Annotated in this window: 90 protein-coding genes, 3 pseudogenes and 1 riboswitch (2 of these 94 running past the window's edge); of the genes and pseudogenes, 48 read left to right on the top strand and 45 right to left on the bottom strand. The window is 42.8% G+C overall.

The features are described 5' to 3' along the window. From acnD to AB4513_RS12335, 6 genes are all read right to left on the bottom strand, one after another. Positions 1 to 1,883 carry the 5' portion of a Fe/S-dependent 2-methylisocitrate dehydratase AcnD gene (gene acnD, locus AB4513_RS12360; protein WP_009846618.1) on the bottom strand. The gene continues 754 nt to the left of window position 1, outside the view, so only the first 1,883 of its 2,637 coding nucleotides appear in the window; the start codon lies at positions 1,881 to 1,883; its stop codon lies beyond the left edge, outside the window. A gap of 100 nt (positions 1,884 to 1,983) precedes the next feature. Further along, the gene (gene prpC / locus AB4513_RS12355; RefSeq protein ID WP_009846617.1) at positions 1,984 to 3,186 is read right to left on the bottom strand and encodes a 2-methylcitrate synthase; all 1,203 of its coding nucleotides are present in this window, start codon (positions 3,184 to 3,186) and stop codon (positions 1,984 to 1,986) included. Between the two features lie 147 nt (positions 3,187 to 3,333). After that, on the bottom strand, positions 3,334 to 4,230 hold the full coding sequence (gene prpB / locus AB4513_RS12350) for a methylisocitrate lyase (protein ID WP_009846616.1): 897 nt from the start codon (positions 4,228 to 4,230) through the stop codon (positions 3,334 to 3,336). Between the two features lie 96 nt (positions 4,231 to 4,326). After that, positions 4,327 to 5,046, bottom strand: a complete 720-nt coding sequence (locus tag AB4513_RS12345; RefSeq protein WP_032555235.1) for a GntR family transcriptional regulator — start codon at positions 5,044 to 5,046, stop codon at positions 4,327 to 4,329. A gap of 427 nt (positions 5,047 to 5,473) precedes the next feature. Further along, positions 5,474 to 8,647: an HD domain-containing phosphohydrolase gene (locus tag AB4513_RS12340; RefSeq protein WP_009846614.1), complete on the bottom strand. Its 3,174-nt coding sequence runs from the start codon at positions 8,645 to 8,647 to the stop codon at positions 5,474 to 5,476. A 467-nt stretch (positions 8,648 to 9,114) separates the two neighbouring features. Continuing rightward, positions 9,115 to 10,410: a hypothetical protein gene (locus AB4513_RS12335; RefSeq protein ID WP_009846613.1), complete on the bottom strand. Its 1,296-nt coding sequence runs from the start codon at positions 10,408 to 10,410 to the stop codon at positions 9,115 to 9,117. A 499-nt stretch (positions 10,411 to 10,909) separates the two neighbouring features. Here AB4513_RS12335 and AB4513_RS12330 point away from each other — a divergent pair, with 499 nt between their 5' ends. From AB4513_RS12330 to AB4513_RS12195, 28 genes are all read left to right on the top strand, one after another. Further along, the gene (locus AB4513_RS12330) at positions 10,910 to 12,892 is read left to right on the top strand and encodes a type VI secretion system Vgr family protein (protein ID WP_102257283.1); all 1,983 of its coding nucleotides are present in this window, start codon (positions 10,910 to 10,912) and stop codon (positions 12,890 to 12,892) included. A 59-nt stretch (positions 12,893 to 12,951) separates the two neighbouring features. Next, positions 12,952 to 13,512, top strand: a complete 561-nt coding sequence (locus AB4513_RS12325) for a DUF6931 family protein (protein ID WP_012603810.1) — start codon at positions 12,952 to 12,954, stop codon at positions 13,510 to 13,512. Positions 13,513 to 13,536: 24 nt separating this feature from the next. Further along, positions 13,537 to 13,836, top strand: a complete 300-nt coding sequence (locus tag AB4513_RS12320; RefSeq protein WP_009846610.1) for a PAAR domain-containing protein — start codon at positions 13,537 to 13,539, stop codon at positions 13,834 to 13,836. Positions 13,837 to 14,054: 218 nt separating this feature from the next. After that, positions 14,055 to 15,515 (top strand): ImpA family type VI secretion system protein, encoded by a 1,461-nt coding sequence (locus tag AB4513_RS12315; RefSeq protein ID WP_102257284.1) that lies wholly within the window; start codon positions 14,055 to 14,057, stop codon positions 15,513 to 15,515. A 34-nt stretch (positions 15,516 to 15,549) separates the two neighbouring features. Further along, complete coding sequence (locus AB4513_RS12310) at positions 15,550 to 16,071, top strand: type VI secretion system tube protein Hcp (protein ID WP_009846608.1); 522 nt, start codon at positions 15,550 to 15,552, stop codon at positions 16,069 to 16,071. A 19-nt stretch (positions 16,072 to 16,090) separates the two neighbouring features. Then, complete coding sequence (gene tssB / locus AB4513_RS12305; RefSeq protein WP_009846607.1) at positions 16,091 to 16,594, top strand: type VI secretion system contractile sheath small subunit; 504 nt, start codon at positions 16,091 to 16,093, stop codon at positions 16,592 to 16,594. Beyond that, on the top strand, positions 16,594 to 18,072 hold the full coding sequence (gene tssC, locus AB4513_RS12300) for a type VI secretion system contractile sheath large subunit (RefSeq protein WP_009846606.1): 1,479 nt from the start codon (positions 16,594 to 16,596) through the stop codon (positions 18,070 to 18,072). Before tssB ends, tssC begins: the two co-directional genes overlap by 1 nt. A gap of 37 nt (positions 18,073 to 18,109) precedes the next feature. Continuing rightward, positions 18,110 to 19,507: a type VI secretion system contractile sheath large subunit gene (locus AB4513_RS12295; RefSeq protein WP_009846605.1), complete on the top strand. Its 1,398-nt coding sequence runs from the start codon at positions 18,110 to 18,112 to the stop codon at positions 19,505 to 19,507. After that, a complete protein-coding gene (gene tssE / locus AB4513_RS12290; RefSeq protein ID WP_009846604.1) occupies positions 19,504 to 19,926 on the top strand; it encodes a type VI secretion system baseplate subunit TssE in 423 nt (140 codons plus the stop codon). The genes AB4513_RS12295 and tssE overlap by 4 nt, the downstream gene beginning before the upstream one ends. Beyond that, positions 19,919 to 21,670 carry a type VI secretion system baseplate subunit TssF gene (gene tssF, locus AB4513_RS12285; protein WP_012603807.1) on the top strand — a complete coding sequence of 584 codons (1,752 nt, stop codon included), beginning with the start codon at positions 19,919 to 19,921 and terminating at the stop codon, positions 21,668 to 21,670. The genes tssE and tssF overlap by 8 nt, the downstream gene beginning before the upstream one ends. 46 nt (positions 21,671 to 21,716) lie before the next feature. Further along, entirely contained in the window at positions 21,717 to 22,649 is a 933-nt protein-coding gene (locus tag AB4513_RS12280) for a type VI secretion system baseplate subunit TssG (protein WP_102257285.1), read from the top strand. 46 nt (positions 22,650 to 22,695) lie between these two features. Beyond that, positions 22,696 to 25,308 carry a type VI secretion system ATPase TssH gene (gene tssH, locus AB4513_RS12275; RefSeq protein ID WP_102257286.1) on the top strand — a complete coding sequence of 871 codons (2,613 nt, stop codon included), beginning with the start codon at positions 22,696 to 22,698 and terminating at the stop codon, positions 25,306 to 25,308. Positions 25,309 to 25,318: 10 nt separating this feature from the next. Continuing rightward, positions 25,319 to 27,943, top strand: a complete 2,625-nt coding sequence (locus tag AB4513_RS12270) for an MFS transporter (protein WP_102257287.1) — start codon at positions 25,319 to 25,321, stop codon at positions 27,941 to 27,943. Beyond that, complete coding sequence (locus AB4513_RS12265; RefSeq protein ID WP_102257288.1) at positions 27,940 to 28,938, top strand: ABC transporter substrate-binding protein; 999 nt, start codon at positions 27,940 to 27,942, stop codon at positions 28,936 to 28,938. The genes AB4513_RS12270 and AB4513_RS12265 overlap by 4 nt, the downstream gene beginning before the upstream one ends. Next, positions 28,925 to 29,653: a transporter substrate-binding domain-containing protein gene (locus AB4513_RS12260; protein ID WP_102257289.1), complete on the top strand. Its 729-nt coding sequence runs from the start codon at positions 28,925 to 28,927 to the stop codon at positions 29,651 to 29,653. Before AB4513_RS12265 ends, AB4513_RS12260 begins: the two co-directional genes overlap by 14 nt. Positions 29,654 to 29,656: 3 nt before the next feature. After that, positions 29,657 to 30,607 (top strand): FHA domain-containing protein, encoded by a 951-nt coding sequence (locus AB4513_RS12255; RefSeq protein WP_102257290.1) that lies wholly within the window; start codon positions 29,657 to 29,659, stop codon positions 30,605 to 30,607. Further along, entirely contained in the window at positions 30,604 to 31,083 is a 480-nt protein-coding gene (tssJ, locus tag AB4513_RS12250; protein WP_102257291.1) for a type VI secretion system lipoprotein TssJ, read from the top strand. The genes AB4513_RS12255 and tssJ overlap by 4 nt, the downstream gene beginning before the upstream one ends. 50 nt (positions 31,084 to 31,133) lie before the next feature. Continuing rightward, on the top strand, positions 31,134 to 32,465 hold the full coding sequence (gene tssK / locus AB4513_RS12245) for a type VI secretion system baseplate subunit TssK (protein WP_102257292.1): 1,332 nt from the start codon (positions 31,134 to 31,136) through the stop codon (positions 32,463 to 32,465). Further along, the gene (icmH, locus tag AB4513_RS12240) at positions 32,465 to 33,667 is read left to right on the top strand and encodes a type IVB secretion system protein IcmH/DotU (RefSeq protein WP_102257293.1); all 1,203 of its coding nucleotides are present in this window, start codon (positions 32,465 to 32,467) and stop codon (positions 33,665 to 33,667) included. The genes tssK and icmH overlap by 1 nt, the downstream gene beginning before the upstream one ends. Before the next feature lie 2 nt (positions 33,668 to 33,669). Next, positions 33,670 to 37,062, top strand: a complete 3,393-nt coding sequence (tssM, locus tag AB4513_RS12235; protein ID WP_102257294.1) for a type VI secretion system membrane subunit TssM — start codon at positions 33,670 to 33,672, stop codon at positions 37,060 to 37,062. Between the two features lie 114 nt (positions 37,063 to 37,176). Beyond that, positions 37,177 to 37,863: a protein kinase domain-containing protein gene (locus AB4513_RS12230; protein ID WP_102257295.1), complete on the top strand. Its 687-nt coding sequence runs from the start codon at positions 37,177 to 37,179 to the stop codon at positions 37,861 to 37,863. 218 nt (positions 37,864 to 38,081) lie between these two features. Beyond that, on the top strand, positions 38,082 to 39,125 hold the full coding sequence (locus tag AB4513_RS12225) for a two-component system response regulator (protein WP_102257296.1): 1,044 nt from the start codon (positions 38,082 to 38,084) through the stop codon (positions 39,123 to 39,125). 32 nt (positions 39,126 to 39,157) lie between these two features. Beyond that, positions 39,158 to 42,829 (top strand): response regulator, encoded by a 3,672-nt coding sequence (locus AB4513_RS12220; RefSeq protein WP_102257297.1) that lies wholly within the window; start codon positions 39,158 to 39,160, stop codon positions 42,827 to 42,829. Positions 42,830 to 43,122: 293 nt separating this feature from the next. Beyond that, on the top strand, positions 43,123 to 44,094 hold the full coding sequence (locus AB4513_RS12215) for a tripartite tricarboxylate transporter substrate binding protein (RefSeq protein WP_009846588.1): 972 nt from the start codon (positions 43,123 to 43,125) through the stop codon (positions 44,092 to 44,094). Between the two features lie 247 nt (positions 44,095 to 44,341). Further along, complete coding sequence (locus AB4513_RS12210) at positions 44,342 to 44,842, top strand: tripartite tricarboxylate transporter TctB family protein (RefSeq protein ID WP_009846587.1); 501 nt, start codon at positions 44,342 to 44,344, stop codon at positions 44,840 to 44,842. A 10-nt stretch (positions 44,843 to 44,852) separates the two neighbouring features. Then, complete coding sequence (locus AB4513_RS12205) at positions 44,853 to 46,373, top strand: tripartite tricarboxylate transporter permease (protein ID WP_009846586.1); 1,521 nt, start codon at positions 44,853 to 44,855, stop codon at positions 46,371 to 46,373. Positions 46,374 to 46,568: 195 nt separating this feature from the next. After that, positions 46,569 to 47,327, top strand: a complete 759-nt coding sequence (locus AB4513_RS12200; protein ID WP_102257298.1) for a sulfite exporter TauE/SafE family protein — start codon at positions 46,569 to 46,571, stop codon at positions 47,325 to 47,327. A 267-nt stretch (positions 47,328 to 47,594) separates the two neighbouring features. Then, positions 47,595 to 47,786, top strand: coding sequence for a hypothetical protein (locus tag AB4513_RS12195; protein WP_009846584.1), 192 nt, complete (start codon positions 47,595 to 47,597; stop codon positions 47,784 to 47,786). Between the two features lie 185 nt (positions 47,787 to 47,971). Here the strand turns inward: AB4513_RS12195 and AB4513_RS12190 are convergent, their stop codons facing one another. Next, the gene (locus AB4513_RS12190; protein ID WP_012603790.1) at positions 47,972 to 48,385 is read right to left on the bottom strand and encodes a VF530 family DNA-binding protein; all 414 of its coding nucleotides are present in this window, start codon (positions 48,383 to 48,385) and stop codon (positions 47,972 to 47,974) included. Positions 48,386 to 48,808: 423 nt separating this feature from the next. On the opposite strand from AB4513_RS12190, the gene AB4513_RS12185 reads away from it, so the two are divergent. Then, complete coding sequence (locus AB4513_RS12185) at positions 48,809 to 49,969, top strand: HD-GYP domain-containing protein (RefSeq protein WP_102257299.1); 1,161 nt, start codon at positions 48,809 to 48,811, stop codon at positions 49,967 to 49,969. Between the two features lie 145 nt (positions 49,970 to 50,114). On the opposite strand, the gene gnd is transcribed toward AB4513_RS12185, so the two are convergent. From gnd to AB4513_RS12160, 5 genes are all read right to left on the bottom strand, one after another. Beyond that, complete coding sequence (gene gnd, locus AB4513_RS12180; protein ID WP_004733587.1) at positions 50,115 to 51,563, bottom strand: decarboxylating NADP(+)-dependent phosphogluconate dehydrogenase; 1,449 nt, start codon at positions 51,561 to 51,563, stop codon at positions 50,115 to 50,117. A 28-nt stretch (positions 51,564 to 51,591) separates the two neighbouring features. Further along, complete coding sequence (gene pgl / locus AB4513_RS12175) at positions 51,592 to 52,308, bottom strand: 6-phosphogluconolactonase (RefSeq protein ID WP_012603788.1); 717 nt, start codon at positions 52,306 to 52,308, stop codon at positions 51,592 to 51,594. Further along, positions 52,305 to 53,807: a glucose-6-phosphate dehydrogenase gene (zwf, locus tag AB4513_RS12170; RefSeq protein ID WP_029222938.1), complete on the bottom strand. Its 1,503-nt coding sequence runs from the start codon at positions 53,805 to 53,807 to the stop codon at positions 52,305 to 52,307. Before zwf ends, pgl begins: the two co-directional genes overlap by 4 nt. A 437-nt stretch (positions 53,808 to 54,244) precedes the next feature. Beyond that, entirely contained in the window at positions 54,245 to 54,940 is a 696-nt protein-coding gene (locus AB4513_RS12165; protein ID WP_009846579.1) for a response regulator, read from the bottom strand. Between the two features lie 69 nt (positions 54,941 to 55,009). Next, positions 55,010 to 56,620, bottom strand: a complete 1,611-nt coding sequence (locus AB4513_RS12160; RefSeq protein WP_170962726.1) for a sensor histidine kinase — start codon at positions 56,618 to 56,620, stop codon at positions 55,010 to 55,012. A 661-nt stretch (positions 56,621 to 57,281) separates the two neighbouring features. Between AB4513_RS12160 and AB4513_RS12155 the strand changes: the two genes are divergently transcribed. The 6 genes from AB4513_RS12155 (at position 57,282) to AB4513_RS12130 (ending at position 64,691) form a co-directional block, all read left to right on the top strand. Continuing rightward, positions 57,282 to 57,509 (top strand): hypothetical protein, encoded by a 228-nt coding sequence (locus AB4513_RS12155; RefSeq protein WP_009846577.1) that lies wholly within the window; start codon positions 57,282 to 57,284, stop codon positions 57,507 to 57,509. Between the two features lie 213 nt (positions 57,510 to 57,722). Continuing rightward, on the top strand, positions 57,723 to 59,177 hold the full coding sequence (locus tag AB4513_RS12150; protein WP_102257301.1) for a TolC family protein: 1,455 nt from the start codon (positions 57,723 to 57,725) through the stop codon (positions 59,175 to 59,177). Positions 59,178 to 59,180: 3 nt separating this feature from the next. After that, positions 59,181 to 60,155, top strand: coding sequence for an HlyD family secretion protein (locus tag AB4513_RS12145; RefSeq protein WP_004733580.1), 975 nt, complete (start codon positions 59,181 to 59,183; stop codon positions 60,153 to 60,155). Positions 60,156 to 60,162: 7 nt separating this feature from the next. Further along, positions 60,163 to 61,440 (top strand): ABC transporter permease, encoded by a 1,278-nt coding sequence (locus AB4513_RS12140; protein ID WP_102257302.1) that lies wholly within the window; start codon positions 60,163 to 60,165, stop codon positions 61,438 to 61,440. Beyond that, positions 61,437 to 62,591 (top strand): ABC transporter permease, encoded by a 1,155-nt coding sequence (locus tag AB4513_RS12135; RefSeq protein ID WP_102257303.1) that lies wholly within the window; start codon positions 61,437 to 61,439, stop codon positions 62,589 to 62,591. Before AB4513_RS12140 ends, AB4513_RS12135 begins: the two co-directional genes overlap by 4 nt. A gap of 558 nt (positions 62,592 to 63,149) precedes the next feature. Continuing rightward, on the top strand, positions 63,150 to 64,691 hold the full coding sequence (locus tag AB4513_RS12130; RefSeq protein ID WP_009846571.1) for a sodium:alanine symporter family protein: 1,542 nt from the start codon (positions 63,150 to 63,152) through the stop codon (positions 64,689 to 64,691). Positions 64,692 to 64,791: 100 nt separating this feature from the next. On the opposite strand, the gene AB4513_RS12125 is transcribed toward AB4513_RS12130, so the two are convergent. The 3 genes from AB4513_RS12125 to AB4513_RS12115 all read right to left on the bottom strand — a co-directional run bounded on the left by AB4513_RS12125 (position 64,792) and on the right by AB4513_RS12115 (position 66,324). Beyond that, positions 64,792 to 64,980 carry a hypothetical protein gene (locus tag AB4513_RS12125; RefSeq protein ID WP_012603781.1) on the bottom strand — a complete coding sequence of 63 codons (189 nt, stop codon included), beginning with the start codon at positions 64,978 to 64,980 and terminating at the stop codon, positions 64,792 to 64,794. A gap of 301 nt (positions 64,981 to 65,281) precedes the next feature. Then, a complete protein-coding gene (locus AB4513_RS12120) occupies positions 65,282 to 66,016 on the bottom strand; it encodes a chromosome segregation ATPase (RefSeq protein WP_017103097.1) in 735 nt (244 codons plus the stop codon). 149 nt (positions 66,017 to 66,165) lie between these two features. Continuing rightward, positions 66,166 to 66,324: a hypothetical protein gene (locus AB4513_RS12115; protein ID WP_004733573.1), complete on the bottom strand. Its 159-nt coding sequence runs from the start codon at positions 66,322 to 66,324 to the stop codon at positions 66,166 to 66,168. A 301-nt stretch (positions 66,325 to 66,625) separates the two neighbouring features. Further along, positions 66,626 to 66,759: riboswitch (glycine riboswitch) on the top strand. Positions 66,760 to 66,887: 128 nt separating this feature from the next. On the opposite strand from AB4513_RS12115, the gene AB4513_RS12110 reads away from it, so the two are divergent. Further along, the gene (locus tag AB4513_RS12110; protein WP_102257304.1) at positions 66,888 to 68,258 is read left to right on the top strand and encodes a sodium:alanine symporter family protein; all 1,371 of its coding nucleotides are present in this window, start codon (positions 66,888 to 66,890) and stop codon (positions 68,256 to 68,258) included. 271 nt (positions 68,259 to 68,529) lie between these two features. Here AB4513_RS12110 and AB4513_RS12105 read toward each other — a convergent pair whose 3' ends face one another. After that, on the bottom strand, positions 68,530 to 69,165 hold the full coding sequence (locus tag AB4513_RS12105; RefSeq protein ID WP_012603778.1) for a LysE family translocator: 636 nt from the start codon (positions 69,163 to 69,165) through the stop codon (positions 68,530 to 68,532). A gap of 298 nt (positions 69,166 to 69,463) precedes the next feature. On the opposite strand from AB4513_RS12105, the gene AB4513_RS12100 reads away from it, so the two are divergent. Beyond that, positions 69,464 to 70,936, top strand: coding sequence for a carboxypeptidase M32 (locus tag AB4513_RS12100; RefSeq protein ID WP_102257305.1), 1,473 nt, complete (start codon positions 69,464 to 69,466; stop codon positions 70,934 to 70,936). Between the two features lie 253 nt (positions 70,937 to 71,189). On the opposite strand, the gene AB4513_RS12095 is transcribed toward AB4513_RS12100, so the two are convergent. From AB4513_RS12095 to AB4513_RS12075, 5 genes are all read right to left on the bottom strand, one after another. Continuing rightward, a complete protein-coding gene (locus AB4513_RS12095) occupies positions 71,190 to 71,843 on the bottom strand; it encodes a bifunctional 2-polyprenyl-6-hydroxyphenol methylase/3-demethylubiquinol 3-O-methyltransferase UbiG (protein ID WP_009846565.1) in 654 nt (217 codons plus the stop codon). A 587-nt stretch (positions 71,844 to 72,430) separates the two neighbouring features. Then, on the bottom strand, positions 72,431 to 74,047 hold the full coding sequence (locus tag AB4513_RS12090) for an endonuclease (protein ID WP_102257306.1): 1,617 nt from the start codon (positions 74,045 to 74,047) through the stop codon (positions 72,431 to 72,433). Positions 74,048 to 74,257: 210 nt separating this feature from the next. After that, positions 74,258 to 75,262, bottom strand: a complete 1,005-nt coding sequence (locus tag AB4513_RS12085) for a metal-dependent hydrolase (RefSeq protein ID WP_102257307.1) — start codon at positions 75,260 to 75,262, stop codon at positions 74,258 to 74,260. Between the two features lie 143 nt (positions 75,263 to 75,405). Continuing rightward, positions 75,406 to 75,834, bottom strand: a complete 429-nt coding sequence (locus AB4513_RS12080) for a hypothetical protein (protein ID WP_102257308.1) — start codon at positions 75,832 to 75,834, stop codon at positions 75,406 to 75,408. Positions 75,835 to 76,007: 173 nt separating this feature from the next. Further along, positions 76,008 to 76,817, bottom strand: a complete 810-nt coding sequence (locus tag AB4513_RS12075; protein ID WP_009846561.1) for a sulfite exporter TauE/SafE family protein — start codon at positions 76,815 to 76,817, stop codon at positions 76,008 to 76,010. Positions 76,818 to 77,145: 328 nt separating this feature from the next. Between AB4513_RS12075 and AB4513_RS12070 the strand changes: the two genes are divergently transcribed. After that, the gene (locus tag AB4513_RS12070; protein ID WP_009846560.1) at positions 77,146 to 78,123 is read left to right on the top strand and encodes a DUF1852 domain-containing protein; all 978 of its coding nucleotides are present in this window, start codon (positions 77,146 to 77,148) and stop codon (positions 78,121 to 78,123) included. Positions 78,124 to 78,169: 46 nt separating this feature from the next. After that, entirely contained in the window at positions 78,170 to 79,198 is a 1,029-nt protein-coding gene (locus AB4513_RS12065; RefSeq protein ID WP_009846559.1) for a methionine synthase, read from the top strand. A 99-nt stretch (positions 79,199 to 79,297) separates the two neighbouring features. On the opposite strand, the gene AB4513_RS12060 is transcribed toward AB4513_RS12065, so the two are convergent. The 11 genes and pseudogenes from AB4513_RS12060 to AB4513_RS12010 form a co-directional block, all read right to left on the bottom strand. Then, complete coding sequence (locus tag AB4513_RS12060) at positions 79,298 to 79,780, bottom strand: tetratricopeptide repeat protein (RefSeq protein ID WP_240798308.1); 483 nt, start codon at positions 79,778 to 79,780, stop codon at positions 79,298 to 79,300. Then, positions 79,778 to 80,209, bottom strand: a pseudogene (locus AB4513_RS12055) (GNAT family N-acetyltransferase); the annotation flags it as partial. The pseudogene AB4513_RS12055 and the gene AB4513_RS12060, both read right to left, overlap by 3 nt. 83 nt (positions 80,210 to 80,292) lie before the next feature. Beyond that, a complete protein-coding gene (locus AB4513_RS12050) occupies positions 80,293 to 80,799 on the bottom strand; it encodes a GNAT family N-acetyltransferase (RefSeq protein ID WP_102257310.1) in 507 nt (168 codons plus the stop codon). A gap of 46 nt (positions 80,800 to 80,845) precedes the next feature. Then, a complete protein-coding gene (locus AB4513_RS12045) occupies positions 80,846 to 81,313 on the bottom strand; it encodes a cold shock domain-containing protein (protein WP_017081025.1) in 468 nt (155 codons plus the stop codon). Positions 81,314 to 81,387: 74 nt separating this feature from the next. After that, positions 81,388 to 81,621, bottom strand: a complete 234-nt coding sequence (locus AB4513_RS12040; protein ID WP_017077144.1) for a hypothetical protein — start codon at positions 81,619 to 81,621, stop codon at positions 81,388 to 81,390. Between the two features lie 90 nt (positions 81,622 to 81,711). Further along, positions 81,712 to 82,154 (bottom strand): annotated as a pseudogene (locus AB4513_RS12035) (hypothetical protein). Positions 82,155 to 82,528: 374 nt separating this feature from the next. Further along, the gene (locus AB4513_RS12030) at positions 82,529 to 83,389 is read right to left on the bottom strand and encodes an MBL fold metallo-hydrolase (protein ID WP_102257311.1); all 861 of its coding nucleotides are present in this window, start codon (positions 83,387 to 83,389) and stop codon (positions 82,529 to 82,531) included. 369 nt (positions 83,390 to 83,758) lie between these two features. Continuing rightward, entirely contained in the window at positions 83,759 to 84,232 is a 474-nt protein-coding gene (locus AB4513_RS12025) for a response regulator (protein WP_017103024.1), read from the bottom strand. Further along, positions 84,219 to 85,574: an ATP-binding protein gene (locus AB4513_RS12020; RefSeq protein ID WP_102257312.1), complete on the bottom strand. Its 1,356-nt coding sequence runs from the start codon at positions 85,572 to 85,574 to the stop codon at positions 84,219 to 84,221. Before AB4513_RS12020 ends, AB4513_RS12025 begins: the two co-directional genes overlap by 14 nt. A 6-nt stretch (positions 85,575 to 85,580) precedes the next feature. Next, a complete protein-coding gene (locus AB4513_RS12015; RefSeq protein WP_004733551.1) occupies positions 85,581 to 86,999 on the bottom strand; it encodes a DASS family sodium-coupled anion symporter in 1,419 nt (472 codons plus the stop codon). A 456-nt stretch (positions 87,000 to 87,455) separates the two neighbouring features. Further along, positions 87,456 to 87,905: a GNAT family N-acetyltransferase gene (locus tag AB4513_RS12010; protein ID WP_102257313.1), complete on the bottom strand. Its 450-nt coding sequence runs from the start codon at positions 87,903 to 87,905 to the stop codon at positions 87,456 to 87,458. A 35-nt stretch (positions 87,906 to 87,940) separates the two neighbouring features. On the opposite strand from AB4513_RS12010, the pseudogene AB4513_RS12005 reads away from it, so the two are divergent. Further along, a pseudogene (locus tag AB4513_RS12005) lies at positions 87,941 to 88,252 on the top strand (IS110 family transposase); the annotation flags it as partial. A gap of 226 nt (positions 88,253 to 88,478) precedes the next feature. Continuing rightward, complete coding sequence (locus AB4513_RS12000) at positions 88,479 to 89,435, top strand: IS110 family transposase (protein WP_198592076.1); 957 nt, start codon at positions 88,479 to 88,481, stop codon at positions 89,433 to 89,435. 22 nt (positions 89,436 to 89,457) lie between these two features. Here the strand turns inward: AB4513_RS12000 and AB4513_RS11995 are convergent, their stop codons facing one another. The 3 genes from AB4513_RS11995 to AB4513_RS11985 form a co-directional block, all read right to left on the bottom strand. After that, positions 89,458 to 89,775, bottom strand: a complete 318-nt coding sequence (locus AB4513_RS11995; protein ID WP_102257314.1) for a hypothetical protein — start codon at positions 89,773 to 89,775, stop codon at positions 89,458 to 89,460. A 10-nt stretch (positions 89,776 to 89,785) separates the two neighbouring features. Then, positions 89,786 to 90,178, bottom strand: a complete 393-nt coding sequence (locus tag AB4513_RS11990) for a hypothetical protein (protein WP_102257315.1) — start codon at positions 90,176 to 90,178, stop codon at positions 89,786 to 89,788. A gap of 125 nt (positions 90,179 to 90,303) precedes the next feature. Beyond that, positions 90,304 to 91,344 carry a hypothetical protein gene (locus AB4513_RS11985; RefSeq protein ID WP_133151951.1) on the bottom strand — a complete coding sequence of 347 codons (1,041 nt, stop codon included), beginning with the start codon at positions 91,342 to 91,344 and terminating at the stop codon, positions 90,304 to 90,306. Between the two features lie 633 nt (positions 91,345 to 91,977). Between AB4513_RS11985 and AB4513_RS11980 the strand changes: the two genes are divergently transcribed. Together AB4513_RS11980 and AB4513_RS11975 are read left to right on the top strand one after the other, a co-directional pair. After that, entirely contained in the window at positions 91,978 to 93,801 is a 1,824-nt protein-coding gene (locus tag AB4513_RS11980) for a M4 family metallopeptidase (RefSeq protein ID WP_102257317.1), read from the top strand. A gap of 324 nt (positions 93,802 to 94,125) precedes the next feature. Continuing rightward, positions 94,126 to 95,337, top strand: a complete 1,212-nt coding sequence (locus tag AB4513_RS11975) for a DUF3103 domain-containing protein (protein WP_102257318.1) — start codon at positions 94,126 to 94,128, stop codon at positions 95,335 to 95,337. Between the two features lie 92 nt (positions 95,338 to 95,429). Here the strand turns inward: AB4513_RS11975 and AB4513_RS11970 are convergent, their stop codons facing one another. Both AB4513_RS11970 and AB4513_RS11965 read right to left on the bottom strand, forming a co-directional pair. Further along, positions 95,430 to 95,747, bottom strand: a complete 318-nt coding sequence (locus AB4513_RS11970; protein ID WP_081304112.1) for a Dabb family protein — start codon at positions 95,745 to 95,747, stop codon at positions 95,430 to 95,432. 214 nt (positions 95,748 to 95,961) lie between these two features. Then, positions 95,962 to 96,201, bottom strand: a complete 240-nt coding sequence (locus AB4513_RS11965; RefSeq protein WP_017081013.1) for a hypothetical protein — start codon at positions 96,199 to 96,201, stop codon at positions 95,962 to 95,964. 256 nt (positions 96,202 to 96,457) lie between these two features. Here AB4513_RS11965 and AB4513_RS11960 point away from each other — a divergent pair, with 256 nt between their 5' ends. Next, positions 96,458 to 97,342, top strand: coding sequence for a LysR family transcriptional regulator (locus AB4513_RS11960; protein ID WP_017090766.1), 885 nt, complete (start codon positions 96,458 to 96,460; stop codon positions 97,340 to 97,342). A 166-nt stretch (positions 97,343 to 97,508) separates the two neighbouring features. On the opposite strand, the gene tnaA is transcribed toward AB4513_RS11960, so the two are convergent. The 3 genes from tnaA to AB4513_RS11945 all read right to left on the bottom strand — a co-directional run bounded on the left by tnaA (position 97,509) and on the right by AB4513_RS11945 (position 102,620). Beyond that, on the bottom strand, positions 97,509 to 98,981 hold the full coding sequence (gene tnaA, locus AB4513_RS11955) for a tryptophanase (RefSeq protein WP_102257319.1): 1,473 nt from the start codon (positions 98,979 to 98,981) through the stop codon (positions 97,509 to 97,511). 851 nt (positions 98,982 to 99,832) lie between these two features. Next, positions 99,833 to 101,521 (bottom strand): GTPase family protein, encoded by a 1,689-nt coding sequence (locus tag AB4513_RS11950; RefSeq protein ID WP_102257320.1) that lies wholly within the window; start codon positions 101,519 to 101,521, stop codon positions 99,833 to 99,835. Continuing rightward, positions 101,508 to 102,620 (bottom strand): YcjF family protein, encoded by a 1,113-nt coding sequence (locus AB4513_RS11945; protein ID WP_029225580.1) that lies wholly within the window; start codon positions 102,618 to 102,620, stop codon positions 101,508 to 101,510. Before AB4513_RS11945 ends, AB4513_RS11950 begins: the two co-directional genes overlap by 14 nt. 239 nt (positions 102,621 to 102,859) lie before the next feature. Here AB4513_RS11945 and AB4513_RS11940 point away from each other — a divergent pair, with 239 nt between their 5' ends. Continuing rightward, positions 102,860 to 103,363 (top strand): peptide-methionine (S)-S-oxide reductase, encoded by a 504-nt coding sequence (locus tag AB4513_RS11940; protein ID WP_102257321.1) that lies wholly within the window; start codon positions 102,860 to 102,862, stop codon positions 103,361 to 103,363. Between the two features lie 159 nt (positions 103,364 to 103,522). On the opposite strand, the gene AB4513_RS11935 is transcribed toward AB4513_RS11940, so the two are convergent. Then, the gene (locus tag AB4513_RS11935; protein WP_102257322.1) at positions 103,523 to 105,139 is read right to left on the bottom strand and encodes a polysaccharide lyase 6 family protein; all 1,617 of its coding nucleotides are present in this window, start codon (positions 105,137 to 105,139) and stop codon (positions 103,523 to 103,525) included. Positions 105,140 to 105,224: 85 nt separating this feature from the next. Then, positions 105,225 to 106,997 carry a sodium:solute symporter family transporter gene (locus tag AB4513_RS11930; protein WP_017077159.1) on the bottom strand — a complete coding sequence of 591 codons (1,773 nt, stop codon included), beginning with the start codon at positions 106,995 to 106,997 and terminating at the stop codon, positions 105,225 to 105,227. Between the two features lie 510 nt (positions 106,998 to 107,507). Here AB4513_RS11930 and AB4513_RS11925 point away from each other — a divergent pair. The 3 genes from AB4513_RS11925 to AB4513_RS11915 all read left to right on the top strand — a co-directional run bounded on the left by AB4513_RS11925 (position 107,508) and on the right by AB4513_RS11915 (position 111,708). After that, positions 107,508 to 108,116, top strand: a complete 609-nt coding sequence (locus AB4513_RS11925; RefSeq protein WP_102257323.1) for a toxin-antitoxin system YwqK family antitoxin — start codon at positions 107,508 to 107,510, stop codon at positions 108,114 to 108,116. A 461-nt stretch (positions 108,117 to 108,577) separates the two neighbouring features. Further along, positions 108,578 to 110,131 (top strand): methyl-accepting chemotaxis protein, encoded by a 1,554-nt coding sequence (locus AB4513_RS11920; RefSeq protein WP_102257324.1) that lies wholly within the window; start codon positions 108,578 to 108,580, stop codon positions 110,129 to 110,131. A gap of 851 nt (positions 110,132 to 110,982) precedes the next feature. Beyond that, a complete protein-coding gene (locus tag AB4513_RS11915) occupies positions 110,983 to 111,708 on the top strand; it encodes an oligogalacturonate-specific porin KdgM family protein (RefSeq protein ID WP_017082728.1) in 726 nt (241 codons plus the stop codon). A gap of 133 nt (positions 111,709 to 111,841) precedes the next feature. Here the strand turns inward: AB4513_RS11915 and AB4513_RS11910 are convergent, their stop codons facing one another. The 3 genes from AB4513_RS11910 to AB4513_RS11900 all read right to left on the bottom strand — a co-directional run. Further along, the gene (locus AB4513_RS11910; protein WP_004733533.1) at positions 111,842 to 112,558 is read right to left on the bottom strand and encodes a 3'-5' exonuclease; all 717 of its coding nucleotides are present in this window, start codon (positions 112,556 to 112,558) and stop codon (positions 111,842 to 111,844) included. Next, the gene (locus tag AB4513_RS11905) at positions 112,558 to 114,420 is read right to left on the bottom strand and encodes a DUF294 nucleotidyltransferase-like domain-containing protein (protein WP_004733532.1); all 1,863 of its coding nucleotides are present in this window, start codon (positions 114,418 to 114,420) and stop codon (positions 112,558 to 112,560) included. The genes AB4513_RS11910 and AB4513_RS11905 overlap by 1 nt, the downstream gene beginning before the upstream one ends. 227 nt (positions 114,421 to 114,647) lie before the next feature. Beyond that, positions 114,648 to 115,343 carry the 3' portion of a FadR/GntR family transcriptional regulator gene (locus AB4513_RS11900; RefSeq protein WP_004733531.1) on the bottom strand. It continues 24 nt past the right edge of the window, so the window shows 696 of its 720 coding nt (coding positions 25-720); the start codon falls outside the window, past its right edge; its stop codon occupies positions 114,648 to 114,650.

The following is a 115,343-nucleotide window of genomic DNA, read 5'->3' as shown; positions in this document are numbered from 1 at the left end:
CGGATATAGGTACTTTGAGGCCGCCAGTCATAAAGCGGTTCAGTCGTCGCCTGTTCCTCGTCTGGCTGGAACATTTTCACGTAGATTTGTTGGAATTGCTGAGGCTTAACATGCTCACCGACAACAGCATCGATCTCGGCATCACTCGGCCATAAATCACTTAAGTAGATTGGCTTGCCATTGTTGTCAGTGCCTAAGCTGTCTTTCTCGATATCAAAGCGAATCGTGCCAGCCAACGCGTAAGCAACCACCAATGGCGGTGAGGCTAAAAACGCTTGTTTTGCGTATGGATGGATTCGACCATCGAAGTTTCGATTCCCTGATAACACCGCGGTTGAATACAGGTCGCGGTCGATGACCTCTTGTTGGATTTTAGGATCCAACGCCCCACTCATTCCGTTACATGTCGTACACGCATAGCCGACGATACCAAAGCCTAATTGTTCAAGTTCAGGAAGCAAACCTGCCGACTCAAGATAGAGCTTGGCAACTTTAGAACCCGGCGCAAATGACGTTTTCACCCACGGCTTACGAACTAATCCAAGCTGATTGGCTTTCTTAGCCACCAATGCTGCGGCGACTACGTTTCTTGGATTGCTGGTGTTGGTACAAGAAGTAATTGCTGCGATGATTACGGCACCATCGGGCATTTGCTCGTCGCTGTACTGCTTAGCATGCTGCTCTTTCCAAGATGTTTGACTGATGCCTTGTTCAGCCAGCTCTCTGGTTGGCAAACGACGATGAGGGTTCGAAGGCCCCGCAAGGTTGCGCTCAACTTTAGACAAATCAAACTCAAGCACACGTTCGTACTGAGCGGAATCTAAATCATCGGCCCATAAGCCAGTTTGCTTAGCGTATAGCTCAACTAACTCAACCTGTTCAGGCTCGCGTCCTGTCAGCTTTAGGTATTGTATGGTCTGTTCATCGATATAGAACATACCTGCTGTCGCGCCGTATTCTGGTGTCATATTCGATATAGTGGCGCGGTCGCCAATAGTCAGTGCACGAGCACCTTCACCAAAGAACTCTAAGTAACTAGAAACCACTTTTTCATTTCGAAGGAACTCAGTAATCGCAAGCACAATATCCGTTGCGGTTATCCCTTCTTGTCGTTGACCCGTCAGTTTAACGCCCACGATGTCTGGCAAACGCATCATAGACGGACGACCGAGCATCACAGTCTCAGCTTCCAAACCACCTACACCTATTGCAATAACACCCAGAGCATCAACATGAGGAGTATGACTGTCGGTGCCGACACAAGTATCAGGGAAAGCGATACCTTCTTTGGATTGAATAACCGGAGACATTTTCTCCAAGTTAATCTGGTGCATGATCCCGTTCCCCGCAGGAATCACACTCACGTTCTTAAACGCGGTTTTACACCATTCTATAAAGTGAAAACGGTCTTCGTTTCTGCGATCTTCAATCGCTCGGTTTTTATCAAACGCTTCGCTATCAAAACCCGCGTGTTCCACTGCCAGCGAATGGTCAACAATCAATTGAGTTTCGACAACGGGATTCACCTTGGCAGGGTCTCCGCCTTGGTCGGCAATCGCGTCTCTTAATCCAGCCAAATCAACCAAAGCTGTTTGACCTAGAATGTCATGACACACCACGCGCGCAGGATACCAAGGAAAATCTAAGTCGCTCTTGCGTTCAATGATCTGTTTTAAGCTGTCTTCAAGGGTTTCAGGATCACAGCGTCTTACTAATTGCTCTGCTAATACTCTCGACGTATAAGGCAAGGTTTTGTAAGCACCTGGGGATATTGCTTCTACCGCTTCGCAAGCGTCGAAATATTCTAAGCCCGTTCCCGGTAGAACCTTTCGATACTTGTTTTCATCAAGCTCTTGGTTTCTTTCAAGTTTTACATCAGACATACATCCACCATTATCTGTTAAATTCTATTCGTTGGTTCTCGAGGCCTTATCACATGAAGAGAAAGTCACCTCGAGATATAAGTCGGCTCGATATAGAGGACTAACGTAAATGGATTGGTAGCCAGTCTTGATGCTCTGGCCCGGTGTAGTCTGCACTTGGACGAATAATTCGATTGTTTTCTCTTTGCTCGAATACGTGTGCCGTCCAACCTGTGAGGCGGCTCATCACGAAGATAGGAGTAAACAGTTTGGTTGGGATGTCCATGAAGTGATAAGCCGACGCATGGAAGAAGTCAGCATTACAGAACAAGCCTTTCTCTCGCTTCATAACGGCTTCAACGCGCTCAGACACGGCATAAAGCTGTTCATCACCCACCTCTTGTGCAAGCTCTTTTGACCAGCGTTTGATTAGAGCGTTTCGTGGATCGCTCTCACGATAAATGGCATGACCGAAACCCATGATTTTGTCTTTGTTAGCAAGCATCTGCATGATGTTCGCTTCCGCTTCATCGGCGGTTTGCCAATCTTGGATCATTTCCATCGCAGCTTCGTTTGCACCGCCATGTAAAGGGCCTCGCAACGTACCAATCGCTGCTGTGACACACGAGTGAATATCCGACAACGTTGATGCACACACACGAGCCGCAAAGGTTGAAGCATTAAACTCATGTTCCGCGTAAAGCGTTAGCGAGCAGTGCATCACCTTCTTGTGAAGTTCACTAGGCGCTTTATCCGTTTGCATTTTCAAAAAGTAGCCACCCAGACATGCTTCACTTTGATCTTCAGTATCAATGCGGACGCCATCGTGGCTAAAGCGGTACCAATAACAAATAATCGCAGGGAAAAGCGCAAGCATTCGTTCAGTCGCGGGCAGTTGCTCAGAAAAATCAGTCTCTTGCTCTAGATTACCCAGCATTGAACAACCTGTTCTCATCACATCCATTGGATGAGCGTCTGCAGGGATAAGCTCTAGTGCTGCTTTCAAAGGTTGAGGTAAGCCGCGTAGGCCAACCAACAATGTTTTGTAATCATCAAGCTCTTTTTCAGTGGGTAAATGACCTCTTAGTAGCAGATGCGCTACTTCTTCGAACTGAGCATGATTAGCAAGGTCAGTAATATCATAACCACGGTAGGTTAAGCCAGTTCCTGATTTTCCTACCGTACATAGCGCGGTGGTTCCTGCACTCTGGCCACGTAGACCAGCACCACCGATTGCCGGTGCGCTGGCTGTTTTGTCACTTTGTTTTTTGTCTACTTTTGAAGCATTGTCGACAGCTGCTTTATCACTCAAAGATACAGACATGGTGAACTCCTTTTCTGTGTTAGCCGCCTGCACTCTTTGGTGCTGCCTGTTTATATGTCCGATGATCTTTATCATCGGTACTGGATATGGCGACTAACCATTTCACGTTATTGGATTAAGTTGATTTTTGATTATTTGAAACTGGTTTTACCCTTCGCTTGAAAACAACTGGTCAAGCTTGTTCTCGTAGTCGTGGTAATTAAGGTGCTCGTACAGCTCTTTACGGGTTTGCATTGAATCCAACAGGGCTTCTTGATTGCCTTCAACTAACAAATGCTTGTAAACATTCTCCGCCGCTTTGTTCATCGCACGGAACGCACTCAATGGGTAAAGCACCATATCGACACTTGATTGGGCCAACTCATTACAGTTGTAGAGTGGCGTTTGGCCAAACTCAGTGATGTTCGCAAGAATAGGCACGTGCTTACCCGTTGCCGATTTCAGCGCCGCCGAGAACTTCACGTATTGATCGAGTTGATTCATCGCCTCAGGGAAAATCATGTCTGCGCCCGCTTCAACACACGCAATTGCTCGTTCAATCGCGCTATCAATACCTTCAACCGCCAATGCATCGGTACGAGCCATAATCACAAAGCTTTCGTCGGTTCTGGCATCGGTTGCCGCTTTCACTCTATCGACCATCTCTTGCTGACTAACAATTGCTTTATTTGGTCGATGACCACAGCGTTTCTGAGCCACTTGGTCTTCCATGTGAATCGCAGCTGCGCCCGCCTTCTCCATCGCGCGAATCGTACGCGCAATATTGAACGCGCCGCCAAAACCTGTGTCGATATCCACCAGCAAAGGCAAATCACACGCATTGGTAATACGTTCAACATCGACCAATACATCGTTCAATGTCGTAATACCTAAATCAGGCAAGCCATAAGACGCATTGGCGATGCCTCCACCAGACAAATAAATGGCCTGATGACCCAAGTTCTTTGCCATCATCGCGCAATACGGATTCACCGTACCGACGATCTGCAATGGGTCGTTGTCTTGCACAGCTTGTCGGAACTTAGCTCCTGCTGATAACTTCATAATGACGCTCCCTGTTAATTGTTTATTTCTAATCTTTATGACTACTGATGTTTAGCTCTCGCCAGCGAAGAACCGCTGGCAAATACCAGTCGCCAGTTACTCAAGATCTTTGGATTGAATTTGTTGTTCTATAAGCAATCGGCTTCCCGAGATGTGTCGTCGCATTAGCATTTCTGCTAGCTCTTCATCGCGATTACCAATCGCTTGTAGGATGTATTTGTGTTCATCGAGCGCCTCTTTTGGTCGAGACTGAGCCCTAGGCGATTGATAGCGGTACATGCGTAATAGGTGATAAAGCTCGTCACACAACAACGAAATGAGTTTGCTGTTACGACTCGCTTTGATAATGCGGTAATGGAAATCAAAATCGCCATGTTGATGAAAATAAGAAGAGCCTTCGACTTCATCGATATGTTTAGAATGTGTCGACAATAAGCCTTCAAGCCCGATCAACTCTTCTTGTGTGATGTGTCTCGCCGCTAATCGAGCAGCCATGCCTTCTAATGCTTCACGCACCGCGTAAAGCTCAAGTAGTTTGTCTGCTGAGAATGTAATAACTCGCGCACCAACATGTGGAATACGTTCTATCAGGCCAAGTCCTTCAACACGCATTATCGCTTCACGTAATGGACCTCGACTTACCTCAAAGCGTTTAGCCAGTTCAGGTTCCGAGATCTTACTGCCCGGAGGTAATTCACCGTTAACAATTGCCTCAACGAGGTACTCAGTCAGATTTTCTGACTTGGTGTTTTCTTTATCGCTCACACGAGTTTTCGTGTTTGCATTTAAGGTGAGATCTTTTATCGCAGTATTCATATTCACGCTGCTCACTTCTGATTGTTGAGCCTTAATTGTCAACAATTCCATAACATGAACATAAAATACACGATCAAATTGTCGACAATCAAGTAGATTGTCGACAATTTAGACTAAGGTAGTATTTTCATTAATCGGCATAGAAATAGTAAAACGAAGCAACAAAAGACAACTAATACCTGTAATTCATAAGCTTAAATCATAAATAAGTATACAAAACCCTTGCCTACCACAAAGTTGGTCGAAAGCAATGTGTCGACAACTGACAGTCAACTTTTAAAACGCAGACCCATCCATCAATGATCTCAACCAAGATATAGGTATCAACACCCTTCCTCTCCGTTTAACTCCAAACCACAGATATAAAAAAGGCGCACTCATGTGCGCCTTTCATTCATAGAACTCGTTCTAACAAGCCAACCTTTGGTCAAGCAATCTGGCGAGTCACTTCGAGGTATTTATTGATATCAACAAAATCAATCTGTTCCGGTTTTAGATACTCTTCTGCATATTGGATATGCGTACCGCTGGTTAAAAACAGTCTAAACAGCTCGATATCTAGATGCTCGTCCAGCGCCATTTTGTACATAATGTCGACAGCAACACTGATTGGCTTCGCTTTCTTATAAGGTCTATCGGCAGCGGTTAACGCCTCAAAAATATCAGAGATCACCAGAATACGTTCTGGGATTGAAAGGTCGTCTGCTGTGAGCTTCCTTGGATAGCCAGTGCCTTTGAGTGTTTCATGGTGAGTCGACGCATAACGAGGCACACGGCTTAGCTCTTTCGGGAATGGCAGGTTTTCAAGCATCTTGATGGTACCAAGCATGTGCTCATTTATCTTAAACCTATCTTCAGCAGTTAAGGTGCCACGCGCAATACTCAGGTTATAGACTTCGCCCAGATTGTATAAGTGCTCAGGCACATCCATTTTTATTTGATATTTCGGGTCGAACTCTAACGGCCTATCTCTTTTCACTATATGTTCAGGCTTATCACATAACAGCGGCTCTACCGCTGGTAAGCTTGAGCTCGATTCTCGATTCAACGCCTCTATCGGTGACAAACCAAGTTGATCATCAAAGTTACGTGTCCAAGTAGTCTCAGCTATCAAGCGAATACGTGCGACTTTATCATCACTCATGAATTCACCACCAACGTTTGATGTCGCGATAAACTCAAAGTCCTCTTGTAACTGCTGTTTGGTTGACGCAAGTTCATCAGCTACCAGCTCAGCCGGTAGAGACCCTTCGAGTTGTTTTGTCAAAGCTGTAATTTCTGCATCACGCCAAAGCACTTCAAATCGAGTTCTCACCTCGTGAATTCGGTTGTAGTTAGCTTCTAGCTTCGTACCTTTATCGACGATGTGTTCAGGTGTCGTGATCTTGCCACAATCATGAAGCCAAGCCGCAATTCTAAACTCACGACGCTCATCATCATTTTCAAACTTAAAATCTTTGAAGTGCTCAGACTGTGATTTTTCAGCCACATCAGCCAGCATCAAACCCAGTTCTGGTACACGGTTACAATGCCCAGCCGTATAAGCGGACTTATCATCGATCGCCTGAGCAATCAGCTTAATAAAAGATTCAACAAAGGCCTCTTGATTCTGCTCATGCTGCTTTATCTCTGTTGCCATCTCTTTGACTGCAACAGATAACTCCCAAACTTCCTTTATTCGAGTGTCAAGTAAGGCTACGTTGTCATAATCACGCTGCTTAATCTTGCTAGTTTCAGCCTTTAATTGGCGTATCGGCCGAACAATTGGCGCACCAAATATCCAAGCTACAGGCAAAGTTAAGCTCATCAAAAGCACTGTCACACCAATAGACGTCACAAGTCGCTTGTTGACCGCGCTGTAGATTTCCTCCTCAGGTATCGCAACGGCAAAATATTCAGAGTAGTGCTCGCCCGTTTCAACCTTTTTCAGATAAAGACGCTTAGGTTCTCCATTGAGCAAAATCTTAGCCATTTCACCTTCGGTCGTAGCCGTTGCAGTTCGTTCATAAAGCTCAGCATAAGGAATGGTTGTACCGGAGTTAAGGGCATGATGATGAAACCATTTTTGAGATAAAAAAGCTTTCTGTTCATCTGTGAGTGTGCGAATCGCTTGATTTAGGATAGGTAAGAACTGCTGATGTTTGTTTTGCAACACAATGTGGAACTGGTTTGGGTAATTAGCTTTGAGGTCCAACAGCACTTCATTAACTTTCAATCTTGCATGGAAAAATTTATCCAAAGAAAATTCAAGCACTGGCTTAGCGTCGAGTACTGCAAAGCTCTCACCACGATCAACAGCGTCAAATGCCAATTCCATACTAGGAAATTCAACAAGCTCAATATTTGGAAAATCTTTTCTTAGTTGAGGAATAACCGACCATCCAGATAAAATCGCAACCTTTTTTCCGCTGAGATCTCCGTAGTTTGAGACGATTTGCGCGTTTTCTCGCGTAACAACAGAGAAAGGTAGCTCGTAAATCGCATCCGTATATAAGCCTTTTACTCCGTTGCTTTCGTAATTCTGAATAGAGTGCAAACCATCGATGCTTCCCTCATGAAACTTTCCCGTTAGCTCTGCCCACGAAAAGCCATTAACGAACTCGAACTTAACACCACTCATCTCGCTAATCATTTTCAGAAGATCAATCGCATAACCGTGTGGCTGTCCAGATACAGCGAAATCCATTGGTCCCCAATCGCTTTGATTAGAGAATAACAAAGGAGGCATGCTCTCAATTACGGCTTTTTGTTGAGCAGACCAATCGATTTCACTTATTTGAGGAAGTGCATTTTCCGTTTCAGCATCTCGATTTGACGCAATAATGTTACCTGACTTTGAGTATAAGAAAGATTCTGCCTGACTATCCTCCTCTAAACCTAATGCGCTTGCAGACAACTTACTCGCTAAAGAAGATAATACGATATCGATGCCTATCACGTGTTGTGTATCGCTAGCAGCTTTTGATTCAAAAGCTAGAGAATAGGTTTGGCCAGTTATCTGGAGATGCTGAAAAAGGTAAGGCTGCGTTTTTTCAACCGTCTCTGTATTAGCGGATTCATACCAAGGCCGTGTCGTCGGAAAATAATTACTCGGTTCTGTCTTTGACTCCCTGAGATTAAACTCAAGGTCGTAATACTTAGTCGTGCGGATACGACCTGCTTCCCTGTCGCTTATCTCGATCACCACCCAACGGTCTGAGCGATCGGCACCAATTTTTTCTCTAACAAAAGGAGAAGATTCCAGATTGATAATTTGGAAGAAGCGTTCGTTAGAAGAACCTATGTAAATACTATAAAAAAGAGGGTTATCTTTTATCGCTTCTGAGAGGATCCCACGCGACTCTTCGCGAGAAATTTGATAGCTAATAGAGCGATGTACGGAAGACAGTAATCGAGCGGTATTTATCGCGTCTGAGTCGACGTTACCGATATAGTCGCTCAAGTCCTGAGATACCATGGTCAACTTGGACAAGGTATGCTCTGTCGCCATTTTTTTACTGAAGTAATATTGAAGTGAAACCGCCACGATCGCCGTTAGCACCGTCGCAAGTAGAAACATCCCTCCAACGGTAAACCGCAACGAGATTTTTGTGTTTGCCATTATTCTATCCTTGAATAATCACTAGCTAAAAACGTAACACGCTAACAATACTTATATTATTACAACGCCCTACCGCCCCTAGCAACACATTATTCTATATATTATTCAAGTTCTCTTAACATTCTGTCCTGAATCTCAATAATCATGTCTTTAAATGATAATTAACTATATACGTCAGTAAACTAATACCATAATTAATTTAATGGTATTAGTTTTCATAAAATGGAAACACCTACGCCAATGACATCAAGGCAATAAGACCCGTCTTGAACTTTTCTAAGTCATTACGAATCCAGATTGAGTAGGCTGGCTATGTGTTTGATGATTGGATTGCTAGTATGAAAATGAGAGTTACCCCTTATTGTCTTTGATTACGGGATTAGCTCCTTTAATCAAAGTGGGTAACTCTCTACCCTTCACTATTACGACTTAAGCTTAGACAGCTACACAGAATTTAGGACAGCCTCTTACGCCCAGCGGTCAGAACGTATTAGGAGATCTAAACGTGCCGTTACGTGATGGGCTTTTCCTGCATGAATTTTGCTCAATTTACTTTTATGTAAAGCATGAGCGACTTTACTCGCATCCAAATCACTACCGGGAAGAAAGTTCATTTGGCTTCTCGCTGCTTTTAACACCTCAAGAACACCTGGAGTTTTACTCTCTAGAGATATCGGACATTCCTTAATAAACTCTCTTGACTCTTCTTTTAATAGTTCAAAAGACGAAAGAATGTTTTTTTGATGTGCCACTTTATCACTGTCAAGTGTTGTGCCTAATATCTTGGACTTTATCTTGCGTATTCCTCGGCTCAAGCTGATTCGTTTGTGTGCATTTGGCGGGGTAACATCAAGAATTTTCAAAAAATTATAAGGTGAACCATATCTAGGGATGCAAACTATATAGGCAGCTAAGATCGGGATTTTACGTATGTGTTCCGCGAAGAACTGTTCTAGCCTTTCATCACTCATTGATTGAACGTTAATTAAGTAAGTCGTACATTTTTTCTTGAATTCATTATATTCTTTTTCCATTTTCCATTTTTTGATTAGCGAGACAAAAAATTTGAAAATGGAAACAATAGCGTTAGCGATAGTTGTTACTGCTGCACCAACACCAGCACTCAGAGAATTCACTAATATCGTCCCGCCACTTTGCAGAGTTGCAATCGAACTTGATACTGCCGCACCTTTTATTTGCTCTCTGATAGATATAATTACGTAAGAACCAACTTTGTTGGTCGCGAGCATAGTCATACCGTCAGATTTTAGGTAGTGCATTGTTTTTGTAATGGTCTTGTATGCTGACTCTAATGCGGCTTTAATATTACCAGCATGCTGTAAAACTTCGCCTAGTGTTTTTGATACAACATCGGGTAATAGAGCAAATAGTTTTTGCTTTAAATCGTTTCCAAAGTCTGTAATCGACGATAAAAATTCAGTCAACTTTTGCTTTAAAGTAGACACGATTTTCATAAACCAGTTTTGATCGCTATTCATAGCAGCGCTGCTAGCAACTGATTTAACAGCGCCTGACGCTATTTTGTAGCCGGCACTTGAATTGATTGATGACAATCCGTGAGTTCCAGCGTAATTAAGAGCCTTACCAAGTCCGATACTCTTATCGACTACCCCTTTAACTTCCTTTAGTTGACCTGCAGTTTTGCCAACAACAACAAGTTTAGAAAAGAGAGAACCACCTTCAAGCTCCGCTTTAGAGAATACTCTCAACATATCAGCGTACATTGGATTTTGATTTTGCATGTATAAAACTCTTATTATTTAGCTGTATTAGTTCAGAAACGAAAGTGTTCTGCTTTTGCAAGAAAGGACAACACATTGAGCATTATTTTTTCAAAGTTAAATTAGGCTTAGACACCTAGAGTATTGAGCTTTATCGCCCGATTATAATTAAACTCTATGTACTCTATATAGTTTGCCATATCTGTTCTTTTGTCACAATCGGCTAATATAGCTCTGCCGCAAATATAATTAGATTCATAGAGACTGATGAAGCTCTTAAGGCAAGTTGTGGTGAGAATGAATCGGTAATTTTTGGTACTCAAGCCTGCACCTTCAAGTTGATTCGGTATACAGGCAACTTCTAAATTAAGAAGCAGCCTTCCAAAGAAAGCTAGAATACAACTTAATATATTATAGAATTTATGCTATAAATTTAGACTCATAATTCCAAATCAAGTCAGTTCATTAATATTGATACCACACAATATCAGAACATCTTCGAGCATTATCAGGCGAGCCTATGACGGATAATTTCTCCCCTTCTGCCAGTGCGATTGTGGCAAAAGATTCTAAAAGCAATGAGCATGCAGTCAGCGATTTTGCTATTTCTGAGTACCTATCGAAGCCTTTTAAAATCGAACTAACACTCATCTCAAAAAACTTTTCAATTGATGACCAGCTTGGTCAAAAGCTTTCGATTACACGCTTTATTAACGACACTAACAACCAAGCAGCCACACGTGTATTCAACGGCATTGTTACGCAAGTTCAGTTATTGGGCATGGACAGTAACCTGCAGTATTCTAGTTATCGCATCACTCTAAGGCCGTGGTTTTGGTTATTGATACACACTCATTCTTTCCGTGTTTATCAAAACCAATCGACTAAAGATATCGTTTCAGATGTGTTAACCCAAGCAGGTTTCAGTGGCTCGTTTAAGGCTGGTACCATGCCCTCATCCAAACGAGAGTATTGCGTTCAATATGATGAAAGCGACTTTGATTTCGTAACTCGCCTGCTTGCTGAAGAAGGGGTTCATTACTTTTTCCAACACAGCGACTCAGATCACGTGATGATGCTACAGGACGCTCAGAGCCCTTATAAAAAGTCAGATATCGGTAAACTGGACATGATTGAAGTCCCTTCAGGCAACAATCCATTACTCGATAAATGGATGCCGCAAGGTCAATTTCATGGTGCCAGCATCGAACTGACTAGTTATGATTACTCACAAACTAAACTCGTGAGCAGTAAACAGAAAAAATCCAGCCATAAGATAGCTAACAACACCAAGTTAACGAAACAGTTTTACCCTAACCTTGGTATCACTGGTGGGATGGAAGACCTTGCCAGCAACCTAGTGAAAAGACGAATTGAACAGCTCGAGCAAAATTATCAAACCGTAGAAGCCGAAGCGCAACACGATTCATTTGAATTGGGTAAATGGTTTTCACTATCATCCCATTTAGACAAAGATCAACTCGGTGACTATTTAGTCACAGAACTTCACACGAGTTATAGCACCGAAAACCATTGTCAAACACGTCTCACCCTTCTTGACACGTCGACTCCTAATTATCCTTCACCGACGGATAAGGCAAAAATACACGGACTACAAAGCGCCATCGTAGCCGGTAATACCGCAGGTGAGATTAATCAAGATGAACAAGGTCGAGTTCGCATTCAATTTCATTGGGATACACAAACATCCGGAGACAAAACGAGTTGCTACGTGCGCGTTGCTCAGATGATGGCTGGCAATGGTTATGGTGCTCAGTTTATTCCAAGAGTAGGACAAGAAGTACTGGTCAGTTTTATTGATGGTGACCCAGACCAACCGATTATCACAGGAAGCGTTTATAACAGTAAAAACCCACCACCTTACAAAGAAGCTAACTCAACGAAAACAGGTATTAGCACTAAGTTAAGCGGATTGGCTAACGAGCTCTATTTTGACGATAAGAAAGACAATGAGCTCTTGTACATGCATGCAACCAAAGACTTCACGAAAGAAATAGAGAACAACCTGACAGAGACCATTAAAGGTGAACTGATCCAGAAAACCACCAAACAAGTTAACGTATCAACAGAAGATAATTACACCCTCAATTCAGACAAAGCTATCGCTGCCAAAGGTAAATCTATATCCCTAGAAGCGGATGACAAGATTGAGCTAAAGGTTGGGTCCAGCAAAATCACTATGTCTTCATCTTCTATTAGTATTGAAGCAAGTAACATTGATATCAAAGCCAGTAGCGCACTCAACCTTGAAGGCATGAACGTAACAAGTAAGGCGACATCCGCGAACAAAATATCAGGTGTAACAACGGCTCTCGAAGCGACAAGCTCCAACAGTATTAAAGGACTCAGTGTCGCGATTAAAGCGGATACCACACTCACAGCAGAGGGGTCTTTAAGTGCCGAGTTTAAATCAGGCCTAAAAGGTACTTTTAATGGTGGCGTACTTGGCGAATTAAAGGGTGCTATTGTAAAGGTGAATTAGTGAATTCAATCGCTAGCATTTAAACCACACTAGAGCACAAATTCAGGTAAGACAGAAACATGTATAAAAAAATTCCATATCAAACTGGCAGACAGTTGCTCGACAGATTCTCAAGCTCCGACGAAGCACAAGCACTGATTAATGACGAATTCAACATTGATGATTCTATTCAAGCTTTATTGGAAAGCGAGCTATATTTCGACTTAGTTCAGCTCCTTGCTCACGGATTGCCTGTTCGAGAGGCCATTTGGTGGGGCGCACATACGCTCGATGCGAGAAGTGATGTGTGGTCTACAATGCAAAAACAATGTATTTCAACAGCCAAAGATTGGGTCAAGTCACCTTCAGAAGAACAGAGAAGAAAGAGTGAACTCTTTGCGAATAAGCTCCAACTAAATTGTGGGCCATCTTGGCTAGCTCAAGCCGTATTTTGGAACGGATCCGGCAGTATTGTTGCACCTGACTTACCCAACGTCCTCCCCGACCCTTTCTTATATTCCAAAGCGGTAGCGGGTGCAATCAACCATTCCGCAGCCTTACCCAATTGGGATAAAACCAACGAGTACTATAAGAAATCCATTGGTATTGCTCTCGAGCTTGCCAAAGGCAGCCAATCATAAAGTTACAGATGACAGGAGTGGCCGATGACGTTAGCCGCAAGATTAACTGACATGCATGTTTGCCCGATGCAGACACCCGCACTTCCACCAATCCCCCATGTCGGAGGCCCAATCGTTGGACCTGGTGTACCGACGGTTCTCATTGGCAATATGCCTGCAGCAACGCTTGGGGATATGTGTGTTTGTGTTGGCCCCCCAGATAGCATCATCAAAGGCAGTGCTACTGTACTTATCATGAATAAGCCTGCTGCGCGTATGGGAGATACAACCGCCCACGGGGGTACTATTGTCTTGGGTATGCCTACCGTAATGATTGGAGGATAAAATCCTTGCATTTCATAAGGTTTCGAAAAGTCGGCTTACTGGGTAATTTTCTTGGATAAAGTTCAAATTTTTGAGTAAATATCTATTTTACATAGGACTTTTTAAGAAAAAGCGATAGAATATATAAATGTTAAATATTTTATATGAAACATAAGTAATAACTATTAGAAATAACACTTTATGTGATCGAGATATCAAATAACTTTAACAGGACGTGTATGACAGAAATTGCTCATTTACTGACTCCAATCTCGGATAATGACCCCTCCGGCTCTTACCTGAAATTGGATAGAACCGCATACCGCAGTTTAAGAAACGTTTACAATAGCGCTCAATCTTCATTTCGTCAGTTAGTTGAAACACCTGATGCATCTTCTGACCCAGCAATTGTGGATGCAAATACTGAAAACTGGGCTGAGTTAAGAAAAATTTCTGAAGAGACACTCACCTCCCAGTCTAAAGATTTAGAAATATTAGGTTGGTACATTACTAGCCAGCTTTTTACTTCACAGCCATTTCATAACCTTGCTACAGCTATCCCAGCTTTAAACCTTTTCATCAACCAATTTTGGGATACGCTAAATCCAATGCTACCAGACGCTAAATTAAAAGCTTCTGATGATGCAGGAAAAGCAAAGGAAATCACGGAGTTCAGAGCTAAATCTCTACTTCAGCTAGTTGGTGAATCACTGGACTCCAGTTCTCTTTACATACCTTTTCAAATGCTTGATTTTTGTTCAGGTGTAACTTTTGGGGATTACCTCACAGCCGAACGAAAAGGTAACATCGCTGAACTGAAAGAATCAGCCTTGAACGCGTTTGATCAAAGCGTTGCAGAAACACTCTTCCATTTGGCCAGTATCTATAGTGATCTGGAAATGGCAGAGAAAAACCTGGCTGAAAAGTGCCAAGCTGTTAGCGCCTCGGTGATCAGTTTCAACTTTATCAAAACCAACGTACGTGACCTGATCAAAGCGATTCATTTCCTAGTAGGAGAAAAATTCGCTCCTTGGCCTTTGGACGACAACTTCCACGTCATCCAAAGCTCAACCGAAACGCGCGAACAAAGCGATTCAATACCTTCGGCATCGGAACAGACGGTTGCCGTCAAAAATGAACCTATTTCAGCAACAGGAACAGGCCATAATTCAGAGCCAGTGAATCAAGGTAACGGGAGCGTGGTAGATAACGGTCAGGTTCAATCATCAAATGGCCACCCCTCTCAAACCCAAACTCAGACGATTGTTCAAAACGTGTCGAGTATTAACGGTATTGTTAATCGTGATCATGCGTTTCAGGAAATTAGAAAAATTGCTGAGTATTTTAAAGAGACTGAACCTCATAGCCCAATCGCCTTTTTATTGGAGCGTTCAATTCGTTGGGGTTACATGAGTTTCCCAGAACTACTCCAAGAAATGATAGGTAATGAGCAAAGTGTGATCGCTCAAATTAATCAAATGACCGGGATGGATAACCTAGACAAGTTGGACTTGTCAGGCAAGCCCGTCCCAGTAATAACTTCAGCACCAGAGTTCGCTCCGGTGTCGAAACCGACTATTGAGGAACCAACTAAAGTAACGCCAATTCCTATTAGTCCAAATAGCACAGCAGATACCAACCAAGCATCTGAATCTACTTCCAACTCATCATCAAGCAGCATGCAAGATTTTGAGTGGTAAAGCCCATTAATTGCATTAAGCAAGGAGAAACACTATGGCTTCTATTTTTATGAGAATTGAAGGTACGACACCAAAAGGTGCAGCAACGGTAGAAAAAATCGGGGGCAAAGATGGTTTCTTCGCACTCGATAGTATTTCTTGGAGCGCTGTCCGTGGTGTTGGCATCGATGTAGGTAACGCAAACAATGCTGACCAAGGCATGGTTGCTCTTGGCGAAGTTAACATTTCTCGTGGCTGTGATGGTGCGTCGCCACATCTAACTACTTTCTTGTACGCTCCGGGTCCAGAAGGTCGCACTGTTGAAATCGTTATGACAAAACCAAACCGTGAAGGTTCTGGTGCAGATCCATACCTAATTCTAACGATGAAAATGGCTCGTATGTCTAGCTACAATATGTCAGGTACAGACGGTTCACTTCCTAGCGAATCTTTCAGCCTAACCTACACTCAAATTTCTAAGGCTTACTACATTGAAGCTGACGGCGGTAAGATCGAGAAAGGCCCTGAAGTTGGCTTCGACGCGACTACAGCTAAAGTCACTTCAACTGCTAAGTAATTAATCAAGGAGAGTTAACGTGGCACTAAATTCCCAACATAAACGCGTAAGTAAGAACCGCGTAAGTATTACCTATGACGTTGAGACTAATGGCGCTGTAGAAACCAAAGAGCTCCCTTTTGTTGTTGGGGTTATTGGTGACTACTCAGGCCATAAGCAAGACAAAGAAGAAGTAGAAGACCGTACTTTCTACAACGTTGATAAAGACAACTTCGATACTGTAATGAAGCGCGTTGGCCCTGAGTTATCCCTAAAAGTAGACAACGTACTTGCAGGTGATGACAGCCAGTTTGAAGCAAGCCTTAAATTTGACTCGATGAAAGATTTCGAACCTGAAGCAATTATCGAGCAAGTTGAACCGCTAAAAAAACTAGTTGAAACCCGTAACCAACTGAAAGTGCTTCTTTCTAAAGCCGATCGTTCTCGCGACCTAGAAAAACTGCTTAAAGAAGTTCTACAAAGTGCAGACACGATTAATGCGCTTTCTGATGAGCTAGGTATAAAAGAAGAAGGAGCTGAGTAATGAGTACTGAAACAGAGAATCAAGCGCAAGCAGAAGCGACAGAAGGCTCACTCAGCTTTCTAGACCGAGCGATTGAAGCAACCACTCAAACTCCGGCAGATACAACGAAAGAACTGTTTTCTGTACTTACAGAGCAAGCACTTTCTGGAACAGTAACGTGGGATAAAAACGTTACTAAGACGATTGAGAATGCAATCTCTGAGATAGATAAGAAACTATCTCAACAGTTATCTGAAGTCATGCAGCAGAAAGACTTGCAGAAACTTGAAGGCTCTTGGCGTGGTCTACAAAAGCTTGTTAAAGAGAGTGAACTTGGCCGTGATCTAAAGATTAAAATGGTTGATTTCACACAAGAAGAGCTGCTTGACCAATTTGAAGACGCACCAGCAATTGACCGAAGCCCATTATTCAATGCGGTTTATCAAGGTGAGTTTGGTACTGCTGGTGGTCAGCCTTACGGTACTTTCATTGGTGATTACGAGTTTAGCGCAAAAGATGAAGACGTTGCTCTACTTCGCTACATGGGTGAAGTTGCTGCAGCATGTCATGCACCGTTCATTGCCGCTGCAAATGCTGAAATGTTCGAGTTCAACAGCTTCCAAACTTTCTCTGAAGGCAAACCTGTAGCAGCAGGCTTCGACTCTCCTGCATACGCAGCATGGAATTCATTCCGTGAAAGTGACGATGCACGTTACGTAACACTAACGCTGCCTCGCACTCTTGCTCGTCTACCGTATGGTGATAAAGGTCTAAGTACTGATGTATTCGCATACGAAGAGCTTGCAACCGATATGGATGGCAGTCCAAAGCCAACCAGCAATGACCAATTAGTTTGGTCGAATGCTGCATATGAACTGGGTCTTAAAATGACTCAAGCATATACTGCTTCGGGTTGGTGTACATCTATCCGTGGACTTGATAACGGTGGTAAAGTAGAAAACCTACCTAACTTAACCTACAAGTCTGAAGCTGGCGATCTACTTCAGCAGTGTCCAACAGAAGTGAATCTAACTGACGAGCGCGAGAAAGAGCTTTCAGACCTTGGTTTCCTTCCTTTGGTTCATTATAAAAGTTCTAACTACGCTGTGTTCATCGGTGGCCAAACAACTCAGAAACCTAAAACATTTACAGACCCAGACGCAACAGCGAATGCTGCTATCTCTGCTCGCCTACCTTACATTATGGCAAGTAGCCGTATCGCCCACTACCTGAAAGTAATGGGTCGAGACAAGCTAGGTTCAAACCTTGAAGCTCCTGATATCAAACGAGAGCTACAACTATGGATCGACCAATACACCAACGCCGGTGCTATTGGTAATGAGCAACGCGCAAAAACCCCTCTTTGTGAATCTCGCATCGAAGTGGTTGAGCAACCTGGTAAGCCAGGTGCCTACTCAGCTGTGGCTCACCTAAGACCTTGGTTACAACTTGAAGAGCTGACAACCTCAGTTCGAATGGTTGCTAAGATTCCTGGTTAATAGGGATTTGGCCGGAGTAATCCGGCCAAAATTTTTTATGAAGTTAGATACGGAATGGCAAAACAAATTTAACCAACTAGATAATACAGATAATACCTTTATAAAAGAGGCTTTATCTCTATTATCTGAGCTAGACCAACACTCTTTACGCTCTAAATCCTCATTGATTTCATTGATATCCACACTAATATCGAAGATTGATACTGCACTCAGTTTACAGCTCGATGCAATAATTCATGAGCCTGATTTTCAAAAGTTAGAACGCAACTGGTTAAGTCTTCAGCAACTTGTATCTTTGCCCATAAGCTACCAAAGAGCTCATGTAAAATTACTCGATATGAATTGGACTGAGATATCCAGCGATGTCAATCAAGCGTACTCAACAAAATCCAGCGATTTGTATAACAAGATAGGTAATAGCGAGCTAAATACTTTAGGGGGTCACCCCTTTGGATGCATCACATTTAGCCACCCTATCTCGATGGACATCGATTTTGATGCCAATTATGACGACCTATTTACCGTAGAACTGTTAGGTAAATTAGGAGAAGCGACGCTTTGCCCGATGCTTTTCTCTCCAGTACCAACGTTTTTTGGTGAAAATGGTGCAGACTGGCTCTCTGATATAACGCGAATCAATAAAATTCTATCCGGTCCTGATTTCAAAGCATGGCAAGACCTACGCAGTAAACCAAGTTCACGCTTTATTGGCATGGCGCTACCTCAGGTTCGTCTTCGTGATGCATACAAAAATCGACGAGTCGGCTTTGTTTATAATGAACAAGGCAAAGGCTCATGGGGCTTAGCCAATATGGTACTAGCTACTACAATCATGCGGGAATTTCATCGTGTGAACTGGTTCGGTTTTCTGAAGTCTCGCTGGAATGACAAGCTGCAAGGCTCTGTTATTAACCTCCCTGCGAGCCACTATTTTGACAGCCACCTGCAAAAGCCAGTAGCGGATGTTAGCTTATTCGGGCAACTGTCTAATTTTTACGCGCAAAGTGGCTTTATTCCATTAACCAAAAGCCCTTTAACCGATAAGTTTTACTTCAATGGCAATAACTCTATTTGGCAGTGTGGACAGAACGATAATGACAAAGTGTTAACTCAGATTCAGACTACGCTAATGTCTTGCAGAATTGCCCATTATCTAAAAGTGCAAGTGCGTGAGATGGTCGGCAGTTTCAACAGTGCCAACGAATGTGAGCTATTTTTAACAAACTGGATCGAAAAATTTTCCAGCAATGTCTCATTTGCAAATGAAGAAACCTTGTCCAAATATCCATTGAGCTTTGCCAAAGTTAGTGTCAGGGAATCTCATTCTCAAGCTGGCAGTTTTGCCTGCACTCTGCGTATCGTTCCTCAATACCAATTTGATTACTTTAGTGGCGAGGTTGTGCTGACTACCGATCTAAACGAGGTAGCATCATGAGTTTTTGGAAAACCTTTATCAGCGATGCAAAGCCCTATCAGGACGCCGAGATTGAAGATATTAAGTTCCACCTAACCAAGCTCTTAGAGGCAGAGGCTTCATTAACAGAAATTGATAATAGGCTCGTTGAAGTAAACCGCTCGAACTTTAAATTTGGTATCGAAGATGTTCATTTGCTCAGTGCAACTTTAGAAAACACTCAGATCACTTTACGTATCGAGGCTTGGATAAAAAGCTTCGAGCCACGATTACACGACATATCTGTTGAGCTCGAGCAGCGTAAAGAAGGTGACAATTCACTATCGTTCAACATCATAGCTAAAGTGAAGACCAATAATGGTGAACGAGACCTAATCTTTGATTCAAGAATCGCACTAAGCGATTTAACTACATCTATAGAAGAAGATAGCTATGACTGAACCCATTATGCGTTACTTCGAGCAAGAACTGGCCTTTGTGCGCCGTTCGTTAGGTCAGTTCGGTCAGGAATACCCTACTCATGCCGAAAACCTCAATATCCATCAAGGTAAGATCGAAGACCCTAGCATGGCTCGCTTACTCGACGGTGTAGCACTATTGAACGCAAAGGTCGAAAAGAAACTATCTGAACAGTTGCCTGAAGTTATCGAAGGTATTTTGAGTGTTCTCTACCCTTCTTATATTCAAACTGTTCCTAGTGTTGCTTATCTTGAACTTCATACTGAAGACGGTCCTATTGAATCAAGCAGCTTGCCTAAAGGCTCACTTTTTTCAAGTACAAACACGAAAAACGAGTGCCTATTTAAGACCGTTGACGAACTCAATATAGCACCATTTAATTTAAGCAATGCCAGAGCATTGAGTGCGCCGTTTAGTTTCAACAGACCTTCAACAGCTAACCAAAGCTCCGCGGTTGTTCAGATATCTCTGAGTACTGGTGATCCGGATGTTTATTTCAGCCATTTAGAATTAGGTGATCTCGATTTCTTCGTCAAAGGCTTCGAAAATAATGCTGACTCTCTCGTCGATTTGCTTCTCAACAATACCTTGTCGATTTCCATTTCCGATTCCGAGTGTGCCCAACACTCGACCGTTGATAACCTTCAACTAAAAAATCGAATTAGTGATCTCGAGTTTAAGTTCTTGCCTGAACACGGAAATCAATTCACCGGTTATCAACTGATCAATGAATTCTTCTTTTTCAAAGAGAAGCGACAGTTCTTTAGACTAAAAAACTTTGCTGAACACGCGAACAAATTTGACGAGTCTGAAATCGTGATTAATTTGTTTATGTCATCATTGCCATCGGAGTTCATTCGTCTATTTAATAAAGACGTATTCAAGCTCAATGTCGTGCCTGCGATTAATTTATTTGAGCAAACTGGCGAACCGATCCCATATGACCACCGGACTCTATCCGTTCCAGTTAATGCCGACGCTCATAGTGACAACAATATAGAAATTATTGAAATTCAAAACGTCTATGAAATCACTCCGAACGGAGAGGTCCCTTTAATTCCACTTTTTAAAGAAAAGTATTCACATAACCAAAGTTACGACTACTGGCAAAGTAAACACGATCACTTTGGTGAAGTAAGCATAGCGATTTCGTTATCGGACACGACAAATACAGAATTTAGCAAGCTACTTGGTACCAAGTTACTGTGTACTAATGGGAAGCAAGCTTGTGGTGTAATCGGCACTTTGGAATGCTTAGAGAGTATTGATTTACCCGGTGATTTCTCACCTATTTACCCGCCCTCTGCGCCGATTAAAAAAGAAATCGACCAAAACATCCACTGGGAATTTATTAGCTTATTGAACACCAACTTCACATCATTGGTGCAATCTAGCAACCCGGTAGCTGAACTCAAACATATGTTGAGTTTGTGCAGTCGCGACCAGGTATCAAGCACAGAAATTCAGATGATTCACTCAATTACATTCAATTCGCAAGTTTCTGCAATTCGTGTGTTGGGTAAGAACGTGTTCTCGCCCGGAACCGAGATTGAACTTACGCTTGATGCCACCTCACCTTACCTAGCATTTGCCGATGTGTTGAATCGCTTCTTCCAGCAGTTTTGCAGTTTTGATAGATACATTCAACTTAAGATTCGTCTCTATGGGCGAGATGGTTTCATAAAAACATACCCTAAGATTCACGGTAGTCAATTGTGCCTGTAACTCCACAAAATAAGCACAATTGGATCGATCGCTATAGGAAGCCGATATGAAGCATTTCATCGAAGATCTAACGACTCAACCCGAAAAGTACGACTTCTCGCAAGCAATGAGACTATTGGAACGACTCCAGTCTCACAGCTCTACTCAGGTACAGATCCAATTGAAGTCTGAGGCAATGCCAACTGGGAACCCTCAAGAAATTCAGTACTTTTCGCTAAAGGGAAACAAGGCAAAGCTGAGATTGGCAAAAGAAGCGCTTTCTGGTGTAAAAGGGGTAATTCCCAATTATATTTATGAAGAGTTGTTAAGCGCGATACACAACGACGATCATTCACTTCAAGACTTTCTGGATGTGTTTAATCAACGCCACTTTGAAATCACCTATCGAACTAATGTGCAACGTTGGTTACTCGTTGAAAACGAGCAGAACTCCAAAAAAGCGGCGTTATTGAATCATTTTTCAGCACTTGGGAAAGAACACAAAGAATACCTGCAATACTCACTATTACTTAGCCAACAAAGCCGTAGCCTTACAACGCTAAAAAAGATACTCAATGATTTTTTTCCTTACTCAATCGATGTCGAATGTAAGGCATTTGAACGTCGCCTATTGCCTACAGATTCATTGACACGACTAGGTAAAAATCGGGATTTCAATAGCCGTTTAGGACAAGGTTTCTTAGTAGGAAGAACCTGCCTCGTTAATTTCAACAACTTGAGTATTTTTGTTACTCCAAAAAGCAGAAGTGAATTCCTAGAAATTCAGCAAGATGACCAATTAGCGAAATCCATGTGGTCTTTGACTCAGCATTACTTAAAAGACAACACGCCTGTTGCCATTTATCTGAACGTTAAGCGTTCATATTTAACCAAACCCCGTTTATCAAGCAACGTTTCTATTGCAGCTCGCCTAGGAGAGATTGATTATCTTGCCCCTCAGCACAGTCCTGATAAAAGTGTAAACATTTTGCTTTTATAGTTCGCAATATGGTTCGTGTAGATTATAGAAATATAAGGAATAAACAATGACACAAGTAACGCTCACTAACTTAGTCGGCAAGCTAGCACCTGCCCTAAAGCAGGCGCTCGAAGCATCTGCTGGTTCAGCAATGAACCAAGGTGTTGGAGCTATAGAGGTTGAACACTGGATTCTTCAACTTATCTCCCAGAAAGACCCAATGCTCATGACATTGTGTGAATCTCAGAAACTTTCAATAGATGCCTTAGTCAGTGAATTGACAAAGAAAATCTCTATGCTCCCAAAAGGTAATGAAGGTCAACCGACGTTAAGCCACGGCTTAACGGAATTAATCAAAGACGCTTGGATGATTGCATCAGTAAACTACGGGCATGGAGAGATCGTCAGCCTACACCTTATTCAAGCTCTAATGCAGCAAAATGTATTAGGTGTGACGACCTTACAACTTGAATCATTAAGCAATGTTTCACTTGAGTCTCTGCAAGGTCTTATCAAGAAAACTCCTATTGCACGTAACTCTTCAGCACCTTCAGCTAATGGCGCTGTCGATAGTACCCCCGCGGGTAACGACGCTCTAAGCAAATACACGGTAAACCTTACTCAGCAGGCTATTGATGGCAACATCGACCCAATTTCAGGCCGTAATGCAGAAGTAAGAAAAGCGATTGACATCTTGTGTCGTAAGCGCCAAAACAACCCGATTATGGTCGGTGAACCAGGCGTAGGTAAAACCGCTGTTGTTGAAGGATTAGCGTTAAGAATTGCAGCTGATGAAGTCCCTAGTGCTCTACAAGGCGTACAGATCCACTCTTTAGACCTTGGCTTGCTGCAAGCCGGCGCGAGCGTTAAAGGTGAGTTTGAAAACCGCTTAAAAGACGTCATCAATGAAGTAAAAAGCTCAGAAGTACCCATCATTGTATTTATCGATGAAGCTCACACCCTTATTGGTGCAGGCGGCGCTGCTGGACAAAACGACGCGGCAAACCTTCTAAAACCAGCCTTGGCGCGTGGTGAGTTCAAAACCATCGCTGCGACAACATGGGCGGAATACAAAAAGTACTTCGAAAAAGATCCGGCTCTGACACGCCGATTCCAAGTTGTAACCATTGAAGAGCCTAACGCAGAAGATGCGATGCAAATGCTTCGTGGTGTGGCTGCTTCATTGCAAGCTCACCATGGCGCTTTTATTGCTGAATCCGCGATTGAAGCAGCGGTCAACTTATCGATCCGTTACCTTCCAAGTCGCCAACTGCCAGACAAAGCCATTAGCCTACTTGATACTGCCAGTGCACGAATCGCACTGACACAAGGCGCGAAGCCAGAAGTATTGGAAACACTAGAGCAGACGATTCGTTATCAAGAAAACGAAAAATCAGCATTAGAAAAAGAAGAGGCACTGTTCTCCAACAGCGCTGAGTTGATTAAAGAGCTCACACTATCGATAGAAGAGAACCAACAAACGTTGGCTGCGTATTACACGCGTTGGGAAAAAGAGATTGAATTAGTAGACCAAATTAAAGTGATTCAGCAAGAGATAACTGAAGCACAAGAGCTAAATGCGGTTGACTCCAACAAGCAGCAACAACTCGACGGCCTGCGTATCGAGTTAGCAAACGTACAAGGTGAGGAGCCCCTCGTCTATGCCATGGTCGACGATAACACTATTGCTCAGGTGATTGCGAATTGGACTGGTATCCCGGTTGGCAACATGATGAGCGATGAAATCGCTAAGCTGCTGACCTTGGAAGATGAACTTAATACTCGAGTAATAGGACAAGATGTCGCAAAGAACGAACTAGCAAAAGCAATTCGTATTTCCCGAGCGGGTTTAACGGATAATCGAAAACCGATTGGTGTGTTCCTAATGTGTGGTCCAAGTGGTGTCGGTAAAACTGAAACTGCCATGGCACTTGCGGAGCAACTTTACGGAGGAAGCAACGATCTTACCGTTATTAACATGACCGAGTTTAAAGAGGAGCATAAAATTTCCATGCTACTCGGCTCACCAGCAGGTTACGTGGGCTTTGGCGAAGGCGGTGTATTGACGGAAGCGATTCGACGCAACCCTTATTCTGTATTGCTATTGGATGAGATGGAGAAGGCTCACCCTGGTGTACATGATCTGTTTTATCAAATCTTCGATAAAGGTCATATCAAAGACAGCGAAGGTCGAACCGTCGATTTCAAGAACACCATCATTATTATGACATCGAACGCTGCCGACCAAGCTATCTGTGATGTGTGTGCTCAGACTACCGATCGCATCGATAATGACAAGCTACTCGAATCAATACGTCCGGATCTGCAACAATACTTTAAACCTGCATTTTTAGGCCGAACTACCATTGTTCCCTACTACCCACTTAACGATGAAGAATTAGCGAAAATCACAGAAATATCGCTAAATCGAATCAAGAAAAAACTTGCAGAGCAATATAAGGCTTCATTCACTTGGGACGCGAATTTCATTCAGTTCGTGGTCGACCGTAATACCGATCCAACCACTGGCGGTCGCGCTGTAGAACAAATTATTAACCGTTCACTAATGCCAAGATTAGCCGAAGAATGTATCGGACGATTAAGCCGCAGCGAACCCATTACTCAAGTAACCGTTAGTGCAACGAACAACAGTGCTGACTTCGATTTATCTATTAAGTAGGCCTTAACCAATGAACAGCAAGACCAGCCAAACCTCCACCAATCCGACATCATTTAGCCTGTCACTTAGGGTCAAATTGATGTTTGCCATCATGGCGGTTTTGCTGTTTTCCATCACGTTAAATGCAACACTGAACTATTTCAATTTCGAGAAAAGGCTAACGGAAACCTCCGATTCTACCTATCGAATCGTTTTAGAAGAAACACATAATGATATCAATCAAGCAATCAGTTTAGGTCTGCCTCTTTCAGCTATATCGAACATACAAGGTATCCTAGATCGTAGGCTAAAGTTTGTTGATGGCATTACTGCATTAATGGTGGTGTCTACCTCTGGTGAACAACTATTTGGCACAGGTGTACACAACCAAGCAAACGATCGTCAGCTATCACTTGATATAACCAATTCTTTCGGTTTAGTTGAAGGCCAAATAAAGCTCTACTACTCTACGTCACTATTAGACCAACAAAAAGCGTCCTTGCTAAAGGATCAATTCTTGTATTCAGTCATATGGATAGTGCTGTCTTGCGCATTTGCCTTTATAGCATTGAAATATCTGTTAGAAGGGATTGTAGACCGTGTTAAAGGTGCAACTGCGATAATCGAAACTTCTGATGGAGCTAGCGATTTACTTCCTACCTTAGCTCAAGCACATAAGGCACTGCAATCTCCCTATTCAATGTCCAAGTTCGAGAAATTGAAAACAAAACACTTTCCCGTGTTTATCATTTCTCTTGCTATCCTGTTAACGATTATTGCTAATTTAGGTGTTTCTTATCAATCTCTGGACAAGTTTTCGCAGATTTATGAAGTTAAACTCGAGCAGAAATCAACCCTGATTGGTGACTCACTAAATCAGATGATTAAAGGGTTACTCAATAAAGGCGTTCCTGACAACAGACTGCATGGCTTAGAAGACGAGTTTGCTTTCTTCGTTGATAACCACAGTGAGATTCTATCTATTACTTTTAACGGGGAGTCTGGTAGCTCTTATCACTATCCAGAGGAAAATGTTAAACACGCGTCTATACGCGTATCAACGTTTAATAGCGACAACCTCGATAATAGCAACGACCACAACAATATAGACAACCACAATAACAGTAATAGCCAAAGTCACACAATGCAGCTGAAGGTGACTACCGACAACAACTTGATCATGAATATGCTGAAAGAAAGCGTCATGGATATGATCACCGTTTTGGTCGCATCTTGCCTTGTCGTCGCCGAAATAATTCTATTCATGTGTAACTTCATGATTATTTCACCTTGGAACCAATTAAAGAAAGTATTCATGCTTGTGAACCGAGATATCGTCAATCACTTGGCAAAAACTTCTTCTCGCGACGAGTTTGGCAAATTGCTTCATCTAGCTAACCAAGCAATTATTAAGCTAAAGCCTGCTCAGCCTTCACAAGATATTGATAAACAAGACTTTCGATTCATTCGCTTACCACTATTTTTATTGGTCCTCTCGGAAGCGTCTTCACTAGCCTTTTTTCCTAGGTTCGTGTCTTCACTGGACAACATAACGGGTTGGATTCCTGACAACCTAGTGACTAGTCTACCAATTTCACTGTTCATGTTGTGTTGGGCGATCTCACTACCATTTGCGGGATACTGGTCAGACAAAGTAGGCAGAAGACATTCGTTGATGACAGGAGGGCTGATCACGAGCATAGGGTTAATCGCTACTGCTTTCGTTCAATCCCTCGAATTCTTATTAGTAGCGCGTGCATTCACGGCGGTTGGTTATGGTATCGTTTTTATTTCCGCACAGGGTTATGTGTCAGATACCACCAACGATTCTAATCGTACTAAAGGAATGGCGACTTTCTTGTCATCATTTTTCTCTGGCTCTCTATGTGGAGCCGCGATTGGTGGGATCCTTGCGGAGAAGCTTGGATACTCAGAGACGTTTATGCTCGCTGGATTGATCGCAACGCTCAGTGTCTTACTTGTCTATGTGTTTTTTGAGAAATCAAGCACAATTAACTCAAGTAAACCTCTCAATTTAAAAGATTTCAAACAACTGTTAAGTAACAAATATTTTGCATTAATCACGATATTCAGTGCGATACCAGCGAAGATCGTACTTACTGGTTTCCTTTACTATATTTGCCCGGTTTATCTACAATTCTTGGGCGAAAGTAGCTCTGTTTCTGGCCGAGTAATTATGGCTTACGGTCTTGCAATCATCGTCATTTCACCGTTGAGCGCAATTCTAGTCGACAAACTCAAAAACAAAATGGCTTTCATTTTTATCGGTGGGCTACTTTCTTCTCTTGCATTACTCAACTTCTACTTCTTCCAAGGTACATTGGGAGTGTTACTGATCGTCATCATTATCGGCATTGCGCATGGCATTTGTGTTTCGCCTCAAATACCACTGGTCATCGAACTACTCTCCGGCCAAGGAATTGAAAAAGGGAAAATTATCGGTATCTTCAGGCTCACCGAGCGCATCGGTAATATTGCAGGGCCTATGCTAGCAGGCGTATGTTTGAGCATTTTTGGTTACGATAATACCATCCTTATATTTGGGGTTTCATTACTCGTGAGTTCATTCAGTCTAATTCTGTTCTTTTCATTATTTCTAGAATCCGATAAACAGAAATTAGGGGTTCAATCATGAGATTTTTAGTTTTCGTTATCACCTTTATTTTAATGACTCCCTTCACCTTTGCCAAAAGTGATGAAAAACACGTTGTCCTTTTATTATGGCGTGGAGTAACTGATGCAGAGCAAGGTTTTATGGACTATTTATCACAACACGTTGATGTGCGATTCACGGTTCTCGATGCAAACAGCGATAAGGCTCAACTTAAACAAAATATTAAAGATTTAAAATATAAGAAAGCTGATCTTATTTATTCATTCGGTACTACTATCACCCTTGAGTTACTAGGTACTTATAATGAACCAAGCGAATTTAGAAAGACTAACTCTACACCCGTGGTGTTCAGTATTGTCACCGACCCTGTGGGTTCTAAACTGGTAACTGATTTATTTTCTAAAGAAAGAAACTTTACCGGGGTATCCCATATCGTACCTCATGAAATACAATTTAAAGCGATTGAAAAGCTAACTAACGTTTCAAGTATTGGGGTGATATATAACGCCGAAGAAAATAATTCGATTATCACAGCAAATAAGATGCTTGAGTTATCGGAAATTCATAACAAGCGTGTTATCTTGTACCCACTAAATATTGATAAAATTAGGTCAAACAGCAACCTAATTAGCCTCACAATTGATAATATGAAACAAGAAGGTGTTGATATGGCATATTTGCCGCCTGATTCATACATCATTGCGCAAGGAGGCGAGGTAGTATCAAGGCTACATTCAAAAGGTATTCCCACATTCTCAGCAACCGAAAGCCCAATAAGAAGCCATAAAGCCCTGTTTGGCATTGTTAGCCGTTACTACAATGTTGGCCAATTCGCCGGATATAAAGCGAAAAACATATTACAAGGAACCCAAAAAGCTTCGGACATTCCAATAGAATCACTAAGCCAATATTCATATATTGTTAATATCGAGGCTGCACATAAGCTCGATTATTACCCGCCAGTATCTATCTTGAAAATCTCTGAGCTAATAGGACACTCTAATGATGTTAACTAGAGCCTCTGCAAGTAAATTGCCATTGGCAACTCTGCTCATTGCTACCTTTTGGTCAATGAATACTTTTGCTAAAGTTCAAATTGGACCATCTCGATTAATGCTCACGACGCAAGATTGGCCTCCCTACCAAACCTATGAAAATTCCGAGATGCAAGGAATTGCTTTAGACAAGGTTAAGTGTGCACTAGGTGTAATGGGCCAACCTTATCAGTTAACCATGACAACTTGGTCTGACGCACAACTACGTGTTCATGGTGGCGGACAACACGGTTTCTTCGTTGCGACCCAAACCTCTGAACGTGACGAGTATGCAACACTCTCAGAACCAATCGCGCAACAGACTTTAAATTGGTATTTTGGCCCAGGCGTAAAGCCTGATATTAATGAACTATCAAAATTAAATCTGAATTTTTCTGCAAAATTTGGCTCTAGTAAATGGTTTTGGCTCAAACGAAATGGATTTAACGTCGTAATGCAGCCACGAGATGCTAAAGTACTACTAAAGCTTTTAAAGCAAAGGGAAATTGATGTTGTTCTAGAAGATGGTTTAGTCTTTGAAAGAGAACTTGAGAAGGCTTCATTGCCACTCGATTACTTCAACTCGATGAACTTAGATACCAAAAATATGGGGGTCTACTTTTCAAATCGATTCCTTAAAACCTATTCCGGGTTTTTAAATAGTTTTAACTCAGCTATATCCAAGTGCAAGGAGTAACCATTGTCTATCAGTGTCCACATGATTTCTATACCTGCTGAAGAGGTCGTTACCTCTAGAGTCGTTTACCTGCCTGAAAATGGCGGAAGCTTAGGTCGTTCGCCATCATGTGATATTGCGCTACCTGACCAAACCAAATGGGTCTCAAGAACTCACTGCCAGCTCTACCCCACTGAACGCGGGTACGCCATCAAAGACGTTAGTAACAATGGTGCTACGTTAAACGATAAATCATTGATAAGAGAGAAAGAATACATACTTTCCGATGGCGATATTATAAAATTAGGTCACTACACACTGTTAGTTAGCCTGTTAAGCGCACCTAAAGTGGATGCTACGAATAACACCAATCAGGATGATCTTTTTATAGAACCTTTCAACTTAAAGCTTGACGACAATGACACAGACTTTTTGGATACTACGCCTGAAGTGACGATAGTTAAGAAAGCCTCAAACTTTTCTTCAACGAATGTTCTGAGTGACGACCCGTTCTCGTCAGACCCCTTTGAAGATTTAGATAGCGATAAAGTCGTTCCCAACATTGAAGTAGACGAAGTCGTTCACAACAGAGGAGGCTCCCTGCCCTCTGCTGAGTTGGAATATTTTCCTGTCAATGCCGAGAACAACACACGAATTGAAGAGTCGATAGACAAACTCATCACACTGACGGAAAAAAACCAACAATACTTACAGAACCCACAGCTACAACAAAAAGCTCTTTTTGAGGCATTGGAACAAACGGTAGACCAGTTTCTAAACGAATTTGCACCAAAGCAACTTGAAAACCAGTTTAGCGAATACGTGAGTGACGGCATTTTTTCCAACAAGGATAAAAAATATTGGAAGATCTATCGAAAGCACTTCCAACACCGTCAAGACAATGGGGACTTCAGACGTCAGTTCAAAGCATTATTTATGGAAAATATGCAAAAGCAAAGTGAGAGGCAAGAATGAAACGTTTAATGCTATTGTCTCTTTGTTTAATGATAACTGCGTGCTCATCGTCAGACCCCGCCCCTGTTGTCACCCAATACTCACTGACAGTTAAAGCGGATACGACGGTCAACCAATACAATGATGCTCAAGCCAACCCTGTTGTCGTTAGGCTTTACCAACTCACAGATCAGCAACTGTTTAAACAATTGCCTTTTATTGATTTGTACAATAATGACCTACAGTTGTTGGCTGCAAACTTAGTTTCAAAACAAGTACTGCCTATTGTGCTGCCCAACTCAGAGCAACAACTGACGTTAGATATTAACAAGAACACTCAATATATTGCCGCATTGATTGAATTCGCCGATTACCAGAACAGTACAGCGAAAACTGTTTTAATGATGCCAGCAGATCCTGAGCAAACTTTAGAGTTAACGATTACTGGTAAGAAAGCGGAGTTAGCCTCAATACAGCCCGACTCCAGCTGGTGGTAAATCTTTAAATGCACAAGCCAATATATAAAAATAATAGAAAAGGACATTACGTGGACGCTTTCAAAAAAGTAGTGTGGCAAGAAGGAATGTTTATAGCACCTCAGCACTTTCAGCAACAAGATCGCTATGTGCAGAACTACATTCGTCAGAATATAGAGACATTAGCTGGTTTCTCTCCTTTTTATGGCATCACCGAATTAGTACTTAATCACGATCTATTGAAGATTGGTAAACTGTCTATACCGAGCTGCTCCGGTGTATTTCCCGATGGAACTCAGTTCAACCTTAAGCAAGAAATCGTTGTCGATATACCTCAAGGCACCATAGAAACCATCGTTTACCTCGCATTACCGATTTCTTTACAAGGTAACAAAGATTATTGTGAAGATGGGCAGGAACAAAGTCGCTATATCACCCAATCAATCAATGTATTTGACACATCAACATCAGAAAACTCTACCGTTGAAGTCGATGTCGCACAGCTAAATATTGGGCTAAAATTCGCCGGTGAAGACACATCTGGTTTTACTCTGATTCCTGTTGCTAAGATATTAGAAATCAGTGATTCAGATGAAGTGATCTATGACAGATCTTTTATTCCCGCATGTCTACATTACGGAGCTTCTACTCTGCTTGTCGAGCGAGTTAAAGAGATTCACGCACTCGTCAGTAACCGAGCTCAAAACCTTCTGAAACGTCTTGAAGCAGGACAAGATCAAAAAAGTCCTCAATCTATGATGCAAGACTTTTTATGGCTTCAAACTCTGAGCTCATGGTTACCGTGGTTCGAATTAACCATCAGCAACACCAAATACCCGACTCACGAATTATATTCTAAATTGAAGCAGTTTGAGGCTCAGGTCATGGCACTAACACCTGCTATTCCTGATGAATGTCCGCCCTTAAAGTATGACAAATTATACGATAACTTTAACCCGCTGTTTTCTAGTCTTAGAAACTTGCTAACATTGGTTCAACAAGACTCTGTTATTGAATTCAAATGGGATATATCACTGTTTGAAAAGCGTAGGTTACTGCGTACGTTGATCAAAGATCCTAGTAGCATCTATAACCGACGTTTCGTTCTAAGCGTTAAATCTGATATCAGTAGCACAGAGCTCAATGAGCTATTTCCTATTTCCGCGAAGCTAAGCAGTAATAATAAAATTGTCGAATTAGTAAGAAGCTCTCTGTCGGGTATCTCTTTGAAACCCTTACCAATTGCGCCAAGTGAACTCAAGCCAATGCAAGGCGTGGCTTATTTTGAAGTCGATACCAAAGATAGAAATTGGTTGGATATGCTCGACACTCGTGATGCCATCGCGTTGCATGTCGATGCTCGTATACCAACCCTTGAAGTCGTTTTATATGCGTTGAGATAATGGTTATGGATTATTTAGATGAAGAAACTCTCATCATCGACAAAGCGACAAAGGGCTCTAAGGATAACGAAACTGATCAGGTAGCCTCTAAATTGGTCGCTGTACATTCTACCAGCGCCCAAGAAGAGTTTTTGCGACACTTTGATAAGGCAGAGAATCAATTATTCAATATCAGTAGCGATTTACTAACCAAAACACTCAAGCTCTCAACCTTATCTGAACCTGAAGATTTAGCGATTTTTAGAGAACAGTTGATACAGGGTATAAACGACATAAAAGCTCAAGCAACCGAGCTTACTTACCCTATTGCTGTTATCGATAAACTCTGCTTTTTGTATGCAGTGGTCATTGATGAATTCATCATCTACTCCGAGTGGGGAGAAAAAAACGGTTGGGAAAACAAAACACTGCTTAGCGAGCTCTTCGGCATGCGCAATGGTGGTGAGTTGTTTTTCTCTGTTGCAGAGAAAGCAGCACGACAGCCTCACAAACTGATTGACCTTCTAGAGATAGTTTACCTCTTCATAAATATTGGATTCAAAGGCCAATATCGTGAAGGTAATGCTGACCAATTGAAAGCATTCACCTATCAGTTAGAGCAAACCATCAGCCAATATCGCAATACTAGCGGCGTTTACTGCCGCATCAAAGTGAAGCTCCCAGAAGTAAGGAAGCCAACAAGGCGTAAACGTTACTTAATCACTAGCCTTTTCTTCTTTTGTTTAATCGCAACGAGCATTGGCTTAACCGATTTCTGGTATACCAACACCCATGCTCAACGAGCTCGTGACTTCACGTATTTGCCTAATTTCAGTCAGCGTTACATCGTCTCCGGCGAAGTAAAAGATATTGTCTTTATAAGCGAAGATAAAGACTTAGCGGCTCTTCCTCGTTACGCAAGTAAAGTTGATGCTGTAGAAGTATTGCAAAGCAACAAGTTAACACCAAGTTCATCACATTGGTTGGTGCAACTTGCGACTTTCTCTAGCAAGCAAAGCGCTGACGATTTTATTGATAACCTGTCACCGTCAGTTTATCAGCCTATTTCTTCTCCTTATGAAAAATATTACCGAGTGATATTAAGAGCAAACACAAAAGAAGAAGCAAGAAGTACCAAAGAATGGTACGTAGAAAACGACCAAATAAACGCCATTATTGTTCGTACTTCTGCGCCTGACTTAAACAAGGAAGAATCAAACTGATTATGCCGAAAACTAAATCAAACAAATCGGGCAATACAAAAAAAACAGTAGGTATCTCGATCCTAGTATCTTTTGCCCTTTTTACCGTCGTCTCTAGCATAATTCTATTAACACCTCTCAACGCATATTTGACGTGGGCTTTAGCTACTACCGCAATTATATCTACACTTGTAGGCTTAGTATGTTACTGGGTTCTTATCAACCGCAGTGAACCATCACAAAAAGAGTCATTCGACAAATCGCTGATTCAGAAAAGACAAAAGCAACTGGCATACCATTTCAAACGCATGGTCAGCAAGCAACGGCCAAAAGCTCACTTAATGAGTCGCTACGACCTGCCAATCTACCTACTATTGAGTCAAAATCCGAATAAAGACAAAAGTATCATCACTCAAATGGGTTATGAGTCATATAAGCTCGACGATTTTGGCAGTGATATTGAATTCCCAATTCTATTTTGGGTCAGCGAGCATTCCATTTTAGTTTCGGTAAGCACTGGCGAAGATCAACACCCAGAATACCTAAAAACACTCTGTCAGTCCCTAACAGCATGGCGCCCGAGGCAGGCCGCGAATGGTTTATTGCTCACGACTGACGTAGCTTCATTGTTGGAAAATAATGAACAAATAACACAAAAAGCTGATGAACTAAAATCGACAATAAAAACGTTTAATCAGGCTTTTGGGGTCAGCTTACCTATTTATAACGTTATCTCTAATATGGGTAGCATCAGCGATTTTTGTCAGTTTTTCTCAGCATTTGACGAATCAAAAAGAGACGACGTATTCGGTGCCACGGCTCCTTATTCTAAACACGGTGGTATCGACGCAGACTGGTTTAATGATGAATACGACCATTTAATCAGTGAGTTGATAGCCAACATGAGCAACGCGCTTGCAGGTCAACTCAACCAGGATTATCGAAACTCAATTGCTAGCGCCCCTTTCCAGTTTGGATTATTGAAACAAAACCTTTGGTTGTTCCTCAACCGCTTGTACCGTGGAGAGCAGCTTAGTGACGCTCTTCAATTCCGCGGATTTTACTTTACTCATGATGGTCAAAGCTCAGCTCAGTCTGACTTGTTGGCGAGCACTGTATCTTATTCGGTAGGTCATGAGCATTATCAACACAATGAGCAGATCCCGGTTAACCAGACCCTTTTTGCTCAATACCTTATGACACACGTGATTTTATCCGAACACGAACTGGTTGGGGTAAACAAGCGTAAAGAAAACGCATTGTTAGTTAACCAAGTCATTTTCACACTATCTTGGGCTAGCTTACTAACCGCCGTATTACTTGTGATTAAGTTTGACTTTGATTTCCAGAATCAACGAGAAGCTGAAGCCGATGTAATGCTTGAGCGCTATAAAGAAGCGATATCAGCATCTCCTTACGACATCGAAAACATGGCTGAAAACATACCTAATCTGTTTTCATTACAGCGAATTTATAACCTCTACAATGAGCCTGAGCCATGGTATACGCTGCCATTTATGCCTAACTCTAGTATCAAAGGAGAGATCGAAAAAGCATATTTTGCAGCGTTACAGAAAGTACTGATTCCTTCTATGGAAAATACCCTAGAGAAAGACCTATTTGTGTACGTCAATCTCGAAGATCAATCTCAGACTCTAGCTTTGCTGAATAACTACCGTTTATTGTTCAGTAAAAATAGGACTAACCTTCATGAGCTTAAAAACTACTACATGCGTACATTCCAAGACCAAGGTGAAGCAGATAGTGTCAATATTGCTCAACTAGAGGTACTACTGAATGACATCTTCGCGCGTAACCTAACACCAATGAAATCAAATCACGATTTAGAGAACCTAGCGAAGAAAGTCATTACTCAAACAGGTATCGGAACTCTATTGTATGAACACATTCAAAGCTCAGAAACCTACTCAAAGCGCGTCGATATTCGAAGTGATTTAGGCGATAATTGGGGTTCAGTTCTGCAATTCCCAACAAGTTATGTGGGCTACATGGTTCCATATATCTATACACCAACGGGGTTTAATGAGCTCGATTTATCCGTCAACTCACCTACTCTAAAAGCAGCCTTACAATCATATGAAGGGGTTGCAGGGGCCTATCCGAGTGCACTCGAAATGCACAGAATCAGCCGTGAACTAAAGCAAACTTATCAAAATGACTACATAAATTATTGGCGAGATCTCATTAGCAATGTAAAAGTCAATGAAATAGCGGATCCTGCACAACTTAAAAAAGCATTCGCTAGCCTATCAAGTGCAAACAGTAACCCACTGGTCAGCCTGTACTCAACCGTCGCTAAGTACACCTATGTGGAACTCGAAATACCAGACAACGAGGGTAAATCGCAAGATCCTGCGACCATACCAATTCAAGACCAAGATAAAAAAGAATCTGCACGCCAGATAACTTTAAGCTTTCAAGCATACAAAAAACAGGTCTCTGCCAACGATCAAGGGAAGAAGCCAATAGACAATCTGCTGAGTGCGGTTATTAATGCAAATAAATGGGCAGACAAGTTTTATGAAACCAAAGAACCTCAAAAAGTAGCCTTCGATACTTTATCTGTGACTTTGCAAGCTGGTAACCCTATTGCATCATTATCAAACTTATCAAACGATCATTTAGCTGTAGCAGAAGAAGTGATAAGTAAAATTGTGCATCAAAGTAATGAAATGGTGATGTCGCTGGCTCATGACCACCTTAATACAGCATGGTCAAACGAAGTTTATCAACCATACCAACAACGATTAGCGTCTTTTTATCCATTCAACCGACAGTCCAAACTGGATGTGAGCGTTGCTGATCTCAAGGCCTTCTTCGTTACAAACGGTATAGTTGATAAGTTCTCTCAAAATCGCCTCAATGGATTCGTTAAAAACAATGACGAAGCACCTTACTTACCAGGGCTGTTGCCTGGTACTGCGCTATCTATCACGCCAGATGTATGGACAATGATGGACAAAGCTTCTGATATCAAAAACGCTCTTTTCCTAGCTGATCCATCAAACATTCAGATCGATTTCCAAGTAAAAGCTGTTGATATGACACCAAACATTACCGAATTTTCAATCATTTCGGACAAACCGATCTTCACTTACCGTCACGGGCCGACCTTATGGAGTCAGCAATCATGGCAAGGAGACTCCGAGTTTATCGAGAAACTAGGAGTCCAGTTGAACACACAAGACTCCATAATTGGCCAAAGTACAGTCAAAGGTACATGGAGTTGGTTCCGCTTATTCGGTCCAAATGTGAGTTTTTCATCCGCTCAAGATACACAAGTTGAGTTTGTGTATGGTGACAGTAAAGTAAAACTGACCATCAAAACTCAGGGTCAGTCGAACCCGTTTGTTCCCGGCTTCTTCTCTGGATTCTCGTTACCAAGTGATATCTAGTAAAGCCCCCTCAAGTAGCTCGCTTTGTACATCAAAGCGAGCTCCATCTTATGACAATAATTCTCTGTCAATAAGTTGCTCTTCCTTTGGTTTTAACACTCTGGCAAAGTTGCTTTGAAGGGAGAATTTTCGGACGACGCAAAGCTCAAGCAGGAGCTAACTAACCGTGGCTACACTAATCTCTCTCGATTAGGTAGACGTGTACTTCAAGCCCAGCACCCTAGCTGGGGCGTCGTTACTATAAAGTATGCTCAAGCAGTAAAGCACCGTCACTTTCTCAAACAAGAGGCTGAGTTTCTCTATTCCAACTCCAATTATAACTGGCCAGAATATTGCGATTATTTCTCTAACCAGCAGAGTGACTATCTAGTCCTTTCCCACATTTGTGGAATAACACTATTACAAATCCAAACCGAGCCTTCTAAGTCAAACAACTTCCCTACCAACTGGATTACCTTGCTAGAGCGCTCGATTCATCAAGTCCACAAACTTGGTTTCGTTCATGGTGACATTAAACCATCTAACATCGTATTGACTCCTCAAGGGCAAGTACATTTAATTGACTTCGGCTCTGTCATAAAGAACGGAACTCTGCGTTCCGAGCTACGTTTTGAAAGCTATACACCAAGGTATTCAACACCTAGTTCAGTCTTAGGCAAATTCGATGACTGGTTCGCTCTTGCAGTGATACTAGAAGAGTACTTTGACCAATTTGATAACAAAAGTAGCTCAAAACAGTCCTTCCAATACATAAGTCTACCTAGCAGGTATCACATGCTGTTAAGGAAATGTAGGAGCTAGAATAGTATTAGCCCGAGACTACACCATAGATAAAGTTATTCTTTGTTAAATAAAGGTTAACATATAAAATATCTATTCATAGAAAGGGACTCCATTATTTCCTTTTAGATTCCAAAACCAATAATTAACCCTCCAGAAATCATGCATTTCCACCAAATTCCACTACGCTTTAATAGCATAGAACATAGCAATCTGATTAAATTTTTTAGGGACGAAAAATGAATCAAATTACGACAGATAAACCCATTATTCTGGTTGTTGATGATATCCCAGACAACATCCACACCCTGTCAGGTATCCTCAATGAAGACTTTAAAATTAAAGCTGCGACGTCAGGTCAAAAAGCGTTAAAGATTGCCTCTTCACATCCAAAACCACACCTGATCCTGCTCGATATAATGATGCCAGAAATGGATGGGTATGAAGTGTGTCGCCGACTTAAAAATGATCCAGTCACCGCCAATATCCCTGTAATTTTTGTTACCGCGAAAACCGATATGGTCGATGAACAAATGGGCTTTGAGCTAGGCGCTGTTGATTACATCACTAAACCAGTTAGCCCACCTATTGTGAAAGCTCGTGTTGTCACGCAAATCTCCCTCTACGACCAAAACTTGGCACTGTCTCGCAAGGTACGACAAAGAACGGAAGCTTTGGCAATGAGTCGATTGGAGATAATCCGCAAGCTCGGCCGGGCAGCAGAGTACAAAGACAATGAAACGGGAATGCACGTTGTAAGAATGAGTTACTACTCGAAAATTCTGGCTCAGCAGTTAGACGTGCACGAAGAGTGGGTTGAGCTACTATTCCAAGCGGCGCCAATGCACGACATCGGTAAAATTGGCATCCCGGACAACATATTAGGCAAACCAGGAAAGCTGGATCCTGAAGAGTGGGCAATCATGCAAACACACGTCACCATTGGTGGGGACATCATTGGTGATAACGATTCCAAACTACTAAAACTCGCCCAAGAAATTGCGCTATATCATCATGAAAAATGGGATGGTAGCGGCTACCCTCACAAGCTATCCGGTGAAGATATCCCTCTCAGCGCGCGAATTGTAGCGATTGCCGACGTATTCGACGCATTGACTAGCGAACGCCCATACAAAAAAGCTTGGCCTATTCAAAAAGCGATTGAGCTGATTCAAGAACAAGCTGGCCATCATTTTGACCCTAACTTAGTGCCTATCTTCATAAATAAGCTCGACGAGATGTTAGCGATCAAAGACTCTTTTTCTGATGAACCAGAACACTAAGTTCGCTGGTACTTTATCAATACAGGTACTTTATGAATACTGTTTCAAGATTTGCTACTGATTCCAAAATAATCTTAATCTCTTTTCTCGTTGCGGCTGTCGTTGTGTTTTCCGTCGCAGTGGGCGCTTGGATCAATCTCAACGATCGCTTCATCGGTGTCGAACAGTACGCTTCTAGTACTCGACTATTGACCTCCCTCGATAAACTGCGTGTTTACGAGTTGTCTTTCAGTAACGACTATAACGAAAAAGTCATTGCCAACTTTAATCAAGAAGCAAAGCAAACTATAAGTTTAGCCGACGATTATGCCAATCAATATGCGGAATCACTTCCGAGCAATCTACTCACGGAATATTTGATTCAATTCAAGCAATATGTCGGGCTTATTGAGTTGAATCAATCTACCCGAGCGCTAATGGATGAACGATCTAATGCCGCGACCGAGCTATTGCGAGAGATGAGAGATTTGCACAATCAAGCCATTAATCAAAACAGTCAAAATATTCGAGGGTTGCGATTAACTAGCGAAGAATTGACTAACGTTGCCTTAAAAACAAGTCAACTCGCTACTCTCGCCGTTAATATACAAAACCTTGAAAAAGAATATTTGCTCGACGGAAACCTAAAGACCTACTCACTGGTCAAGGTTGAGATGCAAAAGGCTTCACAGTTGATTACCGAATTACACGCTCAAATTTTAGATGACAAAGGACAACAACGTTTAGAGATTGTTGAAAAGGCAAAAAATCGCTATTACACCAACTTAGTTCAACTTCAAGGCGTACCGGTCTCTTCTAAAAAGTTAACAGCCTCGCTCATCAATCAAGTCACTTTGAGCGGCTCTGAATTTTCGCGTTCGGTTGGATTACTCTATCAAGCTAAACAGATCCAAGTCGCAGAACTGAATCATCTCATTTCTCAATCTCAAGCAGAACTCTCTTCCCAACTGCTCATAGGTCAAGACCTATTGGCGATTCGCACACTACTGAGTCGTTCAAATAGATTCAACCGAGATTTTCTGCTCGCAAATTCAAAGGAACAGAAGCTCATCGCCGACAAAGTGTCACATGTAATCAATGAGATGCAATCTAAATCAAGCAACGCACAACGACTGATTGCCTTGTACGCACCAGAGGTAAAAATTACTGCCTTTGACGACCATATCAGCGTCTATGAATCGCAATTCACTGAGTTAGTCAGTTCACAAATTCGAGGCCATCAATTACTCAAAGCAATGGATAAAAGCTTCTTAGCACTGCGAGATTTTGTTTCTCAGCGCCACTTAGCAGAAAGCGTCAATGTCAAAGATTCATCTAGTGTAACCTCCCATTTGGCCGTAGGAGGTTTGATTTTCTTCGTCATTATTTTGTTGATGGGTTTGCTCGCCAACAAAGCGCATTCAGCTTTAGAAACCTTCACGCACAGCCTAGCTGCTGCACGGGATGAAGCCGATGCAGCGAACCATGCAAAATCCGATTTCTTAGCTAATATGAGCCATGAAATTCGTACACCAATGAACGCCATCATTGGTATGAGTTACCTCGCATTGAAAACCGATTTGACCAAGGCTCAGCGTAACTATATCCACAAAGTTAAGCTCTCTTCTGACACCCTACTCGGGCTAATCAATGACATTCTCGACTTCTCGAAAATTGAAGCTGGAAAGCTCGACATTGAGAAAGTTGACTTCCAACTTGAGAATGTACTCGACAATATTACTAACTTGGTTGGCTTACGAGCTTCAGATCGAGGTTTAGAGCTGCTCATTCAAGTAGATAGAGACGTGCCAACCAACCTTATTGGTGACCCTTTGAGACTTGGGCAAATACTGATTAACCTAAGTAACAATGCCGTCAAATTCACCGAAAAAGGCGAAGTGAAGATCTCAATCTCAGTAGCAGAAAGACAAGGCGATGACATCAAATTGAACTTTGCAGTCTCTGACAGTGGTATCGGCATGAAGCAAGAGCAAGCCAGTAAGCTGTTCACCAAATTTACTCAAGCTGACAGCTCAACCACTCGGAAATATGGCGGTACAGGCTTAGGCCTTGCCATCAGTAAAGAGCTCAGCCAACTGATGGGAGGGGATATTCATGTCTCAACGGAGCTTGGCAAAGGCTCGACCTTTTCGTTTACTATTGCTACTCGCGTTAGTCATTCTATTCAGCAACACCGTGTTGTCGTACCTGCATCAATTAACAATTTGAAAGTGTTAGTCGTCGATGACAACTCCAGCGCCCGCTTGATCGTAGGCGATATCCTAGAATCACTAAAGCTGACACCAACACTGAGCTCATCCGTTGATGAAGCTCTTATTGAGTTACATACCGCTGACGCTCAGAACAAGCCATTTGATTTGGTAATCTCCGACTGGAAGATGCCTAAGCGAGATGGCGTAGACTTACTAGCAGAGCTCAAAAATGGGCAGCAGCTCACAATGCCTAAAATCATGATGCTGACCGCATACGACCGAGAAGAGCTTGCTGAACTCATAGAACAAAGAGGCTTTGAAGTACCGAGTATTCTAGACAAGCCAATCACCTCATCTCATCTCTATGACTCTATTGTTTCACTCTATGGACTCGACTCAGACCGCGTATCTCGCAGCGAATTAGAACAACAAAATCAACTCGCTAACGTCCAACAACTGGCCGGAGCTAACATCTTGCTGGTCGAAGACAATGAGATAAACCAAGAGCTCGCAACAGAGCTTTTAGAGGGGCAACAAATTAAAGTCACCATTGCCGAGAATGGTCAGCAGGCGATAGATCTTTATCAACAAGCCATAACTGACGACGTACCTTTCGATGGTATTTTGATGGATTGCCAAATGCCAGTGATGGACGGTTACGAAGCAACCCTGCATATTCGTAACAAGATAAAAGACACACAAACCCCAATCATTGCGATGACAGCAAACGTGATGGAGCGGGATAAAGAAAAAGCACTCAACTGTGGGATGACTGACATTATCGCTAAACCGATTGATGTCGGCTCGATGTTCGCGACCTTAGCCAATTGGGTGTCACCGTCTAACCCTGTGCAATTTAATGTTTCGTTGCAAGAGTCCACCAAGATTCTACAAGAAGAAAACAACGCAGAAAAAGCACCCGAGGCGTTACCTGTCATTGACGGTCTTGATACCAACATGGGATTAATGAGAGCGAGCAACAATCACACCTTATACACGAAGCTATTGAAACGATTTGTTGAAGCCTACTCTGACAAAAGCACCTTAACTGTCGAACTATCAAATAGTGCTCAACAACGTTACTTGCACACCCTCAAAGGTGTGGCCGGTAACCTCGGAGCTAGCGACTTGCATAGTCTATGTGAAAACCTAGAGTCCGAAATTACCGATGACGACCTAAAAGAAAAGGTCATCAAAACCACGATTGAACTCAGCCAAGAGATCGCTAACTCGATCTTCCACACAACAGTCGCCACCGAGAATACAAGAGACCAGCAAGCAAAACCGGAGACATCGCCTAATCAACCAAGTACTGAACTATACGGCCTATTATTAGAAGCGGTATCCAATGATGACACCGAAGCTCTCAACATTGTTCTTAACATTGAGGACGGTGCTGTGGTTGGGCTAACACCTTCGGAATTTAAAAAGTTGGAAAGCGCACTCGAGGAGTTCGATTTCGATTGCGCGACTGAACTGCTAAAAGGCTCAACACTGGCTAGTTCATCATGATCGAGAAACACTAAATATGTCATAAGTTACAAACTATTAAAGAGAGTCCAAGTGGCTCTCTTTTTTCATCTGTCTCCAACAGTAAGGACACCCTCACCTCCCCGTGAACTTTATGAACTTTATTCACCCAATGTTCTTTATCCTCAATATCACCGCATTACAGACAATTCTTTAACACACCGTTAACTTTAACGTCATCTGCTAAGCAATACCCTACTCGTGTATTTAGCAGCTGGATATAAAACATAAGTTTCTCTCCATTGAAGAGATCCCCTACATAAGGAACGTGAACCATGTTCAAGGCACTGAAACCTACTCTTGCGGCTTCTATCATCGCAGCAACCTTTTCTTTTAACACTTTTGCTGCTGACGTAGAAAAAATCCACTTCCTAATCCCTGGCGGCGCTGGTGGCGGTTGGGATATGACGGCTCGTGGTACGGGTGATGTATTAGTTAAATCCGACATCGTAGAAAATGTCTCTTTCCAAAACTTGTCTGGTGGTGGTGGCGGTAAAGCCATTGCACACCTAATCGAGACGGCTCAACGTCAAGAAGACACGCTAATGGTGAACTCAACGCCTATCGTTGTTCGTTCACTAACGGGGATCTTCCCACAATCTTTCCGCGACCTAACTCCTGTAGCAGCAACTATTGCCGACTATGGCGCAATCGTTGCGTCTGCGGATTCGAAGTACAACACTTGGGAAGATGTAGTAAAAGAATTCGAAAGCAACCCACGTAAAGTGAAAATTGCAGGCGGCTCGGCTCGAGGCAGCATGGATCACCTTGTTGTGGCGGCAGCGTTCAAAGGCGAAGGTTTTGATGCGAAGAAAGTGCGATACATTGCTTACGATGCAGGTGGTAAAGCAATGGCAGCTCTATTATCTGGCGAAACACAACTGCTTTCGACAGGCCTTGGTGAAGTGCTAGAAATGTCTAAATCAGGCCAAGTAAAAGTATTGGCGGTAACGGCACCAAAACGTCTTGATGCGGCACCAAACATCCCAACACTAACTGAGTACGGCAACGAAACAGTATTTGCTAACTGGCGTGGCTTCTTCGCGGCACCTGGCACTAGCCAAGCGAAAATCGACGAGTGGAATGTAGCTCTAGGCAAGATGTACAAGACCGATGAATGGCAAGTGGTTCGTGACCGTAACGGTTGGATTGACAACTACAAAGCTGACAAAGATTTTTACGCCTTCCTAGAAGACCAAGAAAAACAGATGGGCGACCTAATGCGTGAGCTTGGTTTCTTGAAATAACTAACAACCATAGAGGGTCTATGTGCCCTCTTACTCTTTCCTTGTTTCGCCGTACATGAGTTAACTTCATACTCCTTTGTTTATTCGTAGACGTATTACTAACGCTTGCCGATTCGTTGTAAACGCAAGTGGCTGATAAACCAGTACCGTAATTCGCTTACCTTTGGTTAGTGATCCCAGACATTCTTCATTAACTCGCTCATGTACGGCTTTTTTACTATTTATACCACCCCAAATGGAGTTGGATATGTCGGACTTACCAACCAAATTTCTGAGTAAGGAATCTTTGCTTTCAAAGGATCGCATCGGAGCCATGATCTTTATGCTGGCGTGCTTGTGCTATGGCTACCAAACCACGCTAATTCCTTTGTTCCCCGGTGACGAGTACGAACCCTTCACAGCAAGAACTTTACCTACCCTATTAACGTTTATCGGCATCGGCCTGTCGTTGATCCTACTAGTTACAGGACAACCGGACCAGAAGGTTTCATGCGACACCACGCCGTTGAATTGGAAGCTGCTCATTGGCTTTTTAGTGTTGATGGCTTTGTACGGTGTTGGACTGACTTATCTTGGCTTTGTTTTAGCAACTAGCTTCTTCTTGCTTGCTGGCTTTTACCTATTGGGTGAGCGCCGTAAATCTATTTTGTTTGGCGCGTCATTTCCTTTCGTTATCGCGTTCTTTTTATTATTAACTCAAGGCTTAGATATCTACCTAGAGCCTGGCTTAATCTTCACTCTTTGGTAGGGATAACATTATGTTAGACGGAATTTTACAAGGACTTTCTACCGCTGTGATGCCAATGAACATCATGATGGTAATTGTGGGCTGCTTCGTGGGTACCTTCATTGGTATGCTCCCGGGGCTAGGTCCAATTTCAGCAATCGCGTTGATGATCCCGATTACATACGGCCTAGACCCTTCTTCTGGCTTAATCTTAATGGCAGGTGTGTACTACGGCGCAGTATTTGGTGGCTCAACGTCATCAATCTTAATCAATGCTCCAGGTTGTTCTTCAACGGTAGTAACCGCATTCGACGGCTACCCAATGGCACAAAAAGGCCAAGCAGGTAAAGCGTTGGCACTAGCAGCCTACTCTTCTTTCACTGGCGGTACTCTGTCAGCAATCATGCTTTTGATTGCAGCACCGGCTCTAGCAAGTGTCTCATTGAGCTTCCAGTCGTCAGACTACTTTGCATTGATGTTGTTAGGTCTATCGGCTGTAGCGGCTTTTGCAGGCCCAGGTCAGGTAATAAAGGCATGGATGATGACCATTCTTGGTTTGATGTTATCTACTGTTGGTATCGACAAAGGCGTTGGTGTTGAGCGTTTCACGTTTGGCCTAACAGACCTAATGGATGGCTTTAGTTTCCTACTTCTTGCTATGGCAACCTTCGCTTTAGGTGAGACTTTAATGGGTATTTTGAAACCAGAGAAAGACACCAGCGGCGAAGAAAGCCAAAAGATGGCCGATATTGGCAGCATGAAAGTGACCAAAGAAGAGTTCAAAGAAGTCGCGCCCGTTTCGATTCGTTCTTCAATTCTTGGCTTCTTCACTGGCGTGCTTCCGGGTGCTGGCGCGACTATCGCAGCTTTCTTAAGCTACGGCATGGAACGCAGCCTAGCACCAAAAGACAAGCAGAAAGAGTTTGGTAAAGGCAGTATTCGTGGTCTTGTGGCTCCTGAATCAGCAAATAATGCAGCTTCGAGTGGTTCATTCGTTCCGCTACTGACACTCGGTATTCCGGGCTCTGGTACTACAGCAATTATGCTTGGTGCACTCATCGCTTATGGCATCCAACCGGGTCCTCGCTTGTTCGTTGAGCACCCAGATGTATTCTGGTCGGTGATTATCTCGATGTACTTTGGCAACATCGTGCTGGTTATCTTGAATCTGCCTTTAATCCCTTACATCTCTAAACTGCTAGCGGTACCAAGAACGGTACTACTGCCAATGATTATTTTCTTCTCAATCACAGGCGTGTACTTGGTGTCTTTCAACACGATGGATGTGTTTGTGATGCTAATTGTGGCAATGGCGGCGATAGCGTTAAGGCTGGCCAACTTCCCGCTCGCACCGTTACTGCTTGGCTTCATATTAGGTGGTTTGATGGAAGAGAACTTGAGACGCGCACTGATGATCAGTGATGGTGAACTCAGCTTCCTTTGGGAACGCCCTATCACCATGACCTTCACTATTTTAGCGGTATTGGTTCTATCTAGTCCGATTCTGGTTAAGCTGTTCAAGAGTTTTAGAGCAAAGCCTGTTGAAGTGTAAACTTGGCTTAGCCTAGAAAACAAAACGAAATAAAGGGAGCCTCAGGTTCCTTTTTTCGTATCAGTCATTTCAAAAAACCACAGCTCCAAGTTGGTAGCAAACTCACAAACCCACCTCTTCACTGCACATTGCCCTGATATTAATAACAAAATCAAGTAAGGTGATTCATCATTTAATGCATTGGATTCTAAAACTATGGATTGGTTGATTCTATTCTTGTCAGGTGTGATTGGTGGCGTGTTGAATTCCATTGCAGGAGGAGGCAGCTTCATCACCTTCCCCGCTTTGTTATTCGCTGGCGTCCCTCCGATTGCAGCCAACGCGACCAATACCTTTGCTTCGTGTGCTGGATACATTAGCGGAGCCTACGCTCTGCGCCACGAAATTCAATCTGGTACCAAACAACTCAAGCTCGTTGTTGGGCTATGTGTAATTGGCGGCGGCATTGGTGCATTTTTACTACTACACACGCCAGAAGCGCTATTTACCCAATCCGTACCTTGGTTATTACTGTTCGCCGCTCTACTTTTTACCTTTGGTGGCACACTCAATAAATGGCTCAAGAAAGTAACAGCTAAACATAAGCACGCCACCAGCGCAGGCGCGTTCTTTTCAGCCTTATTACTTTTGATCGTGTGTGTTTATGGTGGTTATTTTAATGCAGGCTTAGGCATTGTGACATTGAGCTACTTGGCACTGGCAGGGTATACCAATATCAACGTGATGAATGGCATCAAATTGTTGGTATCGGCATGCGCATCACTCGCGGCAATCGTGTTCTTTGTTGTGAATGGTTCGATTGATTGGCCGTCAGGCATGGCCGTTTTGTTTGGGACATTAGTCGGTGGTTACTATTCAGCAAAAGTTTCTCGTCGTATTCCACAACAATATGTTCGCACCACAGTGATCATCGCAAGCTTTTTGATCACCGCTTACTTCTTCTATGCTAAGTAGGTTCTACGTCAACTAGGTTTCATTCAAACTAATTACTACAGTAATCACGGTTTTCGTTAGCAAAACACAACGTAAATCGCTAAGCATGAAGAAGTGACAATGCCCTCGACTGGTTATTTTGTGAACTATAAAATAACCAAGCCAAAATGTGTGATACGAGCCCTTTAATTAGCAAATTTGATAACAATTTAGACTGTTTTTTAGCCTTTATTTTGCCAAAGGTGGGATAATTCTCCTGTCGAAAGTGAGACTTCATTAGGAGGCGTTATGAACATTAAACTCGGTCATGTCATGTCATCAAGTCGACTCATTTGCTTTGTCGCTTTTCTTGCTGCCACATTCGCGTGGATTCTAAAAATGCCCGCTCTGTTTTCTGTGTCAGCGCTATTCTTACTGATCAGCGCTATTGTCTATGGCGTTGACCTTTGGAAGAATCAAAGAAAGAACCGCGAAGCTTAAGGCGAACGACTAAATCGACACGCATTAAAAAAGGAGCACTTAGGCTCCTTTTGTATTTTACGCTTTTCGCTTTAGCTGATTAGGCTATTTCGACGGCTTTTCTAGCGACGCCTTTTTATTAGCGAAAGCCTTACTTAACGACGCCTTTCGATTAACGACGCCCTTTTGCTAGCGACGCATTTCTATTAACGACGAAAGTTACGACCGTTGCCGCCACGACGCTCTTTAAATGCTGACGCTGCTTTAGCTTGTGATGCTAGAATCGATTCAACCGTTAATTCCATTGGCTCACGAGGTTCTAACCCGTGACGGAATGTACGTGAACGTGGAGGCATCTGGTATTCGATATCAGAAGCTTTAGGCATGCGCTTGAAACGGTAAAGGTAGAAATTCTCTACTTTCTCACGAGCCCACTCTGTTTTCTTCAAGTATTTAACGGCACTTGCTACTGTCGGCTTAGTGTTAAAGCAGTTCATGCGCATTGCTGCATCCAAAATTTCCCAACCGTAATGATCCACTAATTCGTTGATCATAGTTTCAAGCTTTAAGCCATGCAGTGGGTTGTTTTGTTGCAGTTCGATTCTTTCTTCTTCAGTCATAACATTACCTTTTCCAAGGCAACTAAAGGCCTTGAATTTACTCTAGAACACCGTCATCACTGACCGCTTCTAGCTCAATCATTTGGGCATATCATCCATTGCCCTTATCTATGCCTTTATGATGGCATAAAGCATGCTCGTTATCCTATTTATCTTTCAATTTAATTTTAATATGGTCACTTACCATCCTGATGTTGCGTGTAATACAGCCGCCCCTACTAAAAAGGGTCTGTCTTAAAGATCCACCAAACTAGCTCAAGTTAACAAAAACCATGATAGAAGAATGAAATATCCCTACTTTATCAATGGAATTTAAACTTATTAGAACGCAGTGTTGCTAATTAACAGTAAGGTGCTATGTTAGAAGTGGTATAGAAACCTACTAATAATGATATTAAACAATGATATAACTATAAATAAAGGTTGGCTTTGACCATGTTTGACTACTCCCAAATCAGCAGAGTAGCCGCCCAAGATAAAGACATTATCGCTATCGTTGATGATCTCTTTCGGCTAGCTCGCGAACATTACCCCATTCTATCTAGGCTTTCGGTCGTGCTGTGCAATGAAAATAGAGCATCGAATTATTTTGTTTCGGATACTCTGTGCCAAGAAGCTGAGCATCGCTACATCGAACAAGAACTAAAGCCAGAATCAGCTTTATCTAGAATGGCTGAGTCTTTAGATACTCGAATCATCCACGACCTCACCACCATTAGCCCAACCAAACAAATATCTCACTTGCTCGATATCGGTCATCAAAGCAGTTACACAACACCTATTCATCATCAAGAAAGTAATCTTGGGTTTGTGTTTATCAATGCTTCATCAACGGGGTTCTTTGCTAACCAAACCATCCAGTGTGATATCGCTTATCTCACTCAAGTGATCTCTAGCCTTTTCATTCAATGGTTTGAGCGCCAACGTCACTTTCAATCCTCTTTAGCGATTGCTTTAAACATGGGTCATGCGAGAGACCCAGAGACTAAAGAACACCTTATTCGCATGGGTAAATACAGTGAACACATTGCTCGTACTCTGTCGCACAGCAAGGAAGAAATTACGCACCAATTCATTCACCGAATTCGGCTGTATGCGCCCTTTCACGACATAGGTAAATATCGAATTCCAGATAAAGTGCTATTCAGTAGCGCACGCTTTAATGAAGAAGAACGAGCCGTCATGGACAACCACACCTTGTACGGTGAAGAAATGATTAACAATGTGGTTGCCCTATCATGCCATAGCGCGATGTGTTCTGAGGAAATCCAATTCATTAAAAATATCGTACGTCATCATCATGAAAGGTTTGATGGCACAGGGTTGCCCGATGCTTTGAGTAACACAGCAATACCGCTCGAAGCACGCATCGTGACATTAGCCGATGTATTCGATGCGCTGATGAGCAAAAGAGCCTATAAGCACGCGTGGACACTCGATGAAGTCATGGATTACATTGAGGCTCACTCGGGTTCGATGTTCGACCCTGAGTGTGTTGTGGCTCTTAAACAGAACCTAGATGGCTTTATGGCAATTAGGGAGCAATACAATGACGATGTTCAACCACACGTCATGACAGCTTGATCTATGACACCTTGAACTGTAACGCCTTGGTTGTGTAGACCAAAGAAAAAGCCAACCAACAAAAAAGGATGCCAATTGGCATCCTTTTGTTTTCTAGTTTTCAGCTGAAAGAACGAACGTGTTCTTTACTGATTCTAACTAACGATTATACGTCGTAAGTTGTAGAAGCAGTGTCGCCGCCTGTACCAGTCCAGTTTGTGTGGAAGAATTCACCACGTGGACGGTCAGTACGCTCATAAGTGTGAGCACCGAAGTAGTCACGTTGAGCTTGTAGAAGGTTCGCTGGAAGACGAGCTGTAGTGTAGCCGTCTAGGAACGTTAGTGCAGAAGTCATACATGGCATTGGGATGCCTGATTCCATAGACTTAGCTGCAACTTTACGCCAAGCGCCCATGCAGTTGTCTAGGATGCCTTTGAAGTATGCATCTGAACCTAGGAAAGCGATTTCTGGGTTCGCTTCGTAAGCATCACGAATGTTGCCTAGGAATGCAGAACGGATGATACAACCGCCACGCCACATAAGTGCAACGTTACCGTAGTTTAGATCCCAACCGTTTTCGTTCGACGCTTCACGCATTAGCATGAAACCTTGAGCGTAAGAGATGATCTTAGAAGCAAGTAGAGCCTGACGGATTGCATCAACCCACTCTTGCTTGTCGCCTTCAACTGGAGCAACAGTCTTACCGAACAGTTTCTCAGCTTCAACACGTTGATCTTTAAGTGCAGACAGGCAACGAGAGAATACAGACTCAGTGATTAGAGTCAGTGGGATACCCATGTCTAGTGCGTTAATACCTGTCCATTTGCCCGTACCTTTTTGGCCAGCAGTGTCTAGGATCTTCTCAACTAGCGCTTCACCGTCTTCATCTTTGTAACCAAGGATATCAGCAGTGATTTCAACTAGGTAGCTGTCTAGCTCAGTTTTGTTCCAGTCAGCAAATACAGCCTGCATTTCGTCGTGGTTCATACCTAGGCCATCTTTCATGAACTGGTATGCTTCAGTGATAAGCTGCATGTCACCGTATTCGATGCCATTGTGAACCATCTTAACGAAGTGACCAGCACCGTCGTTACCAACCCAATCACAACAAGGCTCACCCGCGTCAGTTTTCGCAGAGATACCTTGGAAGATAGGCTTAACCGCTTCCCAAGCTTCAGGAGAACCGCCTGGCATGATAGAAGGACCGAAACGAGCGCCTTCTTCACCACCAGAAACACCCGTACCGATGAAGTGGATGCCTTTCTCGCGAAGAGCGGCAACACGACGGTTAGTGTCTGGGAAGTTAGTGTTACCACCATCAATGATGATGTCGCCTTTGTCTAGAAGTGGTACAAGCTTGTCGATGAACGTATCTACAACATCACCAGCACGAACCATAAGCATCACTTTACGTGGCGCTTCTAGCTTCTCAACTAGCTCTTCTAGAGAGTAAGCACCAACAATGTTAGTACCTTTAGCTGGGCCTTCTAGGAACTCGTCTACTTTCGCAGCAGTACGGTTGTGAGCCACAACTTTGAAGCCGTGGTCGTTCATGTTTAGGATAAGGTTCTGACCCATTACTGCTAGGCCAATTACACCGATATCACCTTTCATTATTTTATCTCCTTGCGGCTATTCGCACTTATGCGATAGCACTTGCTGCATTTGAATCTAGGAACCACTCTGTCTCACCAGTTTTAGACTGGATTTTCGCTGCCGGGTAAGGCAGTTCTGAAGCAGGAGTTGTATGAATTTCTTTAACGATCTCAACTTTACCTGCACCCAGTACTAGGTAGCTGATTCGTTTTGCTGCTTCTAAAACTTTCGCTGTTTTAGAAACACGGATCTGGCCCGACTCTGGGTGAGAAGCTAATACAGATAGGTTCTCATCTTGGTAGTCAGTTACACCCGGGAATAGTGAAGCTGTGTGGCCGTCTGCGCCAACACCTAGCAGGATCCAATCGAAAACAGGCGTGCCGTTTTCTGTTGGAATCACGTCTGCCATCTCTTTCGCGAAACGCTCTGCTTCTGCTTTTGGCTCATCTTCACCACGGATGCGGTGGATGTTTTCAGCAGGAAGGTTCACGTTCGAGAAAAGTAGCGCGTTCGCTTCGCCGAAGTTGCTTTCTGCATCATCAGGTGCAACGCAACGTTCGTCGCCCCACCAGAAATGAAGGTTATTCCATTGAATGCCTTCTGCGTATGGCGCTTGAGCTAAAAGCTTGAAAAGCATTTTTGGCGTGCTGCCACCCGACAATGAAATGTGAACAGGCTTGCCCTGCTCGCTGTAAGCTTTCATTTCGTTTGCTAGGTTTTCAACGACTAATTCAGGCGTTGCAAAGATCTTGTGATTGATCATAGTTCGCAGTAATCCGTATCTGTTAAGTTTTTGCATGGGAAACGCCATGCGCGGCCATCACGCTGCAGAAGCTCATCGGCTTCTTGTGGGCCCCAAGTACCACAAGCATAGCCAAACAGTGCTTGAGGGTCTTGCTTGAAATCTAAGATCGGTTGAACGTACTTCCAACATGCTTCTACTGCATCGGTACGTGCAAACAGAGTCGCATCACCGTTCAGTGCGTCAAGAAGAAGACGCTCATAAGCCGTTAGCATCTGAGTCTCAGGCAGATCAGAGTAAGAGAAGTTCATTTTCACTTCTTTTGCTTTGAAACCTGCACCTGGCTCTTTCAAACCAAAGCTCATCTGAATACCTTCATCCGGTTGGATACGGATAATCAGTTTGTTCTCTGGTGCATCTTGACCAAACACTGGGTGTGGTGTGTTCTTAAAGTGAATCACAATTTCAGTCACACGTGTTGGTAAGCGTTTACCCGTACGTACGTAGAAAGGAACACCATTCCAGCGCCAGTTATTGATGTGTGCTTTAAGACCAATGTACGTTTCAGTACGAGAGTCGTCTGCGACACCATGCTCTTCACGGTAACCTAGTAAGTGCTGACCACGAACATCTGATGCTGTGTACTGACCTAACACTAAGTCTTTACGCAAATCATCTTCTTCTAATGGTTTCAGACACTGAAGTACTTTAACCACTTCATCACGAATAGAATCTGCATTGATTTGAGCAGGTGGCTCCATACCAACCATTGCTAGCACTTGTAGCAGGTGGTTTTGGAACATGTCACGAACTGCGCCAGAACCATCGTAGTATCCGCCACGTTCTTCAACGCCAAGGAACTCAGCACCTGTGATTTCAACGTATTCAATGAAGTTACGGTTCCACAGAGGTTCAAACATCGCGTTTGAGAAACGAAGCACTAGAAGGTTTTGTACCGTTTCTTTACCAAGGTAATGGTCGATACGGTAGATCTGGTGTTCTTGGAAGTGATGATGGATCTCTTCATCCAGCGCTTGAGCTGATGCTAGATCGTAACCAAATGGCTTCTCAATAATCAGACGACGCCAGCCGTTCTTCTCATCGTTTAGGCCATGTGCAGCAAGGTTTGCTGGAATCACACCGTAAAGGCTTGGCGGGGTTGCCAAGTAGAACAATGTGTTATGGTTTTCGAATTGGTAGTCTTGCTCAAGCTTATCCAGACGTTGTGCTAGACGAGCGTAATCGTCTACATCTGAAGTGTTGATCGCTTGATAATGCAGATGTTCAATAAATGCATTCAGCGTCTCTGGCTCAGTTTTTTCCATTTCCTGAAGAGACTTCTTCAGCTTCTCACGGTAAGACTCGTCGCTGTACTCAGTACGGCTCACTCCAAGAATCGCAAAGGATTCTGGAAGTTGATTGCTAGCATACAGGTGGTACAAAGCAGGAATTAACTTGCGGTAAGTTAGATCTCCCGACGCACCAAAAATAACGATGCTGCTGTTTTCAGGTATTACCATCATCTTTCCTATAAAAACAAGGTTTTTAGTATTCGCCAAAGGTATCAGCGACATACGAAAATAGATAATAGGTCTTGGCTATTACATCAATAGCGAGTGCCTATTACACTTGAGAATGCGTTTGGTAAACGAGGGTGAAAGCTATCACCTCTATTCGGGACAGTATTGTCTATGAGTATTTGATTTACATCAACCACTGTGAAAGCAATCGATTAAATATTGACTGATTTCGAACAAATTATAATCGATAAGTCAGCTGTTCTATCTGGAAGAAGAAGCAAATCGGCATTCTCAAACATTGTAGTCAAGAAAGAACGGTATCTGGTCGGTGGAGTGAGCAATAAGAAAGGGAGAAAAAACCAAAACCAGCTTACTCAACTGGCTTTATATTTATTTGATAGCATCGCGTTTATCTTTGTGACTTGTTGTCGCTAAATCTATCTTCTAGCTTTGTTGTAGCAGCGTTCTGGGCGACCTACTGACCCGTAATTTAAGTCAGCCACTAACTCGCCAGTCGTGATAAGGAATTCCAAATAGCGTCGAGCGGTGGTTCGGCTTGCTCCAATGCGTTCGCCTGCCTCATCCGCAGTAATATCAGCGATGTCGGCTTGTTGGAAAATAGCTCTAATTTTATCAAGCGTTACACCATCGATCCCTTTAGGTAACGTAGAAACCTTTCGAGAATCTGCCTTGGCATTGGCTTGGAGCATCTTGTCGACCAAGCCTTGGTTTAAGTCAGACACACTTTCAAACTCTTGCTGCTGTGACTGATACTTTTTCAGTGCCGCTTCCAAACGAGGAAACATCACAGGTTTCAGTAAATAGTCGACGACTCCACCACGCATCGCCTGTTGCAAGGTGTCGACATCTCGGGCAGCAGTAATCAAAATCACATCACATCCCTGATTACTACCACGAACGTGGTTCAAAATATCAAGTCCGCATCCGTCCGGTAGATACACATCCAATAAAACCAAATCAGGCTTTAAGATGTCCAATTGCATTAATGCTTCAGACTGTGTGGTCGCAATCCCGACCACATCAAAGCCTCCCATCTGTTCTAAATAACGATGGTGAAGCTCTGCAATCGCAATATCATCTTCAATGACCATGACTCTCGTGATTGCGTTCATTTATGTTCTTCCTTTAACCATGCTTTTTCCGTCACTACGATCTTTACTCGATCGCTCCGTGCTCAATTATTATTGTTGTTCTTCTTTCGGTAAATACACCGTCATGCGTGACCCAAAATCAGGGTTATCAACCATTTCTAATTGCCCTTGATAACGATCTGCAAGTTGCTTAATGAGATACAAACCAACACCTCTGTTCTGCTTCGCTTTGCTCGATACGCCTTTTTCGGTGAGTGCTTTGGTCGCCAAGTCTTTCGGCAAACCACAGCCCTTGTCTTCTACTTCTACGATAATTTCATTGCCAAAATCGCTGATCGACACATCGATTACGCGACGAGCTGGTGCTATTGGCCCTTCTTGTTTAATTGCCATCATGGTTGCATCAAACGCGTTATCAATCAGGTTGCCAAGAATCGTCACGACATCCTCTGCGTTTAACCAAGCGGGTAATGCCTCAAGCCTTGACCCCTCTTCAACTTTAAGCTCCAAACCAATCTCTCGAGCTCGCTCTGTTTTGCCTAAAAGCATGCCTGCAATCAATGGATCTTTCACTGTCTCTCTTAAGAACTCAATTAAGCTCTGGTAATGAGCGGTTTCTTGACCAATCAATTGTTGAACAGAATCCAGCTCGCCCATTTGAATCAAGCCACTAATGGTGTTTAGCTTATTTTGATGCTCATGGGTTTGCGAACGCAGTAGATCAGCATACTCTTTGGTTTGTGAGAGCTGGTCTGTTAAATCGTTGATTTCATCTCGCAATCGGAAGCTGGATACCGCCCCTACCACCTCACCAGCCACTATAATTGGGCTGCGATTAGCAATGATTCGCTTATTGTTCAGGTACAGCTCAACATCGTGATCGGTATCGCCAGTCGATAACAGCTGTTCTAAGTCACTGCCCGCTAATACATCTGATAGACGTTGCTGATTGAGTGCTTTATCTCGGTCTATGGACAAAATATCGCACGCGCTTTTGTTTATTGAGCGCAAAATGCCGTTCTTATCAATGCTCAAAATACCTTCTTTCACGGTACTCATAGTCACATCAAGTTCTACATATAAGCGGCCAATTTCTTCAGGCTCAAAGCCTAAAATAGCGCGCTGAAAACGGCGAGACACATAGCTTGAAATCACCGCATTGACGGCAACCACCAGCAACGCCATCACAATCAAAAAGGCTAAGTAAGGTTCAATTCTGTCTTGTAACGAGTCCAACAAGTAGCCAACCGACACCACGCCAATGACAGTGCCTTGTGGGTCTTTAACCGCGGATTTACCACGGACAGAAAAACCAAGTGATCCTTTGGCCGTCGACACATAAGATTCACCCAACACCAATGCTTTTTGGTTATCACCACCGCGCATGGGTTTACCAAGCCGGTCATCATAAGGGTGAATCATGCGGATACCTTTATCATCTCCCACAACGATAAACGCCGCGCCAATGAGCTGGGTAAGGTTTCGAAATTTAACTTGAGTTTCTTCAGACAGAACGTAGGGAGCGCCATTAGGGCCCATCGTTCCATTTTCTTGAATAATGCTGGTGACAAGTGGCGATTCAGACAGAAATTCAGCAACACCTAACGCTTTCAAACCCATCTCTTGTTCTTGAGATTGTTTGATGTAGTAAAAACCAGCACCTGAGAGTATCAAAAGCTCAACAAGGCCAGTGACCGTCATGATAATCAGTAACCTTTTACGGAAACTGATACTGCTCCATTTCATATTCCACCGTCCCTAGTGTTAGACGAATGATGTTAACACTAAGTTAACCGCATGACCTTTCTAGCTATGCGAATTTGTGACTGTTACTCAACTAAATAATTGAGCAGATTGTTAATTGATAATCCTTTACGTTATTCATTTCGATTAATCGTTCATTTTTAGAACGGATTAGCTTAAAAAGCAAAGTAAACGAATGAATATTGAGCTAGATCACTAAGCTTTTAGGTGTTTTTTAGGTTGTTTAAAATAAATACAATTATAATAGTTGCATATGAAGGGGTTCGTTGTTGCCAAGCCATAAGTCCTCATTTTCAGACCGCGCTTTAAATCGAAATTTAGGTTAACAAAAAGGCAACAACCCTTCGCTCACTGGACGTATCTATAACTAAAAGTTGCACGCTCGTCGTTACGATTGTTGAACAAACAGGTTACCTACCTAACCTCATTCATACATCTCTATTTACGCGACAGGCCAGTAGACAACTCAGAGGTGACTGATAAATCAGCACCCAATAATAAAACATTGATGAGCAGGAAGTATCGATCAGTGGCAACGTCCGATAGAAACAGGATAAAAAACATAACGTATAAACATTGTTGAAAAGGAAACCAGGCAATGAAACGCGATAACTTTGGAATTTGTCTTACTAAGACTATGCTGTTCAAACACTTACAATCGACTTTTACTCATGTAAGAGCCTATGAGAAAGACGGAACCTCTCCTCTTGATCTCAAGGTATTGTTAGCGTTCCCGCAAATGTCAGGTAGAGATTTATTACAAACAATGCAAGGTTCAAGACAATTGGTGTGGCGCGCCGATCACCATTGTCCTAGCTTTAAATAAGCCACTTCATTTTGTAAGAACACTTCTATACTGAACTTAAAGAGCACGCTTTGTCGTGCTCTTTTCGTTTCAGTGATCTTTGTTGCTCGCATCACGTACTTTATTACATTAACTTAACGAGTTATGAGGGTTTATAATCCTGTGAGACAATCATCTCAAGACAAATGACTATCACCCTGTTAGCATTAGAGCTAATACTCTAAATGGTATTTAATGCAGATGACCAAACCAAAATTCCGACACCTTGCGCTCGCCAGTATGCTTCTCGGCACATTTGCTTCGCCAGTTTTCTCTGCCCCGCTCACTTTTTCTGAAGCGTGGCAAATATTGCAAGAGAACAACAACTCACTTGCAGCTCAACAAGCTAACGTTGAGCGTTATCAACACCTTCAGAATTCAACCAGCAGCCTTAATCTACCTTCGATCACCTTGGGGGCTAACTACACGCACCTTGATAGTGATGTGACAATTAATGGTGAACAGTTCAAAAATAGCTTAAGCGGCGTGCCAAATTTAGGTGCAGTTGGAGGTATTCTTCAGCCTATATTAAGTGGGCTTGGCGGTGTTACCTCAACCATCACCGAACAAGACATCTTCAGCTCTTCCATCCGTGCTATTTGGCCTATCTTTACTGGCGGACGAATTACCGCTGCGCAAACTGCTGCCGAAGGTAAAAGCGAAGAAGCGCAAAGCCAACTTCTGATGGAGAAACAGGCTCGCTACGAAGACTTAAGTAAATATTACTTCTCGGTGATCTTAGCGGAAGACGTCGTGAGAACACGTCAAGCCGTTGAAGCTGGCTTAACTCAGCATCGTGATTTCGCCATCAAGCTTGAACAGCAAGGACAAATTGCTCGAGTAGAACGTCTGCAGGCGGATGCTTCTTTGGATAAAGCCGTTGTTGAACGAACCAAAGCGCAGAACGACCTCAAAATTGCTCAATTAGCACTGACTCAGATCCTTGGTCAGAGCCAAAGTGTCGAACCTTCAGAACAACTCTTTATCAACAAAAACCTGCCTCATATGGACGTATTTGTTGATCAAACCCTCATGACCTACCCAGGCCTTAAAATCCTTGAAGCAAAAGAGAAACAAGCGAGTAGCTTGATCAAGGCTGAAAAAGGCAAATACTACCCAGAAGTTTACCTTTACGGTGATTACAGCCTGTACGAAGATGACTCGCTAGCCAGTGAAATGAAACCCGATTGGTTAGTCGGTATTGGTGTGAATGTACCGCTACTTGACACGTCAGGTCGTTCCGACAAAGTCGCTGCCGCTCATAGCGCCGTGTCTCAAGTCCAGTTTCTTAAGTCGCAAGCCAAGCAAGACTTAACCGTTTTGGTACAAAAGACCTATCTTGAAGCGAACCAAGCAATTGAAGAAGTTCAAGGCCTCAACTCAAGTCTGTCTTTAGCTCAAGAAAACCTTTCACTTCGTAAAAAAGCCTTCACTCAAGGACTTTCGAACTCGCTAGAAGTGGTTGATGCAGAGCTCTACCTTGCGAGCATCAAAACCCAGCAATCTGCTGCGCGATTCAAATACCTAATCTCTCTGAACAAGCTATTAGCGCTAACCAGCGAAATGAATGCTTACTCGAGTTACTTAACCTCTTCTGTTCCGTCTGACTTCGACTCAAAAACAGACACCGATAGCCAGTCAAAAGGATAATTCATGAAACCTATTAAGCCCCTTCTTCTATCTTTAGTTGGTATCGGCGTTATTGGCTGGGTCGGATACAGTTTTTACCAAGCTTATCAACCTCAGCCTGTTAAGCTTCAAGGTCAAATCGATGCGCAGCAATACAGCATCTCATCGAAAGTACCTGGCAGAATTGATGAAATATTCGTGCGTAAAGGCGATTCGGTTGAAAAAGGCGAATTGATCTTTTCTCTTCTTAGCCCTGAGATTGACGCGAAGCTAGAACAAGCAAAAGCAGGTCAAAAAGCTGCGGGCGCATTAGCAAAACAAGCTGAGAATGGTGCGCGTACTCAACAGATCCAAGCTGCTAAAGACCAGTGGTTGAAGGCAAAAGCAGCCGCCGATCTCATGGACAAAACTTATCAACGTGTCAATAACCTTTACAACGATGGTGTGGTTGCCGAGCAAAAACGCGATGAAGCCAAAACACAGTGGCAAGCAGCGAAGTACACGGAAAGCGCTGCGTTCCAAATGTATCAATTGGCACGAGAAGGCGCTCGTGACGAAACCAAAGTGGCAGCCGCTCAAAAAGCATTAATGGCGGCAGGTGCGGTGGCGGAAGTTGAAGCTTACGCAAAAGACACGCAGATCCACAGTTGGTTTAATGGCGAAGTGTCTCAGGTACTATTGAGCAGCGGTGAGCTCGCACCACAAGGCTTCCCTGTTGTGACTGTTATCGACACCAAAGATGCATGGGCAGTACTTAATGTGCGTGAAGACATGCTTAAGCATTTCGAGAAAGGCAGCCAGTTTGAGGCGTATCTACCGGCTCTAGATAAATCATTAACTTTCCAAGTAACTCACATTGCCGTAATGGGTGATTTCGCTACTTGGCGTTCAACAGACGCAGCACAAGGCTTCGACTTACGTACTTTTGAAGTAGAAGCGCACCCTGTTAATACTAGCGAAACACTGCGTATGGGCATGAGCCTTGTGGTTGAGCTTTAGGTGACGTATGTCTGCTAACTATCGATCTACAGGTTCGCAATCTAAAAGCTCACAATCTAAAGGCTCGCAATCTACAGCCTCGCAATCAACTGAGCATCATAGAGCGAAGAATACCTTGCTTAGGCAGTGGGCGATTGTCCGCAAAGACAAATGGTTGTTGTCTTGCCTAACTTGGATACCTTTGCTGCTTGCTGCCAGTATTTGGCTGATTTTTTCACAAGGGATCGCTCGTGACTTACCGGTTGCGGTTGTTGACTTGGAACACAGCCAAATTTCGCAGCAGTTCACACGCCTTGTTGATGCATCACCAACGCTGCAAGTCACTCAGAAATACAGCTCTGCGAGTGAAGCGGCGAAAGCGATGATTGAACGTGATATCTACGGTTATGTTGTGATACCAAGGCATTTTGACCGAGACCTTCTGCTCGGATTGAATCCGCAAATGTCTGTGTTCTACAACAGCCAATTTATCTTGATAGGTAAGCTAGTGAATTCCGCGTTGTTGCAGGCTCAAGGGACTTTTAACGCGCAACTTGAGGTCGTTAAGCAGTTATCACACGGTGATACCACGGTGCAATCCGCATTAGGCCAAGCAGTAACAGTGCAAAGCCAGATCACGCCACTGTTCAACAAGAACACCAGTTATGCTCAGTTCTTGGTGTCTGCGGTTATTCCTGCACTATGGCAGATCATGATTGTGGTGGGCACGATATTGGTTTTGACGGCGAACGTTAGAGCTCGTGGCCTTGATGCTTGGTTATCCAACGCCCCGATGAAGTCACTAACATCAACATTAACGCCCTACCTTGTCTTATTTTTGATGTTTGGTATCGCGTTTAGCTTTTGGTTCTATGTCCTTTTAGACTGGCCGTTTAACGGCAGTTTTGTGGCACTGACCGTCGCCCAACTGCTTACCGTCATCAGTTGCATCATCATGGGTTGTTTGTTTTTCTTCTTAACGCTTGATCCTGCAAGGGCGATGAGTTTCGCTGGCGCCTTCACAGCACCAAGCTTTGCGTTCATGGGGATTACCTTTCCAGTAACCGACATGAACACGGCAGCGCAAATCTGGAGAAGCTTATTACCCGTAAGTCATTACATCGAAGTACAAACGGCACAGTCTAGTTATGGCGTAAGCGCGGCACAGTCTTTGATCAGCCTCTCTTCTATGTTGTGGTATGCCGTTCCTACATTGGTGGTTATATTATTAATTAAGAAACATCTAATGCAAGCATCACTCTCAGCTAAAACTAAAAACGAAGCAGAACAAGGAGTAAAACAATGAGCTTTACTCAACTGCTAAAACAAGAACTGTTAGCGGTAATTCGCAACCCTGTTGTACTTCTAACGGTATTTGGTGGTGTGGTCTTCTATTCATTCTTGTATCCGCTGCCTTACGCAAATCAAGTTCCTCAACAGCTTAAAGCTTCCGTTGTGAACTTGGATAAGAGCCAAAGCAGCTACCAGTTAGAAAGAATGGTAGATGCCACGTCTCAAATTGACTTGGTACGCCGCGACTCCACCATCGCCGATGCTAAGCAAGCTGTTCTTAATCAAGAGATTGGTGGGTTCCTCGTCATCCCAGAGAACTTCTATAAAGACTTGCTCCTAGGTAAGAGCCCGACGCTTTCTTACGCTGGTGATGCATCTTACTTCTTGGTCTACGGAACCATTGTTGAAGGGCTTGCCAAGGCAGGCGGCACGTTAGCTGCGCAAGTAAAGGTCAGTCACTTGTTAGTTGAAGGTGTGCCGTTAGAATCCGCAGCCAAAGGCTACAGTGCATTCAGCTTGAACCTAAAACCAACCTTCAATAGTCGCATGGGCTACATTGATTACGTGGTTCCAGCCGTCTTTGTGTTGATCCTGCAACAAACCTTAGCCATGGCTTCTGGTTTAGTTGGCGCGACCCAAAACGCTCAATCGACGTTTGGCTATTGGAGTAAGACCTCTCCAGCGAAACTGATACTTGCTCGCTGCTGTACCTTAGTCGGCATATATTACTTGTTGTCGATGTACTACTTCGGCGCGAGCTTTTCGATGTATGGCATTAACCTACTTGCCTCCATAACAAACATTTTGACCTTACTGCTACCCTTCTTATTGGCTAGTTGTTTGATCGGGATTTTTATTGGTGAGCTAGTGCCAAGAAGAGAGTTAGTCACGGTTTTGGTGTTAATCAGTTCAATGCCGCTGATCTTCTCTTCAGGTTTTATCTGGCCTGTTGAAATGATGCCTGAATGGTTAGTACTGCTGTCACAGTTATTCCCAAGCACACCCGCTATCCAAGGTTTTTTAGCGCTCAATCAGATGGGGGCATCTTGGCAAGAGGTAGCGTCTCAATGGACATTGCTATGGATACAAGTCGCTCTATGGGGCTCGTTACTCGCACTTAAGCTTCATCACAAATCGAGTAAACGTATCATTGGCTCTGTTTAACTCTAGTCTCTATTCGTCAGGCACTAAACCTCACGCTCATTGAAACCATTAACAAAGCTCTGATAAAGGGCTTTTTTAATGTCCTTTAGCTTGATTACATCTTCAGCTATCCATTGTTTAAACACCTCCCCAAAACATATTGAACATTAAAACTCGCCGACTTCCCTATGCACCTCCACTATCATTCACCTTAGTTCATGCTATAACAGCTACTGCATATGCCTTTTCCAACCTAAAAAATGCCTGCTTATTCCCAAACAATGACAAAACCCGAACAATTGTAAATTTATTGTAAAAAAATCTTTGATGGTATTATTTTTGTGTATAGGATTATCAGTAGGACTTGGCAGGCCGAATGCCATAGTCTAATTGGTGCACATACCAAAAGGATATCCATATAAAGCAAGATCAGTACTCATATTTATTTCATTTTTCGACCTAGCTACAGCCGTTTATGTTGCCGTCGAATTGCAATAAATAAGTCGCTGAAATGTAAAAAATCAAATAGAAAAAACACAACAGCAACAAACATAATTTAATAAAAAGACAGGGAAAACCATGAAAAACATACGTGAATTATTTTTTGGGTTTATATTATTATTTAGTTCCAGTGCATTTGCAGAAGAAGGATCATTTAATCAAGCTATCAGTAACTTAAGTCAAAGTGTTGATGGTTTTTTCAACGAATATACAGGTTGGTTCGTTGGACTGATATTTAAAAGCGTACCGGTAGGTGAAGCAAACTTCCCAATTATTGTTGGCTGGTTACTGCTCGCTGCGATCATCTTTACTGTTTACTTTGGCTTTGTTCAATTTAAACGTGTCGGGATGGCCATAGACATTATTAAAGGTAAGTACACAGACCCTAACTCCAAACACGAAGGGGAAGTTTCTCACTTTCAAGCGTTAACAACCGCGCTTTCTGGAACTGTTGGGCTTGGTAATATTGCCGGTGTGGGTGCAGCTCTCGCAATTGGTGGTCCTGGTGCAACATTCTGGATGATCTTGTGTGGTCTTCTGGGTATGGCGTCTAAGTTCTGTGAGTGTACCTTAGGTGTGAAATACCGAACTATCCTACCTTCAGGTGTCGTTTCCGGTGGTCCCATGTACTACCTAAGCCAAGGTCTTGGTGAAAGAGGGTTGGGTGGACTAGGTAAAGCCCTTGCTATTGGTTTTGCATTAATGTGTATTTTAGGCGCATTGGGCGGCGGTAACATGTTCCAAGCTAACCAAGCACATGCCATGTTAACTTACGCATTCGATGTACCAAGTGAATACGGTGTCATCACAGGCCTTGTACTCGCCGCTTTAGTTTTCTCTGTGATTGTTGGTGGTATGCCTTCTATCGCATCGGTAACGGAAAAAGTTGTTCCTTGGATGGCTGCTCTGTATATCGGTATGGCTCTGATTGTTATCGGTTCTAATCTTGATCAAGTGGGTCCTGCGTTCAGTGCAATCTTTACAGGTGCGTTTACTGGCGAAGGTGTGGTTGGTGGATTCATTGGTGCCTTAATCCAAGGTCTAAAACGTGCAACGTTCTCAAACGAAGCAGGTGTAGGTTCAGCAGCTATCGCTCACTCTGCGGTTAAAACAAAAGAGCCAATCACTGAAGGTCTAGTATCACTATTAGAACCGTTCGTTGATACAGTCATCATTTGTACAATGACAGCCTTGGTTATCACTATCGCTGGTCTAAATACAGGTCCATTCGATGGTTCTGGCTTAACGGGTGTAACGCTTACTGCTGCATCGTTTACTGAAACGGCAGAAGTGTTCAAATACACACTCGCTCTAGCGGTAATCATGTTCGCGTTTTCTACCATGATCTCTTGGTCGTACTACGGTCTTAAAGCGTGGACTTACCTATTTGGTGAAGGCAAAACAACGGAACTGATTTTTAAAGTGATGTTTTGTGTGTTTGTTGTTATCGGTGCGACGATTCAGTTTGGCGCGGTAATCGACTTCTCTGACGCAGCTATCTTTGCGATGTCTATTTTCAACATTCTAGGCCTGTACTTCCTAATGCCTGTTGTGAAGAAAGAACTGCAATCATTTGTTGCTCGAGTTAAATCTGGCGAAATCAAAACTTACGAAAAATAGTGACTCGTCAATAATTTATTGTCGAATAACACTGTTCTAAAAATTTTTGTAAGACCCTTTGCTTGAGAAAGCGAGAACAGTATTGCAACGTACAAAATCCCTACAGGCTGTGCTTGTAGGGATTTTTTATGTCTGAATTTTCTTGTTTAAGCCGCCGTTCAGGATCTTGGCTTACTTGTTTACGATCCAAGACTTCTTCTACTTCAATCATTTCTCGTTGCGCCAATGCCGAATTACAATCATCAAAGCAATAAGCTACGGTACAAGTCTCGCACAAATATTCAGGCATCCCTTTGTCCTTTGAGATAGTCTAATCACCGAGTGGCAACAAACCACATATTCATCCTAGAACATAACAATTATGCTAATTTTCTGGCGTGTAAATATGCGTGCAAAGTCACCAACTACCCAACAAAGCACATATCAAGATCAATTTTACGTATCTAATCACTAATTTCAGAAATAACAATGTAAAGCGCATCTTAGCCATTTAGGGGGTGAGAACGCAAAACGCCCACATCACGTGTGCGATGTGGGCGTTCAAATTCTTACTGCAAGTAGTCGTGATATGGCTATATTAAGCGCTCAGCTTATAGACCCATCTCTTCAGTGAGAGTCTTGATCTGCTTGATATCCATGGTGTGAACTTCAATCATTTGTCTGATGTCACTTAAGCGGGAATTGGCATTATCCTGTTTCTCACAGGCGTCAGATTTTGTATCCCATGACGTACCATCTAAGAAAACATCACACGCTTTCTTCAAAGAACCAAGATTCTGTTCGATGTCATCTCTTTCTTTCTCGAGTTTTTCAAGCTCTTGAGATATCTGTAATTCTTTGCGGAAAAGCTCACGCGAACGTTCAAAAAGGGTCGACTGCATATCAGCTTGACGGCTCAACTTTTGATTATTTTGTTGAGTTTGTTCTAACGTTTGCTTCTGTTCGTTTAACTGCTGCTCTAACGAGTAGTTTGCTTTCTCTAAAACTGCAGATTGTTTCGCTAAATCTTGGAGTTCTTTTTGATGCTCTTCTGCCTGTTTCACTAGAGCAGCTTCTACTTTCGCATCAATTTCGGTATCAACTTTTGCCACTTTCTCTTCAACTGATGTCACCAACTGAGTTTTACTATCACGCAGTTCTTGATAACGAGTTTCTAGTACCTGATAAGTGGATTCCCACTTCGAAGCCGTGACTGTAGATCCGATTAAACCGCCTAACGCCAAACCGATAACCGCAGCAATGCCGATATAGAGCTGACTACGTTTATCGCGTTCCTCAATAACAACCACTTCATCTTGTTCGCCTTGTCCAGATTGCTGGTTCACTAGCGGGTACTCCCAAAAATTTGTTTAACGTTACACGGTCACTGATACTGATACTGATACTGATACTTTAAGCTCAGTTAAACCTATTGCCCAAGCCAGAAGCACTTGAGCTTTGCTAACACGTTTATCCTATCTGCTTACAGACAGACTTAACGAGTTAACTCCGAAATCATCAGGCTGGCAGTATACAAAAGGAAGCTGCTAACGATAACTATCACTACCCATTTTTGCAGTTTTTCGTTTGTCCGGTAACGAAACAGCACAAATGCCAAAGCCAATAAAAAAACAATCGCTATTAATCGAGTCATAACTCCTCCTTGTTTCTCTATTTTATACCATTTAAATAAGCAAGTTACGTCAGAGACTCGTTGTTTGATCATTTAGTTGAACAACATTTGAGCAAACAGATGTTTTGTAGCTGACATCACATTTTATATGATCTAGGATACGCCTACAGATTACCTAATTATTTAGGTAATTGTTCCGATGAAGACTGCAGGAGAGTGGTTTTTAACTAAATATTAACATTTAGTTAGATAAACCCGCCGAAGAAGTAAATCTTTCAGGCGCTTTGTGCTGGAGAAATCCAGAAAAGTGAGGACTGTCGTTGGAGGAACCTCTGGAGAGAACCGTACTACTTTTTTGTAGCAAGCGGTCGCCGAAGGAGCAAGCTTAGTGCCCGTTACTTATCTATAAGTGATTCGCTAAGTGAAACTCTCAGGCAAAAGGACAGAGGAGTGGAAAGCAACAGCCTTAATTAACAAAAGAATTCTATCTAGAAATCCGTCTGTATTAAGTAGTGCTATCGATCCCTGTGATCTGCACTGCCTTCCCTCTTCTCCTTAAATTTTATATTTATTAAGGGGAATCTATGAACCACCTACAAGCTACACTACAAACCATCAACCAATTCGTTTGGGGACCACCACTACTTATTCTGCTAGTGGGTACAGGTATCTATTTTACTTTTCGCTTAGGCTTACTCCAGTTTAGACACCTCCCAACCGCGCTAAAAATGGTGTTCAGTAAAGACAAATCCGGTACGGGTGACGTATCAAGCTTCGCCGCTTTGTGTACAGCGCTTTCCGCAACGATTGGTACAGGCAATATTGTAGGCGTAGCGACCGCAATCAAGATTGGTGGTCCTGGCGCCCTATTCTGGATGTGGCTTGCCGCTATATTTGGTATGGCGACCAAATACGCAGAATGTCTACTTGCCGTTAAATACCGCAGAACCGATAGCAATGGCGAAATGGTTGGCGGCCCAATGTACTACCTGCAATACGGTGTCGGCTCACGAATCTTAGCGGTCATGTTCGCTGTCTTCGCGCTCGGTGTTGCTTGCTTCGGTATCGGTACCTTCCCACAAGTAAACGCAATTTTAGACGCAACTCAAATCTCATTTGGCGCATCACGTGAAATGTCAGCGGTTGTCCTCACGATCCTTGTGGCGGTTGTAACCCTTGGTGGTATTCAATCTATCGCTAAAGTAGCAGGGAAAGTCGTTCCTACGATGGCGGTGATGTACGTCGTCGCGTGTTTAAGCGTTCTGATTTCAAATGCAGACCAACTACTGAATGCCATTACCCTTGTTGTGACTTCTGCGTTTACCAACACGGCAGCAACCGGTGGTTTCTTTGGCGCGAGCATCATGCTTGCTATCCAATCAGGTATCGCTCGTGGCGTGTTCTCGAACGAATCTGGCTTAGGTAGCGCACCAATGGCAGCAGCCGCGGCTAAAACAGACTCATGTGTGAAACAAGGGCTTGTCTCTATGACAGGCACCTTCTTCGATACCATCATCATCTGTACGATGACAGGTCTGGCACTTATCTTAACGGGCGCTTGGCAGACTGACCTTTCTGGCGCTGCGATGACCACTCATGCATTCGCTGTTGGCTTGAATGCAGACACCCTTGGCCCTATGTTGGTTTCTGTTGGCTTAATCTTCTTTGCGTTTACAACAATTTTAGGTTGGAACTACTACGGTGAGCGCTGTGTTGTGTTCTTGCTAGGTACCAAAGCAGTATTGCCTTACAAGATTATCTTCATTGCGTTGGTGGCTTCTGGTGCATTCTTAAAGCTCGACATGATCTGGATAATGGCGGATATCGTGAACGGCCTAATGGCAATTCCGAACCTAATTGGGCTTATCTTACTGCGCCATGTTGTTATCGAAGAAACCAAGCTATTCTTCAAACCGTTAACTTCTTCAAATGATTGTGAAGCAGTTAAAGCATAATAAGAATTGAGCGATCAAAAACGCCCGCAATGATGTGCGGGCGTTTTATTATAAAACTAATGGCTATGTGCCAGTGATTTAGATTCCAATACATTATACCAATCGTAGTAAATAACTGGTCACCCTAGCTTGCTAAAACGCTCGATAACTGCGTTAGTATTTTTGATTGTAGAATAACTACTTATCAAAAAATGCTGCCTTGTTCTCAAGCCTTTTCCCTGCGCTATTTTTGATCACTTACTTACTGTGATTGGTATTAAGTCACTATGACTTAGCTAGGTTCTTCCATTAAAAGCTTCACACCCAGCCCCACCAGCACCATGCCAGTCACGCCTTCCATCCACTTCATAAAACTCGCATTCTTAAGCAAGTTTTTAGCCGAGTTAAGTGCCCCAGCCAAACCGCATTGCCACACCATCGCAATCATAAAGTGTACCGAAGCCATCAACATAGATTGCAATAATGGTGATCCTTCAGGGTTTACGAATTGAGGTAAAAAGGCCAAATAGAAAACTGCCGTTTTTGGGTTAAGAACGTTAGACAGAAAGCCTTCGCGTAGAGAACGCTTAGCACTGTATGCTTGCTGAGCTTGTTCACCCACCTTCAAACCGCCACCGTTTTTCATCAAAGCTCGTAAACTGCTTAAGCCAAGCCAGATCAGGTAAACCGCACCCACCATCTTAACGGCTTGAAAGAGTTCAGCTGACTGGGCGAGGATTGCAGAAATACCCACAGCAGAGAAAAACGCGTGTACATACAAGCCGCTACAAATACCAAAGCTGGTCATCACGCCGTCAGATAAGCCAGAACGGCTCGTATTGCGAATCACCAAAGCCGTATCTAAACCCGGCGTTAGCGTTAAAATAGTAATGGCAATTAAAAATGCCTCAAAGTTCAAAATATCCATATCATTGTCATTGTTGTTCAGCGATCTATCATCAATACCGTGTATCTGAACAATTCGCAAGCAACAATTGCCACCAGCTATACAACTCACTGATTTTGTGCACAATGGAACAGTTTAATTTGTTAAGAAATAGTAAATTCAAGGCATCGTACCGCCTCATGCTTTTCTCGCTATATCTTCAACTCCGAAGGTCAGCGTCTTTTAAAAGTAGAGCCATAATCAAAGTACATGAGAGATGAACCTTAACGCTGACGCAGTCCTAAGGATCATTTACAGAAACCAAATTAAGAGTAGTCAAATGAGCGCATTCAAAAAACTAGTCGAACACTCTCAAAAATGTTCACGCTTTCAACACCTAGCCTCGATTTGTGGTTGGGACCAAGCTTCAATGATGCCTGCCGGTGGTAACCAAGCTCGTAGTGAAGCAATGGCCGAGCTTTCGGTTCATATTCACGGGTTGATGACGCAACCACAACTTGGAGATTGGATTGCAGACGCTGAAAACGAAGCGCTGAACAACGAACAACAATCATCTCTGCGTGAAATTAAACGCCAATGGCAACAAGCTAACCTACTTCCAGAAAAATTGGTGGAAGCGAAATCTCTAGCGGGTTCAAAATGTGAGCATGCGTGGCGTAGCCAACGTGGAGAAAACGACTGGGTTGGTTTTGAAAAGAACTGGCGTGAAGTGGTTGAGCTGTCTCGTGAAGAAGCACAGATCCGCGCCGATGCGGCGAACCTAACACCTTATGATGCCATGCTTGATATCTATGAACCAGGCACCAGCTCTGCTTCACTTGATGTCTTGTTTGCCGACGTTAAGACATGGCTGCCAAACCTGATTGATGAAGTAATCGAAAAACAATCGAGCGAGCAATTTAATGCGCCATCTGGCATCTATTCGACCGAGAAACAGAAAGCACTTGGTTTAGAAGTCATGAAGCTGCTTCAGTTCGATTTTGAACACGGCCGATTGGATGAAAGTGTTCACCCATTCTGTGGCGGCGTGCCTTCAGACGTGCGTATCACAACCCGCTACGACGAAGCTGAATTCGTTCAAAGCTTAATGGGTATAGTGCATGAAACAGGGCACGCGCGTTACGAACAAGGCTTACCAAAACACCTAGCAGGCCAACCGGCGGGCGAAGCGCGCTCTATGGGTATCCACGAATCTCAATCTTTGTTCTTCGAGATGCAAGTTGGCCGCAGCGACCCATTCATCGGACACTTAGCAAACTTGGCGGGGCAGCAATTCTCAGGTTCAGAGTTTGAGAAAGAGAACTTCCAGAAGATCTACACTCGCGTGAAGAAAGACTTCATCCGTGTTGACGCTGATGAGCTTACCTACCCTGCACACGTTATCTTACGCTACGAAATTGAACGTGACTTGATCAACGGTAAGATCAAACACACCGATGTGCCAGAACTATGGAATACTAAGATGCAGTCATACCTTGGATTAAGCACTCAAGGCAATTTCACTAATGGCTGTATGCAGGATATTCACTGGACGGACGGCGCATTCGGTTACTTCCCATCTTACACACTAGGGGCGATGTACGCGGCTCAGTTCATGGCTTCAATGAAGAAAACAGTGGATGTGAACGCTGTGATTGAAAGTGGCGACCTATCCCCTATCTTCACTTGGTTAGAATCGAATATTTGGAGTAAAGGCAGCCTGCTTAACACCGATGACTTGGTGAAAGGCGCAACCGGTGAAACCTTGAATGCGCAATACTTCAAAGATCACCTAAGAAGCCGTTACCTTTAATGGAATAAATCGATAGAGGCTGATCAGTTTATTGCTTCAGCCTTTTTAATCTCATTTTCAAAACATACTTAGGTTGATTTGAAGATTTATCCCTTCATCGAACCTAACAATCACGGAATATCCTGGTACCTGCTAGCGCGGAATTGGACAATTCCGAGTTGCGTCTTTTGCTAATATAGCAAAGCATGAATTATTGAAAGTATGGAAAAATTCGCTTACGTGAGTGTCCAGTATCACTGGAGCAGATCATTTGTTATATTTTTTTACCTGAGAACAATGCAACACACCCTATAACTTCCACTTTTACATCAGTAAAGTGTTCATTTAACGATGTCACCAATGAGTCTAAATCATCGTTGTTATTACTAAATATGCCTTTCTTATTGTAAACACCCATCAATTTTTTAGCGAAAAAATTCAGTTTCGTACCCTTACCTAAAATTGTACTACCAAACAAAACCCCACCTTCGTTCATATAGCTTTTTAAATGCTTAAACATAATGCCTTTACCAATTAAATTTCCAGGCAAACAATGAAGTAAATAATTAACACTAATTGAGTCAAATTTTTCGATACTTAATTCAAGAGGCTCAAGTACATCCCCACAGTAAACTTCAGGTTGAAAATGACTAATTGCTTTTGAGGTTGTATCAAGACTATTTTCATTCAAATCTAGCAAAGCGATACGTTTTGTTGTTTGTGGTAGGTAATTCTTAAGGTAATAACCTGAGCCAACGCCAACATCTAAATGATTAGATGAAACTAACATTGAAAATTGCTCACTAATAAGTCTAGTTGGGCATTTCCAAAAATAGTTATTTGATACTCCTAAAACCCAGAAATCGTATATTGATAGTACTTTCTTCGAGTAAACCGCTTGTCCAGCAATTGAGGCTTCTTGATTCATGTTAATTTCATATAGTTATAAATTATTAAAGTGCAATTTATACTAAAAAGTGAAGATTGCAAATCATACCAGAGATAAGAAATATAACATTTTAATAACGTGCCAGCATACATTGCTTCCGATTCAAGGCACGTTATCAATCAAAAACTTCCCTTTAGTTCTCTACTATTCAATAGCCGAGAAATAGTTGAACAACATATTCGTGCGTAACTGTGATTTAAGATCAGTCTGTTGTGGATTAGAAAATTTAGCTACATTGTTGGATCTCTAGGCATGAGGAAAAGTAAGGCAAGTTGCAGGGTTTAAAACTGAGTTCAATCCCTCTCTGGCTCACTTTTGGGCATAAATGATCTACAGCTTCCCCTAAATTAACAATTCAGAGATAACTATAGGTATGGAAAGTTACTTAACGTAGCGTCCAGTATTGATGGTGCCGATCACTGACAAGTATACGGACCTTCATGACAATATGCTTTTTCACATATTTTAAATCATGCTCTCTAATGCCTATCAATAAAAAAGCCCAAACAAAGGATTGGGCTCAATTGAATAATCATGAAACCATTGTCATGGTGGTTATATTCCGATTAATTTCCCCAGATTTGGCTTACAAACTCTGGATGGTCAATAAACGGATTACGATTCCCTTGGAAATCATGTACCGCCTTATTTCGGTCGATTTCTTTTTGGCTTACTGGATCTTCAGAATGCCAACGCTTTAGCATAGTAAGTAGCCAAGGTTCAAAAACGGTTGTATTGGTTCCATCCAGAACGGCATCAGAGCTTGTAGAGTTTCCTTCCCAATTAGCGATTTCATTTTCATAGCGTGTTGCCATGTAGAAATATGCTCTTGCGAAATCACCTTTAAACTCATCAATTGGCTCAAACACCGTACCGACATAACCAAGAGAGTTCGCTGCACTGCCTAACTTAGAACCATTGCTTGATGTGTATGTCGCGCTACTCACCTCACCAAATGGCCAATTACTACGTTTCGAGTTAACGTAACCGTCAGTGGCAAATAAATGGTGACCGTCAGAGTTCATTGGCTCGACTTTCCCACCAAACCAGCTTTTCGGGAATGAGTGCTCACGGTTGTAGCAATCACCTTCTTTGCTGTATTGACCACATTGATCGGCCACCTTAGTAAATTGGATTGAATCTGAGCCTGAAGGTTTCTCCGAATACATATCGAGAATCGACCCATCAGTGTCATAGTATGCGTCTAGGTCAGCCTCAGACACTAACGTCCAAATAGCGGTGTAACCCTGACTACTATGATTATCAATAATTTGATACAAGGCCGTTTTTAACGCAAAGCCCACTTTGCCTTCAGCGTCTTTGTAATACTCACCTAACACTGGTGGTTCAGTTGGTGGTGTAGTTGAGCCACCAATCGTAAATTCTGTACTCTGACTTGCTTGGAAATCACCACCAGATGCCACAACGGTTCCGTTTACCGACAAACTGTATGAACCATTCCCCACACTGCAACACATCCCATCTCCATAAGAGTCTGAGACTTCTAGGGTGTAGCTACCATCTGCTAAACACATTTCCACTTCATTGTTGGTGTTACTTTGATAGTCTGAACCAGAATAAAGAGTTTGAGAAACTGAGTTTTTGAGAGACCAACTGGTTTCAGAGCCATAGTTATCCGTCACTAGCGTGAGTGCGGCACTTGTGTCATTGCAGCTTTGTGTTGGTGGAGTCTCCGTAGGCTGAAAGTTATCTAAATACACCACTTCCGCACCATCAAAACCTGCATCATCATAAAATCGTATGCCCACAACGATATCTTTAGTGCTCGTAGCGCTGTACGAGTGAGTCAATGCTTGCCACTGATTCGTTAAACCATTATTCGAGTAGCCTAAATAGCCATCAACAAAAAGGCGAGCTTTCACGTTGCCTTCCGTATGGTAAACATCGACAGAGAAATCATAAGTTTTCCCTTGTTCAACACGTATCGTTTGCAGAAAATCGGTATTACTTTGAGTGCCTGTATTCACTGTTACTTGCGCAGAGAAACTGCCGTTATTAACAGGTACGTTAGAGGGTGAAACTGCAATGCCGGAGTCAATCACACTCCATCCAGATGGTACGTTTCCTTCCCAGCTTTCGAAACTTCCATTTTGCATTTGCGCATGCGCACTCGCTGAACAAAGTAATGCAACGCCACTTAGTGTTATTATTCTATTTATCATATAACCTTCTGTTTAATTAGATAAAAAACCAACTAAGCTTAGAAAGTATTCAAAAGATGGATAGAGACATAAATCACACTTATAAATGTAAGCACTATCAGTTTTATTAATATATGTGATGTAAGCAATGCAACATCGACCTGTTAAACAAACGAATAAAAAAGGCTGAGCAGGTTATCTGACTCAGCCTTTTTACTGTTTAGAACTAGATCATTTATCGCCAGTGAGCATATCGAAGAAGATCTGTCTCGACTCTGGGGTGTTGTCTCGATGAGTTTCGTATTTTATATGCGAATTGGCATCAACAGATTTTGATAACTTGATACTCCAAAGTGCTTTCATTTGATTCGGTACAATTGAGTATCGGACGTCGATAATACGCAACTCGTCCGTTGGGTCCAGAGCAATATAACCATTAGAGAACCAGCGGAAGCGTTCAATATCTTTGGCTTGTTGAGAATCCAGGTCAAGCCAAGGTAAGTCCCTGCTAACGTTCAGCTTAGCGACCGACTCTCCTGGATATACGTTTACCGATGTACCAACCCGCACTGCGTCTACATGATAATGAGCCTCTGTTTCGTACACCACTTTCCAAACTAAGATATTCGCAAAGCTTGGTTTTGCCTCTAATCGAATCGGCGTATGTTGTCTTTGTTCCGCTAATTGCCACCCAATCGCCTCTGCCCTATCTCTTTGTATCATCCCTAATGTTGGATAAATTAGAGCCCAAGCAAACGCAACACGTGCTAGCCAAGGTGCTCGTTTCAACGTTGCAAACACAAGCAAAACTAAGATGGGCAGCGTATAAACAGGATCGATGATTGATATGGTATTCCAAGCAAAACGCGCATTAGTCAAAGGCCAAAGTAACTGCGTGCCATAAGTGGTACAAGCGTCTAACAGTGCATGAGTGCCATAACCCAGAGCGCAAAACAGCCAGCTTTGCTTGAAAGTAAGCCCGCGCCTTTTTGCAATCAGATGATGTAGAACAAAGGCACAGATCAAACTGCCAATGGGGATAAAGAAGAGTGAATGAGTAAATTGTCGATGAAATTCCAAAGCCAACAAAGGATCACTTTGAGACTTAATCAGTGCATCTAGATCTGGAGCCAATCCAGAAAGTAGCCCTAATACACCTGCAACAGCCAAATGTTGTTTTTTGCTTGCTGACTGTGCCAAAGAAGCGCCTAACACGCCCTGCGTTAAAGGATCCATAAATCACTCATTGATAGCATTCCGTTGAATCAAACAAGATACATTTAGCTATAGCAGTGAATTGGGTTAAATAACAATGTTTTATCAAGATAATACTGTTGATAAAACACCCTGACATTAATGAATTCCATGAAGAGTTAGCGTTAAACGTTTTGCTGTGTGGCCTTGCTTAACAGCATTTCCCAATCAGATTTATCAACCTGTCCTTTGTGAACATTCACTTTGTAATAGCCAGTTTTAGTCAGTGATTTAACCTGAATATACTGACGAGAAAAGACAGAGTTTTTGATCACTAAGTTCGCTTTAACGTCATGTAGATGTATGTCTTCACCAACTAAAGATAAATGTCTTCGGGTGAACTTGGAGATCAAAGCATAGACAGCGATCATGATTAAGATAGAAGTAACAAAAGGGAAAAACTGGATCTCAGTCTGATAAAACAAGTTGATAGCTAAAGATGCGATCACGTAACTTATTATCATTGATAGAGCCACGTTCCAACGTGGGCCGTTGCCCTTAAATGAAATTTCTCGTGCCATCACTCGCTCCTTTAGATAAGTACTTGACCACATTTGAATATTTATTAAACGCGAACAACCTTATTATGAACTATGACGCATTAAAAGGAGTAACTCATGTTATTGAAGGGCTCAGATCGCAATTAGACATTTACATGCATTTTTTCGCACCTAAATGTCTAATGAATAAAGAAACTGATTCAGTTACAGGTTACTGAATTCTTTAATTAACGAGCAACCATGCTGGCTGCGATAACCACCAACAGTACTGAGAAGATCTTCTTAATCGTTGGAACCGGTAAATGGTTAGTTGCTTTTGCGCCTAGCGGAGCTGTAAACCAAGATGTGCACACGATGCCTAGCAGCGCAGGCAAATAAACAAAGCCAGCAAAACCTTCTGTTAGAGCAAAGTGGCTGCTGCCCGAGGTGATATAACCGATAGACCCAAATAATGCGATCACAATGCCACAAGCCGACGCACAACCAATGGCCTTTTTCATATCGACAGAGAAGAACGTCAATAGTGGAACCAGCAATGCCCCACCACCAATGCCTATCATGGCTGACAAGCCGCCCGTAATAGTTGTAAGAACCGTTAGTACGCCCTTGTTCGGTAGCTTTCGTTCTTTAGGCGCGTCATTTTTGCTGCTTAAGAACATCTTGATCGCAATAAGAACCACACTCACGGCAAACACAATACGAACCACTTTTTCCGGTAAAAGAGCCGCCATAAAGCCACTAATCAATGCACCCAGAGCAACACCCAACATGATCCAAGGTGCCAAATCCCAAGGCACGTTGCCATTTTTGTGGTGAGCAAGCGCAGAAGAAGTTGAGGTAAACAAGATTGATGCCAAAGAAGTCGCAATCGCTGCAACGACCACTTGGTCAGCAGGTAAAACTTCTAAGTGAAGTAAAATACTGCTTAACACAGGTACAATGATAAGCCCCCCGCCAATCCCCAAAAGCCCGGCAAGAAAACCAACACCACTGCCTAATAATGCACAGTATAAAATCAACAACAGCAACTCACTCATTTCGTCCATCTCTTAATTAAATTAATTATCTTAAATAACACACTATTAATGTGGTTATATTTCCATCAAGCCAATTAATATAACTGACACCACCTAATATTTTCAAACATAATAGATCATGAATATTCCTCATGTTGATTGTGAAAGAATACCATTGTTAATCATTTATCGAACCAAGTATAAAAATACCAAGCGATTAACTTAATACCGTATTAATTTTTCATACAGTATTGCCTTCAACTATTAATCCGGTCACAAGCAAAAATAAAAGCAATTTTAATTCTAAAGACCGAGAAAGTCAGACAACAGATTGGGATATCAGATCAACATGAATACAGAATTTAATTTTACAATTAAGAGCATTAGCCTCGACGAGAACTATCAACCTGCGGACAGCACACGTATCACCACCAACTTCGCTAACTTGGCGCGTGGTGACAGCCGCCAAGCAAACTTGCGCAATGCACTGCAGATGATTGACAACAGTTTCAACGCATTAGCACACTGGGACAACCCAAAAGGCGACCGTTATTCTGTAGAGCTTGAAATCATTTCTGTTGATATGGACATTGAAAGCAACGGCGAAGCATTCCCTTCCATTGAAGTACTGAAAACCAATATTCTAGACCGTAAAACCAACGAGCGTATTGAAGGCATTATCGGAAATAACTTCTCTTCTTATGTTCGAGATTATGACTTTAGCGTACGTCTATTGGATCATAATAAAGGCCAAGATAAATTCAGCATTCCAGAAGATTTTGGTGATTTGCACGGCAAGCTTTTTAAATATTTCGTTAACTCTGACGCTTACAAAAAGAACTTTAATAAGCCACCTGTTATTTGCTTAAGCGTGTCAGATAATAAAACCTATTACCGCACTGAAAACCAACACCCAGTATTAGGTTTTGAATACCAACCGAATGAGTCTTCTTTAACTGAACAATATTTTAAGAAGATGGGGTTACAGGTTCGTTACTTCATGCCGCCAAACAGTGTTGCACCTCTAGCTTTCTATTTCTTTGGTGATCTACTGAACGATTACTCAAACCTAGAGCTTATCAGCACCATCAGCACCATGGGTACATTCCAAAAAATCTACCGTCCTGAGATTTACAACGCGAATGCGGTTGCAGGTAACTGCTACCAACCAAACTTGAAAAACTTGGATCACTCGCTAACTCAAATCGTGTATGACCGAGAAGAACGAAGCAAATTAGCTATCGAACAAGGTAAATTCGCAGAAGAGACTTTCATTAAGCCATACCAGTCAGTTCTAGAGAACTGGTCTGCCAACTACGCGCTTTAATCGAGCAATTGCGCTCTTAAATCACCAAGGATAGGCAGTATACGTTATGAAAACATTATTACCGACTTCAACAGCAGGCAGCTTACCTAAGCCATCTTGGCTAGCACAGCCAGAGACACTTTGGTCTCCATGGAAACTGGAAGGCGACGAATTAACCGACGGCAAACAAGACGCGCTACGTGTCTCTCTTCAAGACCAGCAACAAGCCGGTATTGATATTGTGAGTGACGGCGAACAGACACGTCAGCACTTTGTAACAACCTTCATTGAACACCTGAATGGCGTGGATTTTGAAAAGCGTGAAACCGTTAAAATTCGCGACCGTTACGATGCGAGTGTACCAACAGTCGTTGGCCCTGTTTCTCGTCAAAAGTCGGTTTTTGTCGAAGATGCTAAGTTCTTACGCCAGCAAACGGATCAACCAATTAAGTGGGCTCTACCGGGGCCAATGACCATGATAGATACGCTTTACGACGCGCATTACCAAAGCCGTGAAAAGCTAGCATGGGAGTTCGCAAAAATCCTTAACGAAGAAGCAAAAGAGTTAGAAGCGGCTGGTGTTGATATTATTCAGTTCGATGAGCCTGCGTTTAACGTATTTTTTGATGACGTGAACGATTGGGGTATTGCTTGTTTAGAAAGAGCCATTGAAGGGCTTAAGTGTGAAACTGCAGTTCATATTTGTTATGGCTATGGCATCAAAGCAAATACGGATTGGAAAAAGACACTAGGTACCGAATGGCGCCAATACGAAGAGGTATTTCCTAAGCTTCAGCAGTCGAATATCGATATCATCTCATTAGAGTGTCATAACTCTCATGTGCCGGTTGAATTGCTTGAGCTCGTTCGAGGTAAGAAAGTGATGGTCGGTGCTATCGATGTTGCAACCAATTCAATTGAAACGCCGGAAGAAGTTGCCGACACTCTACGAGAAACACTGAAGTATGTTGATGCCGATAAGCTCTACCCGTGCACCAACTGCGGCATGGCTCCCCTTCCTCGTGAAATTGCCTCAGCTAAGCTCAATGCGCTAAGCGCTGGCGCAGAGATCGTTCGTAAAGAACTTTCAGAGTAACGGTTTAAACTCAAACTAAAACCGAATTCTTGAAGCCTAAGTATCCTATTAATACTTAGGCTTTTTCTATATTAGTACATGATCTTTATAAGCAGCGGCTTACCAGGTTTTATCTAAGTCTTGAGCATATAAAGAGATCGCGCGTTGGTACTCTTTAATCGCATCGCTATTAGTCGTAGATACCAAAAGCTCAAGTAACAGCGACGTCGCCTCTTTATGGCGACCCAAATTGTACAAACACATTGCGTAGAAAGGTTTCACCTCTATCGAGTCAGGATACTCAGCCCTAGTCTGTTCGAAATAGCCTAAAGCCTCTGCATAAAGACCAAGGCTTCGATAAGTACTCGCCAAACCGAACAGCGCATCAAAACGCTCTACTGAAGAAAGCACGCCAGACAGAGATAGCACATAGTGCTCAATCGCCTGTCGCTCTTTACCTTGATTATCGTAAGACCACGCGATCTGCAAGTGCGCTTTCGCGGCATAATTTTCATCAGTGAGTAGCGTTGCCAGCAAGTCACGTGACTCTTGGTACTTCTCTTCTTTTCGCAATTCGATTGCTTGTTTGATAATGGTGTCCATAGTTCTTCCTAAAATCAGTTCCATTTCAACGAGTCCTTTCACTTCAGACAACTGAGTAAAACCTTTTGATTGATAAAGCTTAATGGCGGGGTTCTCACTGAACACTCGCAACACTAACTGAGCCGATGATTGATTGTTCGCATGTTCAATAGCTAAATCGAGACACTTAGAGCCAAAGCCTCTACCTTGATATTCAGCTAATATCTGCAAGTCCCGAAGAAACGTTGTATCACTGGTGTAACTGAAGCGGATAACACCAATACGGCTATCCCCTACATAAATTTCATAGTTATCCAGTTCATCCCAGCTACGTAAAAACTGACTATGACCCCAAGCGATTCCACGAGCTTGATAGTAACTCGCCATATTCGTTTTAGTGATCGATTCAGCGAACTTAGGATCGGAACCTTTGACCAACCTTACTTCCATATTGTGTCCTTTGTTTTCAAATCACATCTGAATACGGCATAGAAAAGTGCCAAGAGTATTGCATCGTGTTTGAACCATCCTAATCAATCTGATTCCTTGTTTAACGCCTTCTCTAACCACATTGAACTGATGTATTGATTGTTTTTCTTCGCATATTCATTGAACACTCCGACTTCTCGAAATCCAAAACGTTTATGAAGTGCTATTGAAGCTTCATTAGGTAAAGCAACACCTGAGAGTACGCGGTGAACACCACAATCACTAATCGATGCAAATAGCTGAGAATAAAGCTTAGAGCCTAAACCTTTACCTTGAGCTTCAGCCGCAAAATAAATAGTGACCTCTGCGGTATCTTCAAATGCCGACATAGCCCTGTATTGCTGAGAACACGCGAAGCCTAATAACGCATCACCTTCTGTCGCAACATACAGTTGATATTTGCTTTGGCTCGAAAACTGAGAAAACCACTGCTGGCGATTTTCCAACGACAACTTCTCTTCTTCAAACCGCGCATTGGTATGTTCAATATAAAAGTTGAAGATATCGGTGATGCCTGCAATATCAGGTAATGTCCCTACTCTGATTTCCATGTAATGTCCTTTTAGTTGTCTATTTTGAATGACTAGTAAACAGGCATCAATAGTGACTGCAGAACTGACTCTCGCAAGGAATACCATCACGATCACCATCTATTTTCACATTGGGACAGTTTGCCAAATAAAACTTTGCTTCATCGCAAGATAGCATCTCACTACAATGCGTTTTACCTTGGCAACTAAATCCCATATTCTCATATGCAGGATTTAACTTAGGCTCCAATACCAAAAGATACAAACCTGCGCCAATAAGCCCGACGAAAAGTGCAGACAAAATAATTGAAAGAGGGTTAGATTTGGATGTTTCTATACCAACTAGTTGAGCACTCGAAGCGCTGAGTTTAGAGCCACTATTCGATAATTGAAATTCAACTTCATCCCCAACTTGAGGACGACGATAACCGTCCGTAAACTTCGATATATGAACAAAAACATCTCCCTCTAATTCATCTGAATTGATGAAGCCAAAACCTCTCTCATCAACCCAGCGAACAATTTTTCCATTCATAGCTATCCCTTCTTCAAACCGCTTTCAACTCTTGACTCATATCACCAACAATATGCAGATTACATTATGACAGCTTAATGTGGGGGCAAATTACTCGATGGACTCTTAACTTTACCCATTTTAGTCAGGATACCTTTGCCCTTCTCATAAACAAAAGATAAACCAAAGTAGACTGAAACCCACAAGACAAAATCGAGAGCAGCTAACTTGATATCAAGTGGATCTGAAAAGATGTTATAGGTGTGCCCAAACTTTGCTTCAATTGATTTAACTAAAATCACTGTAACGATAAAAATCACAATCCTCATGGGTTTTCCTATCTATATCTTTAAACTAAATCGTACACATGCGTGTGGATATTGTTTAAGTTATTCCAAGTATATAATAAGTTGACGGCCCTACTTGCCATCGACCTTTTCTATAAACCAACTCCCTTGGCACGGGCCATTGGTTAAGTGCCAAGGGCCGTCAAATCTATTGCTACTTCCATGTGCTGAAAAACGATAATCCCATCGGCGATGTTTGGCATATAAACGTAAGTCGCCGCTTTCACAGTAATCCAGCCCTCTAACGGTGTTCCGTTGTAGGTAAGCCTTAGGGTTGCCTTGCCCTCACGAATGGTTCCGGTAATAGTTGTGCGTTCACATATATTATTGCCAGTGGTGTTAATGCGACGGCCTAGCCACTCACCGTCGAAATCGGTAGAAGGAACAAATTGGGGAATATCAGGAAGTTTAGGAAACAACTCGGAATTACTAGACCCGAACCACTGAAGAGCACGACCAACAAGGGAGAAGACAACAAAGCCGATTGACATCGCTATCACAAATCCCTTTTTCATTATCCTCTTCCTAATCAGATGACCTAAAGAAAAGAACCCTAACATAATGAAAAGTAATAACTTACTATCAATTTAATTAATTTTGATATATTCCACAAATTGCATTCAAATGTTGAATATAGAGAAAGCGGCATTGAACGAAAATGCCGCGCATTGAGAATCAATTGTGTGCAGTGCCGGAAGCTCTACATAGAAAAACCCTAACCTTCCAAGGCATTGCGCCAATACTGAACGGTTTTCTCCGACACCAAGCATGTCTCGCTCGCCGCTGATACTAGAAAGTCACATAAGCGAGCTGCGACCTCTTCATTCCCCAACAAGTATAAACTGCGAATGGCTCGCGTTAGCCGTATCTATACTTAAGCGAGCGTCTACTATGAACTTTTCGATTTATTCCTCTGTTGTGCTTCACTGAGTTTCTCTTTCGCTAAGGCTTCTTGCTGGTCTAAAAAGCTAAAGAAGTTACTTTCGCTAATGAACGGGTTATTCAAACCATCGGCATTTTGCTTCTCACGATTAGCGAATAGATGATTCTTATGAGGATGGTTAGACAGATTCACACTCACAACAGGCGGCTGCAAAGCGATCTCTCGGACTCTGTCCATGCTCTCGAAGAACTGCTTCGCCAGCTTTGGATCTCGTGCATTAATACTATGTCCGCCAACTACAAATGCGCGATGTGATATACCGTTGTCTTTCACCATAAGGTCTATCGAATAATCCCCTTCTGTGTGGCCGGGCGTAAGGTAGAACTTAAACTCGTCCTCACCGACAATAAGACTACTGCTATCTTGCACAAAGAAGTCTACCTTGGGCGGCAAAAAGGTATTCTTACCACTGCTTTTGTTAGCTTGAGCTACGGCTAACTCATAACCCTTTTGTGTCATCACGACCTTTGCATCATATTCAGACTGGAGAAATTGTGCTCCACCAACATGATCAGAATGGCCGTGAGTCACCAAAATATGAGTGATAGCCTTATCTTGTAACCCAAGCTTTTTTAGATTGATGGGTATCCACATCGAATAAGGGAAATCGAGTGTATCAATCAGAACTAATCCCTTTGCAGTCTCTACCGCATAAGACGACACCCATCTATCACCAACGTAATAAACGTTATCGAACATTTGGAACGGTTCAACATAGCCGTTTTTAATCGACATTTCCGGTACGTCTTTAGATGCCATTGCACTGGTCGAAACCAATAACAACAAAGCCAAAACCAATTTTTTCATTTTACTTCCTAGACTGATAACGACGCATAAGTTAGCTGCAACGTCCTAATTAAATTCACAGTTCTAACATACGACACTAGTACTCTGCGACACATTTTAGCTCTGCTGCATGTTCAGGGAATCTTTCGTGAAGAAAGCACAACGCATCCGTTGGCGTTGGCGTTGGCGTAGCGTATAAGTTTTAGATTTAAGCCAGCAACCAGTGTGTTAATAACTGAGTACTAAACCTGAATTACTAAAAGAGATAGGTAAAATATGCACCGAAAGATTACGTCTTTCGCAGACAAAATCCCTCAGAAAGCGTCCTTCGGTGCATACAATTTCAAGCGACTGACATAGATGACTAGCGTAAGTCGCTAACATAAGTGACTAGCGTAAGCGTCTCAACACAACCTGCTGGTCGAGATCATTCTGATAGTCCGTGTAATCAAGCCCTTGATCAAATATGTACTCAGTGACAAGAGTACGAATGCACTCAACTAATGTGCTTGCTTGCCAAGGCTTTTCAAAGTAACGGTCGATACCTGCTGCATTAATCGCATTGATGGTATCAGTATGAGTGGCCTGCCCTGTAAGAAGAATTTTCTTTGTATTCGGAAAGCGGCTGTCATGGAACACGTCAGTGAGTAACTCCACCCCCGTTTTCCCTGGCATCACATGATCAGACACGATGACGGTAATGTGTTCGCCTTCTGCGTCAAGTTCATCAATGAGATCAAGCACTTCTTGTGCTGATTCACAATCTTCAATATTCAGCCAACTCGCCAGCGGCTCTAAATCTTGTACCACTGCGCTCAGTACTTCTCTCTGGTCATCGACACAGATTAAATTAAGCTTCTCCATGTTCACCCTCTACTGGTAACTTGATTCTAAATACAGTTTTAGAAGCATCACTTTTCACAATAATACTTCCGCCATAACCCGCCACAATCCGCTTAACTATTGATAAACCCAAGCCCAATCCAAACGATAAACCACCTTTTTTAGTGGTGAAGTTGGGCTGAAATACCTTTCTACGAGTCACCTCGTCTATCTCAGGGCCATTATTCGTGATCGTAACTAATATTCTTTTCTTACTTAATCTGGTTTGAATTTCTATTGCGGCATCGTCTGAATTCGACATTGCATCACAAGCATTCTTTACAATGTTGACCCAAATCTGAACGAGCTCTGTTTTCGAGCCTTTAAAAGTCGGCAAATCTGCAGGGCTCAATCGCACAGACACTCGACGTAACTCACTTTGTAACAACGATAAGGCATGGTTAATGGAGTCGTTAATATCAACCGCTTCTTCGGTGTCAATATCAACTCTGCCAAGTTGTTTAACCGATTTTACGATGCCAACGGTGTGTCTAGATGCCAAACGTAAATCATGTAAATCACAGCCCATCTGCCAAAAGCGAATCGCTTCTTCTGGGTTTTTCAGCCAATGTTTTGAAATAACGTCTGTTGCAGATAACGCGTCAATTGGAATCGCCTTGGCAAGAGAGCGAGCAATGTTCTTGTCTAAACCATATTTTCTTTCAAATTGTCGCCCACGTGTTCGCGCTTCTGACGACGACGTTTTCTGACCATGCATTAACCCAAAATCGAAAAATTGACTGGCTTCTGGATGCACTTCTTCGAGCAGATCCATGATGACCGTTTCAAGTCGACCAGATTTGCTATTTACTACACCAATAGCGTTGTTAAGCTCATGGGCAATCCCTGCAGCTAATTGACCCAAGGTCGTCATTTGCTCAGCAGTATGTAACTTCTCTAGCGCTTTTTGTTTCGCTATCGCTTCTTGTGTTGCACGGCGTTGACGACGCGACAACTCATTGACAATCACAGGTGTGAACTGTGCGGTAAGAGGGCCAAATTTACGTTCATCTTCTGCCGGCGTGTCTTTATCGATCCACGCTAACTCAACATCGGTTTTAGCAACAACCGTTGAAGATGCTGTCCAATTACCTGAAAAGAAGCTATGAACGCCTATAAAAGCTCCACTACCCGCGCTAAACACGCGTACTCGCGGTGTATTCGCTTCGGAATAAAACCCTTCCAGTTCTCCACTAAACACATAATACAAACGAGTGTTTAACGCTGATTGTTCAATAATGGTGTTACCGGCACGGCACGTCACCCGACGTTCTGTCTGATTAAAATAACGATCGATAAGTGCTTCTAGCTTTTGTTGATACACGTATCGTTATCCTATGTGACCAATTGAATGTAGCACCCACACCATAACAAAACTCAGTAGCACACCAACCACACCTAAAATAATACCGATTCTGGCCATTTGATTACTTTGCACATGACCTGTGGCATGAGCCAACGCATTCGGTGGCGTACTGATTGGCAGCGACATACCTAATGAAGCGGCAAAAGTCACAACCAGAATTAACGTTAACTCACCGCCTAGTGGCGTGAGTGAAGCCATAGACGAACCTAATGCAGCCATAATTGGCATTAACAAGTTAGCTGTTGCGGTATGAGACATAAAGTTTGCCATTACCAAACACAAGAACGCCGCTCCGAACAACACCACATAGGGTGAGTAAGCATCAAACGGAATGCTGTGTACCACGAGCCTTGCTAAGCCAGTTTTATCGAGAGCTAAACCAAGTGCAATACCACCTGATACAAGCCACAGTACGTCCCAAGAAATCTTTTTCAGGTCTTCTTTATTGATGATCCCTGTCAGTGAGAACACAGCGACAGGAATAAGAGCGACGGTATAAGAGTTCATGCCATGGCTTGAGCCCATTAACCAAAGAATGATGGTCAGCGCAAAAGTGACGTATACCGCAATGGCTTTGGGTGTTTTAAGGAATTTACCTTTGATGCTTAGCTCGATTTTCTTTTGGTCAGCTTTGTACATAAAGCCTATTAAAAACCACGCTAACGCCATCATAATAACGACAAACGGCACACCAAATGCCATCCATTCACCGAACGTAATTAGGTTGTCGCCAACTAAATATTTAAGTGCGATAGCGTTCGGCGGGGTACCGATCGGGGTACCAATGCCACCGATGTTAGCGGCAACAGGGATACAAAGCGCAAACGCTATACGACCGGGGTCTTTCGGGCCAAACACAGCCAGTACCGGCGTTAAAATAGATAGCATCATTGCCGTTGTTGCCGTGTTAGACATAAACATCGAAAAGATACCAGTGATCAACATTAAGCCGAGCATCACAAACTTTGGGTCTTGTCCAAATGGCTTCAATAATACACGGGCTAAGTTTACGTCTAATCGATACTTAGTGGCGGCCATCGCTAAGAAAAAACCGCCCAAAAACAGCATGATGATTGGGCTGGCGAATGTCGCCATGATGTCGCTGTATTTTAACAACTCACCAAAATGTTCCTGCCCATGCTCAAACCTTAAAAAGATCAGCCCTTTATCCGACAACATCAACAATTGCAGAACGATAATAACAACAGACGTCGCGTAGATCGGGATGGGCTCGAACACCCAGCACAATGCCGCTAATAAAAAGATCGCGATAACGCGTTGTTGAATAATCGTAAGGCCTTCAAATGGGAACGCTGATAGCGGCATTACGAGGATAATGAAAGGAATTAAAATAGGGATAATGTATTTAATATAGGGGCGCATAGCACAAAAACTCTTCCTGAGATAACAACTACTTAGAAATTAGATTTAAAGTTCTAATTTAGTCCGACAACGAATTATCGACCTCTTATCACTATCTCACTATCGGCTAGATCAATGATTCCGTAATCGCGATATCCCCTTTTTCGATTCTGTGCGCTACCTCTACGTTTGTATGTGATTTACTGTTGCAATTAAATTCAGGAGAGTGGTTTCTACGTTCCTAGTCATAATCCGTTCCAGTTACTCTAGATACTGTCAGAACAGATCAGTCACTTAAAGTCACGTCCATAAATTAAAGCCATGCCCATAAATTGAGGACCGCTTCTGATAAAAGCGCTGAACAACCTTTTAAAGGATGAAGTAATGGATACTGGCACTACTATAAAGTGCCTTTTCTAATAGTTGGTTGCTTGTCATGTTTCCTCCTTGAAACTAAGACCGAATAGATTTGGTTGTTTATATGACTAGCATCTTTGAGAGACAAATCGAACGGTCTACACCGACATATTTACCATAAGCACTGGATTCTGAGTAAGCGTGGCGACAATAAAAGGTCACCGCTTTAGAGTTAACTCTACGTGTCGATAAAATAGCTTTTCGATAACCTTTTTCAATCGCAAGACATTCGAGTTGTTTCAACAAATATGAGCCAGCACCGGCTTTGTTAGAGTACATCCGCTTAAGTTCACAAACTTCACTTTCGTGATATCTAAATACCCCACATGCCACCGCGCTATCATTTAGATACACCACGATACATCCATCTTTTGATGGGTCGAAAGCGTCAGATACAAAAGAGCTTTCGCCTGTGTCATTAGTAATCTGGCGAAGTGACAAATTCAGCTCAGCGGTTAATGACTGAAAATCTCTATGATTTGGTTCTATTTTCTTATATTCGAATTCCATACCTACCACATAATGCCAACTCAATCAGCATGATCAAAAATACAATATTGCAGATCGCCCCAAGAATAGGAAATATTGCCGTCTCTACAATCACACGAGAAAGTGTTCGCTACAAAGGTAAGTGCTTAATCCAAGGCGGTCGAAAGTAAGCACGAACCGCTTTATACATGGCGATGATGGCAGCCATGCAATGTAACACCATATTCATAGCGACTTATGCTCGACTTTTAGCAGCTGTAAAACCTAAAAAAGTTGTAACAACCGCGTGTGTTCGAAAGATGGTTGTGACCCTTAACTCTATGCTGAGAGATGGTGCCATGTGGGATGAAAATACAGCCAAAAACTAATCATTGACCATAGTCGTTTGTATGGATAATAAGCACTCCAATCGGGTAATGTGAGACCCAGGCTTTAGCTGCAACTAAAGCTTTCTATGTAGTAGTTCGTTTAAACGCTGGCTCCTCTATCGAGAGACCGATAACAAACATGAACGCTACATAGGACTTCAAGCATAAACCTCGAATAGTCGACTGGGTCTCGAACCCGCATTACGCAAGCATGAGTTAGCTTATTATGAATACCAAAATCAATCAAAGCATCAACGTTGGAGTTGATACCGGCAAAACACAATTAGACATCCACATCAGGCCACTAGACCTATTTTTCTCAGTAGAGAACAATGATAAAGGCATCAAAAAAGCACTCAAAACGATTAAGAGTCACAATCCTGAACGAATCGTTATTGAAGCAACAGGCCGATTAGAAATGCCTTTTGTTCTTGCATGTGCAGAGGCTCAATTACCTATTGTCAGAGCAAACCCTGTCCACATAAAACGGTTCGCTGGTGCTATTGGCCGCAGAGCCAAAAATGATCGTTTAGATGCAGAATTGATTGCTCACTATGGAGAAGCAATCAAACCAGCTCTTACTGTCATAAAGCCAAAAAACATACGCCTAATGAGTGACTTAGTCATTCGCCGAAACCAGTTGTTATCCATGCAAACCATGGAAAAGAACCGAATCCAGATACTTCCCGCTTCTCTCCATCCGACTATCAAACCGATGCTAACCACGATAAAAAATCAAATCACCAAGTTAGAAGAAAAGCTCGTTAAACTCATTGAAGATAGCCCTGAATATCAGGCTAAAAACACAATATTGCAGAGCGTCCCTGGAATAGGAAACATTGCCGCTGCATCAATAATTAGCAACGTACCAGAACTTGGCTACATCACAAATAAACAAGCGGCATCACTAATTGGTGTCGCTCCAATAACACGCGAAAGTGGGCGCTACAAAGGTAAGCGCGTGATCCAAGGCGGTCGAGCGCAAGTACGCACAGTGTTATATATGGCAATGATGTCAGCCATGCAATGTAACCCCGTATTCAAAGCAACTTATGCTCGACTTGTAGCTGCCGGAAAGCCTAAGAAAGTCGCAATAATCGCGTGTGTTCGAAAGATGGTTGTGACTCTTAACTCTATGCTGAGAGATGGCGCCATGTGGGATGAAAACACTGCCAAAAATTAATCATTGACGCCATAGTCGTTTGTTAGCTTTTTTTACCACCTTCAATTGTTAATGTATTTAGGTCTTTAATTGCTTCTTTGTAAGCGTCATCCGATAGTAAATTTTCTTTGTGAGCTCTTTGTAGACCTAGACGATATTTTTCTCGGTTATTAATTAAATACCTACGACCAATAGCTATAGCTGCAAACACAGCAATTGCACCAACACCTACAATAGCTTCGTCTGCAACTCCTGGGATCAATGCCAACACGCCAACTAATAATGCAGGTAACTCTAATTGAGAAATTGCTGAAGAATTTTTTAATAATTTAGCAATTCTTTCTGCTTCTTCTTTATTCATAGCAAGTATCCTAGACAATAAAACGATATAAACAGAAAGCAAAAACACCTAAAGAATTAGGGATGATGACACCTCTCATTACATGCTTCTTTTCTGTAGGTAACCCATTCTCACATCGGACCCATGAAGAGTATCGATCTACATCTATAGACACAAAAATACAAAGTAAATAAATCACAACCCAGCCAAAATTACCTTCTATTGCACCTTTAGCGTCAACATGCACATCAGCAAGAATCGTTGCTAATGACATTATAAATACGGAGGTACCAACAGCGTAGTAATTAATTTTAGGTGTATTATCGCCATCTTTACGGCCTAACCTATTTGCATAAACACCAACCGCCACAAAAATTAATGGTGTTATTATGTTTAGCAGTATATTTGTCTGATTGACATCCATAATCTACTTAATACTCCTTGATTATGATAAAAAGCTAACGCCCACTTAAGCGGACAAAAATTGTTGGCTATACTTGTTGAGGAACGAAACAAAGCCAACTGTTTGTGTTCCGTTTAAAGTGCTTGTTATGCAATATCTGCAACGAGAGTCTTCGATTTTTCATTAATAAAGTAATAATTAGTAAATGCTTCAATAGCGTGATAATTTCTATGACAGTAAAATTTTAGATCTTTTTTTGATACATGCGATAATTGAATGAATTTATCAGTATCTATTACTCTGTAACTTGGCATGCTATCAAAAACATTACTACTATCAGGAATAGAGCTAGCGTATTCCTTATAATCAATTTCTTTTTCACCAATCAAATCATAAACATAATTTTTATAGATATCTTCCCCTTCATATTCGTCATCAAGTAGAACATAAAACTGAAAAGCACTAAATAGCTCCACATAACAATAAATAAACCTTGATTTTTTGTTAGCACATAAAACTAAACTATGAACTGGATAATGAGAGCTTTTATGTTTATTTTCTTCAAAGAAACCTTCTGATTTAGCCGTTGGCAGGAATGGAGATACTATTACTTTTTCTCTTATTACATTATTATCCAAGTCTATGATACATTTCATATTTTTTCTTAGTATGCCATTTTTTGCAGCGTAGCCTACAGCTACCTTCGCTAACCCCCGCTTGAATATAGTATTCCCTAAATCAAATGGAACATTAAAATTACCAGCTAAATCATCAAATATTACGACAGTATCATCTTCTTCAACTTTGCCATTTTTTATCAAATACTTTTTATAGTTCTGACCTGTCTTCTCAGAATCGGCATATATAGCCTTTTTATCCTTATCAAAAAATGGTTTTTTTGGAAAGAATTTACCATTTCTATAGAAGACATCAACACCATAGCCTTTGTGGAAAGCAGCAAAGCTTTGAGTCTTCTTTCTATCTCTTTTCAAATCTAGTCTAGAAACCCATGAACTAAATATACTATTAAATTTTTTATCTATGTCTTCGTTCAAAAATCTATTAGCTTCATCCGTTAAGATGTACTTTGATTTCATTTGTCCACCAAGTGAATTTGGAATGATGTGCTCAAGAGAACCGTCAACACCCTCATCGTCTTTAGTCGCTTTAATTTTCTTTCCGGTCAAATAACACTCAAACATAAATATCCATGTATTGCATAACAGCTATTAGACAGAGAAATTCTGTACTTAAATGCAGAATTTTTCTATCTAGTTTCTTATGCTGTCTATCTTAAGCGACTTACTCCATTCATAACAATAACTTATGCTTACTAATTTGTGATTGAACGAGAAAATGTAGAGTTTAGTTCTGCCTAACAAAACAAAATGAATAAAACTTGATAACTTCTCTGGAGAATATTGTTAAAACAAGTTTACTATTGATAATAAAAACAACATTTCCACTTCAAAAAACCGCTTATTTACTCATTTGTAATTAAGATAAAAACAGAAAAATATCGAAGTTAACTTAGATAACTTCATTCTATCAATTCAAACAAAACGGATTTTAATAACTCCCGCCCTATCATACGTTTACGATAAATAATAAAATTGGATTTTATAAAAATAATTTGATCAATAAGGAGCTTTGTAAACTTTGAATTACATACTCTAAAAATTAATCTCCCTGATAAACTTGTCATAATTCCAAATGCTCTTCCAATCTTGATTCGCAACACATGGCACAGATGTGTTGCATATAGACTTCCTATAAAGCCGTTGGGAAGAAGGAGTTTATATTAAAATCAGGAACGAAAAATGAACCAACAACGTCAACTAAGCTGGAAAATAGCAGCCATTCTAGGTACGTCTTTCGGCTTTACTGCACACGCTGCAGAAATGGTCAGAGTCGATAATGATGCATTACTACAACAAAGCCTCGTCGCGCAGTCGAAGAGTGTTGCTCCACTTGAATTAGGTTTTTCTGAAGTTAAACGGGTGGTATTGCCCAATGGAAAAACGAAAGTTCGCTACCAACAAACTCACCTAGGTTTACCCGTCTTTGATACTTCGGTCGTGGCCACCCTTTCCAAGAACCAACCCACTCAAGTGTTCGGTTCCATGGCACAGGGGATCAGTGGTGACCTATCCAGCATCGCGCCAAAACTGAATCGAGAACAAGCGATTGAAGCTGCGATATCCTCTCACCGCACGTTTACTGTCGGCAAAAAGTCGATTGAAAACAAAAACGCGAAACTGATGGTGAGATTGGATGAGAACCAAGTCGCCCAAGTGGTGTATCTGGTCGATTTCTTTATCGCGTCCTCAATGCCAGAGCGCCCTTTCTACTTTATTGATGCCACGACTGGCGATGTGCTCCAAAAATGGAATGGACTAAACCACGCTAAAGCATTAGGTACTGGCCCCGGTGGCAACCTCAAAACCACTCGATATGAATATGGCAGCGACTTCCCTAGCTTTCCCATCGACAAAACAGGCACGACTTGTACGTTAGAAAATGAATCAGTTAAGACAGTCGATTTGAGGAACGGAACCTCTGGCAGCGCAGCCTACAGCTACAACTGTGCCGACGGCACTAACTACACCGACCATAAATACATTAACGGGGCTTACTCGCCTCTTAACGATGCGCACTATTTTGGTAATGTCGTATTCGATATGTACAAAGAGTGGATGAACACTTCGCCTTTAACTTTCCAGCTGACGATGCGCGTTCATTACGGTACCGATTATGAAAACGCCTTTTGGAATGGCTCATCCATGACATTTGGGGATGGCAAAAACACCTTTTACCCATTGGTCGATATCAACGTGAGTGCTCACGAGGTTAGCCACGGGTTCACCGAGCAAAACTCCGGCCTTGTGTACCAAAACATGTCGGGCGGTATCAATGAAGCCTTCTCAGACATTGCGGGCGAAGCGGCTGAATACTACTTGCGTGGCAATGTGGATTGGGTGGTCGGAAGCGATATATTCAAATCAGAAGGCGGCTTGCGTTACTTTGATCAACCTTCAAAAGATGGTCGCTCGATTGATCACGCCTCGCAATACTACGATGGCTTGAACGTTCACTTATCTAGCGGTGTTTATAACCGTGCCTTTTACCTTTTAGCGAACAAATCGGGTTGGAATGTACGTAAGGGCTTTGAAATATTCACAGTCGCAAACCAACTGTATTGGACGGCAAACAGTACCTTTGATGCAGGTGCTTGTGGCGTAGCGAAAGCCGCAGCCGACATGGGCTATGTGGTTGCCGATGTTGAAGATGCTTTTAATACCGTAGGCGTTAATGCGAGTTGTGGTGTCACGCCGCCAAGTGGCAATGTGCTGACGAAAGGCACACCGATTGCGAACCTAAGCGGGAATCAATCTTCAGAGAGCTTCTACACGTTCACCGTTGATTCTGCATCAAACGTGACGGTTTCAATGTCTGGTGGTTCAGGTGATGCCGACCTTTACGTGAAATCGGGCAGCAAGCCAACCACATCGAGTTACGATTGTCGCCCTTATCGCGCTGGAAACAATGAGCAGTGCAGTGTGAGCGCGCAACCGGGCGTAACCTACCATGTGTTACTGCGCGGATACTCGAACTACTCTGGCCTAACGTTGCGTTTAGATTGAGTTAGAGCGAGCCTCTCAAACAAGTTGTAAATCGAGAACTAGCGGTTAACCGCGAAATAAAAACCTACTCACTTTGAGTAGGTTTTTTTATGACACACCCTAGTAGCTAATAATATTGTAAGTTATTTACTGATACGTTTATTAATTTATAAATATCAAGGTTACTTAGGCATTGTTTTATAAAAACAGTTTAAATTGAGATCCTGTGCTGCACAACGAAACAAAAATAACTGACTAACTTTTGAACACATTCACGTTACTGATAGGTTAATCCTTATAGGGCAAATGCTCTATTAATGATAAAAACTAAAATAAGGATTATTTATGAGACCATCTTTTCCTATCAGTATGGTGCTTGCAACGACAGTGGTTGGCTTCCAGTCTTATGCGCAAAATATTGAGACAACGGATTCATTAGGTATTGCAGAAAGTAGCGCAGCGCAAAAGCAATCTCTGGCGTTACAAATCAGCGAGCGTTATTCCGATCTTGAGCTCTCCTTAAAAGCTCAGATCTCAGAAAAGAACTTATCCGCGCCTGTAGATAAATTGAGCTCTACTCAGCCCTACTCTGCATTTTCAAGCCGGATGCAGAAAGCGGATCTTGGTTATCGCAAGATGAAAGGGATCAACGACTTCAGCGACTCTGTGTTAGAGGTTCGCATGGCTGATGAAGCGATGATTGAAGCCTGGAAGAACGGCGAAAGCCCATTATTCGCGTTTGAACCATCAGGCGATGATTCGAATTGGCAATACATTGAAGCGTATGACGTGTACGGACAAGTTCATGAATTAGATGTGTACCAAATGCCAGACGTCCCAGTGTTTGTGGTTGATAGTAACGGTGCTGAAGAGCTCAAAGCAGGCTTAATGGCAATGCAGGCAGAGATGCAAAAACTGGGTACTACAACGCAAATCAATGCCGTTAGCGATACCAATGCCGACGAGAGTAAACCTCAAAAACCGTCTTTGATGAACAGGGCACGTCGCTCGATGGCCTTGTCGGAACTTGAGCCGTTGAATACCACACAATTAACCAAAATCCGTTTAGCCGTCGACCAAGAACCTTGGATCTCTGGTAAAGCGGAAATCTACGCTATCGTGACGGGTGTCGATTCAAGTCGTTTAGAGCCCCAAATCGACCTCGTTGAGATGCCTTATCTGGACTACGACAAACAGACGTACTACCCGAACCAGACCGTCATCTTCTGGCCTCGCTACCGTTGGGGCGCTGCAGATATGATCTTAATGGAACACGATGATGGAACAGATTATAAAGCACTAGCAAAACTCTTGGTTCAAGCCGCAGAAGAGATACTGAAGATGATTCCTGATCCAGAAGTTCAAGGTTATGCGATCATCCCTCAGATCACAGGCAAGATTATCGATGTGATTCCTGATGGTGTATTAGTGAATGATGATGACTTCGTGGATGTGTACTACACCTTAATGCAGAACACACCTTATGTAGACCGTCCGGGCGCAGGCGGAAATGCTGTCGCATCGTTTGCACCAGTCACGATTTCACCAACAGAGTAAGTCGTTTCTTATTCAGTTAGGGCTTAAACGCTAGGCCCTAACTCTTCATTATCGAAGGTAAGTCAAACACAAGAGACCTACTCAGAACCTAATTACAGGGAGTAATCAAACACAATGATGTCTTCTAAAAGCGGACGAAATACATCTTTCAGCGCATCATGCTCAGGGTGCGGAAGGTAATTCTGGCGGCCTTCTTCATCAGCGAACGTCATTAACACTGAGTGGGTATAACCTTGATTCTTGTTTTCAGGGCTGTCATTTAATCCCCATTCTACTGAAGTGACCCCTTCAACCTTGTTTGGCATCGCTTCAAACAGCATCTTTAGTTTTTGAACCTCTGAAACCTCAGCGTTTTCTTTAAACTTAATCAGTAGAATATGACGAATCATTCCCGTTTCTTTTTGAGTCATTCCTTGTCCTTTCGAGTCGTTCGCTTACTGGTTTGTAATGCTTAACCAACACCCAATAGCGATCTAAATTAGAGAACAACAAAATGCCACACGTTACACAACATGCCAAGGCTAGATCGCTAGAGTTTATAAAATACTCCACAACCCAATAACGAAAAATGCTGCACCCAAGGGCGCAGCATTTCTCATGACAATGGTAAGCACATCTTTAACGTTAATCACGACGACCTGTAAGCTGGATCGTTTGGTCTTGATCTACGTTCTTTTGGAATTGGATTCCGCCGTTAGACGCTTCATTTCTTCCTTCCAGTGTTAAGTCAGATTCAACACGCTCAGCCTTTACTTGATTACCTTCGCTTCTTGTCATGTCGATAGTCCCTGTATACGTACCGTCGGCAGCAAAAGCCGTGTTCATTGAAAGAGCCATTAAGCCTAGTGCGATTAACTTTTTCATACATCACCTCATATTCTTTTTAATTATTTGTTCGTTTGGTATCTGTGTTTCTTTGTTGAGGTAACTTTAGCGCTTGAGTGAAAGCCATTCGAGGAAAAGCAAGATTTACCAAATGGAAAATCAATGGATTAGCGAAGTTCTGACGCGGTGCTGTCTTATAAGATTTTTATTGGCACTATGATATTAGAGTCACATAATTTCAGCACGCCTACCGCACCGAAATTACTACCTATAAAAGGATTCATTTGGAGAGCCTATGGACATCAATCTAGACATTCAAAATATCCTCGTCATCAAGCGTATGTATGAACTTCGCAATGTTGGGCTGGTTGCGGAGTCGTTAGGAAAAACCTCTGGGGCGATCAGCAAGAACCTTTCGAAATTAAAGTTACAGCTCGACGACCCACTGTTCATTCAAACCAAACACGGGTTTGAACCCACGACTTTTGTTGAAACCAACATCGAAAATTTTGAGCAGATCTTGAGCAGCGTTGAAGCAATTAAACACCAAGTATTTTCGCCAGAAACTTACCAAGGTGATATCAAAATCTACGCAAATACACTGTTCTGGGAGCGCTTTGGCTCGAAGCTCTACTTTGCTCTGAGTAAAGAAGCCCCGCATGCTCACTACTCATTCGTTCGGTGGGGAAGCAATGTGAGGAACAGGCTCATCGACGGCGAAGAATCCATAGCGGTTCATTACTTTGATGAAACCTTGCCACAGTCAATTTCTCAAATGGAATTCGGTAAAGGAAAAGTGGTGTTCTTCGTGAGAGAGGATCATCCAGCGAAAGACTTTGAGTCGCTCGCCAACTACCCAATCATTCTATTTAAAACCCCGGGATGGAATGACAATAAATACCCGATCCTTGATCGCCTTAGGAATATCGGTTTTCACGTCAACCCAAGAGTGGAAGTCGACCACCCTGCGATGATTCACGACGTTGTGTTCAAATCCGACTATTTTGGTATCACCCTCAATGGCAGCGTACCTGAAGGCTGTCGTAGTATTGATTTACCCGAAAAACTGACGATCGATGTGGGTTATGTGATGAGCTGCCGTCGTTCACAGAAAGACGCGCCTTTGAATCAGTGGCTATTCCAAATGTTGAAATCCACCCTAAAAAACAAACAAGCGTAGTTCAACATCTAAAGGCCTAAATGATTAACGGGTTAAGAGCTTATAAAGCTTAAAGACTTAGCCGCTTAGCTGCTTGATGACTTAACTCCCTACCATCCAAAAAAGAAAAGGCTCCCGAGGGAGCCTTTGATTAGGGTTCTAGTGACTATTCGCTTATGTTTTTATTTTAAAATGCTTCTTCGAGCGTTTGTTCGTTCTTTTTTTCTGTTTGTTTCTCGCTGGTTTCAACCTCTTTCAAGCGCGCAGTGAAATGTCTTAACACCGGCGGCTCGTAGGTAAAGTCGAGCCCTTTCACTTGTCCTGCATTCTCTTTCACTTTTTCAAATGCTTCGATGATGAAGTCCATGTGGGTTTGTGTGTAGGTCGCGCGAGGAATGGTAAGGCGCAATAACTCTGCAGGGCATGGGTGTTGTTCACCGGTTGCTGGGTCGCGACCTTGCAGCAATGAGCCAATCTCAACCGCTCTGATACCCGCGACTTTATAGAGTTCACACGCCAAAGCATGTGCTGGGAACTGACCTGCTGGAATGTGAGGAAGCAGTTTACCCGCATCGACAAACGCAGCGTGACCGCCTGCTTGCTGGCACACGATGCCCATCGCTTCTAAGCCATCAACAAGGTATTGAACCTGACCAATACGGTACTCTAACCAATCTTGGCGCATGCCGTCATAAAGGCCAACCGCAAGACGCTCCATCGCGCCACCTTCTAAGCCACCATAGGTTGGGAAGCCTTCTTGCACCACACACAAAGTTCGACACTCTGTGTACACATCCATGAAAGAGTCGTCTTTAAAGCACAACAAGCCGCCCATTTGCACCATGGCATCTTTCTTGGCAGACATGGCTAAGCCATCCGCGTATTTGTAAGACTCACGCGTGATCTGTTCGATTGTCCAATCTTGATAACCCGCTTCTCGTTGTTGAATGAAGTAGGCATTTTCAGCGTAACGTGCAGAATCCATGATCACAGGGATGTCGTACTTCTGAGCCACTTGATACACGGCTTTTAGGTTGGCGATAGACACTGGCTGTCCACCAGCAGAGTTACAAGTAATGGTGCTCACAATATAAGGAACATTGGCTGCGCCCGCTTCTAAAATCGCTTCTTCCAGCTTCACCACATCGAAGTTGCCTTTGAAGTCCGCATTCACTGAGGTATCGAACGCTTCTTTGGTATAAACGTTTTTCGCCACACAGCAATTCACTTGGGTGTGACCTTGTGTTGTATCGAAGAAGTAGTTCGACAAGGCGACCATTTTGCTGCGATCGAGCCCTTTCTCCATTTCACGCTTCTTGATAAGAACAGGAATGTAGATCTGCTCTGCGCCGCGCCCTTGGTGTGTTGGAATCGTCAACTCGTAACCGAAGATATCCTTAACCGCGTTCGACAATGCGTAGTAACTGCGGCTACCACTGTAAGCTTCATCACCCATTAACATCGCGGCTTGCATACGCTGAGTAATAGATCCTGTTCCGCTGTCTGTCAGTAAGTCGATAAACACATCATCACTGTCGAGCAAAAATGGGTTCATCCCCGCTTCGACAATGGCTTGTTCACGATAGGCGCGCGTTGTTCTTTTTACTGGCTCTACAACACGAATACGAAACGGTTCTGGTAGATGTTTGAAGTTTTCCATAATAATACCTTTCAATACATTCTGATCAGGTCGAAATGTATTTTCTTTAGATGTCACGAATCCTCACCATTAAATTAATAGATCCATATAAAGACACACGGAAAATTAACAGTGAAAATAAACAAGTTAAATAATGATTTATTAATCAAACCTAAACAGAGGCTGAGATAATTAGCGAGAACGACAAAACAACGAATATTCTGCACGGAATAATAAGTGCGACATTCATGTGTTCAAAGGTTATCAAAGCTGCTGATAGGTAAACAAAGCACGCTGCTTTGCTGGCGCGTGACGCCTAGAGGGTACTACTCTGAAGAAAGGCGGAACGAGAGCTGGTGATCTAAGGTATACCAAGCTAACAAGGTTAGCCATGTTGTTGATTGCCATTTCAGATACATGTTCACAATATATCCCTACGTTGAAATCAAGATGATCCGGAATTTAAATATAGTGCAATTGTTTTATAAATACAGCTTAGAAAAGTATAAATGTGATCAACATTTAGAATGATGATTAAATACGATAGCATGTTATATAAACTGTGAATCACAGCAGTTTATATACTATTAAACTAGTTCAGCGAGTTACTTAATAATATCGAATCTCTTTTAAACTCAAGACTTATCTAATAAGGGGCGAAGATGGCTGTTTTCTAAAAAACTATCTTCTAGGAATCTATCTTCTAGAGAGCTACTGAGCTAAAGAGCTAAGCTCTAAAACTCACCGTTCTAAAAAAGCTAAGCACTAAAGTTCTCAGCCTTAACTAAAAGAGATAAGCTCTCACGCTCCAAATAACTCAGTTCTGATGAGTCTCAGCCCCACCAGAACCGTTTTGCAGGCGCAGTCGTGGATTACTTTTTCTTCACGACTTGCTTGATGGCCATTTCAGCCAGTTTTGGCGTCGCTGCTTTCAAAGCACTGGGGGCAACCTTCTTACCCGCCTTGACCGCTTTATTCAGTTGGCCTTTAACCGACGTCCCTCTTTTCATGGCTTCTAAACGTTGGCGATTTCTCTGAACGTTATTTGCGTCAGCGATACGTTCAATCAACGTCTGCCTTAAAGTATCTAAACCAAACTGTACCTTTTCTGGCGCAATCGCCAGCGGTAACACTATATCGGTTTGCAGCAAGATATGATTGTATTCGAGCGCTTGAGCAATGATCTTCGCTTTGGTCGATGTTGGATTATCTAAGTCATACGGCGGCTGCCAATCGTCTACAGGCTTTAATCGGTCTACCTGATTCACAACCGACACCACAATCGGTTTCTTGCGTGAGATGTTCTTAGGATCGTCATAGAAAGCATCAAATCTATCTTTCAATTGCTTATCCAAATCACGCGCAGATTGATTGGCTTTAAGCACCCATAGCACCACATCGGCTTGGGTCATCTCTTTCAGCATTAAGGCTTCGGTTTTAAGGTTGCCATCAAGCCCCTGAAGATCAACAACGCGAACATCATTGTCGTCGACAAACGCGTTATACACAGTTGAAGTGTCGGTTGATGGCAGTACATCCACTTCAGCTACCAACTCTTGCTTAAGCGCATTGATAAGCGAAGATTTACCAGAGCTGGTTTGCCCCACCAGCACTATTCGCACAGGCTCTAATTCAGGAGCAAAGCGTTGTTCGTCGAGTTCAGACACACCGGACGCTTTCAGTGCTTCATCTTCAATGCTGAAACGTCCGCTGTAGAGGTCAATCGCCACCGCAGCGACTTCATCTAACAAGGCTTGTTTAGCGGCGTGTTGCATGTCATCAACCACACCTCTTGTCATTGAAGATGTCGCTTGCTCTCTCCCTAAATCAGAAACAACTTTTAACGGGTTCAAATAGAGGTTTTTGAGGTGATTCCCCCAAATAGCGGCCTTAACGATCTTCTGCCCTAGCTCGCCATATTTATCATAGGCTTCGTAGCCCGCCTTAATGTAAGAAACCTTGAGATACTCAATGCCCGGTATATGCTCTCGTACTACCAGTTTGTAGCGTCGGCTGACCTCTTCGAACAGCTTTAGTCCTTCAGGAATCGAGAAATCGAGCGATTTCTTATCAAACTTTTTCGCCACAAACTCAAGTACTTCTAAACCGGTTTGGTCTAGGTTGCCCCACTCTATGTCGACCAGTAATTGTTGTCGTACATGGTGTTTTGAATCATTCCAGATCGACAGTTCTTTTTGAGACCAATCAGCCGAAGCCTTAACCAATGCATCGTTGATATCAGCTTTTTTATGCTGTGATTCAGCTTCAGCAGTATCCTCACCAAGGCCGTCACTCTCTTTATTCGAGAAGGGCTCCGTACTTGAAGAGCGGCTTGAAGAATCGCGTGAAGAGCGGCTAGAAATGAACAGAGGAATGGTGAACACCAAGGTACTCACGGCAATGGCAATCGACATTTCGAGTAGGTAACCGTATTTGATCGCCAAGAAGACACCAAAACCCATCATGATAATGCTTGGGAAGATCGCCGAAATCAGAGCAATGCCCCAGCGGCCGCTCGATAGCACCGCCAGTAATCGAAATAGGTTTCTAATTTTCTTCATAGCCCGACGCCGCCTTTCCTTTTTTCAGGGATTCTTTGTAGATCTTCTGCATCTCTTGTTCAGACACTTCTTCGCCTTTGTTCTTATGATAGAAGTAAAAACAAGCCGCGCGACCTAAACCATAAGAGGTGCCGAAACTCATTGCCGCTGCAGCCACCGCACCTACCGTTTGACCATAAACTGGAATTAGCTTTATCAACTGTCGAGTGCCCAGCTTCATTCCGTATTGCAAAGCAAAACTGCTTCCCAGAGTGCCTATCAACTCACTGAAGACTCTCTTGTTCCACTCGACCCCATATTGATTCGCTAAACTATGAAGCATTTTCGCTTGAATCGCAGGTACCGACACCAAACCAACACCCGGAATCAGGTCGCTCGCTGCTGCACTTCCTGCATACCAAAGCACTTCGTTTTCAACTTGATCAAAGTTGGCTTCTTCTTGCGTGGAGTGCTCTTTGTCTTGCACCATCATTCCAATAACAGGAAGAATACTGGTCAGCTTTTCTAACAAGATGTCATAGTTGTAAATTGAACCACTGTTATTGCTCGAGTCATCCGTTTCGAAATCGACCGCGACGGATTCAAACTCTTTACCCCAAGCCTTCTCTACTTGGTTGGTGTTGAACTGAACCTGCCTTGCTCGATCTGTTTCACCGGAAGACAACACTGCAGTATGAACAAGCAGCAAGTGTTTAATTTTCTTCTGTTTCTTAATCTGCTTTAGAGCCGCAAGCACTGAGGATTGTTCAGGTTCGTCGGCTTTCATTACAACGACTAATGCATTACCTGCCTGACCAATCTCTTCCAGATCCTCTTTCGCATCATAATTCGCTTCGCTTAGTCCTCTGGTATCGAGAAAGCGCATCACGGGTTTGTCTTGTGGGAATTCGTAAGACATCGCCGTCATGGTACAAGGTGCAAAACCATTGCCCACTTCAACAGAAGAGTCGCCAGTCACCGCCTGAATAAACGATGACTTGCCCGCCCCCGTTTTTCCCAACAGCCACAATGTTGGCAGATGCTGACGCTGGTATTCATGGGCCTGAGTAAGATCTGGGTTCTTGCTCGGATTAATGAAGTCTTTTATTTGATCAAACATGTTCAGAGTAACGCTCACTTGATGTTGAGATTCGAGTTGATGACAAAGCAATACTGACTTATATAATCACAAATCATATTAAACTTATGTTTGTTCAGTCGCACAGGTTTACAATACCTAAACGCTTGTTTTTATTTGCGCGCTCATTTTTATAGACGCTTTTTTATACGTGCGGGTATCATCGTATTGATTCACACATCGAACAAACATCAACAAACACAGAGAAGTAAAAGGTAAGTATGGAACAAATTTATTTAGCTGGCGGTTGCTTATGGGGCGTACAGGAATTTATTAAGTACGTTCCTGGTGTTATCAGCACAGAAGCAGGCCGTGCCAATGGAAGCACCCACCAGCTAACAGAAAACGGGTCGACGCAGCAAAGCGATTACGATGGCTATGCAGAGTGCGTACAAATTGAATTTGATCCAAGCGTTACGTCTGTAATGATTTTGATGAAACACTTGTTTGAGATTATCGACCCTTACAGCGTGAATAAACAAGGTGTCGATGTCGGAGAAAAATACCGCACAGGCGTTTACAGTACTAACGCAGAACACTTAACCGAAGCTAAGCACTATATTGCCTCTCGTGACGACGCCGACCGTATCGCACTCGAGATATTACCGTTAACTCACTATGTCGCGAGTGATGACATCCACCAGCATCACTTAAGTCACTTCCCTGAAGATCACCACTTGTGCCATATCCCTTGGGATCTGCTGCATAAGTATAAATCACAGTAGTCACGACGTAAGATTGAGATGGTCACGACCTAAGATCGATAAAGCCTCAACAGATATTACCCGTTGAGGCTTTGGCTTTATCGGTGCTAATGGCCAAGACAGCTATCGTGAATTGGTTTGATAGCTCAAACCATTAAGCATTAGCCATTAGCCAATAAGTTACTTAGTCGTATTCTCAAGCACGTAGTCCGGACCCGCGGTTTCAGCCGTCACGACCGCAAGTTTAGACACATCTGCGCCTTCACCTTGGTAAGCGTTAATGCCGTTAGTAACGGTCATTGCGGGCAACTCAACAGAGAAGCTCGAGATCTGCTCAGATGCTGTCACTTGGCCAACATATGTTTCATTGTCATACGTTGCGCCCATTAGCGGGTAATCTTGCGTTGCACGTACACTTACAAACTCAGGAGATTGCGAGTTATCAACCACGTTGTGTTTGAACGCCACATCAACACCTGCATAAATCTTTTCAACTTCCGCATTATTGAACAGGCTAACACGGTGAGTTTGGTTGCCATAGATAATGCCCCACTCAGTGTCGACTAGAGAGTTATTTTCGATGGTGATGTTTTTCGGCGTCCACTGCTTGTTCAGCTCTTTGCCCTTCACCGATTGATCTAGCTGCTCACCATTCGCTACGTCGATGATACCTGTGTTAATAACAATGCCGCCACGTAGGTCAGCATTGCCTTCAATCACACCGTCACGTCCACGAGTATTCGCAATGTAGTTATTACGGATCACATGGTCTTCGTCGTAGATTCGAATACCACCCGTTAAGTTCTTTTTATTACCTAGAATAATGTTATTTTCAACACTACTTCCTTTACCATGACGCAAAGAAATCAAAGCTGAACTTTCAAAAATTGTATTTCCAGAAATTGTGTTGCCACCCGACTTAACTGAGACAAGCTCGCGCTCGCCATCCATGTCGATCATCAAGTTATTAACGAATTTTGAATTAGAGTCCCACTGAGAAGATTTTGAATCACCAATACGAAGTGCTTCCCAGCTGTTGCCGTTGTAACGAATCGCCTCTTTGATATCGAATTCATTGAACTGGTTAGGCTTTTGGTCCATGAAGATGTTATTTGCGATCAGGTGGTTGTCAGCTGTGTCATCTTTTTGCACACCAATCAAAGTGCCGCGCTTCTGCTTACCTTCGAAACGGTTGTTGATGACTTTGCCGTCTTTACCCCACAAAGAAACCCACAGGTATCTTGGGTATTCAGAACGACGCTCATCTGGTTGATATTCATAAGCGTGGTTGAAATAATAAAATGTTGAATTCTTTAAAGTGTTGTTGTCGCCCATCATTCGTACGCCGCCAAACCTTTCGTTTGGACCGCCTTCGGTAAACACTAGGCCATCAAGCGTGATGTTATCGCCTTTCAGTTCAAACTGAACTAGGCCAGTTAACCAGGCGGAACCCGCTTGCTCGGCTTTAATGGTGATGTCATTCGCCGTAATCGTCACTTGACCTAAGTTTGCGTATTTACCGGCAGGGATAATAACTTCGTCGCCATCTTTTAGGTTTTCAAATTGTGCTTTAAGCGCAGCGACTTGCTCTTCTGATGCAACGGCTAATGTGTTGCCATCGACCTCAGTTAAGCGGTCACTGTTCAATAGGTAACTACGGTCGATTTCGCTAATAGCTGGCGCAGCTTGTTCAGCGACACTGACTACGGGTGCTGTTTTCTCTTGTGTCGTACAGCCTGTTGCAAAAGCGAGCGTGAACGCGCTAATAATGCTTACCGATAATAGTTTTTTGTTCATCGTACATCTCACGTTAAAGTTTGGATTATAAAAATGACGGCCACCCATTTAGGTGGCCGTGATGTTATTTAGGATGCGTATTAAATTAGCCTTCGGCTGGAGTCACTTCGTCTTGTTGCTCGACTTTGTCATCGACTGCTTTAACAAGTAACAGACCAACAGAGAACACAATCAAACCACACAGAACGAATACCATGCGTCCCCACATAGGGTTTGGCAGTACGAACATAGTCATTACACCCACACCCGCTACCGCGATAAGTGAACCCAACATACGACGTTGCTTGTTATCCAGTTTCTTCTGTTCATTACTTTCAGCTACTAACGGTGTCGCTAGGTTATTGAAGAACTTGTCGACATCTTTCTCACGGTGTTCCGGTAATGGCTTGTAGAACAATGTTGAAAGAACGAAGAAGCCAGCAGTAAATACGATGTGACCGATAAGGCCGATAGCCACTTTCAGGTCAGCCCACTCACGGCCAGTTAGTTCGTTTAGACCGAACCAGTTTTGAATCATGTCCGCTGTGATAACGAAACCAACGAAGTAAGAAACTACACCACCAACGACTAGCGTGCCCCAGCCAGCCCAATCCGGAGTTTTACGGATAAAGAAGCCACAGAATGCAGGAATCGTCATTGGGAAGCCGATCAATGCGCCCACGTACATCATGGTGTCGAAAAGGCTCAGACCTTTAAGAGAGTTAATGAACAGAGCAACCAAGATGATCGCGATGCCGAAGAAAGTAGACGTTATTTTAGAAACGACCATTAGCTCTTTCTCTGTCGCTTTAGGGCGAAGAATCGGCTCGTAGAAGTTCTTAACAAAAATACCTGAGTTACGGTTTAGACCAGAGTCCATTGAAGACATTGTTGCTGCAAACATCGCGGCAATCAGAAGGCCAACCATACCAACCGGCATGTACTCTTGAACAAAGTAAAGGTAAGCGAAGTCAGCGGCTTTGCTGCCAGCTTCTGGGTAAGCAGCGGCTAAATCAACACCTTGACCTGCCATGAACCATGAAGGCATGAACCAAATGATTGGACCCAGTGTCATTAGTACACAAGCAAGCAGTGCTGCTTTACGTGCGTTGTTTGAGTCTTTCGCTGCAAGGTAACGGTAAGAGTTCAGCATGTTATTGGTGATACTGAACTGCTTCAAGAAGATGAACACCGCCCAGATGCTGAAAATGCTTAGGTAGTTAAGGTTATCACCCGTAATAAATGAATCGGTTGGGAAATCATTGATGATTTGCGTGACACCGCCACCGTGGTAGACCGCTACTACAGCACACGTTACGGTCACTGCCATGATGATAACCATCTGCATAAAGTCAGATGCGATTACCGCCCAAGAGCCGCCCGTTACTGACATCACCAGTACAACCAGACCCGTTAGGACAATCGTCGTCGTCATATCAAAGCCGAAGATACCTGATGCGATGATCGCAAGGCCGTTCAACCAGATACCTGCGGAGATAACGCTGTTTGGCATGCCAGACCAAGTAAACACTTGCTCATTCACCTTACCAAAACGCATACGAATCGCTTCAATAACCGTCACAACGCGCAGTTGGCGGAACTTCGGAGCGAAGTAAAGGTAGTTCATTAGGTAACCGAATGCGTTCGCGATAAAGATAATCGCTACGGCAAAACCATCGGTAAAGGCTTTACCTGCTGCACCAGTAAATGTCCACGCACTGAACTGGGTCATAAATGCGGTTGCACCTACCATCCACCACAACATATTACCTCCCCCACGGAAGTAATCACTCGTCGTACTTGTAAACGTTCGGAACATCCACCCTATTGCAATTAAGAATAGGAAGTAGATGCCAACTATCAGGGTATTGAGTTCCATCTTGAGACCTTTATTTATGTTTTTTGTTGAGGTCACTATAGATAGATGGCAAGCATATTTGTACTACAATAATCCAAATGCGTGACAGTGATCTTACAGTCTGACACTCAATTAATCATACAAGTGATCGAGTTCAAAGTTGCACCACCTACGAGCATAATTCCTCAAGTGAGTGCAGCCATCCGTACTATATTTCGACAAAAACCCCTAAAAAACATGAATAAACCCTCTAAAAAACGAAGAATTATCGACAAAAACCATTACTCGTCACGATCAAAGCTCAAAGAAGAACAGCAAAAATATCGTTAGATATAATTTATAAAAATGAATCAGACGAACACATTTGTAGTACAAATAAAATTGAAAATTTACTTTTAAAAGTTCCCTATATTAGGTAGCCAATAATGAAAACTTGAAAACCACTATTAGATACTGACAGTGGTTCTCGGAAGTGAAATGCTTTTAACACACCCGTTACACTTTCCCCTCGTCCATTAAAAAGGTGTCATTATGAAGAAATACGTTCCAATCTTAATTGCTCTTAGTACGGTATCTTCTATGAGCTATGCAGCCACCAGCGATGATGCTGTTGACTACTTACAAATGCGCAAAGGTGTGGCTTATCAAGTAAACCACTCAAAACCCTTTACTGGTCAATTTGAAGAGCAGTTCGATAACGGCCAAGTCGCGACCCAAGCTCAATTTGCCGATGGCCTAGAACTTGGGTTAGAAACCAACTGGTACCCAAATGGCCAAGTTGCTTCTAAAGTGAATTACGTTAAAGGTGAGCTGCAAGGTAAGGCCGAGACCTGGTATCCAAACGGACAGAAAAAAGCGGAGCTCAACTATAAAGACAATGAGCTGTCGGGTGTTGCCTCTCGCTGGTATCCCAATGGCGAACAAAGCCTAACAGCCGAATTCAGTGACGGGCAAAAAGATGGATTGGTAACGGACTACTACCCTAATGGCAATAAAGCCAGCCAAGCGAAATTTGATGAAGGCGAAGTCGCAAACGGGAAACTCACTCGCTGGAATACTAACGGAGACAAGGTTGAAGAACTGACCTTTAAAGACCACAAAGTCACGTCTAAACAGGTTTGGATGCCGACGGAAAGCTAATACTAAAAAACGGCTCTCACAGGGTTAGTCTCATACATATAAACGACTGCTGCTAACCCGTCTGCAATTAAGCGTCTAAAATTAAGCGACAAGAGCAAGAGACACAACAAGAGAAGACATGACAATAGAAACGAGCATTCATGTGACTAAGCGTGAATGTTCGTGGCTATTTCACTTGCTCTTTTCACTACCACTTCCCCTTATCACTTTGGTCCGACTATACCTCAATCTCTCGTTATTATTTACAGCACTCCATCTAGTGATAAAACAATCACCAATAGTCATTGAAAATAATAAATATTTAACTTGCGCATAACCTTTCCATAAAATACTGTAAGCAAACGTTTCCGTTGCGAGTCAGATCCCAGTTATCCGCTTGTAAGCTACTGATCACGCAAATAAGAGAAACGAGATTCCCAAATACGTTGTTGAGTCATATTGTTTTGCTTTGGTGCCTGCCTATGAAAATTAAAACCTCCCTTTTTAGCCTTGCTTGTTTATCCATTATTTCGTTATTGGTTGTCGTCTCATTCACTGAAATGGCAAACCTAAAGCTGATCAAACTTGAGAAAACCCTGATCAAGGTGAAGTCGCTTGAAGTTTCGATGCTTCAACTAAATCGAACGGAACTAGAGTTTCTGATCAGTCACGACAAAGCCCTCAAGCCTGAATTCGCCAAAGAGTATTCACACTTCCAACAGTTGATGAATAGCTTCTCTGTTTTACTTGAAGAGTCAGACATTGCTGTACCAGAGTTAGACAAACTGAATCGAGAAGTAAAACAATACGACAAAGATTTTTCCTTGATGGTAGACGCGATAGAACGCAACCCAGCAAAGGTCAGCGAACTGAAATCAGAAATGAAAATGCTGTTTGAAGATATCATCTCGATATTTACCGGCGTTGAAGGTCGTTTAGAACAACAGGTCGAATCGATTCAACAAACCATCACTACGTTTATTGTGAGTTCCGTAATCGCCGTCACTGGATTACTGATCGTACTGTCCTTTGGGATCTCATCGCGTGTCGCTAAGAAGATAGCCTCGTTAAACGCAACCATGTTGCACGTATCCCAACAACGTGACTTTACCGTTAAAGCGGAAGACAGCGGTTCAGATGAAATTGCGGATATTGCCAAGTCATTTAACACCGTATTAGAAGATATTCGTCAACTTGTTGGTCAAGTACAAGGGTCGATCCAAGAGCTCGGCAACATTTCGAACCAGTTGCAACACGACGGCATAAAAGTGGAAAGCGCTTTAAACAAGCAGCAACGACAAACAGAAAATATTGCGACCGCGATAAATCAAATGGGCAGCAATATCCAAAGTGTTGCGACCAATAGTGAAAATGCATCAGCAAATGCACAAACCAGCTTCTCCACGGCAAATGATGGCCTGAACGATGTGGCCTTCACCAGAGACACAATCAATACGCTTTCAACTGACTTAGTGAGTGCGAGTGAAGAAGTGAATCGCCTTTCTGTGCACTCAGAAAAGATCAATACCGTACTAGAAGTGATTAAAGACATTGCTGAACAAACCAACCTACTCGCTTTGAACGCCGCTATTGAAGCAGCGCGCGCTGGAGAGCAAGGTCGTGGTTTTGCGGTCGTCGCCGATGAAGTGAGAACCTTGGCTGGCAGAACACAGCTTTCAACCGAAGAGATCTCAACCATTATTCAAGGGGTTCAAGATCAAACCCAAATGGTGGTTAACACGATTCAAAATTGTTGTGAAAAAGGTAACAGCAGTGTCGACTCTTGTGAGAAGGCACATTCAAGAATCACATCGGTTATCGCAGACATGGAAACCATTCTAAATAACAGTTTAGAAGTCTCCAATGCTATGAAGGAGCAAAGTGAAGTGACGTCAGAGATCATCGAAAACGTAGATGCCATTAAACAGTTGACACTGACGAATGTAACGAGCGCTTCAAAAAACGCCGCTTCTGCAACTTCAGTAGTAGAACAAACAGACTCACTTGAACGCGCTGTCATCAACCTAAAAGCTTAGCTCTTAAGCCGCAGCTTACACGTTTTTGCTTATCAAACTATTCTCTACTCAAATTTCAGATAAAAAAACGCTCATGTTGCCTGTATCAACATGAGCGCAAGGGTAGATCTTCGACTACCGTCTCCTACCTTTCTAAACGAAAGCAGAAGTTATAATTAGAATAGTTGGGAGCAATAATCAAAATGCTTTCGCAAGCACTTCAACGATTTCTTCTTTGTCGCTAATAAGAACAACGGGTAACCATTCGAACCCTGTTCATTCCTATCAAGTTCATATCTATATAGCAGGCTATGTCACTGCCTTGCCTACTACATTTCAAACCTTCTCTGATTGAGCTTTAAATCACCTCAAGTAAATGCCTCATGTTCTTAAAGCGGTGGATTTAATCCATTTAGCTTCAAGACCGTTCTTACTTATTCGGCTTCACACTGTCAGTGCATGTAATCAACACAGCAAAGTTATGTGTTGCTACAGAAAGTTAGTAAATAATAATGTATTACAAATAAAAATGATATCTAAAGGTTCAATTTTTTGCTGTAGCGCACATTTATTGACGAACAAAACTCTTCAAAATCATCATCAACAGCCAAATAAACCACTAATAATCATCAACTTACCAGAGTAACTCAACTTTGTAACCCTTTGTAAATAGTGGTTTTGTCCCAACAACACGATCAAATTCACAGATTATACGCCTTCAAATCGTTAGCATATTTGTATTATTTAAATGCAAAACAAATTTGAAATAACCAAGAAATAATTTCAATAACAAAATGCATTGAAGACAAGAACTACTCTATTTGGCTTGTAATTATGGCCAATACTCAACCTATAAATATGGAATTAATACCATGAATAAAACTAAAATCGTGATTGCTGTGGCATCTGTACTCGCTGCTGGCTCTGTATCTGCGGCGTCTTTCGATATGAGACACGAATACAAGAGTCATACAGATCAACACGCTACTCGTGTAAAACTGGGCGATAGCATTGGCAACTTCCTTGTAGATATCGAAGCGAAATTCAAGGGAGAAGACGGTAAATTCATGGAAGATTTGAAGAATAACGGTTGGGAGCTTGGTCTAAATTACCGTCATGTACTAAACGATAACTGGACAATGACTTACGGTATGCCAATTGAAGGTCGCGAATCTGGTGTTACGTACAAACCTCAAGTTCGTGCAACATACAAAGTGGATAGCGTTGATGGCCTAAGCCTAAGTGCTCGTTACCGTTACGATATGAGACAAAATACTAGCACGACTGAGTACGAGCTCGACGGTAATGGTGACATTGTCGGTGTTGAGAAAAACATTGAAAACCAACGCCGCCACCGTCTAACGGCAAACGTTAACTACTCAATGGAAAACTGGCGCTTTGGTTTAGAGGGTAACTACTACAAAGCGGATGGATATGACATCTACGACAACGACGATACCAACTACGAGTTGAACGCAAGTATTCGCCACATGATGGGTCAATGGGCACCATATGTAGAGTTTGGTGATGTGAGTACTTCATCGACTAAAGCGACTCGTGAGCTACGTAGCCGTGTTGGTCTAACTTACAGCTTCTAATCGATAGCTATATAAATAATCTAAGATAATTACTGTCCTAATTTTCTAAGACCTAAAAAAAAGCCAGCTTAATCGCTGGCTTTTCTTCTTTCAAATCATTCAAATAAGAGCCGAGTACTTAACGCCCCTCACCCTAGTGACTGATCCGATAGAGAAATGCAACGGTCACTTCATCGTTAGGCACAACTCGCTTCTGCTGAGCTAAAAACAATTCCGCAGTTGATACTGCATCAGCAAGCGCATTATGATTGTTGTATTCAGGAAGCCCGTACCTTTCACGAGTGCCAGCTAGAGTCAAATCCACTTCTTCATGATTGCTGATCGCTTTCTCCATACTCTTTTCAATACACAATGTGTCTAGCCAAAGCAGAGGAATCGCTCGTAAACCGTAACAGCGAAGAAGATATTGGCTAATGAACCTCTCTTCTACCATGCAAGCGTGCGCGACAATAATCTTGCCTTTCGCTGCTTCGAAGAACGTCAGCATCGCATCATGAATAGAAGCGCCCTCTTCTAACATTTGCGGCGTAATATGGTTAATCACGGCGGTTTCAGCGTTGATCTGCGAATCGTTATCCAGATAAATATGCTTTGCGGACGCTAAGTCTATTCGCCCCTTGACCACATCGACCCAACCCATGGACAAAATCAGATCTTGTTCGCTGTCTAGACCCGTGGTCTCAAGATCCAACACGATATAGTCACTGTCTTTGGCCAAGTCCGTCATTTCAGGGCAAGGCTGATCTACGAGATCATGTAACGCTTCTGGCAACTTAACCGTTCCCAGATATTGCTTACGTTTACGTTTAATTCGCTCAAGCGGATGAAAGTAATTTAAAAACGATTTCATTAGCGTGCTCCGAAACGAATTTTCGCCGCTTCTTGAAGGTCAGCAATGATCCTAAAGGCATCTTTCAAGTGTTTACGTTCAAAGCTACCAAAGCTATCTGGATTGATATTGTTGTCGGGCACATCTCCGTTCTTCAACGCTTCAAGTTGATGACCGAATCGGAAAGAGAGAATGAACTGGTAAGCACCTAGAATGTTTTTGAATGCGTCGTCGCTCAGCATGCCTTTTTCATTGGCTGCCGCAAAGCGTTCATCAGTGGCCGACAAGTCACACTCCACTGCAAGACCATAAATACGTGCTAAATCAATAATCAAGTTGATGGCGTATTTCTTCACGTTCAAGGTTTTCTTGTTCTCACCCGATTTTTCTAACACCAAGCTGTTGAAGATACCCAAAGGTGGATTGGTATTGACCGCATCTTTCACGAGCGTACTTAGGAACTCACGGTTGCCGCGAATATTAGTATGCAGCTCATCACGAAGAATGCCTTCGAACTCACTGTTGCCATAAATAGTACGGATCTCTAGGAACACACTGATGTTGAGTAGGCGTTCATACTCAGGGTTGGCAACCCACTTTTTATAGTAGTGCTTCCAAACATTGAGAGGCTGACACCATTTTGGCGTCGCTGCCATGAATTTACCTGGGCATAACGGGTAATCGCAGCTTGCCAACCCGTTGGTCACCATCATCGCTAAGTGTTTGAAGTAAATACGGTCACTGTCTGTCGCATCATCAGCCAGTACAATCGCGCTGTCTTGATCCGACAACATGTGCACTTCATTACGCGCGTGCGATCCGGCTACGATCCAAGAGAAATCACACGGTGGTGGGCCTAATTTATCAATCGCTATTTGAATCAATCGGCGGGTGTAGGCATCCATGATCATGGTCATTACCTTACCGACGGTTTCCGGTGCAACCTTGCCTTCCACCAGCGCTTCAAAAATAGCTTGTCGCTCAGGGGTGAACGAAGACATGGTTTTCACACTGCCCGCGTATTTGATTTTCTCGATTAAGAAGATCGCTTGGACACGGTGGTTTTGAACTAAGTGAGACGTGGTGAGAAGACCAACGACCTTATTCTCTTTCACAACGGGCAAGTTACGGATATTGAATTGCATCATGATAGATGCAGCATGCAGCACTAAATCATCGGGTTTCACTGTGAGTGGAGAGTGTGTCATTACCTCTGAGATCAGGCTATCAGTGCTGACACCGTGAGCGATTACTCGCTTAGTCATGTCACGGTCGGTAATCAAACCAACAATGGTTTCACCCTCATAGATCACCGCACATGGCGAGCGTTGATGAAGCATTTCCACCGCTACCGATTGGATGGTTTGCTCAGACTTAACAATGGCGACCTGCCCGCTTGCCACTTCTTCAACCTTACGAATGAACAAGCCTTTCTCTTTATTTGACCACACAACATCCAATGCCGACTTCAAACGAACCTGAGCCTGTGAAGCAAAATGTTCTGCGCAACTTGGAAAAGCTTTGAAAAGCGTTTGAAGTGCCGAGTGTGGAATCACATAAAGTAAGGTGTTCTCAATTGCGATGGCTCTATAGCCTTTCTCATCGTTAACTTCAGAATCTAAGAATGTAAAACCGAACAAGTCTTCGCTACCTAAACGTGCGCGAAGCACACCGTCCGATTTTCGTTGCTCCATAGAGCCAGTTCGAATGATATAGAGCGACTTTTCCTTGCCCGATTCACAAAGATCAACCACATCACCTTTGCCGAGGTAAGTGATCTGAACATTAGAGGCAAGTTCACGCAGCGCTTCTTTAGGGATCTTATCGAATGGGTCTATCTGACCGATAAACTGAAGAATATTTGGTAATAAAGACTGAGGCATAATCACACTCGCAATAATTTGATTAGTATTATTATATAACTAACAAGGCTGGTTGCTAGTGGTTTTAACAAAACAGCAAAGAATAGGTCAAATATTGGACATCAGTCAGGTTTCCATCAAATTTAGATACAAAAAAAGCACGTATTAAACGTGCTTTCCTGGTGTACCTTTTAGTTCCAATGAACCAGTTCCAACAAAGATTCAAAGTAAAAATCTTTTTAAAACAATTAACTAGCGATTGGTAACCTGTGGTTCGTTTCTAGCAAGTGACTCGCTGACGCTTGACGCGCTTTATCACTGTTCCCCGCCATGATTGCTTCATAAATTTGGCGGTGTTCTTCAATGCAGGTACTTCCCTCTTCAGAAGAGTGAGAAATAAAGTTAACAAACATCGTCGTTAAGATATTGCCGAATGGTAGGTAAAAGTCGTTCCCTGTTGCGTTGAAGATTAGGCTATGGAACTTCATATCAATATCTAGCCAACGCTCTTTATCAAGAATCTCTTCGCTAGATATCTCCACCATTTTTTGGAAAATTTCTGATAATTCAATTCGTTGATCTGCAGTCGCAAATTTAGCGGCCAACGCACAAGCTTCAGGTTCGATGGCACGGCGCAAGCCTAAAAACTGATGGCAGAATTGGTCGGTGTCAGCTAAACCGTCCATCCATTCGATCAATTGTGGATCTAAGAAGTTCCAGAACGCGCGGTCAACAACACGAGTACCAATCTTAGGGCGAGATTCTAATAGACCTTTTGAAGTAAGAAGCTTAACCGCTTCTCTTAATGCTGTTCTACTGATACCAAATTGCTCACACAGAGCCATTTCACCAGGGATAATAGAACCTTGAGGCAAATTGCCCGACAAAATACCACGAGCGATTTCACGTGCAACTTGCACATGAAGGCTTCGCTTAGAGCCTGA

Source organism: Vibrio sp. 10N.222.54.E6, assembly GCF_041473955.1.
Lineage (GTDB): Bacteria > Pseudomonadota > Gammaproteobacteria > Enterobacterales > Vibrionaceae > Vibrio > Vibrio tasmaniensis_A.
This window is presented reverse-complemented; position numbering and strand designations above follow the sequence as displayed.

Excerpts from the sequence above, each read along its gene's own strand:
- prpC (WP_009846617.1), bottom strand. The coding sequence starts at position 3,186 with ATGTCTGTATCTTTGAGTGATAAAGCAGCTGTCGACAATGCTTCAAAA.
- prpB (WP_009846616.1), bottom strand. The coding sequence starts at position 4,230 with ATGAAGTTATCAGCAGGAGCTAAGTTCCGACAAGCTGTGCAAGACAAC.
- AB4513_RS12345 (WP_032555235.1), bottom strand. The coding sequence starts at position 5,046 with ATGAATACTGCGATAAAAGATCTCACCTTAAATGCAAACACGAAAACT.
- AB4513_RS12340 (WP_009846614.1), bottom strand. The coding sequence starts at position 8,647 with ATGGCAAACACAAAAATCTCGTTGCGGTTTACCGTTGGAGGGATGTTT.
- AB4513_RS12335 (WP_009846613.1), bottom strand. The coding sequence starts at position 10,410 with ATGCAAAATCAAAATCCAATGTACGCTGATATGTTGAGAGTATTCTCT.
- AB4513_RS12330 (WP_102257283.1), top strand. The coding sequence starts at position 10,910 with ATGACGGATAATTTCTCCCCTTCTGCCAGTGCGATTGTGGCAAAAGAT.
- AB4513_RS12325 (WP_012603810.1), top strand. The coding sequence starts at position 12,952 with ATGTATAAAAAAATTCCATATCAAACTGGCAGACAGTTGCTCGACAGA.
- AB4513_RS12320 (WP_009846610.1), top strand. The coding sequence starts at position 13,537 with ATGACGTTAGCCGCAAGATTAACTGACATGCATGTTTGCCCGATGCAG.
- AB4513_RS12315 (WP_102257284.1), top strand. The coding sequence starts at position 14,055 with ATGACAGAAATTGCTCATTTACTGACTCCAATCTCGGATAATGACCCC.
- AB4513_RS12310 (WP_009846608.1), top strand. The coding sequence starts at position 15,550 with ATGGCTTCTATTTTTATGAGAATTGAAGGTACGACACCAAAAGGTGCA.
- tssC (WP_009846606.1), top strand. The coding sequence starts at position 16,594 with ATGAGTACTGAAACAGAGAATCAAGCGCAAGCAGAAGCGACAGAAGGC.
- AB4513_RS12295 (WP_009846605.1), top strand. The coding sequence starts at position 18,110 with ATGAAGTTAGATACGGAATGGCAAAACAAATTTAACCAACTAGATAAT.
- tssE (WP_009846604.1), top strand. The coding sequence starts at position 19,504 with ATGAGTTTTTGGAAAACCTTTATCAGCGATGCAAAGCCCTATCAGGAC.
- tssF (WP_012603807.1), top strand. The coding sequence starts at position 19,919 with ATGACTGAACCCATTATGCGTTACTTCGAGCAAGAACTGGCCTTTGTG.
- AB4513_RS12280 (WP_102257285.1), top strand. The coding sequence starts at position 21,717 with ATGAAGCATTTCATCGAAGATCTAACGACTCAACCCGAAAAGTACGAC.
- tssH (WP_102257286.1), top strand. The coding sequence starts at position 22,696 with ATGACACAAGTAACGCTCACTAACTTAGTCGGCAAGCTAGCACCTGCC.
- AB4513_RS12270 (WP_102257287.1), top strand. The coding sequence starts at position 25,319 with ATGAACAGCAAGACCAGCCAAACCTCCACCAATCCGACATCATTTAGC.
- AB4513_RS12265 (WP_102257288.1), top strand. The coding sequence starts at position 27,940 with ATGAGATTTTTAGTTTTCGTTATCACCTTTATTTTAATGACTCCCTTC.
- AB4513_RS12260 (WP_102257289.1), top strand. The coding sequence starts at position 28,925 with ATGATGTTAACTAGAGCCTCTGCAAGTAAATTGCCATTGGCAACTCTG.
- tssJ (WP_102257291.1), top strand. The coding sequence starts at position 30,604 with ATGAAACGTTTAATGCTATTGTCTCTTTGTTTAATGATAACTGCGTGC.
- icmH (WP_102257293.1), top strand. The coding sequence starts at position 32,465 with ATGGTTATGGATTATTTAGATGAAGAAACTCTCATCATCGACAAAGCG.
- tssM (WP_102257294.1), top strand. The coding sequence starts at position 33,670 with ATGCCGAAAACTAAATCAAACAAATCGGGCAATACAAAAAAAACAGTA.
- AB4513_RS12225 (WP_102257296.1), top strand. The coding sequence starts at position 38,082 with ATGAATCAAATTACGACAGATAAACCCATTATTCTGGTTGTTGATGAT.
- AB4513_RS12220 (WP_102257297.1), top strand. The coding sequence starts at position 39,158 with ATGAATACTGTTTCAAGATTTGCTACTGATTCCAAAATAATCTTAATC.
- AB4513_RS12215 (WP_009846588.1), top strand. The coding sequence starts at position 43,123 with ATGTTCAAGGCACTGAAACCTACTCTTGCGGCTTCTATCATCGCAGCA.
- AB4513_RS12210 (WP_009846587.1), top strand. The coding sequence starts at position 44,342 with ATGTCGGACTTACCAACCAAATTTCTGAGTAAGGAATCTTTGCTTTCA.
- AB4513_RS12205 (WP_009846586.1), top strand. The coding sequence starts at position 44,853 with ATGTTAGACGGAATTTTACAAGGACTTTCTACCGCTGTGATGCCAATG.
- AB4513_RS12200 (WP_102257298.1), top strand. The coding sequence starts at position 46,569 with ATGGATTGGTTGATTCTATTCTTGTCAGGTGTGATTGGTGGCGTGTTG.
- AB4513_RS12195 (WP_009846584.1), top strand. The coding sequence starts at position 47,595 with ATGAACATTAAACTCGGTCATGTCATGTCATCAAGTCGACTCATTTGC.
- AB4513_RS12190 (WP_012603790.1), bottom strand. The coding sequence starts at position 48,385 with ATGACTGAAGAAGAAAGAATCGAACTGCAACAAAACAACCCACTGCAT.
- gnd (WP_004733587.1), bottom strand. The coding sequence starts at position 51,563 with ATGAAAGGTGATATCGGTGTAATTGGCCTAGCAGTAATGGGTCAGAAC.
- pgl (WP_012603788.1), bottom strand. The coding sequence starts at position 52,308 with ATGATCAATCACAAGATCTTTGCAACGCCTGAATTAGTCGTTGAAAAC.
- zwf (WP_029222938.1), bottom strand. The coding sequence starts at position 53,807 with ATGGTAATACCTGAAAACAGCAGCATCGTTATTTTTGGTGCGTCGGGA.
- AB4513_RS12165 (WP_009846579.1), bottom strand. The coding sequence starts at position 54,940 with ATGAACGCAATCACGAGAGTCATGGTCATTGAAGATGATATTGCGATT.
- AB4513_RS12160 (WP_170962726.1), bottom strand. The coding sequence starts at position 56,620 with ATGACGGTCACTGGCCTTGTTGAGCTTTTGATACTCTCAGGTGCTGGT.
- AB4513_RS12155 (WP_009846577.1), top strand. The coding sequence starts at position 57,282 with ATGAAACGCGATAACTTTGGAATTTGTCTTACTAAGACTATGCTGTTC.
- AB4513_RS12150 (WP_102257301.1), top strand. The coding sequence starts at position 57,723 with ATGCAGATGACCAAACCAAAATTCCGACACCTTGCGCTCGCCAGTATG.
- AB4513_RS12145 (WP_004733580.1), top strand. The coding sequence starts at position 59,181 with ATGAAACCTATTAAGCCCCTTCTTCTATCTTTAGTTGGTATCGGCGTT.
- AB4513_RS12140 (WP_102257302.1), top strand. The coding sequence starts at position 60,163 with ATGTCTGCTAACTATCGATCTACAGGTTCGCAATCTAAAAGCTCACAA.
- AB4513_RS12135 (WP_102257303.1), top strand. The coding sequence starts at position 61,437 with ATGAGCTTTACTCAACTGCTAAAACAAGAACTGTTAGCGGTAATTCGC.
- AB4513_RS12130 (WP_009846571.1), top strand. The coding sequence starts at position 63,150 with ATGAAAAACATACGTGAATTATTTTTTGGGTTTATATTATTATTTAGT.
- AB4513_RS12125 (WP_012603781.1), bottom strand. The coding sequence starts at position 64,980 with ATGCCTGAATATTTGTGCGAGACTTGTACCGTAGCTTATTGCTTTGAT.
- AB4513_RS12115 (WP_004733573.1), bottom strand. The coding sequence starts at position 66,324 with ATGACTCGATTAATAGCGATTGTTTTTTTATTGGCTTTGGCATTTGTG.
- AB4513_RS12110 (WP_102257304.1), top strand. The coding sequence starts at position 66,888 with ATGAACCACCTACAAGCTACACTACAAACCATCAACCAATTCGTTTGG.
- AB4513_RS12105 (WP_012603778.1), bottom strand. The coding sequence starts at position 69,165 with ATGGATATTTTGAACTTTGAGGCATTTTTAATTGCCATTACTATTTTA.
- AB4513_RS12100 (WP_102257305.1), top strand. The coding sequence starts at position 69,464 with ATGAGCGCATTCAAAAAACTAGTCGAACACTCTCAAAAATGTTCACGC.
- AB4513_RS12095 (WP_009846565.1), bottom strand. The coding sequence starts at position 71,843 with ATGAATCAAGAAGCCTCAATTGCTGGACAAGCGGTTTACTCGAAGAAA.
- AB4513_RS12090 (WP_102257306.1), bottom strand. The coding sequence starts at position 74,047 with ATGATAAATAGAATAATAACACTAAGTGGCGTTGCATTACTTTGTTCA.
- AB4513_RS12085 (WP_102257307.1), bottom strand. The coding sequence starts at position 75,262 with ATGGATCCTTTAACGCAGGGCGTGTTAGGCGCTTCTTTGGCACAGTCA.
- AB4513_RS12080 (WP_102257308.1), bottom strand. The coding sequence starts at position 75,834 with ATGTGGTCAAGTACTTATCTAAAGGAGCGAGTGATGGCACGAGAAATT.
- AB4513_RS12075 (WP_009846561.1), bottom strand. The coding sequence starts at position 76,817 with ATGAGTGAGTTGCTGTTGTTGATTTTATACTGTGCATTATTAGGCAGT.
- AB4513_RS12070 (WP_009846560.1), top strand. The coding sequence starts at position 77,146 with ATGAATACAGAATTTAATTTTACAATTAAGAGCATTAGCCTCGACGAG.
- AB4513_RS12065 (WP_009846559.1), top strand. The coding sequence starts at position 78,170 with ATGAAAACATTATTACCGACTTCAACAGCAGGCAGCTTACCTAAGCCA.
- AB4513_RS12060 (WP_240798308.1), bottom strand. The coding sequence starts at position 79,780 with ATGGACACCATTATCAAACAAGCAATCGAATTGCGAAAAGAAGAGAAG.
- AB4513_RS12050 (WP_102257310.1), bottom strand. The coding sequence starts at position 80,799 with ATGGAAATCAGAGTAGGGACATTACCTGATATTGCAGGCATCACCGAT.
- AB4513_RS12045 (WP_017081025.1), bottom strand. The coding sequence starts at position 81,313 with ATGAATGGAAAAATTGTTCGCTGGGTTGATGAGAGAGGTTTTGGCTTC.
- AB4513_RS12040 (WP_017077144.1), bottom strand. The coding sequence starts at position 81,621 with ATGAGGATTGTGATTTTTATCGTTACAGTGATTTTAGTTAAATCAATT.
- AB4513_RS12030 (WP_102257311.1), bottom strand. The coding sequence starts at position 83,389 with ATGAAAAAATTGGTTTTGGCTTTGTTGTTATTGGTTTCGACCAGTGCA.
- AB4513_RS12025 (WP_017103024.1), bottom strand. The coding sequence starts at position 84,232 with ATGGAGAAGCTTAATTTAATCTGTGTCGATGACCAGAGAGAAGTACTG.
- AB4513_RS12015 (WP_004733551.1), bottom strand. The coding sequence starts at position 86,999 with ATGCGCCCCTATATTAAATACATTATCCCTATTTTAATTCCTTTCATT.
- AB4513_RS12010 (WP_102257313.1), bottom strand. The coding sequence starts at position 87,905 with ATGGAATTCGAATATAAGAAAATAGAACCAAATCATAGAGATTTTCAG.
- AB4513_RS12000 (WP_198592076.1), top strand. The coding sequence starts at position 88,479 with ATGAATACCAAAATCAATCAAAGCATCAACGTTGGAGTTGATACCGGC.
- AB4513_RS11995 (WP_102257314.1), bottom strand. The coding sequence starts at position 89,775 with ATGAATAAAGAAGAAGCAGAAAGAATTGCTAAATTATTAAAAAATTCT.
- AB4513_RS11990 (WP_102257315.1), bottom strand. The coding sequence starts at position 90,178 with ATGGATGTCAATCAGACAAATATACTGCTAAACATAATAACACCATTA.
- AB4513_RS11980 (WP_102257317.1), top strand. The coding sequence starts at position 91,978 with ATGAACCAACAACGTCAACTAAGCTGGAAAATAGCAGCCATTCTAGGT.
- AB4513_RS11975 (WP_102257318.1), top strand. The coding sequence starts at position 94,126 with ATGAGACCATCTTTTCCTATCAGTATGGTGCTTGCAACGACAGTGGTT.
- AB4513_RS11970 (WP_081304112.1), bottom strand. The coding sequence starts at position 95,747 with ATGACTCAAAAAGAAACGGGAATGATTCGTCATATTCTACTGATTAAG.
- AB4513_RS11965 (WP_017081013.1), bottom strand. The coding sequence starts at position 96,201 with ATGAAAAAGTTAATCGCACTAGGCTTAATGGCTCTTTCAATGAACACG.
- AB4513_RS11960 (WP_017090766.1), top strand. The coding sequence starts at position 96,458 with ATGGACATCAATCTAGACATTCAAAATATCCTCGTCATCAAGCGTATG.
- tnaA (WP_102257319.1), bottom strand. The coding sequence starts at position 98,981 with ATGGAAAACTTCAAACATCTACCAGAACCGTTTCGTATTCGTGTTGTA.
- AB4513_RS11950 (WP_102257320.1), bottom strand. The coding sequence starts at position 101,521 with ATGAAGAAAATTAGAAACCTATTTCGATTACTGGCGGTGCTATCGAGC.
- AB4513_RS11945 (WP_029225580.1), bottom strand. The coding sequence starts at position 102,620 with ATGTTTGATCAAATAAAAGACTTCATTAATCCGAGCAAGAACCCAGAT.
- AB4513_RS11940 (WP_102257321.1), top strand. The coding sequence starts at position 102,860 with ATGGAACAAATTTATTTAGCTGGCGGTTGCTTATGGGGCGTACAGGAA.
- AB4513_RS11935 (WP_102257322.1), bottom strand. The coding sequence starts at position 105,139 with ATGAACAAAAAACTATTATCGGTAAGCATTATTAGCGCGTTCACGCTC.
- AB4513_RS11930 (WP_017077159.1), bottom strand. The coding sequence starts at position 106,997 with ATGGAACTCAATACCCTGATAGTTGGCATCTACTTCCTATTCTTAATT.
- AB4513_RS11925 (WP_102257323.1), top strand. The coding sequence starts at position 107,508 with ATGAAGAAATACGTTCCAATCTTAATTGCTCTTAGTACGGTATCTTCT.
- AB4513_RS11920 (WP_102257324.1), top strand. The coding sequence starts at position 108,578 with ATGAAAATTAAAACCTCCCTTTTTAGCCTTGCTTGTTTATCCATTATT.
- AB4513_RS11915 (WP_017082728.1), top strand. The coding sequence starts at position 110,983 with ATGAATAAAACTAAAATCGTGATTGCTGTGGCATCTGTACTCGCTGCT.
- AB4513_RS11910 (WP_004733533.1), bottom strand. The coding sequence starts at position 112,558 with ATGAAATCGTTTTTAAATTACTTTCATCCGCTTGAGCGAATTAAACGT.
- AB4513_RS11905 (WP_004733532.1), bottom strand. The coding sequence starts at position 114,420 with ATGCCTCAGTCTTTATTACCAAATATTCTTCAGTTTATCGGTCAGATA.